96 protein-coding genes and 4 pseudogenes (2 of these 100 cut by a window edge) are annotated in these 115,343 nt (G+C 60.1%); 46 read left to right on the top strand and 54 right to left on the bottom strand.

The features are described 5' to 3' along the window. The 4 genes from BSK43_RS02695 to BSK43_RS02680 form a co-directional block, all read right to left on the bottom strand. Positions 1-347 carry the 5' portion of a transglycosylase SLT domain-containing protein gene (locus BSK43_RS02695; RefSeq protein ID WP_077470826.1) on the bottom strand. Its footprint begins 241 nt before the window's first position, so only the first 347 of its 588 coding nucleotides appear in the window; the start codon lies at positions 345-347; its stop codon lies beyond the left edge, outside the window. Between the two features lie 114 nt (positions 348-461). After that, the gene (locus BSK43_RS02690) at positions 462-1,487 is read right to left on the bottom strand and encodes a hydroxyacid dehydrogenase (RefSeq protein WP_077470825.1); all 1,026 of its coding nucleotides are present in this window, start codon (positions 1,485-1,487) and stop codon (positions 462-464) included. Next, the gene (locus tag BSK43_RS02685; protein WP_077470855.1) at positions 1,484-3,340 is read right to left on the bottom strand and encodes a DUF2264 domain-containing protein; all 1,857 of its coding nucleotides are present in this window, start codon (positions 3,338-3,340) and stop codon (positions 1,484-1,486) included. Before BSK43_RS02685 ends, BSK43_RS02690 begins: the two co-directional genes overlap by 4 nt. Before the next feature lie 38 nt (positions 3,341-3,378). Continuing rightward, positions 3,379-4,401: a LacI family DNA-binding transcriptional regulator gene (locus tag BSK43_RS02680; protein ID WP_077470824.1), complete on the bottom strand. Its 1,023-nt coding sequence runs from the start codon at positions 4,399-4,401 to the stop codon at positions 3,379-3,381. 151 nt (positions 4,402-4,552) lie between these two features. Here BSK43_RS02680 and BSK43_RS02675 point away from each other — a divergent pair, with 151 nt between their 5' ends. After that, positions 4,553-5,848 (top strand): ABC transporter substrate-binding protein, encoded by a 1,296-nt coding sequence (locus BSK43_RS02675; RefSeq protein WP_077470823.1) that lies wholly within the window; start codon positions 4,553-4,555, stop codon positions 5,846-5,848. A gap of 301 nt (positions 5,849-6,149) precedes the next feature. On the opposite strand, the gene BSK43_RS02670 is transcribed toward BSK43_RS02675, so the two are convergent. From BSK43_RS02670 to BSK43_RS02660, 3 genes are all read right to left on the bottom strand, one after another. Continuing rightward, positions 6,150-6,791 (bottom strand): ThuA domain-containing protein, encoded by a 642-nt coding sequence (locus tag BSK43_RS02670; RefSeq protein ID WP_077470822.1) that lies wholly within the window; start codon positions 6,789-6,791, stop codon positions 6,150-6,152. Between the two features lie 24 nt (positions 6,792-6,815). After that, positions 6,816-7,916 carry a Gfo/Idh/MocA family oxidoreductase gene (locus tag BSK43_RS02665; RefSeq protein ID WP_077470821.1) on the bottom strand — a complete coding sequence of 367 codons (1,101 nt, stop codon included), beginning with the start codon at positions 7,914-7,916 and terminating at the stop codon, positions 6,816-6,818. 140 nt (positions 7,917-8,056) lie between these two features. Next, positions 8,057-9,259: an ROK family transcriptional regulator gene (locus tag BSK43_RS02660; protein WP_077470820.1), complete on the bottom strand. Its 1,203-nt coding sequence runs from the start codon at positions 9,257-9,259 to the stop codon at positions 8,057-8,059. A gap of 222 nt (positions 9,260-9,481) precedes the next feature. Between BSK43_RS02660 and BSK43_RS02655 the strand changes: the two are divergent. The 4 genes and pseudogenes from BSK43_RS02655 to ugpC all read left to right on the top strand — a co-directional run bounded on the left by BSK43_RS02655 (position 9,482) and on the right by ugpC (position 13,791). Then, a pseudogene (locus tag BSK43_RS02655) lies at positions 9,482-10,782 on the top strand (extracellular solute-binding protein). Between the two features lie 98 nt (positions 10,783-10,880). Continuing rightward, complete coding sequence (locus BSK43_RS02650; RefSeq protein ID WP_136686688.1) at positions 10,881-11,792, top strand: sugar ABC transporter permease; 912 nt, start codon at positions 10,881-10,883, stop codon at positions 11,790-11,792. Beyond that, on the top strand, positions 11,785-12,633 hold the full coding sequence (locus BSK43_RS02645; protein WP_068390004.1) for a carbohydrate ABC transporter permease: 849 nt from the start codon (positions 11,785-11,787) through the stop codon (positions 12,631-12,633). The genes BSK43_RS02650 and BSK43_RS02645 overlap by 8 nt, the downstream gene beginning before the upstream one ends. Positions 12,634-12,720: 87 nt before the next feature. Beyond that, the gene (gene ugpC, locus BSK43_RS02640; protein WP_077470818.1) at positions 12,721-13,791 is read left to right on the top strand and encodes a sn-glycerol-3-phosphate ABC transporter ATP-binding protein UgpC; all 1,071 of its coding nucleotides are present in this window, start codon (positions 12,721-12,723) and stop codon (positions 13,789-13,791) included. On the opposite strand, the gene BSK43_RS02635 is transcribed toward ugpC, so the two are convergent. The 4 genes from BSK43_RS02635 to BSK43_RS02620 form a co-directional block, all read right to left on the bottom strand. Then, the gene (locus BSK43_RS02635) at positions 13,788-14,165 is read right to left on the bottom strand and encodes a DUF427 domain-containing protein (RefSeq protein ID WP_077470817.1); all 378 of its coding nucleotides are present in this window, start codon (positions 14,163-14,165) and stop codon (positions 13,788-13,790) included. The two genes, ugpC and BSK43_RS02635, sit on opposite strands and share 4 nt — an antisense overlap. Positions 14,166-14,353: 188 nt before the next feature. Further along, a complete protein-coding gene (locus BSK43_RS02630; protein ID WP_077470816.1) occupies positions 14,354-16,171 on the bottom strand; it encodes a M23 family metallopeptidase in 1,818 nt (605 codons plus the stop codon). A 132-nt stretch (positions 16,172-16,303) separates the two neighbouring features. Further along, the gene (locus BSK43_RS02625; protein ID WP_077470815.1) at positions 16,304-17,662 is read right to left on the bottom strand and encodes an Nramp family divalent metal transporter; all 1,359 of its coding nucleotides are present in this window, start codon (positions 17,660-17,662) and stop codon (positions 16,304-16,306) included. A gap of 392 nt (positions 17,663-18,054) precedes the next feature. Next, positions 18,055-18,804, bottom strand: a complete 750-nt coding sequence (locus BSK43_RS02620) for a tryptophan 2,3-dioxygenase family protein (RefSeq protein ID WP_077470854.1) — start codon at positions 18,802-18,804, stop codon at positions 18,055-18,057. Positions 18,805-18,955: 151 nt separating this feature from the next. Between BSK43_RS02620 and BSK43_RS02615 the strand changes: the two genes are divergently transcribed. Next, complete coding sequence (locus BSK43_RS02615) at positions 18,956-19,426, top strand: Lrp/AsnC family transcriptional regulator (RefSeq protein ID WP_077470814.1); 471 nt, start codon at positions 18,956-18,958, stop codon at positions 19,424-19,426. Here BSK43_RS02615 and BSK43_RS02610 read toward each other — a convergent pair. Then, a complete protein-coding gene (locus BSK43_RS02610) occupies positions 19,423-20,049 on the bottom strand; it encodes a TetR family transcriptional regulator (protein WP_077470813.1) in 627 nt (208 codons plus the stop codon). The two genes, BSK43_RS02615 and BSK43_RS02610, sit on opposite strands and share 4 nt — an antisense overlap. A gap of 201 nt (positions 20,050-20,250) precedes the next feature. Between BSK43_RS02610 and BSK43_RS02605 the strand changes: the two genes are divergently transcribed. Together BSK43_RS02605 and BSK43_RS02600 are read left to right on the top strand one after the other, a co-directional pair. Continuing rightward, positions 20,251-21,420 (top strand): efflux RND transporter periplasmic adaptor subunit, encoded by a 1,170-nt coding sequence (locus BSK43_RS02605; protein WP_077470853.1) that lies wholly within the window; start codon positions 20,251-20,253, stop codon positions 21,418-21,420. After that, a pseudogene (locus tag BSK43_RS02600) lies at positions 21,420-24,577 on the top strand (efflux RND transporter permease subunit). Before BSK43_RS02605 ends, BSK43_RS02600 begins: the two are co-directional and overlap by 1 nt. A 17-nt stretch (positions 24,578-24,594) precedes the next feature. Here the strand turns inward: BSK43_RS02600 and BSK43_RS02595 are convergent. The 3 genes from BSK43_RS02595 to BSK43_RS02585 all read right to left on the bottom strand — a co-directional run bounded on the left by BSK43_RS02595 (position 24,595) and on the right by BSK43_RS02585 (position 25,947). Then, the gene (locus BSK43_RS02595; protein WP_077470811.1) at positions 24,595-25,002 is read right to left on the bottom strand and encodes a type II toxin-antitoxin system VapC family toxin; all 408 of its coding nucleotides are present in this window, start codon (positions 25,000-25,002) and stop codon (positions 24,595-24,597) included. A gap of 1 nt (position 25,003) precedes the next feature. After that, the gene (locus BSK43_RS02590) at positions 25,004-25,237 is read right to left on the bottom strand and encodes an AbrB/MazE/SpoVT family DNA-binding domain-containing protein (RefSeq protein WP_077470810.1); all 234 of its coding nucleotides are present in this window, start codon (positions 25,235-25,237) and stop codon (positions 25,004-25,006) included. A gap of 95 nt (positions 25,238-25,332) precedes the next feature. Next, the gene (locus BSK43_RS02585) at positions 25,333-25,947 is read right to left on the bottom strand and encodes a hypothetical protein (RefSeq protein ID WP_077470809.1); all 615 of its coding nucleotides are present in this window, start codon (positions 25,945-25,947) and stop codon (positions 25,333-25,335) included. A gap of 316 nt (positions 25,948-26,263) precedes the next feature. Here BSK43_RS02585 and BSK43_RS34995 point away from each other — a divergent pair, with 316 nt between their 5' ends. Then, positions 26,264-26,419: a hypothetical protein gene (locus BSK43_RS34995; protein ID WP_169055358.1), complete on the top strand. Its 156-nt coding sequence runs from the start codon at positions 26,264-26,266 to the stop codon at positions 26,417-26,419. A 12-nt stretch (positions 26,420-26,431) separates the two neighbouring features. On the opposite strand, the gene hutC is transcribed toward BSK43_RS34995, so the two are convergent. Then, positions 26,432-27,151, bottom strand: a complete 720-nt coding sequence (gene hutC / locus BSK43_RS02580) for a histidine utilization repressor (RefSeq protein WP_077470808.1) — start codon at positions 27,149-27,151, stop codon at positions 26,432-26,434. 79 nt (positions 27,152-27,230) lie between these two features. Continuing rightward, positions 27,231-28,574, bottom strand: coding sequence for a formimidoylglutamate deiminase (locus tag BSK43_RS02575; RefSeq protein WP_077470807.1), 1,344 nt, complete (start codon positions 28,572-28,574; stop codon positions 27,231-27,233). Between the two features lie 101 nt (positions 28,575-28,675). Here BSK43_RS02575 and hutI point away from each other — a divergent pair, with 101 nt between their 5' ends. The 7 genes from hutI (at position 28,676) to BSK43_RS02540 (ending at position 37,178) form a co-directional block, all read left to right on the top strand. Next, the gene (gene hutI / locus BSK43_RS02570; RefSeq protein WP_077470806.1) at positions 28,676-29,932 is read left to right on the top strand and encodes an imidazolonepropionase; all 1,257 of its coding nucleotides are present in this window, start codon (positions 28,676-28,678) and stop codon (positions 29,930-29,932) included. Next, on the top strand, positions 29,929-31,464 hold the full coding sequence (gene hutH / locus BSK43_RS02565) for a histidine ammonia-lyase (protein ID WP_136686674.1): 1,536 nt from the start codon (positions 29,929-29,931) through the stop codon (positions 31,462-31,464). The genes hutI and hutH overlap by 4 nt, the downstream gene beginning before the upstream one ends. Position 31,465: 1 nt before the next feature. Continuing rightward, positions 31,466-33,151, top strand: coding sequence for a urocanate hydratase (gene hutU / locus BSK43_RS02560; protein ID WP_077470805.1), 1,686 nt, complete (start codon positions 31,466-31,468; stop codon positions 33,149-33,151). 2 nt (positions 33,152-33,153) lie between these two features. Further along, the gene (locus BSK43_RS02555; protein ID WP_077470804.1) at positions 33,154-33,723 is read left to right on the top strand and encodes a HutD family protein; all 570 of its coding nucleotides are present in this window, start codon (positions 33,154-33,156) and stop codon (positions 33,721-33,723) included. A 737-nt stretch (positions 33,724-34,460) separates the two neighbouring features. Beyond that, positions 34,461-35,123, top strand: a complete 663-nt coding sequence (locus tag BSK43_RS02550; RefSeq protein WP_077470803.1) for a sulfite oxidase-like oxidoreductase — start codon at positions 34,461-34,463, stop codon at positions 35,121-35,123. 206 nt (positions 35,124-35,329) lie between these two features. After that, positions 35,330-36,790 (top strand): MFS transporter, encoded by a 1,461-nt coding sequence (locus BSK43_RS02545; RefSeq protein WP_077470802.1) that lies wholly within the window; start codon positions 35,330-35,332, stop codon positions 36,788-36,790. 82 nt (positions 36,791-36,872) lie between these two features. After that, positions 36,873-37,178 carry a hypothetical protein gene (locus tag BSK43_RS02540; RefSeq protein ID WP_077470801.1) on the top strand — a complete coding sequence of 102 codons (306 nt, stop codon included), beginning with the start codon at positions 36,873-36,875 and terminating at the stop codon, positions 37,176-37,178. Positions 37,179-37,200: 22 nt separating this feature from the next. On the opposite strand, the gene BSK43_RS02535 is transcribed toward BSK43_RS02540, so the two are convergent. Both BSK43_RS02535 and BSK43_RS02530 read right to left on the bottom strand, forming a co-directional pair. After that, positions 37,201-37,596: a type II toxin-antitoxin system VapC family toxin gene (locus BSK43_RS02535; RefSeq protein ID WP_077470800.1), complete on the bottom strand. Its 396-nt coding sequence runs from the start codon at positions 37,594-37,596 to the stop codon at positions 37,201-37,203. Further along, positions 37,596-37,817: a type II toxin-antitoxin system VapB family antitoxin gene (locus BSK43_RS02530; protein ID WP_077470799.1), complete on the bottom strand. Its 222-nt coding sequence runs from the start codon at positions 37,815-37,817 to the stop codon at positions 37,596-37,598. The genes BSK43_RS02535 and BSK43_RS02530 overlap by 1 nt, the downstream gene beginning before the upstream one ends. Before the next feature lie 190 nt (positions 37,818-38,007). Between BSK43_RS02530 and BSK43_RS02525 the strand changes: the two genes are divergently transcribed. Next, positions 38,008-39,198, top strand: a complete 1,191-nt coding sequence (locus BSK43_RS02525; RefSeq protein ID WP_077470798.1) for an acetyl-CoA C-acyltransferase — start codon at positions 38,008-38,010, stop codon at positions 39,196-39,198. Positions 39,199-39,216: 18 nt separating this feature from the next. Here BSK43_RS02525 and BSK43_RS02520 read toward each other — a convergent pair whose 3' ends face one another. The 3 genes and pseudogenes from BSK43_RS02520 to BSK43_RS02510 all read right to left on the bottom strand — a co-directional run bounded on the left by BSK43_RS02520 (position 39,217) and on the right by BSK43_RS02510 (position 42,641). Continuing rightward, positions 39,217-39,507 carry a hypothetical protein gene (locus tag BSK43_RS02520; RefSeq protein WP_077470797.1) on the bottom strand — a complete coding sequence of 97 codons (291 nt, stop codon included), beginning with the start codon at positions 39,505-39,507 and terminating at the stop codon, positions 39,217-39,219. 232 nt (positions 39,508-39,739) lie between these two features. Continuing rightward, positions 39,740-40,126 carry a Cu(I)-responsive transcriptional regulator gene (cueR, locus tag BSK43_RS02515; RefSeq protein ID WP_077470796.1) on the bottom strand — a complete coding sequence of 129 codons (387 nt, stop codon included), beginning with the start codon at positions 40,124-40,126 and terminating at the stop codon, positions 39,740-39,742. Between the two features lie 11 nt (positions 40,127-40,137). Further along, positions 40,138-42,641 (bottom strand): annotated as a pseudogene (locus tag BSK43_RS02510) (heavy metal translocating P-type ATPase). 173 nt (positions 42,642-42,814) lie between these two features. Between BSK43_RS02510 and BSK43_RS02505 the strand changes: the two are divergent. From BSK43_RS02505 to BSK43_RS02490, 4 genes and pseudogenes are all read left to right on the top strand, one after another. Then, positions 42,815-43,918: an RHE_PE00001 family protein gene (locus BSK43_RS02505; RefSeq protein WP_077470795.1), complete on the top strand. Its 1,104-nt coding sequence runs from the start codon at positions 42,815-42,817 to the stop codon at positions 43,916-43,918. A 215-nt stretch (positions 43,919-44,133) separates the two neighbouring features. Continuing rightward, entirely contained in the window at positions 44,134-45,594 is a 1,461-nt protein-coding gene (locus tag BSK43_RS02500) for an efflux RND transporter periplasmic adaptor subunit (protein ID WP_077470794.1), read from the top strand. Continuing rightward, positions 45,591-48,709 (top strand): annotated as a pseudogene (locus BSK43_RS02495) (efflux RND transporter permease subunit). The gene BSK43_RS02500 and the pseudogene BSK43_RS02495 overlap by 4 nt, the downstream one beginning before the upstream one ends. Beyond that, positions 48,706-51,813: an efflux RND transporter permease subunit gene (locus BSK43_RS02490; protein ID WP_077470793.1), complete on the top strand. Its 3,108-nt coding sequence runs from the start codon at positions 48,706-48,708 to the stop codon at positions 51,811-51,813. Before BSK43_RS02495 ends, BSK43_RS02490 begins: the two are co-directional and overlap by 4 nt. 264 nt (positions 51,814-52,077) lie before the next feature. Here the strand turns inward: BSK43_RS02490 and BSK43_RS02485 are convergent, their stop codons facing one another. Both BSK43_RS02485 and BSK43_RS02480 read right to left on the bottom strand, forming a co-directional pair. Next, a complete protein-coding gene (locus tag BSK43_RS02485; protein ID WP_077470792.1) occupies positions 52,078-55,233 on the bottom strand; it encodes an efflux RND transporter permease subunit in 3,156 nt (1,051 codons plus the stop codon). Between the two features lie 10 nt (positions 55,234-55,243). Then, the gene (locus BSK43_RS02480; protein ID WP_281406601.1) at positions 55,244-56,443 is read right to left on the bottom strand and encodes an efflux RND transporter periplasmic adaptor subunit; all 1,200 of its coding nucleotides are present in this window, start codon (positions 56,441-56,443) and stop codon (positions 55,244-55,246) included. 201 nt (positions 56,444-56,644) lie between these two features. Between BSK43_RS02480 and BSK43_RS02475 the strand changes: the two genes are divergently transcribed. Continuing rightward, a complete protein-coding gene (locus BSK43_RS02475; protein WP_077470790.1) occupies positions 56,645-57,328 on the top strand; it encodes a TetR/AcrR family transcriptional regulator in 684 nt (227 codons plus the stop codon). Positions 57,329-57,423: 95 nt separating this feature from the next. On the opposite strand, the gene BSK43_RS02470 is transcribed toward BSK43_RS02475, so the two are convergent. The 4 genes from BSK43_RS02470 to BSK43_RS02455 all read right to left on the bottom strand — a co-directional run bounded on the left by BSK43_RS02470 (position 57,424) and on the right by BSK43_RS02455 (position 60,319). Continuing rightward, positions 57,424-57,666 (bottom strand): hypothetical protein, encoded by a 243-nt coding sequence (locus tag BSK43_RS02470; RefSeq protein ID WP_077470789.1) that lies wholly within the window; start codon positions 57,664-57,666, stop codon positions 57,424-57,426. Between the two features lie 226 nt (positions 57,667-57,892). Continuing rightward, positions 57,893-59,149, bottom strand: coding sequence for a YcaO-like family protein (locus tag BSK43_RS02465; RefSeq protein ID WP_205910581.1), 1,257 nt, complete (start codon positions 59,147-59,149; stop codon positions 57,893-57,895). 210 nt (positions 59,150-59,359) lie between these two features. Continuing rightward, a complete protein-coding gene (locus BSK43_RS02460; RefSeq protein WP_077470787.1) occupies positions 59,360-59,818 on the bottom strand; it encodes a helix-turn-helix transcriptional regulator in 459 nt (152 codons plus the stop codon). A gap of 192 nt (positions 59,819-60,010) precedes the next feature. Beyond that, a complete protein-coding gene (locus BSK43_RS02455) occupies positions 60,011-60,319 on the bottom strand; it encodes a hypothetical protein (RefSeq protein WP_077470786.1) in 309 nt (102 codons plus the stop codon). A gap of 252 nt (positions 60,320-60,571) precedes the next feature. Here BSK43_RS02455 and BSK43_RS02450 point away from each other — a divergent pair, with 252 nt between their 5' ends. From BSK43_RS02450 to BSK43_RS02440, 3 genes are all read left to right on the top strand, one after another. Further along, entirely contained in the window at positions 60,572-61,585 is a 1,014-nt protein-coding gene (locus BSK43_RS02450) for an ABC transporter substrate-binding protein (RefSeq protein WP_077470785.1), read from the top strand. A 92-nt stretch (positions 61,586-61,677) separates the two neighbouring features. Continuing rightward, a complete protein-coding gene (locus BSK43_RS02445) occupies positions 61,678-62,496 on the top strand; it encodes an ABC transporter ATP-binding protein (protein ID WP_068394552.1) in 819 nt (272 codons plus the stop codon). Between the two features lie 13 nt (positions 62,497-62,509). After that, positions 62,510-63,391 carry an ABC transporter permease gene (locus tag BSK43_RS02440; protein ID WP_077470784.1) on the top strand — a complete coding sequence of 294 codons (882 nt, stop codon included), beginning with the start codon at positions 62,510-62,512 and terminating at the stop codon, positions 63,389-63,391. A gap of 73 nt (positions 63,392-63,464) precedes the next feature. Here BSK43_RS02440 and BSK43_RS02435 read toward each other — a convergent pair whose 3' ends face one another. The 4 genes from BSK43_RS02435 to BSK43_RS02420 form a co-directional block, all read right to left on the bottom strand. Next, on the bottom strand, positions 63,465-64,880 hold the full coding sequence (locus BSK43_RS02435) for a sensor histidine kinase (RefSeq protein WP_077470783.1): 1,416 nt from the start codon (positions 64,878-64,880) through the stop codon (positions 63,465-63,467). After that, positions 64,870-65,538 (bottom strand): response regulator, encoded by a 669-nt coding sequence (locus tag BSK43_RS02430; RefSeq protein WP_136686672.1) that lies wholly within the window; start codon positions 65,536-65,538, stop codon positions 64,870-64,872. The genes BSK43_RS02435 and BSK43_RS02430 overlap by 11 nt, the downstream gene beginning before the upstream one ends. A gap of 63 nt (positions 65,539-65,601) precedes the next feature. Beyond that, a complete protein-coding gene (locus BSK43_RS02425; RefSeq protein ID WP_077470782.1) occupies positions 65,602-67,392 on the bottom strand; it encodes an alpha/beta fold hydrolase in 1,791 nt (596 codons plus the stop codon). A gap of 11 nt (positions 67,393-67,403) precedes the next feature. Further along, positions 67,404-68,918, bottom strand: coding sequence for a polysaccharide biosynthesis C-terminal domain-containing protein (locus BSK43_RS02420; protein WP_077470781.1), 1,515 nt, complete (start codon positions 68,916-68,918; stop codon positions 67,404-67,406). 187 nt (positions 68,919-69,105) lie between these two features. On the opposite strand from BSK43_RS02420, the gene BSK43_RS02415 reads away from it, so the two are divergent. Beyond that, a complete protein-coding gene (locus tag BSK43_RS02415) occupies positions 69,106-69,960 on the top strand; it encodes a glycosyltransferase family A protein (protein WP_077470780.1) in 855 nt (284 codons plus the stop codon). On the opposite strand, the gene BSK43_RS02410 is transcribed toward BSK43_RS02415, so the two are convergent. Beyond that, a complete protein-coding gene (locus BSK43_RS02410) occupies positions 69,927-71,129 on the bottom strand; it encodes a glycosyltransferase family 4 protein (protein WP_077470779.1) in 1,203 nt (400 codons plus the stop codon). The two genes, BSK43_RS02415 and BSK43_RS02410, sit on opposite strands and share 34 nt — an antisense overlap. A gap of 172 nt (positions 71,130-71,301) precedes the next feature. Next, positions 71,302-71,538, bottom strand: coding sequence for an Lrp/AsnC ligand binding domain-containing protein (locus BSK43_RS02405; RefSeq protein WP_034481504.1), 237 nt, complete (start codon positions 71,536-71,538; stop codon positions 71,302-71,304). A 319-nt stretch (positions 71,539-71,857) separates the two neighbouring features. Here BSK43_RS02405 and BSK43_RS02400 point away from each other — a divergent pair, with 319 nt between their 5' ends. The 3 genes from BSK43_RS02400 (at position 71,858) to BSK43_RS02390 (ending at position 75,848) form a co-directional block, all read left to right on the top strand. Next, the gene (locus BSK43_RS02400) at positions 71,858-73,141 is read left to right on the top strand and encodes an FAD-binding oxidoreductase (protein ID WP_077470778.1); all 1,284 of its coding nucleotides are present in this window, start codon (positions 71,858-71,860) and stop codon (positions 73,139-73,141) included. Positions 73,142-73,241: 100 nt separating this feature from the next. Further along, complete coding sequence (locus tag BSK43_RS02395) at positions 73,242-74,777, top strand: aldehyde dehydrogenase family protein (protein WP_077470777.1); 1,536 nt, start codon at positions 73,242-73,244, stop codon at positions 74,775-74,777. 81 nt (positions 74,778-74,858) lie between these two features. Continuing rightward, positions 74,859-75,848: an Ldh family oxidoreductase gene (locus tag BSK43_RS02390; protein WP_077470776.1), complete on the top strand. Its 990-nt coding sequence runs from the start codon at positions 74,859-74,861 to the stop codon at positions 75,846-75,848. 248 nt (positions 75,849-76,096) lie between these two features. Here the strand turns inward: BSK43_RS02390 and BSK43_RS02385 are convergent, their stop codons facing one another. From BSK43_RS02385 to BSK43_RS02370, 4 genes are all read right to left on the bottom strand, one after another. After that, positions 76,097-77,422: a glucoamylase family protein gene (locus BSK43_RS02385; RefSeq protein ID WP_077470775.1), complete on the bottom strand. Its 1,326-nt coding sequence runs from the start codon at positions 77,420-77,422 to the stop codon at positions 76,097-76,099. Between the two features lie 268 nt (positions 77,423-77,690). Continuing rightward, the gene (locus tag BSK43_RS02380) at positions 77,691-78,254 is read right to left on the bottom strand and encodes a TetR/AcrR family transcriptional regulator (protein WP_077470774.1); all 564 of its coding nucleotides are present in this window, start codon (positions 78,252-78,254) and stop codon (positions 77,691-77,693) included. Next, on the bottom strand, positions 78,255-78,719 hold the full coding sequence (locus BSK43_RS02375; RefSeq protein WP_077470773.1) for a nuclear transport factor 2 family protein: 465 nt from the start codon (positions 78,717-78,719) through the stop codon (positions 78,255-78,257). It lies immediately after the preceding gene. 85 nt (positions 78,720-78,804) lie between these two features. Further along, complete coding sequence (locus BSK43_RS02370) at positions 78,805-79,668, bottom strand: DMT family transporter (protein WP_077470772.1); 864 nt, start codon at positions 79,666-79,668, stop codon at positions 78,805-78,807. A 108-nt stretch (positions 79,669-79,776) separates the two neighbouring features. Here BSK43_RS02370 and BSK43_RS02365 point away from each other — a divergent pair, with 108 nt between their 5' ends. Beyond that, positions 79,777-81,219 carry a PLP-dependent aminotransferase family protein gene (locus BSK43_RS02365; protein WP_077470771.1) on the top strand — a complete coding sequence of 481 codons (1,443 nt, stop codon included), beginning with the start codon at positions 79,777-79,779 and terminating at the stop codon, positions 81,217-81,219. A gap of 78 nt (positions 81,220-81,297) precedes the next feature. Here the strand turns inward: BSK43_RS02365 and BSK43_RS02360 are convergent, their stop codons facing one another. Then, complete coding sequence (locus tag BSK43_RS02360) at positions 81,298-81,726, bottom strand: VOC family protein (protein ID WP_077470852.1); 429 nt, start codon at positions 81,724-81,726, stop codon at positions 81,298-81,300. Positions 81,727-81,831: 105 nt separating this feature from the next. Here BSK43_RS02360 and BSK43_RS02355 point away from each other — a divergent pair, with 105 nt between their 5' ends. The 12 genes from BSK43_RS02355 to BSK43_RS02300 all read left to right on the top strand — a co-directional run bounded on the left by BSK43_RS02355 (position 81,832) and on the right by BSK43_RS02300 (position 92,993). After that, a complete protein-coding gene (locus tag BSK43_RS02355) occupies positions 81,832-82,689 on the top strand; it encodes a LysR substrate-binding domain-containing protein (RefSeq protein WP_077470770.1) in 858 nt (285 codons plus the stop codon). A gap of 167 nt (positions 82,690-82,856) precedes the next feature. After that, on the top strand, positions 82,857-83,513 hold the full coding sequence (locus BSK43_RS02350; protein ID WP_068394590.1) for a response regulator transcription factor: 657 nt from the start codon (positions 82,857-82,859) through the stop codon (positions 83,511-83,513). Continuing rightward, positions 83,510-84,886 (top strand): HAMP domain-containing sensor histidine kinase, encoded by a 1,377-nt coding sequence (locus tag BSK43_RS02345; protein WP_077470769.1) that lies wholly within the window; start codon positions 83,510-83,512, stop codon positions 84,884-84,886. The genes BSK43_RS02350 and BSK43_RS02345 overlap by 4 nt, the downstream gene beginning before the upstream one ends. 105 nt (positions 84,887-84,991) lie before the next feature. Beyond that, positions 84,992-85,675, top strand: coding sequence for an MtnX-like HAD-IB family phosphatase (locus tag BSK43_RS02340; protein ID WP_077470768.1), 684 nt, complete (start codon positions 84,992-84,994; stop codon positions 85,673-85,675). Positions 85,676-85,695: 20 nt separating this feature from the next. Continuing rightward, on the top strand, positions 85,696-87,114 hold the full coding sequence (locus BSK43_RS02335) for an aminotransferase class III-fold pyridoxal phosphate-dependent enzyme (RefSeq protein WP_077470767.1): 1,419 nt from the start codon (positions 85,696-85,698) through the stop codon (positions 87,112-87,114). Between the two features lie 4 nt (positions 87,115-87,118). Beyond that, positions 87,119-88,072 (top strand): arginase family protein, encoded by a 954-nt coding sequence (locus tag BSK43_RS02330; protein ID WP_077470766.1) that lies wholly within the window; start codon positions 87,119-87,121, stop codon positions 88,070-88,072. After that, complete coding sequence (locus BSK43_RS02325; RefSeq protein ID WP_077470765.1) at positions 88,069-88,422, top strand: EamA family transporter; 354 nt, start codon at positions 88,069-88,071, stop codon at positions 88,420-88,422. Before BSK43_RS02330 ends, BSK43_RS02325 begins: the two co-directional genes overlap by 4 nt. Then, positions 88,419-89,291 (top strand): fatty acid desaturase, encoded by an 873-nt coding sequence (locus BSK43_RS02320; RefSeq protein ID WP_077470764.1) that lies wholly within the window; start codon positions 88,419-88,421, stop codon positions 89,289-89,291. The genes BSK43_RS02325 and BSK43_RS02320 overlap by 4 nt, the downstream gene beginning before the upstream one ends. Continuing rightward, complete coding sequence (locus tag BSK43_RS02315; protein ID WP_068394508.1) at positions 89,281-90,096, top strand: alpha/beta fold hydrolase; 816 nt, start codon at positions 89,281-89,283, stop codon at positions 90,094-90,096. The genes BSK43_RS02320 and BSK43_RS02315 overlap by 11 nt, the downstream gene beginning before the upstream one ends. Continuing rightward, the gene (locus BSK43_RS02310) at positions 90,077-91,225 is read left to right on the top strand and encodes a GNAT family N-acetyltransferase (protein ID WP_077470763.1); all 1,149 of its coding nucleotides are present in this window, start codon (positions 90,077-90,079) and stop codon (positions 91,223-91,225) included. The genes BSK43_RS02315 and BSK43_RS02310 overlap by 20 nt, the downstream gene beginning before the upstream one ends. Beyond that, positions 91,225-91,653, top strand: a complete 429-nt coding sequence (locus tag BSK43_RS02305) for an SMR family transporter (protein ID WP_077470762.1) — start codon at positions 91,225-91,227, stop codon at positions 91,651-91,653. Before BSK43_RS02310 ends, BSK43_RS02305 begins: the two co-directional genes overlap by 1 nt. After that, positions 91,653-92,993: a cyclopropane-fatty-acyl-phospholipid synthase family protein gene (locus BSK43_RS02300; RefSeq protein WP_077470761.1), complete on the top strand. Its 1,341-nt coding sequence runs from the start codon at positions 91,653-91,655 to the stop codon at positions 92,991-92,993. Before BSK43_RS02305 ends, BSK43_RS02300 begins: the two co-directional genes overlap by 1 nt. On the opposite strand, the gene BSK43_RS02295 is transcribed toward BSK43_RS02300, so the two are convergent. Further along, on the bottom strand, positions 92,934-93,683 hold the full coding sequence (locus tag BSK43_RS02295) for a MipA/OmpV family protein (RefSeq protein ID WP_246662476.1): 750 nt from the start codon (positions 93,681-93,683) through the stop codon (positions 92,934-92,936). The genes BSK43_RS02300 and BSK43_RS02295 overlap by 60 nt on opposite strands. Positions 93,684-94,257: 574 nt before the next feature. Between BSK43_RS02295 and BSK43_RS02290 the strand changes: the two genes are divergently transcribed. Beyond that, a complete protein-coding gene (locus BSK43_RS02290; RefSeq protein WP_077470851.1) occupies positions 94,258-95,004 on the top strand; it encodes a phosphatase PAP2 family protein in 747 nt (248 codons plus the stop codon). Between the two features lie 39 nt (positions 95,005-95,043). On the opposite strand, the gene BSK43_RS02285 is transcribed toward BSK43_RS02290, so the two are convergent. After that, positions 95,044-95,685, bottom strand: a complete 642-nt coding sequence (locus BSK43_RS02285; protein ID WP_077470759.1) for a DUF1007 family protein — start codon at positions 95,683-95,685, stop codon at positions 95,044-95,046. Positions 95,686-95,822: 137 nt separating this feature from the next. Between BSK43_RS02285 and BSK43_RS02280 the strand changes: the two genes are divergently transcribed. Continuing rightward, positions 95,823-97,565: a site-specific integrase gene (locus BSK43_RS02280; RefSeq protein ID WP_246662475.1), complete on the top strand. Its 1,743-nt coding sequence runs from the start codon at positions 95,823-95,825 to the stop codon at positions 97,563-97,565. Between the two features lie 857 nt (positions 97,566-98,422). Here BSK43_RS02280 and BSK43_RS02275 read toward each other — a convergent pair. Together BSK43_RS02275 and BSK43_RS02270 are read right to left on the bottom strand one after the other, a co-directional pair. Beyond that, on the bottom strand, positions 98,423-99,166 hold the full coding sequence (locus BSK43_RS02275) for a transglutaminase domain-containing protein (protein ID WP_077470756.1): 744 nt from the start codon (positions 99,164-99,166) through the stop codon (positions 98,423-98,425). A gap of 82 nt (positions 99,167-99,248) precedes the next feature. After that, a complete protein-coding gene (locus BSK43_RS02270) occupies positions 99,249-100,148 on the bottom strand; it encodes a hypothetical protein (RefSeq protein WP_077470755.1) in 900 nt (299 codons plus the stop codon). 1,352 nt (positions 100,149-101,500) lie between these two features. On the opposite strand from BSK43_RS02270, the gene BSK43_RS02265 reads away from it, so the two are divergent. After that, positions 101,501-102,133 (top strand): NrsF family protein, encoded by a 633-nt coding sequence (locus tag BSK43_RS02265; RefSeq protein WP_169055357.1) that lies wholly within the window; start codon positions 101,501-101,503, stop codon positions 102,131-102,133. Between the two features lie 560 nt (positions 102,134-102,693). Here the strand turns inward: BSK43_RS02265 and BSK43_RS02260 are convergent. Both BSK43_RS02260 and BSK43_RS02255 read right to left on the bottom strand, forming a co-directional pair. Further along, positions 102,694-104,610, bottom strand: a complete 1,917-nt coding sequence (locus BSK43_RS02260; RefSeq protein ID WP_136686668.1) for a multicopper oxidase domain-containing protein — start codon at positions 104,608-104,610, stop codon at positions 102,694-102,696. Between the two features lie 109 nt (positions 104,611-104,719). Beyond that, complete coding sequence (locus BSK43_RS02255; RefSeq protein ID WP_136686666.1) at positions 104,720-105,058, bottom strand: hypothetical protein; 339 nt, start codon at positions 105,056-105,058, stop codon at positions 104,720-104,722. A gap of 62 nt (positions 105,059-105,120) precedes the next feature. Here BSK43_RS02255 and BSK43_RS02250 point away from each other — a divergent pair, with 62 nt between their 5' ends. Next, positions 105,121-106,200 carry a murein L,D-transpeptidase family protein gene (locus tag BSK43_RS02250; protein ID WP_077470751.1) on the top strand — a complete coding sequence of 360 codons (1,080 nt, stop codon included), beginning with the start codon at positions 105,121-105,123 and terminating at the stop codon, positions 106,198-106,200. A gap of 1,256 nt (positions 106,201-107,456) precedes the next feature. Here BSK43_RS02250 and BSK43_RS36115 read toward each other — a convergent pair. The 9 genes from BSK43_RS36115 to BSK43_RS02205 form a co-directional block, all read right to left on the bottom strand. Then, positions 107,457-108,089, bottom strand: coding sequence for an adenylate/guanylate cyclase domain-containing protein (locus tag BSK43_RS36115; RefSeq protein WP_348641738.1), 633 nt, complete (start codon positions 108,087-108,089; stop codon positions 107,457-107,459). Next, the gene (locus BSK43_RS36110; protein ID WP_348641737.1) at positions 108,083-108,868 is read right to left on the bottom strand and encodes a hypothetical protein; all 786 of its coding nucleotides are present in this window, start codon (positions 108,866-108,868) and stop codon (positions 108,083-108,085) included. Before BSK43_RS36110 ends, BSK43_RS36115 begins: the two co-directional genes overlap by 7 nt. Before the next feature lie 75 nt (positions 108,869-108,943). After that, positions 108,944-109,228 (bottom strand): copper-binding protein, encoded by a 285-nt coding sequence (locus BSK43_RS02235; protein WP_077470749.1) that lies wholly within the window; start codon positions 109,226-109,228, stop codon positions 108,944-108,946. Between the two features lie 23 nt (positions 109,229-109,251). Next, entirely contained in the window at positions 109,252-109,731 is a 480-nt protein-coding gene (locus tag BSK43_RS02230) for a plastocyanin/azurin family copper-binding protein (protein WP_077470748.1), read from the bottom strand. Positions 109,732-109,766: 35 nt separating this feature from the next. Then, entirely contained in the window at positions 109,767-111,113 is a 1,347-nt protein-coding gene (locus BSK43_RS02225) for a copper oxidase (protein ID WP_077470747.1), read from the bottom strand. A gap of 13 nt (positions 111,114-111,126) precedes the next feature. Beyond that, on the bottom strand, positions 111,127-112,575 hold the full coding sequence (locus tag BSK43_RS02220) for a TolC family protein (RefSeq protein ID WP_077470746.1): 1,449 nt from the start codon (positions 112,573-112,575) through the stop codon (positions 111,127-111,129). After that, a complete protein-coding gene (locus tag BSK43_RS02215) occupies positions 112,572-112,799 on the bottom strand; it encodes a hypothetical protein (RefSeq protein ID WP_077470745.1) in 228 nt (75 codons plus the stop codon). The genes BSK43_RS02220 and BSK43_RS02215 overlap by 4 nt, the downstream gene beginning before the upstream one ends. Before the next feature lie 92 nt (positions 112,800-112,891). Beyond that, positions 112,892-113,287, bottom strand: a complete 396-nt coding sequence (locus BSK43_RS02210) for a hypothetical protein (protein WP_077470849.1) — start codon at positions 113,285-113,287, stop codon at positions 112,892-112,894. Between the two features lie 173 nt (positions 113,288-113,460). Beyond that, positions 113,461-115,343, bottom strand: partial view of a M23 family metallopeptidase gene (locus BSK43_RS02205; RefSeq protein WP_246662481.1) — the 3' portion only. Its footprint extends 43 nt past the window's final position; 1,883 of the gene's 1,926 nt are visible here — the last part of the coding sequence; its start codon lies off the right edge, out of view — the gene reads right to left on this strand; it ends in the stop codon at positions 113,461-113,463.

Below are 115,343 nucleotides of genomic sequence, written 5' to 3'. Positions count from 1 at the left end.
CAATTGCCGGTCTCGCGCTTGTATTTGTCCCAGGTGCCGTCGAGGGCCTGCGAATAACCGTAGGCGGTCGTCGGGCGCTTCCAGGGAATGAAGCCGAGCAGATAGCGTCTCGGGGGTCGGGCGCGCGGCCGGAAGCCGGATTCAGTGTAGATCGTCGCCATCAGGATCGGCACCGGCACGCCGTACTTACGCTCGGTACTCTGGGCGGCGCGCTGCCAATTGTTGAACCAACCGTCGCGCTGATCGAAGATCGCGCAGATGTTGCGGGTGCGCGAGGGTGCAGTGGCACAGCCTGCCAGCACGCCGAGCAGCACCACAGCCAGAATGGAAAGGACGCGACTACGCATAACTAGAACCTCTTCGCTGAGGAAATTGCTAGCGCGGAATGATTAAAAACCGGTTGTTTGCCTGTGCCGAAATGGGGCGATTTCAGGGTGTTTTCATGGATTTGCTGCGTCGCATCACGCCATGCGGGCCATGTCCTCGCGGCGGATCTCGTGGAGCAGCGGCCGGCCCTCGATGAAGCGAATGGTTTCGTCGACCGCCATCTCGCCGAGGCGCGTCCGCTCAAGCCCGACAGCGCCGGCAATATGCGGTGTCAAGAAGACATTCGGCAGGTCATAGAAGGCCGAGCCGGCCTCGGGGATCTCCGGGTCGGTGACATCGATGATCGCGTCGATGCGGCCGGTTTTCAGCGTGGCGATCAAGGCAGCCTCATCGACCAGCGCGCCGCGCGCCGTATTGATGAACGTCGCTCCGTCCTTCATTAACGAAAGACGTCGGGCGTCGATCATATGCCGTGTCGCCGGCAGGGAAGGCGCGTGCAGCGAGACGATGTCGGCCGATGCCATCAAGGCGTCCAGCTCGGCCTTTTCAACGCCGATGCGCGCGGCTTCGGCCGCATCGACCATCGGATCGTAGAGCAGGATGCGGTAATCGAAGGGCGCGAGCAATTCGATCACGCGCCTGCCGATGCGCGAGGCGCCGATGATGCCGACCGTGCGGCCGTAATTGCCGATGGCCTCCGCCTGGATTGGCTGCGTCCGTTTGCGGTTGCGGTCGGCGACATAAAGATCATGAAAGCGGAAGATCTTCTTGCCGGCGAAGATGATGGCGGCAAGCGTGAATTCGGCAACCGGCAGCGCATTGGCCTGCGCCGCGTGGCTGACCGCTATGCCACGGTCAAACAGGCTGTCTCCGAGCAGGCCCTTCACCGTACCGGCGGAATGAGCCACCAGTTTCAGATGCGGTGCCAGCGCCAGCGCTGCGGCATCAATCGTTGGCGAGCCCCAGCCAGTGATCAGGATTTCGGCTTCGGCGAGCAGTTTGCCGGCGCGGGCATCATCGAAGCGTTGCATCGGCACGGCGTCCAACACGCGGCCGACGGTATCGAGGCGCTGGATCAGCACCTCCGGCAGGACGTGTTGTGTGCGCGATGGCTGCATCGCAAAGGCAATAGCCGGACGAGCGGACGTAGATTGCGTCATGGCAGGCGACCGGGCGCCTCGATGGCGCTGACCGTGATGCCTTTTTCCGTCACCAGAGCACGTAGGGCATCGATATCAGGCCTGGCGGGCGGCTTTGTCCAGGCGCTGCCGACTGCGGATGGGTCCTTCTCAGCCAGAACGGCGGATACGAGGATAGTTTCGCCAGCTGGGATCGTGGCGCGCAGCTGCGGCACCAGGGTTTTCGAGGCGATGAGATTGGTGTTCGGCGGGGCCTTCTGCGCTATGCCCTGACGCTCGACGGTTGAGCCGAGATCGAGAATGCCGCTGAAATCCTCCTCGCCTACCGCGTAGGCGGCGCCCGTTGCTGATGACAGCGTGTCGGCTTCCAGATCACGCCTTGCGATGGCGAAACCGCCCTCGGCCGTCTGCAGCGGCCGAGGCGTGGTGATCTTGTGCAACCGGACATGCCAGGGCGCGGCGGGCACGAGCCATGTCTCCACAGTCACATCCGGATAGGGCGACCATTTGGCATAGAGCGTATCGCCGGCGAGCTTGGCTTCTTCATTCGTCTCGCGCACACGGTAGTGCAGACCGTCATCGCTGAAGGCGAGCATGCTGTCGAAGGCACCGCCGGCAAAAATGCGCTCGTCGCTTTCGACGCTGAAGCCGTAGCGGGCTGAATAGGCGAATTTCGAGTATTTCTCGGCACCGAAACGCATCTGCTGGTTTTCCTGGCCAGAGGAGAGCGCCACGACATCGGCCTTGCTGCGTATCAACACCATGCCGGGGTGTTTCTGCGGGACGATAGCCGGCTCATTTTCCAGCGGTTTTTCTTCCGCTGTCCAGAAGGGGTGCGTTTCCTTGAGCGCCAAGGGCAGGAAGGCCTTGAAGGCCCAGTAGGGCGAGCCGGCGGAATTGTAGTTTTCCGACATCAGCAGGTTGGGATAGGCAAAGCCGATCGGCAAGGTGCCGTCGCGGTTGGCGATCGGCTTGTCGGCCCACCAGCGCAGGTGCTTGAGGCACAATCCCTTGATCTCGCCCCATGGCAGCGCCTCGACATCGGCGAAGGCGAGCGCCGACCAGAAGCCTGCGCAGGCGAAGCGATAGGTCAGGCTTCGGCCGAAGGGGATGGTGGCGCCATCCGGCGCAAACCAATGGCGGAAATCCCTCGCGAACAGGGTGGCGCGCTCGCGGTAGCGCTCGGCGCGATCGTCATTGACGAGCTTCGAATAGATCAGCCCGTAAAAATGCATGGCGAAGGGAATGTAATGATCAATGCGGCGGACATCGCCGTCGCGATACCAGCCGTCGCCGATGTAGAAACCATCCAGCTCGTTGAGGTAGCTTTCCGTCAGGCTGCGATCGAAGGAAGCGCCGAGCCTGTCGAGCGCGATATCGACGAAGATGCGGAAGAATTTCCAGTTGTTGTCGGCATAGTCGAAGGTGCGGGCGTGCTTGAGATAGGTGATGAGATTGTCGCGCGCGCGTTGATCGAGTGGCTCCCAGATCTTGTCCGGCACCAAGGCGAGTGCAAAGCCGAGTGCAGCAAGCTCGACCATGCGCTGGTCGCGGCCGTTGACGGTGCCCCAATATTCCGGATGCTGCGGGTCGACACCATTGGCAAGGCCCTCGGCATAGCGATCCCAGTGGCCGAAGTCGCCGCTGCCGGCGCCGAGCGGCGCCAGGCCCCAGAGCGGACGGGCGAAACCTTCGAGATCAGCGGCGGCACGGTCGAAATGCGCGCCGGCGCCATCGATGCGGACGCGAGCATTACCCTCGGAGAAATAGGGCAGCAGCGGATTGAACAGGTCGGTCAGCGCCCGGCGCATGTCCGTGTGGGTCTTCAGTGGATTGCCGGCAAGCGGATTGGTGCTGGCGGGGTCGTAGATCATCGGCATGGCTCTCTCGATTGTTTCCGCTGCGGGGAGGGTCAGGTTTCAGGTGGAAGGGTGCCGCCGGCGACCGGTGGAGCACCGTGGCAAATCTGGCGGGCGGGAGCGTCGCGATCGCGGAAGCGGGCGACCATCAGGCCAATGGCCTCGCGACCCAGCGCGGCGCGGTCGACGCGCATGGTCGCCAGCCTCGGGTTGGTCATCAGGGCGCAGGGGAGATCATCGAAGCCGACGATGGCGAAATCCTCCGGCACGCGCAGGCCGGCTTCCGTAACCGCATCGAGCACGCCGACGGCGATGAAATCATTCATGCAGAAGGCGGCGGTATAGCCTTCATCCGCAGCGAGGATTGCGGCGGTGGTGTCATGGGCTTCCTGGCTGGAGCTGCCACGGAAGTTCATCGGCACGATGCGGCCATGGGCGCCCTCGACGGAGGCGATGGCGGCTTCGAAACCGCGGATGCGCTCGCGGATCGTCTGGCGATGCGAACCCGTCAGGTGCAGGATGCGGCGATGGCCGGCATCGAGCAGGCGGCGTGTCGCATTGTAGGCGCCGAAGAAATTCGAGGGCGAAACGCCGTCGAAGCGCAGCTTCGGGTCGGTGCCGTTGACGAGAACGGTGGGCGTGCCGCTAGCCCCCAGCCACCGGCACAGGTCCTCGGAGGGGTCGATGCCAACGAGAAACAGGCCTTCGGCACCGGCAGACTGCAGATATTCCTTCACCAGATCCGGTTCGGTGCGGGCCTCGCGGATGAGACGAATGTCGAAGCGCATGCCGCGCTCGGCCGCACCAGCACGCAGGCCTTCCAGAATGCCTTCGTAGAAAACGCTCAAGCCACCCGTAACGCTATCGCTGGCGATGAGTGCAAGGCTGCCGGCTTCCGTCTCTGCTACGGTCTTCAGCGGATAGCCGAGATCGGCTGCGACCTTGAAGATGTGCTGGCGGATCGCTTCGCTGATCCCAGGCTCATTGGTCAGGACGCGCGACACCGTCGAGACGGAGACGCCGGCTGCGGTGGCAATATCGGCTTGCCGGATACGTTTGGATCGAACATCGCTCATATCGCAATTACTATGCAAAATTATGCAAATTTGCAATACGGAGTTTTTTATTGCACAGTGCAATGAAGTTGCATATCTTCCCCTCGGAATTGTCCGCTGAAGGCGTCGGGGAGATCGTCGCGGACGACAACGCAAGAGAAGGAGGAATCTCATGCGCATGAATCGCCGTTCATTCATGATTGGAGCCGCCGGAGCAACTGCCGGTCTGGCGTTCGGAGGAGGGGCGATGCCCGCCTTTGCCGATGCCACGCAGCTCAGGGCAATGTGGTGGGGCTCGCCCGATCGCGGCAAGCGCACAGTCGCGGTTGCCGAATTGTTTCACAGCAAGAACCCTGATCTCTCGGTCATCGGCGAGAGCATCAGCGGCGACGGCTACTGGGCCAAGCTTGCGACCGGCATGGCCAGCCAGAACATTGCCGATGTCTTCCAGCTCGAGCCGAGCACGATTTCGGACTATTCCAAGCGCGGCGCCTGCATGCCGCTCGACCAGTTCGTGCCCTCGACGCTGAATGTCGACAGTTTCGGCAAGGACGTGCTGAAGCTGACCACGGTGGACAACAAGCTCTATGGCGTCGGCCTCGGGCTCAATTCCTTCGCGATGTTCTATGATGAGGACATGTTCAAGAAGACCGGCCTGACGCCACCTGGCCCCACCACCACATGGACCGAATATGCCGATCTCGCCGTGGAGATGACCAAGGCGGCCGGCAAGCGCGGCTATTGGGGCGGCCCCTACGGCGCGCGTTACAATTACGTCCTCGATGTCTGGTTGCGCCAGCGTGGCAAGAGCCTCTTTACGGAAGAGGGTGGGCTCGGCTTCGGCGTCGACGATGCCAAGGAATGGTACAGCTATTGGGAAGACCTGCGAAAACGCGGCGGCACGGTCTCCGCCGATGTTCAGACGCTTGACCAGAACGTCATCGAAAGCAACTGCCTGGCGCTCGGAAAATCGGCCATCGGCATGGCCTATTCCAACCAGTTGGTCGGCTATCAACTCGTGGTCAAGAGCAAGCTCGCCGTCACCATGCTGCCGCGCGAAAAGAAGGACGGCCCCTCCGGCCACTACTATCGCCCGGCGCTGATCTGGAGCGTGGGTGCCACCAGCAAGAATGGCGAAGCGGCGGCGAAATTCATCAATTTCTTCGTCAACGATGTCGACGCCGGCAAGATCCTCGGCGTCGAGCGCGGTGTGCCGATGTCACCCGCAGTGCGCGCCGCCATCCTGCCGACGCTTAATCCGGTGGAGCAGCAAACGGTGCACTATATCGAGCTGCTGAAGGATCAGGTCGGCACCTATCCGGTGCCGGCGCCGCTCGGCTCCGGAGAATTCGATCAGAACGTCGCCCGCCCCGTCGCCGACCAGCTCGCCTTCGGCAAGATCACGGTTGCGGAAGCGGCGAAGAGACTGGTCGAGGAAGGTGCGACGAAGCTGAAGCGGAAGAGCTGAGGTGAGCGGAGTTTATCCGGGGGCTTTGTGATATGCCGGGCGTCCGGTACCCCCCTCTGTCACTTTCGTGACATCTCCCCCACAAGGGGGGGAGATCGTTGGGAATATGCCGCTCATCACTCACAAGACAATGAACTGCAATTCCAGCGGATTCGATGTTCCCTTGAGATAAGGCTTTCCCGCGAGCTACCAATCTCCCCCCTTGTGGGGGAGATGTCCCGACAGGGACAGAGGGGGATATTGCACCCTCCTCCAATTCCTTCGTTGATGTTCATCTCCGTCCCGAAGGCATAGGGCTGCCTCAGCGCGCGGCCCAGTTGGCGCCGCGGCGGAAGATGGTCTTCATCTGCGGCACGTCGAATTCCTTGGCCTGGTGGCCGAGCGAGGAATAGAAGACGCGGCCCTTGCCGTATTTGCGCTTCCAGGCAACCGGCATAACGACGCCGTCGATCCAGTAAGCGTGATCGCCGGTGAAGGTTGTCGTCGCCAGCACCTCGTTCGATGGGTCGACATGCATGTAATATTGCTCCGACGTATAGGGGAAATCGGTGATCCCCTCCATGATCGGGTCGTCGGCCCGCGTGATGTTGACGGTATAGTCGATGATGTTGCCGGGATGAGCGACCCACTGGCCGCCGATGATGAACTGGTACTCGACGCTCTCGCGGAACGAGTCGCCGGCGCCGCCGTGATAGCCGGCAATGCCGACGCCGCTTTCGATCGCGTCAGCGAGGTTCTTCACCTCTTCCTTCTCGATCTTCGACATGGTGACGATCGGCACGATCAGGCTGAGATCGTGGATCGAAGGATCGGCGAAGGCTTCGGTGCTGTTTTCGAGGTAGACCTTGAAGCCGTCCTCTTCCAGTATGTCGCGGATGATGTGGGCGCATTCCTGCGGTTCGTGGCCGCTCCAGCCGCCCCAGACGATAAGTGCTTCACGCATGATATTCCTCCTGAAATTGTGCTGTTAGCGGCCGATTTTTCCGTCCACGAGGGATTCGGACAGAGGGGCCGGACGTTCGGTTTGCGTCGTGATGGTGACCGTGCGCCCGGTCTCGGAGGCGGTCTGGAAAGCTTCCATGACCTCGAGCACATGCAGCGCCAGGCTGCCATTGGCGCGGTGCCGCCGGTTGGAGCGTATGGCATGCGCGAGATCGGCGACGCCGAGCGAACGGTAATTGCCATCGGCATATGGAGTCGTAACCTCGCGGTCTTCGAATTGGCCACCCTTCTTGAGATACTCGACCGCGCCGCCGAAATGGTTCGGATCCGGCACGATCAGCGTGCCCTCGGTGCCGTAGACCTCGAGCGGCACATGCTTATGGCCGGCGACATCGAAGCTCATGCCGATCTGCACGACCGCGCCATTGGCAAAGGCCATGACGCCGGCGACGTGGGTCGGCACATGCACGGGGATATGCTCCCCGTTGCGCGGCTCGCTGGTAATGATGCGCTCCTTGCGCGGCGTGACGGCAAAGCCGGCAACCTGGGAGACGGGGCCGAGCAGGTTGACGAGATCGGTGATGTAATAGGGACCCATGTCGAGCATCGGGCCGCCGCCGACTTCGTAATAGAAAGCCGGATTCGGATGCCAGCGCTCGTGGCCTGGGCACATGAAGGTGGCGGTGCCGCCGACCGGGATGCCGATGGCACCTTCGTCGATGATGGCACGGGCCGTCTGATGGCCGCCGCCGAGGAAGGTATCGGGTGCCGCGCCGATGCGCAGGCCCTTGGCGGCAGCCGCGTCAGCCAGCTTCTTGCCCTCGGCGAAATTGATGCCGAGTGGCTTTTCGGAATAGGTATGCTTGCCGGCGTCCAGCGCCTGCAGGCCAACGGCGACATGCGCCTTCGGGATGGTCAGGTTGACGATGATCTCGATCGTGGGATCAGCGAACAGGGCTGCCATATCGACCGCCTTCAGGCCAAACTCGGCAGCTTTCGCTTCGGCAAGCTCGCGATTGAGGTCGGCGACGCCCTTGATGTCGAGAATGGGAAAGGATTTCATCGCTTTGAGATAGGCGCCGGAAATGTTTCCGCAGCCAATAATGCCGATGCCGACCTTGTTCATAGACTTCCTCCAAATGAATTATCTTTGCTGTGCTGGAGCGGCTCAGCGTTTCACGTAAGCGCTGAGCGCTCCATCTTATTGTTTCGACGCAATTCCGGACGGAAAACCGCTGCGCACTTTTCCTGGAATTGCTGTGGGAATTACAGAGCCGATGCCGGCCCCGTCGTTCCCCATGGCGATTCGTAGAGTTCGCGCAGCGCAACGACGGCGGCGCCCTGCGCCCAGGTCTCGTCGGTCGACTGATCGAAAACCAGCTCGGTCACGCCTTTGATCGACGGCGGGATGGCCAGTGAATAGGCCTCCCGAAGGCCGTCGAGAAAAGGTTGGCCGAGCGCCAGGCTTGATCCAACCAGAATGACGCGCGGCGGGGCGAACAGCGTGACGATATTGGCAAGCGCCGTACCGCAGGCCTCACCAGCACGGATTGCCGCGCCGATGAGCATATTGTCTTCGGCCGCAATCAGCGTCTTTGCATGCGCCATGCCCTGGCCGAGACGAATGGCTTCGGCGAAGCGGCCGCTCGGTTGGTCGCCGAGAATAGCGTTTTCGCCGGCAAGGCTTGCCAGCCTGACCACGCCTTGTGTCCCTATGCCGAGAACGAGATCGCCGAGATTGTGGCTGAGGCCGCCGGCGCCGCGAAAAAGCTGGCCGCCATGCAGAACGCCGAGCCCCAGCGTCTGTTCCAGCGACACCAGCACCATGTCGTCGAGATCTCTTGCCCTGCCGAACCAGTGATGGGCGAGCGTTATGGCGTGAGCGTCGCTTTCGACGATGGTCGTGACGCCGAGCCGTTCGGACATTTCCTTGGCAAAATCGACGCCGGTTTCGCGGAAGATCGGGCTGGTGCGCACATGGCCGGTGCGGTGCTCGATAACGCCAGGCAGGCCGAGGCAGACGGAATCGATCTCATCCAGCGCGAGATTGGCATCGACGACGCAGCGGCGCACGCCATCCTCGATCAGATCGGCGATGACGCCGATCGGCTGTCGGTCAACCCTCAGTGCCAGCGTGAGGGTGGAAAGGACCTCTCCGCGAAAATCCGACACGACGAAGACCATGCGATTGGCGGCGATCTTCGCGCCGACGACGCGGGCGGCATCCGGATTGAGCTCCAGCATGACGCGGGGCCGGCCACGGGCGGCGGCCTCGCGCAGGTCGCCCTCCGTGCGCGCCAGGATCAGGCCGTCATCCAGCAGCGATGCCGTGATTGCCGAGACCGTGGTGGTCGAAAGCTGGGTGCGATCGCTGATTTCGATACGTGCGATGGAGCCCGCTCGCCGGATCGTATCCAGCACATTGAAGCGGTTTATCGCCCGCATAAGTTCGGGATCTGCTGTTTTCATGTGAATGACGCCGAATGACGGACCCGCTCGGCTGCGGCCTGGTATTTTTAACGGAATGCGTATTAAATAACCTATGCCCATTGCCCAATGTCAAGCCGTTTTGCGGCCGATCTGCCGAAAATTTGGCAATGGTGGTTGACATTTCAGCAAAGCTCCGTTGAATTAATCCGTATAAGGGAAAAAATATCTGAGGCTCTGATGTTCCCTTGGGAGGAGAAAATCATGATCCATTTACGTGGGGCTCAAGCCCTTCGCGCGGCCGCTATTGCCGCCACCACCGCACTGACGATGCTGACAGGCGTGACGAGCGCCGCGGCCGATACCACCGTCAAATGGCTGCATCTGGAGGCCAATCCGGCCTATGTCGCCATCTGGCGTAAGATCGCCGATGAGTACCAGGCCAAGCATCCCGGCACGAAGATCGAGATGCAGTTCCTGGCCAACGAGGCCTTCAAGGCCAAGCTGCCGACCCTTTTGCAATCGAAGGACGCTCCGGATCTGTTCTATAGCTGGGGTGGCGGCGTGCTGAAGCAGCAGCAGCAGACCGGCACGCTGCTCGACCTGACCTCGGCAATGGATGCCAAGGACGGCGCCTGGAAGAAGAGCTACAATCAGGCTGCTATCAAGGGCCTGACCTTCGACGGCAAGATTAGCGCCGTCCCCTATCAGATGGGCACGGTTTCCTTCTTCTATAACAAGGCACTTTTCGCCAAGGCCGCGTCGACGCCGATGCCATCAAGACCTGGGACGACTATCTGGCGGCCGTGAAGAAGATCAAGGCGGCCGGCATCGTGCCGATCGCGGGCGGCGGCGGCGAGAAGTGGCCGATCCACTTCTACTGGAGCTACCTCGTCATGCGCGATGGCGGCCAGCAGGTGTTCAATGACGCCAAGAACGGCAAAGGCAACGGCTTCAACGACCCGGCGATCATCAAGGCAGGCGAGCAGCTTGCGGAACTTGGCAAGCTTGAGCCCTTCCAGCCCGGCTATCTCGGCGCGACGTGGCCGCAGACGCTTGGCGTCTTCGGTGATGGCAAGGCCGCGATGATCTTGAGCTTCGAGACGACGGTCGCCACCCAGCGCGTCAATTCGGGCGATGGCAAGGGTCTGGCGGACGACAATATCGGCCGCTTCGCCTTCCCGGCTGTGACCGGGGGTGCCGGCGCTCCGACGGATACGCTTGGCGGGTTGAACGGCTGGGCCGTCACCAAGAAGGCTCCGCCTGAGACCCTCGATTTCCTCGCCTATCTCACCAATGCCGAAAATGAGCGCACCATTGCCCAGTCCGGCCTGATCATTCCGGTCGCCATCGGCGCCGAGGATGGCATCAAGTCTCCGCTGATGCGCGGCGCTGCCGACCAGCTGGCGCATTCGACCTGGCACCAGAACTTCTTCGACCAGGATCTCGGTCCTTCCGTCGGCCGTGTCGTCAACGACATTTCCGTCGGCATCGTCTCCGGCCAGTTGTCGCCGAAGGATGGCGCGCAGCAGGTTCAGGACGCCTTCGAGCAGGATCAGCTCTAACAGCATTCGGCGCCGGTGTTCCCTTGGCACCGGCGCCAATTTTCTTCGAATTGCAATTGTCGAGACTGCTCATGACCGATGTCAGCGCCACGACCACCATGCCATCCATCGCGAGAGCGAAGCCCGCCGCGAAGCGGAAATCGCCGTCGGCGCGCGGGCGCATGCCGGTCATCCTGCTGTTTCTGCCGCCTGCACTGCTGCTCTTCACCATCTTCGTCATCCTGCCGATGGGCGAAGCGGCCTGGTACAGCTTCTATCGCTGGAACGGCTACGGTCCGCCGACGGAGTTCGTCGGCCTGCGCAATTTCGAGGTGCTGTTCAAGAACGGCGCTTTCCTGACATCGCTCAAGAACAATGCGCTGATCATCGTGGTGTCCATCGCCATTCAGGTGCCGCTTGCCATCTGGCTCGCGACGATGCTCGCAAACCGTATTCGCGGCGTCGTGCTCTTCCGGCTGATCTTCTTCCTGCCCTATGTGCTGGCGGAAGTTGCGGCCGGCCTGATCTGGCGCTTCGTCTATGACGGCGACTACGGCCTCTTCGCTGCGATCGCGCATTTCCTCGGTACGGCCACTCCCTATGTGCTCGCCGACAAGGATCTGGCGATGTACGCCGTGCTCGGCGTCATCGTGTGGAAATATTTCGGCTTCCACATGATGCTGTTCATCGCCGGCCTGCAGTCCCTCGACAAGAGCGTGCTGGAAGCGGCCGAGATCGATGGCGCCACCGGCTGGCAGAAGTTCCGCTATGTCACCCTGCCGCTACTCGGCTCGACGCTGCGTCTCTCTGTCTTCTTCGCCGTTGTCGGCTCGCTGCAGCTCTTCGACATGATCATGCCGCTCACCGGCGGCGGCCCGTTCAACTCGACGCAGACGATGGTGACCTTCCTCTACAATTTCGGCGTCACCCGTATGCAGGTCGGTCTCGGCAGCGCCGTCGGCGTCGTGCTGTTCGTGATCTGCGTCACCCTCGCCTTCGGCTACAAACGGATATTTATGCGCAATGACTGATATGGCCACATCCGTTCGACTGAGCACCGGCACCAAGATCTATCTCTACGTGTCGCTGACCATCATTGCCGCCATCGTGCTGATCCCGCTTTTGACAACCGCGCTTGGCGGCTTCAAGTCGCTCGGCGATCTCCGCACCAACCCCTTCGGTCTGCCGGCCGAGTGGCATTTCGAGAATTACACCGGCATCCTCTTCGGCGACCGCTACTGGCGGCAGATGATGAATTCCTTGATCATCGCCGTATTGACCGTGTTCCTGACGGTATCGGTCTCGGCCATGGCCGCCTTTGCCTTCGCGCATGTGAAATTCTTCGGCTCGAACTTCCTGCTGAATTATTTCCTGATCGGCCTGATGTTCCCGGCGGCAACCGCGATCCTGCCGCTGTTCATCCGCATCCGCGATCTCGGCCTGCTCAACACCTATTGGGGCGTGGTGCTGCCGCAGGTGGCCTTCGGCCTCGGTATGAGCATCCTGCTGTTCCGCAACTATTTTCGCAACCTCCCGGAAGAATTGTTCCAGGCGGCCTTTGTCGACGGCTGCGGCTATATCCGCTTCTTCTGGCATATCTCGCTGCCGCTCTCACGGCCGATCATCGCGACCGTCAGCATCATCTCCTTTGTCGGCAGCTGGAACAGCTACATCCTGCCGCTGATCATGCTGAATTCGGATTCGATCTATCCCTGGCCGCTCGGCATGATGGTTTATAGCGGCGAGTTCGGCACCGAATGGGAGCTGGTGCTCGCCTTCATCACGCTCACCATCCTGCCCACTATCATCGTCTTCTTCCTGGCGCAGAAGCATATCATCGCCGGCCTCACCGCCGGCGCGGTGAAATCCTGAACCACTCCATCTCCTTGTTTTCCAGCAATTCCGGACGGAAAACCGCGATACACTTTTCCTGGAATTGCTCTTATCGGAGCAAAAAGCATGGCATCCGTCGAACTGCACAACATCCACAAGGCCTATGGGGCGCTCACGGTCATCCACGATATCTCGCTTTCGATCGACGATGGCGAGTTCATCGCCCTCGTCGGCCCCTCGGGCTGCGGAAAATCGACGTTGCTACGCATGATCGCCGGCCTCGAGGAAATCACCGACGGCGACGTGTCGATCGGCGGGCAAGTGGTCAACGCCATGACGCCGCGCGAGCGCAACATCGCCATGGTCTTCCAGTCCTATGCGCTCTATCCGCACATGACCGTCGCCGAAAACATGGGCTTCAACCTGAAGCTCTCGGGCCAGACAAAGCAGGTCATCGAACAGCGGGTCAACGAAGCCGCGCGCATGCTTGATCTTACGAAGCTGCTGGACCGCAAGCCGGCGCAGCTCTCCGGTGGTCAGCGGCAACGCGTCGCCATGGGCCGCGCCGTGGTGCGCAACCCGGCCGTGTTTCTGTTCGACGAGCCGCTCTCCAACCTCGATGCGAAGCTGCGCGTGCAGATGCGTTCCGAAATCAAGGCTTTGCATCAAAAGGTGCAGACGACGTCGATCTATGTGACCCATGACCAGATCGAGGCGATGACGCTGGCCGATCGCATCGTCGTGCTGAACCAGGGCAGGATTGAGCAGCAGGGCACGCCGATCGAGCTCTATCGCAAGCCAGCCAATCTCTTCGTTGCCGGCTTCATCGGCTCACCGGCGATGAATTTTCTCGATGGCGTGGTGGATGGGGTCGACGGTGCGCCGGCCGTGCGGCTGAAAGACAGCACGCCGGTGCGTATCGCTGACGAGCGCAAGGTGAAGCCGGGCCAGAGTGTCAAGATCGGCCTCAGGCCCGAGCATCTGAGCCTTGCAAGCAACGGCTCGCCGCTCAGCGGTCAGACCCTGTTGGTCGAACCGACGGGCGCGCAGACGCATGTGCTGTTCGATCTCGCTGGCGAGCAGGTTACGGCAGTTGTTGATGGCGAGGCGCCGGTGCGCTATGGCCAGCAACTGAATGTCACCGTCAGCCCGGAACAGGTCTACGTTTTCGACGCGTCGAGCGGGCTTGCTCTTTAGGTCACGACGTCGATCACGTCGACGCGATCGGGATAGAAAGCCATATAGTCCTTGATCTTGCTGACCGAGGGATAGGGGTTCTCGTAGGTCCAGATGGCGTTTACCGAGCGTTCGCCACCGGCGGGAATGCTGTAATAGGAGCACTCGCCCTTGTAGGGACAGTAGGTTTCGTGACTGGTCTTTTCCAGCAACGACATGTCGACATCGCTGCGTGGGATATAGAGAACCGCCGGATAGGACGCTTCCTTGAGGGACAAAGCTTCGCGCGTGTCGGCGATCACCTTGCCGGCGACGGAAACGGTGACATGCGCATGCTTCCTGTCGATCGTGATCGGGTGATCAGAACCGGGGATCTTCACTGGTCTTTCCGACATGATGGCCTCCTGGAGTGAGGGGTCAGGCACAAAGCCGCCGTTACGGCGAGCATGCGCAACGATCTGCGTCCGGAAAGGATATAGGGAGCGTATCGCCGATTGTCAGGGCTTGCGCGCAGATGAACCTTTTAGGGATGCCAACGCAGCCTGACGATCATCAACATGAGAGGATGGCAGGGGCGGTTCGCTTACGGTGCACCGAAGTGGTTCGGGCCGATTGCAGGGGTTTGTCCGAAGGCGGAGAAGGGTGGCGGTGCGTTATCGCGCGTTGTCGGAACGTCGAGGTAGCTCATGATGTTTTCGACATGGCTGACCTGCGAACGCAGATTGTCCAGCGATTTGCCGGTCAGATTGGTGCCGGCGGGCAATTGCGCCGTCAATGGGTTCTCGTAGCGGCCGTTGACGCGCAGTTCGTAATAGAGATGCGGTCCGGTGGAGTAGCCGGTCGAGCCGACATAGGCGATGACCTGGCCCTGGGTCACACGCTCTCCTACGCGCAGATCCGCCGGCGTTGCCGAAATATGGGCATAGGTGGTTTCGTAACCGCCGTCGTGCCGGATGCGGACATATTTGCCGTAGCCGGTTTCCCAGGAGATCTTCTCGACGACGCCGTCGCCGGCGGCCTGGATCGGGCTGCCCATCGGCGCGCGGAAATCGACGCCGTTGTGGAATTTCTTCACGCCTAGAATCGGATGGATGCGCCAGGCAAAGCCGTCGCCAAGCGTGCCATTCGGCACGGGTCGGTGCACGAGCGATTTGGCGATCGAATGGCCGCCCTCATCGTAGAATTCCGAAGGACCTTCGCCGCCATCCTTATGCAGATAGAAGCGATGCGCGTCGCCGTCGGCATGGAATTCGATGAACATCAACTCGTTCTGCCCGTCGTCCGCCTTGCGGAAGAGGAGATCAACGCTGTCGGGGGCATCTTCGATATTGGTGAGCGAAATACCCTTGGCCTTGGCAAGTTTGACCAGCTGCTGGGCACATTCCTTGCTCAGGCCGGCTTTTTCCAGCTTGGAGCTGACGGCAGCCTCATCTCTGTCGTCAACATTCTTGAGATCGACCGCTGCTACTTCCGTGGAGGACGGCGCGTCCATCTGGCTTTCGCTGTACAATGTCGAAAACAGCCGGTCGTTGGCCATGGGCACGAAGCCGTCGGCGTCGTCGCGTGCGACGACGCGCTCCGGCGTCTTGTCACCGCTCAGGCGCGCCATGATCAACTTCGGGCGAGAGCCGCCCTTCTTTTCCAGGAGCAGCTCCAGGCTGTCGCCGGGGGAAACCGTATCGGTTTCGAGAGCCCGTTGCAGTTCGTCGCCGGCATCGCTGCTGAGGCCCGCGGATGCAAGAATATCCTGCAGGTCCTGCTTGTCCTTCGGCATGGACACCAGCCGGCGGAATTCGCGACCGGGTTCTCCGGTTGTGGCCCTCGATACGCTGACGTTCAGCGGCACGCCGCGAACGGGGAAGCGGGAGCGACGGACGGCATCGTAATGGGTGGTTTGCGGATAGATGCCATGGCGGATATCCGACAGCGACGGCGGCGAGAACACGGCCTCGTCAATTGCTTCGCGCCCATAGGAGGCGTTGATCGCGGCGGCATTGGCGCGCGCGCTTGCGGCCTCGGTGGGTTTGAACACCAGCGTCGTGCGGTGATAGGTGAAAATACGGGTCTCGCCGCTTGAGAGCTTTTCTGCCACCTGGGCGAAGCGGGCGCCGTCGAAGCGCTCTTTCGCGGCGGCCAGGCGCGTGCTCTTGGGCATTGCAGGCTGAGGGCGCAGCATCTGGCCCGTGTGCACCGGTACAGCCTGTTCGATCGTGTGGCGCGCCAGCAGCGGATAAAGCACGGTGGCGAGCAGGCCGAAGGATGCGGTTCCGGCCAGCCCGATGGCGATCAGATGACGGAGATGTGCGGATCGGGGCAGAAACGGAATATGAAAGTCATGATGCGGCCGAGCCTGGATCGCAGCCTCTGCAGGAAATTGGACGCGTAATGGACTTTCGGCCATGAAGTGAGGAACCCTGCAGACTGCGGTGGGCCCAAACTAGGGCAAATCATGGCAAAATCTAGGCAAATATTACGAGTCCGTTAATTGCCGTGATCGTCCACAGGTCCAGAATCGCGTGTTCGGGGTGATTCGTCAACTGAAGATGGTGTCGTAGAGCAGCTTGAAGTTCAGCACCAGGATGATGGCGGCGACGAGCCAAGAGAGGACGGCAACGCCCCTGGATACGACGAAACTGCCCATTTTCTCGCGATTTGTGACGAATTGGACCAGCGGAATGACCGCGAAGGGGAGCTGCATGGACAGCACGACCTGGCTGAGCACGAGCAGGTTGGCAGTACCTTTTTCACCATAAATGGCGGTCACGAACACAACTGGAATAATTGCAAGGCCGCGGGTCAAAAGTCGCCTTGCCCAGTGCGGAATCCGCAGGCGCAGGAAGCCTTCCATCACAATCTGGCCGGCAAGCGTCGCCGTAACAGTCGAATTGAGGCCCGAGGCAAGCAAGGCGATCGCAAACAGGGTGGAGGCGATGCCGAGGCCGAGCAGGGGCGACAATAGCTCATATGCATCGCCGATCTCGGCGACATCGGCATGGCCGGTGCCGTGGAAAGCAGCGGCCGCGACGATGAGGATCGCAGTATTGACGAAGAGTGCCAGCATCAGCGCGATGGTGCTGTCGAGCGTCGCCCATTTGATGGCGTCGCGGCGGCCTTCGTCGTTGCGCTTATAGGCGCGGGTCTGCACGATCGAGGAATGCAGGTAGAGATTATGCGGCATGACGGTCGCGCCGATGATGCCCATTGCGATGTAGAGCATCGCGGGATTGGTGACGATCTCTGGTGACGGAATGAAACCGTCGAGGATTGCGGCAACGGGCGGTGCCGCGGCGGCGATCTGCACGGCAAAGCAGGTGGCGATGACGATCAGCAGTGCGATGACAAAGGCTTCGAGATAGCGGAAGCCTTTGCTCATTAGAAGCAGCACCAGGAAGGCGTCGAGCGCCGTGATCAGCGCGCCGCCGATCAGCGGAATACCGAACAGCAGCTGCAGAGCGATCGCCGTGCCGATGACTTCGGCGAGATCGCAGGCGATGATGGCGAGTTCGCAGGCAAACCACAGAACGAGGCTGACGGGCCGCGGATAGTGATCGCGGCAGGCCTGGGCGAGATCACGGCCGGTAACGATGCCGAGCCGGGCGGACAGCGCCTGCAGCAGGATCGCCATCAGGTTCGACAGCATGATGACCGCAAGCAGCGTGTAGCCGAATTGCGCGCCACCTGCGAGGTCGGTCGCCCAGTTGCCGGGGTCCATGTAGCCGACGGAGATCATGTAGCCCGGTCCGGCGAAGGCGAGCAGGCGCCGGATCCAACTGCCGGCATGAGGCACTTTTACCGTGGAATTGACTTCAGGAAGGCTTGGGCGGTCGTCTTCATCTGCACTGGCGAATTTCCACGCGCGCTGTCGCGTGGCGGCTTCCTGAATCTGCGTCATACGGGCTCCGGGAGGGTCGAATCGTGAACTGCCTAAACAAATATGCTAGATATCAAAATTATGCAATATGCTATACTTCTTGGTTTTGGCATTTTTAACGGCTGAAACACCTGGATTCGTGAGGTTCTCATTCCTGATGATGGTGGCGCGGCTGTATCCTGGACGCGGTGATACCGGTCGATTCGCGCATTGCGGTGAGGGAGGCGACCTCATCGGAACGGTCAGCGATAAGCATATGCGGGTGATGCGTCGGCGATGATGTGCCCGAAAAAGGCAAGCCGCATCGCGCGGCTTGTCACTGCCTGTTTCGCAAGGGTGCGTCTGGCAGGTCTGTCATCAGATATTGGCATCCTCCGCCACACCTGGGACGGAGGATGGTTTTCGGTCGGCGCCTATTCGGCCGCGTCGTGCTTGGAAATGGAATCGCGGACGACACCATATTGGCTGCCCCAGCGATCGGTCATCTCGGCGCGGATATCCCAGAGATCGGGAAAGAAGCGGTGGCGGGTGCCGGCCTGCAGCAATTCGACCGGCCGTCCTTTCAGGGATTTCGAGCCGAGCCCGATGGAGCGCTGGATCAGGTAGATGTGGTTGGCGCGGAATTTCTGGAACAGTTCGTCATATTCCACCAGCGCTTCGGCGACCACATAGCTGTCGCCGTGATCATATTTGCCGTCATAGATATCTTCGATCGTCAGGCCTGGGGCATCGAGATAATGCGTCTTGAAGGCGTGCCAGAGATCGGGCGGCATGCGCAGCAGGAATTTGAAGCCGGGCGATTCCTGGCCGCTGCCATTGCCGAGTTGCAGGCGAACTTCCTGGTACTCTCTTGGCGACATTGTTTCCAAGAGGTCGAGCTGGGTGGTCATCATGCGCATGAGGCGATGCACGCGGCCCATGAGGGTGACGACGCGGTGCGTGTTGCGCTCCTCCATGAAGCCGATGACGTCGACCAAGGTATAGGCGATGAGCTTCATCCAGAGCTCTTCCACCTGATGAACGATCTGGAATTGCAATTCGTCGCCGTTGACCATGCCGTTCAACGGCTTCTGACAGGCGAGCAGCTTGTCGCATTGCAGATAAACGCCGTAGTCGCGCATGTCAGGCGCTTCGATGCGGGCGTAGTAGTCTTCCTTTTGCATCTTCGTTCCCTTTTCATCCGGCCCGCGGCCGCCAAGCATGTTTGCTCTTCATGAAGAGTACGAAGTTTCGGGTCGAACATTGTTCCTATTTGTCATTCAAAATGGCAAAATGAGAGTACGATAGGCCGCATATAGAGGCATGGAGAGAACGATGGAGCTGGACGCGCTCGACCGCAAGATCATCGCCGCATTGGAGGCCGATGCGCGTATCTCCTTTGCGGCGCTTGCCGATCTCGTCGGTCTCAGCAAGACGCCGTGCTGGAAGCGGGTGAAAGCACTGGAGGAAGCGGGCGTGATCCGGGGGTATAGGACAGCGCTCGATCCGGCCCGGCTCGGCTTCGGCCTCGAGGCTTTCGTGCAGGTGTCGATCGATGTCGAGCGTTTCGATGCCTTCGAAGCCGCCGTGCGCCGTCATCCGCTGATCTGGCGCTGTCATGCGACGACGGGTGAGGCCGACTATCTCCTGCATATTCTGGCCACCGACATGGCGGCGCTCGACCGGCTGCTGCGGCAGGAGCTCAACAGGCTGCCCGGCGTGCGGCATACCGTGACGTCGATGTCGACGCGGGAGATCAAGTCGGACATTTCATTGGCCGAGGCGGCGCGGCACGCGGATAGCTAGTTGCCGGCACCGCCATGCCGCATCGATCCGACAAGGCTGCGGATCAGCCTCTCGCCGACATCGACCAGCGGGAAGGATTTCCCCGTTCGCAGCCATTCGGCAAGCAGACCATTCATCGAACATTGAATGGCACGCGCGGCGGCATCCGGGGTCCATAACGGCGCCAGCGCGTTCTGTTGGTCGGACATCTCGAGCAGTCGTTCCAGCTTGCCGAACATCTGCTGGTTGGCAGTAACGATTCTCTGGGCGGCATCGGAAGGTTGCTTGGTGAATTCGCAGCCGAGGATCATAATGGCAAAGATCTGCTGCAGGTGTTCGTCCCTGGCAAGATTCTGCAGAACTTGGACTGTGCCCTGCTCGATCAGGCCAAGGGGATCGTCATGGCCGTGCTCGATCGCATAGTCGACGATGGTTTCCTGCGGCAGGCGAATTTCCTTATGCAGCGCCGTCAGGACCTCGGCCTTATCCTTGAAATGCCAGTAGATCGCTCCGCGCGTTACGCCGGCGCGCTGGGCGATCTTTTCGAGGCTCGAGCCGCTGACGCCGTTTTCATAGAAAACGTCGGCGGCAGCAGTCAGGACCTCTTCCCTGGTCTTGGCTGCATCTTCCTTGGTTCTGCGCATGCTCCTCCTAGACGCTTCTTCGAGGCGAAAGGGGTCTTTTCGCCGCACTCTATCTATTTGATTTCAAGCGATAATGTCTGTGCTGTATGCACGGTTCCCTGCATCACGCAAAAAATCACATCGATTTGATATTTACAATCATTCATGTATGTTTGTATATTGCAGCGCAACAAAAATGTCGAATCTCGCGGTGATTTTCCCATGACGACGCATAATTCTCTCCTCCTGCGCAGCGGTCTCGTCCTAGCAGGACTGCTTATTTTCAGCGCATTTCCCTCCCTCGCGCAGCAGGCGGGCCAAATGCCGCCGCCGCAGGTGACGGCAATCGACGTCAAGCCCCAAACCGTATCGCTCACCTATGAATATGCTGCGCGCATCTCCGCCTTTAGGCAAGTCGATGTGCGGGCCCGGGTCGGCGGTATCCTGTTGAAAAGGAACTTTGTCGAAGGTGCCGAGGTCAAGGCTGGCGATGTGCTGTTCCTGATCGATCCGGCAACCTACCAGGCGGCGCTGGCACAGGCTCAGGCGCAATTGCAGCAAAGCCAGGCTCAGCTAACCCAGGCGCAGCGCGAGGAAAAACGTAACGTCACGCTCTTCGATCAAAATGCCGCCACGCAAAAAGCGCGCGACGACGCCATTTCGACGCGCGAGCTGGCGGAAGCGGCGGTTGCCGCTGCCAAGGCGCAGCTTCAGACGGCGCAGCTCAATCTCGATTACACCCAGGTCACGGCACCGATCGGCGGTATTACCAGCCTGGAGCAGGTCTCCGAGGGCAGCCTGATCGGCACTACGGGCGATACCGGCCTGCTCACCAGCATCACCCAGCTCGACCCGGTCTATGTCAATTTCTCCTTCTCGGATTCGGAAGCTGCCGAAGTGCGCAAGCTCATCGACATGAAGAAGGCCAAGGGCGAGGCGCCCAATCTCGGCGTGAAGATCTCCTTCGGCGATGGCACGAGCTATGATCATGACGGCGTTGTCGACTTCACGTCCTCGACGATCGACGTGTCGACAGGCACGCTGCAGGCGCGCGCCGTCGTCGACAATCCCGATCGCCGGCTGCTGCCGGGCCAGTTCGTGCGTGCGCGGGTGACGGGCGTTTCGCTCGACAATGCTATCACCATCCCCGAAGTCGCGTTGATGCAGAGCCCACAGGGCCAGTTCGTCTACACGATCGACCAGGAAGGCAAGGCGCACGTCAATCCCGTGACGCTCGGCCAGAAGCTCGGCGATAGCTGGCTGGTGCTCTCTGGCCTGAAGGCCGGCGACAGGCTGATCACCGAAGGCATCATCAAGGTGCGCCCGGGCGCGCCGGTACAGGCGACGGCGGATGCAGCGCCTAAAGACGCGAAAAAGGTGGCGCAAAACTGATGTTGGGCAACAGATTCTTCATCGACCGCCCCGTTTTCGCGGCGGTTATCTCGATCGTCATCCTGCTTGCAGGCGCTGTCTGCATCCGCATCCTGCCGATCGCACAATATCCCGAGCTGACGCCGCCGCAGGTCGTGGTCACCGCGACCTATCCAGGCGCCAGCGCCGAAACGGTGGCGCAGACCGTTGCCGCTCCGCTGGAGCAGCAGATCAACGGCGTCGAAAACATGCTCTACATGCAGTCGACGAATTCCAACAGCGGCGCGATGCAGATCACCGTGACCTTCGCGCTCGGCACGGATCCGGACCAGGCTGCGATCAACGTCAACAACCGCGTGCAGCGGGCGGTCTCGACCCTGCCGCAGGACGTGACGCGCCTTGGCGTCGTCGTCACCAAGCGCTCGACCTCGATCCTCGGCTTCGTGGCGATGTACTCGACCGACAGCCGCTATGACCGCACCTATGTCGGCAATTATGCGCTTTTGAACGTCATCGACGATCTCAAGCGCATTCCCGGCATCGGCGATGTCAACCTGCTCGGCGATGTCGATTATTCGATGCGCATCTGGCTGCGGCCGGACAAGCTCGCGCAATATAATCTGACGCCGAGCGATGTCGCGACCGCCATCCAGGAGCAGAATTCGCAGTTTGCCGCCGGCCGCTTCGGCGATCAGCCCAGCAACAATCCGCAGGCATTCACCTACACGGTGACGACACAGGGCCGCCTGCCCGATGTCGATGGCTTCGGCGAGATCATCCTGCGCTCGACCAGCAATGCTGCGACGCTACGATTGAAGGATGTCGCGCGCATCGAGCTTGGCACCAAGAGCTATTCGATCCAGAGCAGCCTCAACGGCACGCCGGCCGTGCCGATCGCCGTCTACCTGCAGCCGGGCGCCAATGCCTTGAATACGATGGCGGCGCTGAAGTCGCGCCTCGACGAGCTGCAAAAGTCCTTCCCGCAAGGGGTCGCCTATCAGATCCCCTATGACACGACGAAGTTCATCCAGGTGTCGATCGAGGAGGTGGTCAAAACCTTCATCGAAGCGATCCTCCTCGTCATCATCGTGGTCTTCGTCTTCCTGCAGAACTGGCGTGCGACCCTGATCCCGGTCATTGCGGTGCCGATCTCGATCATCGGCACATTTGCCGGCATGTATCTGCTTGGCTTCTCGATCAATCTCTTGACCCTGTTCGGGTTGGTGCTGGCCATCGGTATCGTGGTCGACGACGCCATCGTCGTGCTCGAAAACGTCGAGCGACTGATGTCGACGGAGAAGCTGTCGCCGAGAAAGGCAGCCATCAAGGCGATGGGCGAAGTCACGGGGCCTGTCATCGCCATCGTGCTGGTGCTATGCGCCGTGTTCATTCCGGTCTCCTTCATGGGCGGGCTGGCGGGCCAGATGTACAAGCAATTCGCCGTCACCATCGCGATCTCGGTCACCTTGTCGGGCATCGTGGCGCTGACGCTGACGCCGGCGCTTTGCGCACTGATCCTGAAGCCCGGCCATCACGAGCCGATCCTGCCCTTCCGCATCTTCAACCGCGCTTTCGAGCGCTTGACCGAGGGCTATGCCGCCGGTGTCGCCTTCTTCCTGAAGCGCTTCATCGTCGGCTGCGTGCTCGTTGCCGGCCTGCTCGGCGTGACCGGTTATCTCTTCTATACGCTGCCGGGATCGCTGGTGCCGGATGAAGATCAGGGTTCGCTGTTCCAGATCGCCATCCTGCCGCCGGCCGCCTCGCTGACGCGCACCCAAGCCGTCATGGATGAGGCACTTGTGAACACCGAGAAGCTTCCCGGCGTAGAGAACGTCTTTGCCGTCTCTGGCTTCGACCTGCTGTCGGGCGGCCTGAAGAGCAGCGCCGGCGTCGCCTTCGTGACGCTTAAGGACTGGAGCGAGCGCAAGACGCCGGAACTCGACGCCCGCAATCTCGCGGGGCCGCTGATTGGCGCAAACATGGGCATCAAGGATGCCATGGTACTTGCCTTCAACCCGCCGCCGATCCAGGGCCTGTCGACCACGGGCGGTTTCGAGGTCTATGTGCAGGACCGCAGCGGCAAGGGCGTCGCGGGGCTTTCCGAGCAGGCACAGAAGCTTGTCGCGGCGGCCTCCAAGCGGCCGGAGCTGGCGGCCGTGCGCACCACGCTCGATACCAACGTCCCGCAGTTCCGCGCCGATCTCGACCGCGAGAAGGCCAAGGCCCTCGGCGTGCCGATCAACTCGGTCTTTGATGCGATGCAGGCGACCTTCGGCAGCCTCTATGTGAACGACTTCACGCTCTACGGCCGCAACTATCAGGTCAACCTGCAGTCGGAAGCGCCGTTCCGCGAATCGCCCGACGATCTGCGTCAGGTCTTCGTGCGCTCCGACAGCGGCAAGATGATCCCGCTCGATGCGCTCATCAAGGTGGAGCGTGTCATCGGCCCGGACCAGCTGGAACGCTACAATGCCTTCAATGCCGCCAAGATCACCGGCAATCCGGCGCCTGGCTATACGTCAGGCGATGCGATCAAGGCCATGCAGCAGGTAGCGACCGAGACCCTGCCGGAAGGATACCAGATCGCCTGGACTGGGTCTGCCTATCAGGAGTTGGAGACAAGCGGCGCCGGCACGCAGGCAATGATCTTCGGTGTCATCATGGTGTTCCTGATTCTTGCCGCACAGTATGAGAAGTGGAGTCTGCCGCTCGCCGTCATCACCGCGATCCCGTTCGCGCTGTTCGGCGCGCTGCTCGCCACCTATCTGCGCGGGCTCACCAACGACGTCTACTTCCAGATCGGCATGGTGACGCTGATTGGCCTGGCGGCAAAGAACGCCATCCTGATCGTCGAGTTCGCGGTGCTGAAACGCAAGGAAGGCATGGGTGCGGCCGAAGCGGCGCTCGAGGCGGCGCGCTGCGCTTCCGCCCGATCGTGATGACCTCGCTCGCCTTCATCCTCGGTGTTCTGCCGCTCGCCATCAGCACCGGCGCGGGTTCGGCCAGCCGCCACGCCATCGGCACCGGCGTCATCGGCGGCATGCTGGCGGCGACCTTCATCGCCACCTTCTTCATCCCGATGTTCTACCGCCTCATCGCCTGGAAACAGCCGAAGCCGGAAGAGGATGACGAGGACGATGCGATCGATCATCGCCCGCATGCGCAGGCTGCGGAGTAGGGTTTCCTGCTCCGCGCTCAGCCCGGCTGTGGACTGATGAGCGTGACGGACTTGAAGTAGGTCTGGAAGCGCTTCGTGTCGCGGGTCAGTAGGGGAAAGCCGTTGACGGCAGCATGAGCGCCAATGAAGAAATCGGGCAGGACGCCGCCGCGTGTCCCGCCCGATTTGCGATATTGGGTGAAAACCTTGGCGGCAAGGAAGAGTGCTGCCCGGGGGATCGGCATGATATCGATGCCGGTTTCGGCGAGCATGGCGTCGAGATCTTCTATCCGGTCGTAGCGAACCGAGATTTCGGCATAGACGACGTCGTTGATGCGGAGTGGCCCGAGGAGGCTTGCGGCATCGAGTTGCGCCAGCGACCAAGCGTACCACACCGGATCATTGGTGATGATATCCAGGAGGATATTGGAATCGACGAGGATCACGTCAGCCTTCGCCGCGTGTCAAAGCCATGATTTCATCCGTGCTCATGCCCTTACCGGCATGTCCGCGAAACTTGGCAAACCGGCTCACCTGATCGCCCGCATCCACAGGTACAAGGACGATATTGCCGTCAGCCGCCCGGCGAAAGTCGACATGGCTTCCAGGCCCGATTCCCAGCATGTCGCGAACTGCCTTGGGAATCGTGACCTGTCCCTTTGCTGTAACGGTCGTACTCATGGCTCGCCTCGGTAATGATCTCTGAAACAGAGGTATTACTTTTGGCGGTCGAGTTCAAGGTAACCGGTCTTTCCGCGCGTCGGTGCGCTGAACGATCACATCGGCGGCACGGTACCATTGAGGCCGACGGCGACGCGCTCGGCGGAGACCGTGGTTGCGTCGGTCTGCTCGCCGGTGATGAAGACGCCGGCGCCGGGTTTTACGTCGGCCTTCGTGGCTGCTGCCAACGTTACGACGGGCGTACCTTTGGGAATGCTGATCTTGCGCTGTCCGCCCTTGTAGGTGAGCGTCAATGTCGGGCCGTTCACCGATGTCACGGCGTCGGCGACGGTCGCGTTGGTCATGGAGCTGTTCGGTGCCGAATCCCAGGGGCGGTCACCCTCTCCGGTTCCTTTCATCGCGGCTGGGAAGATGACGACTTCTATGGCGCCGTTGATGCCGCTATCGGTCGGCTGCGAGGCGATGCCGACGAAATCGCCCGGCTTGATATCGCCAACCGCCGCCTGGACGACGCCGCTGACGTTCCAGCCGGATTTCAGCGCGACCGTCACGTCGCTGCCGTCGCGGGACTTGACCTTGAGCGTATCGCCATCGAGGCTCTCGACGGTGCCGCGCACCTTGACGCGCTCGGCTGCATCAACGCTTTGCAGCGCGGCGAACATTGCGACGGTGAGCGTCAGCGCACCCGTGATCAGGTGTTTGCTATGCATGGGCGGGGTCTCCCTTGAGTGTCGGCCGAGTGGCGTGCCGGTCGTGTTGGATGCGATGCCGAGCCGGTCAGCGGGATTTTCCTGCGCAGACAGAGGGACTTGGCTATCGACGCGATGATCCTATGCGCCGGCTGTGCCGTTCGCCATTCAAACAAGCGTGAGATGAGGGTGATATGGTGCCCGAGACGTGATCGAGAAAAACCGAAATAAATGCAAAAACATCAAACTTTGCTTAAGGTTTGACGTTACATTGTGACGGCTGTCTCGAAATCCCTATCGCGCCATTGCGCTGGGCTGGGGAGATTGGAGAACCGATATGACCGCGATTCGTCCACTTCTGATCGGCATCATTCTGATTCTGGCACTGGTGTTGATTGCGCTCAGTATTCTGCTGGTTGATCCCTCTCATCCGTTGCGTCAATCCGACAGCCTCATCCCCATGCATACGGAGCCCGCGCAACAGCGGCCGTAATAAGCGCGTGGATCAGCTCGATGGGGTGAAGCGCGCTACAAGGCTGTGACGATCACCCGGATAGGTGAGCCGGACATGGGTTATCGGGCCACTTGAACTCCATGTGCGCCGTTCGACCACAAGGCAGGCCGTGCCCTTGGCGACACCAAGGCTCGCGGCCTCGTCGCCTTCGGCGGAGATGGCGCGGATCTGGTGCTCGGCGGTGCTCCAGGGCACTTGATTGAGCAGCCAGGGGCCTGGCGGCAAGGCTGCGAAATCGGCCTTGGCCGCGTCCGGCACGGCATCGAGGTTGATCACGCGATTTTCCAGACAGAAGGGTCGCGGGCCGGCATAGTGGATGCAGTTGATCTCGATTACCGGGACCGAGCCGGCGAACTGCAGCCGGCGCGCGTCTTCAGCGCGACCGCGCCGCTCGGAGATTTTCACAAGCTTGTGCGAATAAGGCAGATTGAGCGACTGCACTTCCGATTTGATGTCGTGGATTTCCAGCACCGCCGATTGCGCCTGCGGATGGGTAACGAAACTGCCCGAGCGCTTTCGACGCTCGATGAGACCGGCGCGGGCAAGCTGCGTCAGCGCCTTGTTCACCGTCATGCGCGAGCAGTCATATTGCTCCGCCAAGGCGAGCTCAAAGGGAATGCGATGCCCCGGCGGCCACGCGCCGGAGACGATCTGGCTCTCGATATCGCTCAGGATACGCTGATGCAGGGTCGCCTCTTTAGTCGTGGCCATGCCGCCTATCATTTCCGTGTGAGACATCGAACTTGCGCACACTGTTTAAGGATCAATCGATGGAAGGAAAAGCGGTTTCTTAACCGATGAGTTCAGCCATCACTTGCCGGAATCGCGCAGAGATTGTCTCTCTCTTGATGTGGCGACCTGCCTCGACCTGCTTCTTGCCCAGGACCCAGACGCCGTCGACAGTGACGCCGCCGGCGAATGTCCAATGATCGAGGATCTGGTCGCCGGAGAGATAAGGCACTGCGCTGGCATCCAGCGAAACAATGTCCGCATGGTTGCCGACGGCAAGTCCGGCCGGGGCTTTCAATGCCGTGCCGCCGCCTGCCAGCGCGCCATCGAACAGTTTCCGCGCCGTCGAGCCGCCTGACGAGGCGATGACGTTGCGGGCGCGCAGTGCGAGGCGCTGCGAATATTCCAGCTGCCGCAATTCTTCCGGAACGGAGATCAGGATGTTGGAATCCGAGCCGATGCCATAGCGGCCACCTTCCTCCAGGAAGAGGGGGGCGGCAAAGGCGCCGTCGCCGAGATTGGCTTCGGTAATGGGGCAGAGGCCGGCGATCGCGCCGCTCTTCGCCATGCGCCGGGTTTCGTCTTCGGTCATGTGCGTTGCGTGGATCAGGCACCAGCGGTCATTGACCGGGGCATTGTCGAGCAGCCACTGCACGGGGCGGGCGCCCGACCATGCGATGCAATCCTCGACTTCCTTCACCTGCTCGGCGACATGGATATGGATCGGCCCGTCGCCGGCGATCGGCACCAGTTTTGCCAGCTCCTCGGGTGTGACGGCGCGCAGGCTATGCGGCGCGATGCCGAGTTCGGCTCCGGGCAGGCGGCTCGTCACCGTGCGGCAGCCTGATATCAGCGCTTCGAAGCTTTCGATGGAATTGATGAAGCGGCGCTGGCCTTCGATGGGGGCTGTGCCTCCGAAGCCGGAATGGGCGTAGAAGACGGGGAGCAGCGTCAGCGCGATGCCGGTTTCGGCGCTGGCGGCGCCGATGCGCTCTGCCAGTTCGGCGATATTGGCGTAGGGGCTGCCATCCTTGTCGTGGTGCAGGTAATGGAATTCGCCGACACGGGAGAAGCCTGCCTCCAGCATTTCCATATAGAGTTGGGCTGCCACAGCCTCGACATGCTCGGGGGTCATCGACAGCGCGAACTTGTACATGACGGTGCGCCAGCTCCAGAAGCTGTCATTGGCCGGGCCGCGAACTTCGGCAAGGCCGGCCATGGCGCGCTGGAAAGCGTGGCTGTGCAGGTTCGGCACCGCCGGCACCAGAATATCCTGCCTGTCGTCGCCAGCTTCGGGCGTGACATCAACGGCAATGCCGGCAATCCGGCCGCCTTCGAGGGTCAGCCGTACATTCTCGTGCCATCCGTCGCCAAGCAGTGCCGAGCGTGCATGAAGTGTCGTCATGGTGTCACCCTTTCCTTTTGAACTTGGAGTCCAAAATCCCTCTTGTCAGCCTTTTTAATATGTATATACATTATGGGCCAGTGAGGAAAGGCGTAAAGCTGATGGGTGGGAACAATTTTTCCGAAGATGGTACGGCAAGCGACGGCGCAACCCGTGTCTGGCGCAATGCTCGTCTGGCGACCCTGAAAGAGGGCGAGGCCCGGCTCGGCACGATCGAGAACGGCGCGATCCTGACCAGGGACGACCGGATCGTCTTTGCCGGTAGCGAAGTCGATCTGCCCGATACATCAGGCGCTGAAGTCATCGATCTCGAAGGACGTTGGGTGACCCCCGGCCTCGTCGATTGCCACACACATATCGTCTATGGCGGTAATCGCGCCCGCGAATTCGAGATGCGGCTGGAGGGCGCGAGCTACGAAGAGATTGCTCGTGCCGGCGGCGGCATCGTCTCCTCCGTCAAGGCGACGCGGGCGCTGTCGGTCGACGAGCTTGTTGCTGTTGCCTTACCGCGTCTCGACACGCTGTTGTCCGAAGGTGTCACCACCATCGAGGTGAAGTCGGGCTACGGCCTCAACATCGAATCCGAATTGAAGATGCTGCGGGCCGCGCGCAAGCTGGAGACAGTCCGCCCCGTCCGCGTCGTTACCTCCTATCTCGGCGCGCATGCGACGCCGTCCGAGTATAAAGGCCGCAACGGCGACTATATTGACGATGTCGTGTTGCCCGGATTGAAACAGGCTCATGCCGAAGGTCTTGTCGATGCCGTCGACGGCTTCTGCGAAGGGATAGCCTTCTCGACGGCGGAAATCGCCCGTGTCTTCGATCTCGCCAAGTCGCACGGCATTCCGGTGAAGCTGCATGCCGAACAGCTTTCCAATCTCGGCGGCGCCAAGCTGGCCGCCTCCTACGGCGCGCTTTCGGCCGATCATGTCGAATATCTCGATGAGGATGGCGTCAAGGCGATGGCTGCCGCAGGTACGGTTGCCGTGCTCCTGCCCGGCGCTTTCTATGCCATCAACGAAAAGCAGAAGCCGCCGGTTCAGGCCTTGCGGGATGCGGGCGTCTCGATCGCCATCGCCACGGACTCAAATCCCGGCACTTCGCCGCTGACCTCGCTGCTCTTGACCATGAACATGGCTGCCACCCTTTTCCGTCTCACGGTCGAGGAATGCATCGCCGGCGCCACCCGCGAAGGCGCGCGTGCCCTTGGTCTTCTTGGCGAAACCGGTACGCTCGAAGCCGGCAAGTCGGCCGATTTTGCCATCTGGGATGTCGAAAGCCTGGCGGAGCTGGTCTACCGCATCGGCTTCAATCCACTCCATGCACATGTTTTCAAGGGAAAGAGGTTCAACCGATGACTGTCGTTCTCCATCCGGGCTCCGTCTCGCTGCAACAGCTGGCGACGATCTATTGGAGCGGTGAGCCGGCTAAGCTTGATGCCTCCTTCGATGCCGGCATCGCCAAGGCCGCCGCCCGTATCGCTGAGATCGCCGCCGGCAATGCGCCGGTTTACGGCATCAACACCGGCTTCGGCAAACTGGCATCGATCAAGATCGACAGCGCCGATGTCGCGACGTTGCAGCGCAATCTCATCCTGTCGCATTGCTGCGGTGTCGGCCAGCCGCTGCCCGAGAACGTCGTTCGCTTGATCATGTCGCTGAAACTCATTTCGCTCGGCCGTGGCGCCTCCGGCGTGCGGCTGGAGCTGGTGCGGCTGATCGAAGGCATGCTCGACAAGGGCGTCGTTCCGGTCATTCCGGAAAAGGGTTCTGTCGGCGCATCGGGCGACCTTGCTCCGCTGGCACATATGACTGCGGTCATGATGGGCCACGGCGAAGCCTTCTACGCGGGCGAGCAGCTCTCCGGTGCTGCGGCACTCGAGAAGGCTGGCCTGAAGCCGGTCGTGCTCGCTGCGAAAGAAGGGCTGGCGCTGATCAACGGCACCCAGGTGTCGACTGCGCTTGCACTTGCCGGCCTCTTCCGCGCCCATCGCGCCGCTCAGGCAGCTCTCATCACCGGCGCCATGTCCACGGATGCGGCCATGGGTTCCTCGGCGCCATTCCATCCCGACATTCATACGCTGCGTGGCCACAAGGGCCAGATCGATACCGCCGCCGCCCTTCGCGGGTTGCTGGCCGGCTCGGTGATCCGCGAGAGCCACATCGAAGGCGACGAGCGCGTGCAGGATCCCTATTGCATCCGCTGCCAGCCGCAGGTGGATGGCGCTTGCCTCGATCTGTTGCGGTCCGTCGGCCGTACGCTCGAAATCGAAGCCAATGCCGTTACCGACAATCCGCTCGTGCTGTCGGACAATTCCGTTGTTTCCGGCGGCAACTTCCATGCCGAGCCGGTTGCCTTCGCCGCTGACCAGATTGCCATTGCCGTCTGCGAAATCGGCGCGATCGCACAACGCCGCATCGCGCTGCTGGTCGACCCGGCGCTCAGCTACGGCCTGCCGGCCTTCCTGGCGAAGAAGCCGGGCCTGAATTCCGGCCTGATGATTGCCGAAGTGACCTCGGCGGCGCTGATGTCGGAAAACAAGCAGATGTCGCATCCGGCCTCGGTCGATTCAACGCCGACCTCCGCCAACCAGGAAGACCATGTGTCCATGGCCTGCCACGGCGCGCGCCGCCTGCTGCAAATGACCGACAATCTCTTCGCCATCATCGGCATCGAAGCGCTGACCGCCGCCCAGGGCGTCGAGCTGCGTGCGCCGCTGACGACCAGCCCGGAGCTGACCCTTGCCATCTCGGCGATCCGCAGCGTCGTGCCGTCGCTCGAAGAAGACCGCTACATGGCAAACGACCTCAAGGCCGCCAGCGACCTCGTCGCTTCCGGCGCGCTCAATGCCTCGATTTCAACCGACATCCTGCCCTCCTTGGAGATGTGACATGACCAACCCACGCCATAATATCCGCGAAATTCGCGCACCACGCGGCACGGAGCTCAACGCTAAGAGCTGGTTGACGGAAGCGCCGCTGCGCATGCTGATGAACAACCTCGATCCCGACGTTGCGGAAAACCCGAACGAGCTGGTCGTCTATGGCGGCATCGGCCGCGCCGCCCGTACCTGGGACGATTTCGACCGTATCGTCGCGACGTTGAAGACGCTCAACGAAGACGAGACGCTGCTGGTGCAATCCGGCAAGCCGGTCGGCGTGTTCCGCACCCACAAGGATGCGCCGCGCGTGCTGATCGCCAACTCCAACCTCGTGCCGCATTGGGCAACCTGGGATCACTTCAACGAGCTGGATAAGAAGGGCCTTGCGATGTACGGCCAGATGACGGCCGGCTCGTGGATCTACATCGGCACGCAGGGCATCGTGCAGGGCACCTACGAGACCTTCGTGGAAGCCGGCCGCCAGCATTATAATGGCAACCTCAAGGGCAAGTGGATCCTGACCGGCGGTCTCGGCGGCATGGGCGGCGCACAGCCGCTCGCAGCCGTCATGGCCGGCGCCTGCTGCATCGCCGTCGAGTCCGACGAAACCCGCATCGATTTCCGCCTGCGCACCCGTTACGTCGACGAAAAGGCAAAGACGCTCGATGAAGCGTTGGCCCTGATCGACAAGTGGACGAAGGCTGGCGAAGCCAAGTCCGTCGGCCTGCTCGGCAATGCCGCTGAAATCTTCCCCGAACTGGTGAAGCGCATGAAGGCTGGCGGTCCACGTCCGGATATCGTCACCGACCAGACTTCCGCTCACGACCCGCTGAACGGCTATCTGCCGGCCGGTTGGACGGTGGCCGAGCACAAGGCCAAGCGCGAAAGCGATCCGAAGGCCGTCGAAGCTGCCGCCCGCGCTTCGATGCGCGTTCATGTCGAAGCCATGGTCGATTTCTGGAATGCCGGCGTACCGACGCTCGACTACGGCAACAACATCCGCCAGGTCGCCAAGGATGAAGGTTTTGAAAACGCCTTCGCCTTCCCGGGCTTCGTGCCGGCCTATATCCGTCCGCTGTTCTGCCGCGGCATCGGTCCCTTCCGTTGGGCTGCTCTCTCGGGCGATCCGGAAGATATCTACAAGACCGACGCCAAGGTGAAGGAACTCACCCCGGGCAACACCCATCTGCACAACTGGCTTGATATGGCGCGCGAGCGCATTGCCTTCCAGGGCCTGCCGGCGCGCATTTGCTGGGTCGGTCTCGGCGATCGCCATCGCCTCGGCCTCGCCTTCAACGAAATGGTCAGGAATGGCGAGCTGAAGGCGCCTGTCGTCATCGGCCGCGACCATCTCGACTCCGGTTCGGTCGCCTCGCCGAACCGCGAGACGGAAGCCATGAAGGACGGCTCGGATGCCGTTTCCGACTGGCCGCTGCTCAACGCCCTGCTTAACACCGCGTCGGGCGCCACCTGGGTGTCGCTGCATCACGGCGGCGGCGTCGGCATGGGCTTCAGCCAGCATTCCGGCATGGTCATCTGCGCCGACGGCACGGATGATGCAGCCCGCCGCCTCGGAAACGTTCTCTGGAACGACCCGGCGACCGGCGTCATGCGCCATGCCGATGCCGGCTACGACATCGCCATCGATTGCGCCAAGGAGCAGGGCCTGCGCCTGCCGGCCATCCTGGGGAACTGAAGATGAAACTGCTGCGCGCCAGTGACCACAAGCGCATGCCCTGGAAAAACGGCGGCGGTGAAACGGTGGAGATCGCCGTTTCGCCCGACGGCGTGGGGCTTGCCGACTTCGACTGGCGCGTCAGCATGGCGACCGTTGCCACGGATGGGCCGTTCTCGGTCTTTCCAGGCATCGATCGTACGCTATCCATTCTCGAGGGAGAGGGCATGACCCTCTTCATCGAGGGTCGCGAACCGGAGCGCCTGACGCAGGCAAGCGACCCGCTGCCCTTTGCGGCGGATGCGCCGACTTCCGCGACCTTGATCGACGGCACCATCATCGATCTAAACATCATGACGCGGCGTGGACGCTTTACGCATTCGGTGCGGCGTGTTTCGGTTGACGGGACCATCAAGCTCGCCCCTCGTGGCGGGGTCAGCCTTATCCTTTGCCATCGTGGCCACGCCGACGTCTCCAGGCTTTCGCTTTCGGCATTGGATTGCCTGCTTCTGGAAGCGGGTGGGCCGGAAGTAGACGTTTCCGGAAAAGCGGAGCTGTTTCAGATTGATATCCAGGCCAATCGTCGTCGCTAGGCGAAGATAGCCAGCCGAAGTGATGGGCTCGATAGAACGCCATCCCTATGTTGTGGATGTCTGAATAGCGCCGGTCGAACAGGTCGCCTTTGATCTGAACTTCAGTCTCCTGGATACCCGAAGCATTTTTCGTGAATTTTACCGCTGGCCCGGCGAGCGACATATCATTCGCTATCAAGTGAAGTGTAAGGCACCCTGATATTTTGCCGCCCGATATTCGGTCGGCGTTTGCGATATTAGCCCAAGGAATGACAGCGGTAGTGATGCGTCTGTCTTGAATGCCGTCTGGGCCAATAACGATGACCGGATCAGCGTAATTTCGGCGAATATAGATCGGAACGCGCTCTATCGCTGCCGCGCAAAATATAACGAGAAGCACGACTTCGTTCGCACGAAACCGCCAAATTAGTGCATCCGAATTTTCATTACGGGTTGCAACTAACAGCCCCACAAGGAGGGCTATTATTGTGAAAACCGCTATAGTTGCGCGTATCGCCGCAAACTTGGAATAGCGGATCTCATGGACACGATGAACGGCTACATCGTCATAGAGAAATTCATCGCTAAGCAAGGCAAACTGACCGCCAAGATTGAAACGCGGCACCACCAATACCACTATGCAACGTTAGAGTCTAAGGACTTCAGGAAAGCACATTCCTGTCCTTGAGTTGGGTTGATCTTCTTGACACCCGAACCTCTCCGGCGCTCCAATGGCGAGCTTTTCCAAGGATGCCTCTATGAGCGACGATCAGATCCCTACCGATAACAAGCTCACCACCTCTAAGCGCCGCTGGGCTGCTGAAGGCAAGTTTCTGACCGGGCGCATCAGCCGGCCCGAGACCGAGCGGCTGCCGCCGGGGCAGCATCTCGTGAAAAACTGGCCGGTGCTTGATCTCGGGGAGCAGCCGCATGTCTCACTGTCGAGCTGGCGGCTCGATGTATTTGGCTTCGTGGAAAAGCGGCTCAGCCTCGATTGGGCTGCTTTTCAGGCAATCGAGCAAAGCACCCGTGTCAGCGACATCCATTGCGTGACGACCTGGTCGCGCTACGACAATCGCTGGGAAGGGGTTTCGACGCGTGATCTCCTTGATCTCGCCATGCCGACGGCCGAGGCACATCATGTGCTGCTGACCAGCTATGACGGCTATACCACCAATCTGCCGCTATCAGATTTTGCCGCCGAAGACGCTATCCTTGCCACAGCCTGGGAAGGCCAGCCGCTGACGCGCGAGCATGGCGGGCCGATGCGTCTCGTCGTGCCGCACCTCTATTTCTGGAAGAGCGCCAAGTGGCTGAGCCGTATTGAGCTGATCGGCGCCGACAGGGCCGGCTTCTGGGAAAAGAACGGCTACCACATGTATGGCGATCCCTGGCGCGAGCAGCGTTATTCCGACGATTGACGTCCAGACGATCGTGAGGCGTCAGTGATTCCAGCGAAGAAAGCCGGCGAGGATCGCGTTTTCTTATGTAACGGTGTCAATTTTTGATGGATCCGGCGCGGGTTTGCGGCTTTGCAAGTCGCAGTGATGGGCGTATTCATTGATCCCATGATTGCTGTCGGGCGAGCCCGGCCACCCCATAACACCATCCTCTGAAATACCATGCCATGACCGTTGTCCGGACTACAGAGCAGCCTTCCGAGACCAGTTTCGGCCGGCAGTCTCGTATCATTGCCTTTGTCGTTGCCGTCGCCTTCTTCATGCAGATCCTCGACGGCACCATCGTCACGACGTCACTGCCGCAGATGGCGAGCACATTCGGCGTCGAGCCGGTGTCGATGAGCATCGGCATCACGGTCTATCTGCTGACGATGGCGGCTTTCGTGCCGCTCGCCGGCTGGGCGGGTGATCGCTACGGCGCCCGGCGGGTGTTTCTGGCGTCGATCACCATCTTCACGGTGGCGTCGCTGTTTTGCGGCCTTTCCGGCAATCTGACGGAGTTCGTCATTGCCCGAGCCGTGCAGGGTATCGGCAGCGCACTGATGACGCCCGTGGGGCGCATCATCGTCTTGAAGAATGCCCGCAAGTCGGATCTCGTGCATGCCATGTCGATGATTACCTGGCCGGCGCTGACGGCGCCCGTCATCGGCCCCGTGCTCGGCAGTTTCATCACCACCTATCTCAGCTGGCACTGGAATTTCCTGATCAACCTGCCGATCGGCATCATCGGGCTCGGCCTCGTCCTGCGCTACGTGCCGGACCAGCGCGAGGAGAAGGTGGCGCCGCTCGATTTCGTCGGCTTCCTCCAGTCGGCGGCAGGATTGACCTTTCTGCTCGCCGGTCTCGAATTCGTCGTCCAGGGTACGACCGCTCTCGTTGCCAGCGTCGGCTTGATTGCCGTCGGCGTGGTCTTCTCCGTCATCGCCACCCGGCATTTCATGCGGGTGGATGCGCCCCTGCTCGATCTCTCCGCCTTCAAGATTCAGACTTTCGCCATGTCGACGCTATCGGCCGGAACGGCGAGCCGGGTGGCGATCAACGCCACGCCCTTTCTGCTGCCGCTGCTCTTCCAGGTGGGCTTCGGCCAGAGCGCGATCGACGCCGGTACCTATCTTCTGTTCTATTTTGCCGGCAATCTCGGCATGAAGGCGATCACGACGCAGATGCTGAGGGCTTTCGGCTTTCGCAACGTACTGGTCGTGAATGGCCTGATCTCGTCCGCCTGCATCGGCGGTTTCGCATTCGTGTCGCCATCGACATCGAACTGGCTGATCTATTGCGTGCTGCTGGCCGCCGGTCTTTCGCGGTCGATGAATTTCACCGCGCTGAATACGCTCGGCTTTGCCGATATTCACGCGTCCCAGCGCAGTTCTGCCTCGACCCTTTCCAGCATGCTGCAGCAGGTATCGCTGCTGCTCGGTGTCGCGGTCGCGGCTGCCGTTCTCAACCTTTCGCGCACCCTCCATGGCGGAGAGGTGCTTTCCCTCATCGATTTCCGCTGGGCTTTCATCGTCGTCGCCCTGATCGGTGCGGTGTCTTCGCTGCGTTTCATCAGCCTTCCGCACGATGCCGGGGCGGAGGTGTCGCGGCACAAAATCAACACATCATCAAAACCTTCAAACTCTTAACGATATTGGGATACAAGTCGCTGTAAATCGGCTAACCAGTTCCCATATGAATAGAGCTTCAACCCCTACAGGAGGCAGTCTGATGCTGCTCAAAACTCTCGCCATTTCGGCTGTCGTCATCGGCATGTCCAGCGCTGCCATGGCAGAACAGGTGCACAAGCATCATCCCAAGCGCGTCAAGGTCGAGGCGGTTCAGACCGATGTCGGCAATGTCGACCACTCGAAGGACGCGATCCTTCCGGACGGCACGATCAACACCGATCCGTCGGTAACCGGCCCTATTCGCGCCGGCGACACGATGTCTCGGCTGCAATGCGCTGCCGCACCGAATTCCGTCGGCGCGCGCGCGAGCGCATTTTCGTCAGGTTCGGCCTCGCTTTGCCCTTGATGGCAACAGGTCAGCGAATGGCTTAGGCCAATTCGATATCGGTTTGAGTGAACCGGCCGCTTTTCGACAATAGCGGCTGGCGATAATAGCGAGCGCAGGCATAGGTCATGCAATCGTCGAGGCTGAGGCGCGCCGTATGGCCGCCTTGGCCGTAGCGCTCATAGGCTTCTGCCGCCAGAAAGGCGGCGCGCGGCGGCACCGCGAGATGCTGGATATTCATCAACTGCAGAAAAGTGCGCACCGCTTCGCCGGCTTCGGTTGGCGGCAGGCCGAGCATTTCTGATATCTCGATTGCCGCATGCACCGCCTCGAGCGGTGACGTCATTCGCGCCGTTGCTGATTGCATGCGGTTGGCGAAGGCACGGGCCTCCTCCTCGTCGGTCATCATTGCCGACAGGACAGTGTGATCGATGAACATCAGACTTCCCCTGCCGTATTATCGGCTTTGGTGGAAGCCTTCTGCTTGAGATTGCGGCAGAAGGTGACGGCGATATCGGCAAGGGCCGGCTTGGTCAGTTCCTCATCCAGCGCCTTCTGAAGCGCCAGCCTCACGGCTTCGGTCTTGGTCGGTGCCTTGGTCAGCGCCTGATAACGGCGCGCCAGCCGGTCGATGGCATCATCTTTGATATAAAGTGGCATCGGATATCCATTTTTATATAAAGGGATATCCTTACGGTATGTCCCTCGTAGAGGCAATCGCGTCTTTTGCTGTCAGCGGGTGAAGGGCGATTTAAGCAGCCGATCTCCTGCGATATTTAGATGACGATCGTCATCTATCGTGCTAGCAATAGAGCACAAGGTTACCGTCTGTACATTGTGAGGAGATGTCATGTCCGCTATCGATCCCGTTGTCATCGTTTCCGCCACGCGCACGCCGCTCGGCCGTTTTCAGGGAGAACTCTCATCCTTGCAGGCGCCTGAGCTTGGTGCGCATGTCATCCGCGCTGCGCTGGAGCGCGCCGGGTTGTCGGCTGATCGGGTGGATGAAGTATTGTTCGGCTGCGTCCTGCCCGCAGGGCAAGGGCAGGCGCCGGCCCGGCAGGCCGCACGCGGGGCTGGCCTGCCGGATGCCGTCGGCGCGACGACGATCAACAAGGTCTGCGGTTCGGGCATGAAGGCGACCATGCTGGCGCATGATCTGCTGCTCGCCGGCTCGGCCTCGATCGTGGTGGCAGGCGGCATGGAATCGATGTCGAACGCGCCCTATCTGCTCGCCAAAGCGCGAGGCGGTTATCGCATGGGCCATGACCGTATCTTCGACCACATGATGCTCGACGGGCTGGAAGATGCCTACGAGAAGGGCCGCTCCATGGGCGACTTCGGCGAAATGGCGGTAGAGGCCTACCAGTTCACCCGCGACGATCAGGATGCTTATGCCGTGGAGACCTTGTCGCGCGCCCGCGCCGCGGGTGAGAACGGCGCCTTCGGGGCCGAGATCACCCCGATCTCGGTGGCTGCCAAGGGCGGTCCCGTGACGATTGCCAAGGACGAGCATCCGCAAAAGGTTTCGCCGGAAAAGATCCCGACCCTGAAGCCCGCTTTCCGCAAGGATGGCACCATCACGGCTGCCAGCGCCTCGGCCAACGCCGATGGCGCCGCCGCGCTCATCCTGACACGCCGTTCGGTCGCCGAGCGCGAGGGCTTGCCGATCCTTGCCGAAATCAAGGCGCATGCCACCCATTCGCAAGAGCCGGCCTGGTACACCACGGCGCCGATCCCCGCGATCCGCAAGGTGCTTGATAAGACAGGCTGGAAGGTCGGCGATGTCGATCTCTTCGAGATCAACGAGGCCTTTGCCGTCGTCGCCATGGCCGCCGCCAAGGATCTCGGCATTGCGCGCGATCGCCTCAACGTCAATGGCGGCGCCTGCGCGCTCGGCCACCCTATCGGCGCGACGGGTGCGCGGCTGATCGTGACGCTGCTGCATGCGCTTGAGCGCCAGGGCTCGAGACGCGGCATCGCAGCGCTCTGCATCGGTGGCGGCGAGGCGACGGCCATTGCGGTGGAGCGGGTTGGGTGAGTACCCAGCTCGCTGTTGTTAGAGATAGACCAGTTCGTAGACGTAAGATTTAGAGCCTTTTTTGCTCACCCATTCGCCTTGTGGTGGATTGTCGGCATCTTGGTCCGCAAACGGTATATTCCAGGGCCTGCCGAGCAAGGTTCGGTCGTCGCTGTCCCAAGCACCCCAACCAAAGGCGGGACGAAATCTGATCCATAGATCAATGTCTTCACGCTGGTAGCCAATCGTTCCATCGGGCAGCCGCTTGCGATGAAATGTATAGATCAAATCGTCGTTCTGCCGCTTTAGTTGAAAACGATCTCTACTCATTCCTTATCCGTTTGACTTGTTGGACATTCGGATATTGGCATTGGACATTTGAGGTGTCGATACATAGGAGATATCGACCCGCCTCGTCCTTCGAGGCTCAACCGTTTCCGCTATCGCTTCATCGGCTGATCTCCTCAGGATGAGGCGGAATAACCATGCCGTTCCCGAGAAGGTTAGCCCTCATGGTGAGGAGGCCCAGAGGGCCGTCTCGAACCACGAGGGCGTGGTATCCTCACCCCTCCGACAGCTCCTCCAGAATCGGGCAATCCGGCCGCTCATTGCCGTGGCAGGCGTGCACGAGGTGTTCCAGCGTGCGGCGCAGTTCCGTGAGTTCGCGGATCTTGCGGTCGATTTCGACAAGCTTGGTGCTGGCGATATCCTTGACGTCGGCGCTGGCGCGGCTCTTGTCTTCGTAAAGCGCCAGCAGCTGCCGGCACTCCTCGACCGAGAAGCCGAGGCCGCGCGAGCGATGCAGGAAGCGCAGCTTATGCACGTCGTCGGCGCGATAGTCGCGATAGCCGTTGTCGCTGCGGTCGGGACGGATGAGGCCGATATCCTCATAGTAGCGGATGGTCTTGGCCGGAAGGCCGGAGCGGCCGGATGCTTCGCCGATGTTCATGTGCTTTCTCCTTATTTTGCCAGCCGCAATCTCAGCGCATTGGCTATGACCGAGACCGAGGACAGGCTCATGGCGGCGGCTGCAATCATCGGCGACAGAAGCAGGCCGAAGATCGGATAGAGCACGCCTGCGGCCAGCGGCACGCCGAGCGCATTGTAGCCGAAGGCAAAGGCCAGGTTCTGCTTGATGTTGCGGATCGTTGCTGCCGAGAGGCGGCGTGCCCGGACGATGCCGTTGAGATCGCCCTTCACCAGCGTAATGCCGGCGCTTTCCATGGCGACATCAGCGCCCGTGCCCATGGCGATGCCGACATCGGCTGATGCAAGTGCCGGTGCGTCATTGACGCCGTCGCCGGCCATGGCAACGATATGGCCCCTGGCGCGCAGCTCGTCGATCAAGGCCTTCTTGCCTTCGGGCAGCATATCGGCACGCACTTCGTCGATGCCGAGCTGAGTGGCGACAGCGGCGGCGGTCTTGCCGTTGTCACCAGTTGCCATGACGATCTTCAGGCCGCTGTCGTGCAGCGCCTTGATCGCGGCTGCGGTCGTTGGCTTGGTGCGGTCGGCAACGGCGACGAGGCCGGCCAGCTTGCCGTCGATGGCAACGAACATCACGGTCTTGCCTTCGCCGCGCAGGCGTTCGGTCTCGGACTTCAATACATCGGTCGAGACAGAGAGGCCGGCCATCATCGCGGCGTTGCCGAGTGCGACGCTGGTCTCGCCGGCGCGGCCTTCGACGCCCTTGCCTGTTGTTGCCGCAAAACCGGAGATCTCGACGAAATGGGCTCCGCGCTCCTCGGCGCCGGCAACGATGGCTTCGGCGAGCGGATGTTCGGAGCCACGCTCGAGGCTGGCGGCGAGCGACAGCAGGCGAGCTTCCTCGATGCCGCCAGCCGTGACGATGTCGGTCAGGTTCGGCTTGCCTTCGGTGAGCGTGCCGGTCTTGTCGACGATCAAAGTGTCGACCTTCGCGAAGCGTTCCAGCGCCTCGGCGTCACGCACCAGCACGCCTTCCTGCGCGCCACGGCCAGTGGCGATCATGATCGACATCGGCGTGCCAGTCCGAGCGCGCAGGGGCAGGCGATGATCAGCACCGCGACTGCGGCGAGCAGCGCATGCGCCAGTCTCGGTTCCGGCCCGACAAAGGTCCAGACGGCAAAGGCGATGACGGCAGCTGCGACGACGGCAGGCACGAAGACGGCGGAGACACGATCGACCATCGTCTGGATCGGCGCGCGCGACCGCTGCGCCTTGGCGACGAGTTCGACGATGCGCGACAGCGTCGTATCGGCGCGACCTTTTCGGCGAGCAGGATCAGCGAGCGTTCTTGTTGATGGTGCCGCCGGTCAATGCGTCGCCCTTGGTCTTTTCGACCGGGAGAGGTTCGCCCGTGATCATCGATTCATCGATGGTCGACTGCCCTTCGGCGACCGTGCCGTCGACGGGCACGCGCTCGCCAGGACGGACGCGCAAACGGTCGCGACCGCGATCTCGTCGACCGGTACGTCCACTTCATTGCCGTCGGCGCCGATGCGGCGGGCGGTCTTCGGCGCGAGATCGAGCAGGGCGCGGATGGCCGAGCCGGTGCGTTCGCGCGCCTTCAGTTCCAGCACCTGGCCGACGAAGACCAGCGCGACGATGACCGATGCTGCCTCGAAGTAAACGGGTATGGCTTCGCCATGGCCGCGAAAACTCATGGGGAACAGGTCGGGTGCGAGGGTGGCGACGAGGCTGTAGAGATAGGCGGTGCCGACGCCGAGGCCGATCAGCGTCCACATATTCGGGCTGCGATTGACAAGGGAATTCCAGGCGCGACGGAAGAAGGGCAGGGCTGCCCAGAGCACGACCGGCGTCGCCAGGACGAGTTCGATCCATGTGGCGATGGGTTCGCCGATCCAGTCGCGGATGGGTAGACCGACCATCGGGCCCATGCTGATGGCGAGCAGCGGCACCGAGAGGGCGGCGCTGATCCAGAGACGGTGGGTGAAATCGATCAGTTCCGGGTTCGGGCCCTCGTCGGCGGCCGGCACGCCCATGGGCTCAAGTGCCATGCCGCATTTCGGGCAATCGCCGGCATGGTCGCTGATGACCTCGGGATGCATCGGGCAGGTATAGAGCGTGCCCTTCGGCACCGGCTTTGGCGCGGGCCTGTTGCCATTGAGATAGGCTGATGGATCCGTCTCGAACTTGGCCTTGCAGCCGGCCGAGCAGAAATAGAATTTCTCGCCCTCATGCTTCAGGAAATGGCGTGCCGTGGCGCGATCGACCGTCATGCCGCAGGTCGGGTCCTTGGCAGTGAGATAGGTTTCCGGTGCCGCCTCGAACTTGGTCTTGCAGCCGTTGCAGCAGAAATGGAACGTGCGGCCCTGATAATCGAGCGACGGCTTGCCGGCATTCGGATCAACCGTCATGCCGCAAACGGGGTCGCGCGTCACCGTCTCCTGCGGCTGGCCGTCATGATGGTGATGATGATCGTGCCCATGATGGCTGTGATCGTGTTCGTCGTGCAATGCCATGTCAGACTCCATTGCTCCGAAGGGAGCGTTGGATAGGGTTATGAACCTTCCTGTCACTGGAAGGTCAAGACAAAAAATAGGAATTGCCGTCCACAGTTTACAGAGGTCGCTTTCTATCTCGCAGCTTGTAGCGGTGATAGGTTCCGTAAGACCGATTCAATGATGCGATTCCAATGCGATATGATTTGACCACTCTTCCGTTGACGACGCTTCTGCCCGCCATCGTTAAGGCAGAGGACATGCTGGCGCGGCTGGATGAGCGTGTTCTCCGGCATATGGTGGCAGACGGCTTTCGCGAGCGCGGGCATTTTTTCGATGCCGCCGGTGCGCTCTGGGTCGGCGGCGAGCTGGTGCATGTCGAGGACCTCGTGCTGCACGATGCGCGCATGGATGCCCGTGCTCCGACGCATGAGCTGACGATTGCCCACGCCGTGCTGCGGAGCCGGCGACGCCTCTGGAATGCGGAGCCTTCCTGGGGGTTGGAGCCGGCCGGGCTTGCGGCCTTGCGTGGCGATACCGGCGAGGCCGAAGACGCTGTCCCGCGGCGTCCGGCGTCCATCGAGGTTGCGGAGTCCGAGGCACAAGAGGAAGAGGAGGATGACTTCGGCGTCGATTTTGCCGAGATCGATGCCATCCTCGCCCGATCCGACAAGATCCTGAATGGCGGTGCTCCGGATACCAAGCCGGAAACGATCCACGATCCGCTCGCCCTGGTGCTCGACGTGGATTGGGACGAAAACGAGCGCCTGGAGAGCTGGCGCGCCGTGATCCGCGAGGCCGACATGCTGCCGCCGGTGCTCGGTGCGGCGGTACTTTTCGATGCGTGGGAGCGGATCGAGCCGCTGAGGCGGCAGCATTGGCTCGGCGGTCTGCTGGTCAGTGCCTATCTGCGCAGCCGTGGCAAGATCACCTCGCATCTGTTCTGCCTGAATATCGGCCTCAAAGCCGTCCGGCATGACCGTCGGCGTTCATCGGATCGCATCACACGCCTGTTAGCATTTCTGGAGGCCATGGTACTCTCGGCCGATTCGGGCCTCAAGGAGCTGGATCGCCTGTCGCTCGCCAAGCTGCAGATGGAGTTGCGACTGAAAGACCGGCGTTCGAACAGCAGCCTGCCCGAAGTCATCGATATCGTGCTGTCGAGACCGATCGTCTCGGCGAAGATGATAGCCCGCCATGTCGGCGTCACCCCGAGGGGCGCGCTCAATCTGGTGAGCGAACTCGGCTTGCGCGAGATGACCGGCCGCGGGCGCTATCGCGGCTGGGGTGTGCTCTGATCCGGCAGACAGCGGCAACTTGCGTCCGCACCAACCTTTTGCCAGTACAACCCTAGTTTTATAAAATGTAACAAATTATTTCGCTAAGTCGCCGCAAAAATGGACAAAATTTAATGGCTATACCAAATTCCTAAGCGACACGATGCAAGCTAAAGTCGCGCCATAAAACAGCGGCGGATCTTCGATCGCCGGAGGCTTTGAAGGAAGGTGGATTGATGGCTCGTGCATTTCGGGTCGTAATGTCGTTGGCGGTGATCGGTGCGGTGGGCTATGGCGCCTACGCGACTCGCGATCTGTGGCTTGCCAGCGCCGAACGGCTACTTGGCTATCAGAATACCTCGGCCCCCGCGCAGCAAGCTCAAGGTCAGCGTCGCAACGGGCAAGGACAGGGCGGTGGCGGCGGACGGCGCGGAGCTTCGCAGTTCAGCGGTCCGGTTCCGGTGCTGGCGGCTGACGCAAAGACGGCCGACGTGCCCGTCTACATCAATGGCGTCGGCTCGGTGAAGGCCTTGAATACCGTGACGGTGCGCGCGCAGGTCAGCGGCAGAATCGTCGAAATCGATTTCGTCGAGGGCCAGGACATCAAGAAGGGCGATGTCATCGCCCGCATCGACGATTCCGTCTACAAGGCGCAGCTCGATCAGGCGATTGCCAAGAAGGCGCAGGACGAAGCCCTGCTGGCCGGCGCCCAGCGTGACCTTGCCCGCTATCAGCTTATGGTGAAGACCGCCTCGGGCACGCAGCAGCAGGTGGACACGCAAACGTCGCTGGTGGCGCAATATACGGCCCAGATCAAGGCCGATGTGGCAGCCATAGAAAGCGCGCAGGCGACGCTCGACTATACGACGATCAAAGCAGCCTTCGATGGGCGCACCGGTATCCGCAACGTCGATATCGGCAACCTCGTAAGCTCCGGCGACACGACCGGCATCGTGACGCTGTCGCAGATCAAGCCGATTTCCGTGCTGTTTTCCATTCCGCAGCAGCAGCTTGCGCGCGTCAATGCCGCCAACGCGGCCGGAACGCTTGCGGTCCAGGCCATGGGCAACGACGGCGAAACAGTCGTCGACAATGGTAACCTCCAGGTGGTCGACAACCAGGTCGATCCGACGACCGGAACTGTCAAGCTGAAGGCGAATTTTCCCAATGACAAGCTGGCGCTTTGGCCCGGCGCCTTCATCAATGCCCGTCTGCTTGTCGAGACGCTGAAGGACGTCATCGTCATCCCGAGCGCTGCTGTCCAGCGTGGGCCGAACGGTACCTTCGTCTACATCATCAAGCCGGATGAGAGCGTTGCGATGAAGACGGTGAAGGTGCGCCAGCAGGATGACACGCTGGCTGTCATCACCGATGGCGTGGCCACCGGCGACAAGGTGGTGACGACGGGCTTTGCCCGGCTTCAGGATGGATCGAAAGTACAGATTTCGGCCAATCCCGTTCAGGCTGCGCCGGATGCGCCGGCAGCGGACGATCAGGGCCAGCCGGTCGCGGAAAACGATCCGCAAGGCGGTCAAAACAACGCTGCCGGAGGCCAGCAACAGCATCATCGGCACAATGGTCAGGGCGGCAATGGCGGTCATCGCGGCCAGAATGCCGCCGGCGCCGAACAGGGCAAGGATTCCAGCGCCGGCACGCCTCCGGCCTCAGCCCCCGCAACGCCGACACAGCAACAATGAATGTTTCGTCGCTCTTCATTGGCCGGCCTATCGCAACCTCGCTTCTCGGGGTCGCGATTCTCCTGGGCGGCATTCTCGGCTTTCTCTTCCTGCCGGTGGCGCCGCTGCCGCAGGTGGATTTCCCGACGATACAGGTGACGACGCAGCTGCCGGGCGCCGATCCCGATACCATGGCGGCGCTGGTGACGGCGCCGCTGGAGCGGCCGCTCGGCCAGATCCCGTCACTGGCGTCGATGACCTCGTCGAGCGCCTTCGGCATCAGCCAGATCACCCTGCAATTCGATCTCGGCCGCGATATCGATGGGGCGGCGCAGGACGTGCAGGCGGCGATCAATGCCGCCGGGTCGACGCTGCCGCGCACGCTTCCCTACCCACCGACCTATTCGAAGGTGAACCCGGCCGATACGCCGATCGTGACATTGGCCTTGCGCTCCAACAGCTATTCGATCCGCGAACTCAGCGACTTCGCCGATACGATGATGGCGCAGCGGCTGAGTGAGGTTTCCGGCGTCGGCGACGTCAATATTCAGGGCGGCGTCAAGCCCGCCATCCGCATTCAGGTCGATCTTCCGCGCCTTGCCTCCTATGGCTTGGCTCTGGAAGACATTCGCTCGGCAATCACCAATGCCAGCGTCGCCGGGGCAAAGGGCTCGCTGGATGGCACCCAGCAGAGCTTCACGCTCGCCGCCAACGACCAGATCGTCGACCCCAATATCTATAAGTCTGTCATCGTCGCCTATCGCAACAGCGCGCCGGTGCAGTTGAAGGACGTGGCGACCGTCGTCGAAGGATTGGAGAATAATCGCGTCGGCGCCTGGTATCAGGGGCAGCCGGCCGTCATTCTCGATATCATGCGCCAGCCGGGCGCCAACGTCATTCAAACCGTCGAGAATGTGCTGAAGCAGCTTCCGAAGCTGAAGCAGGCCATGCCGGCCGGCGTTTCCCTTGATATCGTCAACGACCGCACGGAGACGATCCGCGCTTCGATCCATGACGTGCAGTGGACCTTGGTCATCAGCATTGGGCTGGTCATCCTCGTCGTATTGCTCTTTCTGCGCACGGTGACGGCGACCTTCATCGCCGGCGTTGCCCTGCCGCTGTCACTGATTGCGACCTTTGGTGTCATGTGGTTTGCCGGTTTCAGCCTCGACAATCTATCGCTGATGGCGCTCACCATCGGCACCGGCTTTGTCGTCGACGACGCCATCGTCATGATCGAGAACATCGCCCGCCATATCGAGGAGGGCGAGAACCCGATGCAGGCGGCGCTGAAGGGCGCCGGCGAAATCGGCTTTACCATCATATCGCTGACCGTCTCGCTGGTGGCGGTGTTCATTCCGCTGCTGTTCATGACGGGGATCGTCGGGCGCATGTTCCGCGAATTCGCGTTGACGCTCACCATTGCCGTGGTCGTCTCGGCCGTCGTTTCGCTGACGCTGACGCCGATGATGTGCGCCCGGATTCTGCGCAAGCCTAAAGAGCGCAAGGGCGGCATCCTGGCGGGCACCGACCATTTCATGGAGCGGCTGATCGAGGGTTACCGCCGCAGTCTCGTCTGGGCCGTCGACCGCAGCACTCTCATGCTTTTGGTGACGGCGGTAACGCTGGCTGCGACCGTCGCGCTCTATATCATCATTCCGAAGGGCTTTCTGCCGGCCCAGGATACCGGCCTGATCACCGCCGTCGTCGAGGCCGAGCCGACGACGTCCTTCGAGACTATGAAGCAGATACAGGCAACCGTTGCCGACCGCCTGCGCAAGGATCCGGATGTGACCGGCGTTGTTGCCGTCATCGGTTCCAGCGCCAGCAATCTGACGCTGAACACCGGCAATCTCAGCCTGGTACTAAAGCCGAGGAACCAGCGTGATGCCTCCGCCGATCAGATCATCGATCGGATGCGGGATGAGGTCACCGGTCTGCCCGGCATCCACGTCACCTTCCAGAGCGTGCGCGACATTTCGATCAGCACCCGCGCAAGCCGGGCACCCTATCAATATACGTTGACCGGTACGGATACGGCCACGGTCGTCGATTGGTCCGCCAAGCTGGCGCAGCGGCTGCAGGAAAGCCCGAAGCTGATCGATGTCTCCTCCGAGGTGGAAATGGGTGGCGGTCGCATCTTCGTCGATGTCGACCGCGAGACTGCCTCGCGGCTTGGCGTTTCCATGCAGGCCGTCAGCGATACCCTGAATGATGCCTTCGGCCAGCGCCAGATCGCCACGATCTACGGGCAGGCAAACCAGTATCGCGTCATCCTCGAGGCGGCGCCGCAATATCAATCGGATCCGAAATCGCTCGACAAGCTCTATGTTGCCGGCGCCAGCGATACGCAGGTTCCCCTTAATGCCTTCACGACGCCACCTTTACGACGGCGCCGCTGGTCATCAGCCATGACGAACAGTTTCCGGCCGTGACCATCAGTTTCGATATCGCCAAGGGTGCTTCGTTGAGCGACGCGGTGGCCGAGGTCAAGGCGGCCGAGCGGGATATAGGCATGCCCGACAACATCCAGCGCAAATATTCCGGTGACGCCGAGGAGTTTGCCTCATCGCTTGCCGGCGAACCCTGGTTGATCCTTGCCGCCGTCGTCACGATCTATATCGTGCTCGGCCTTCTCTACGAGAGCGCCGTGCATCCGATCACCATCCTTTCGACGTTGCCTTCGGCGGGCGTTGGCGCGCTGCTGGCGCTGATGCTGTTCGGCCAGGATCTGTCGATCATCGCCTTGATCGGCATCGTGCTCTTGATGGGTATCGTCAAGAAGAACGCAATCATGATGATCGACTTCGCGCTGGAGGCGGAGCGCAAGGAGGGGCTTGCACCGCGCGAGGCCATTCTCAAGGCGTCGATCCTGCGTTTCCGGCCGATCATGATGACGACACTGGCAGCGCTCTTCGGCGCGCTTCCATTGGCGCTGGCGCAGGGCACGGGCGCCGAACTGCGCATTCCGCTCGGCATTACCATCATCGGCGGCCTCGTGCTTTCGCAGCTTCTGACGCTCTATACGACGCCGGTCATCTATCTGGCCTTCGAGAGCCTGCGGGCCCGCGTCGTGGGGCGGACGAGCGGCATGCCCAGCCCCGAGATCAATGAAATGGCGGGTGACGAGACATGAACATCTCCGAGCCATTCGTCAAACGCCCTGTTGGCACGACGCTTCTGGCGATCGGATTGATGATTCTCGGCTTCGTCGCCTATCGTTTTCTGCCGGTCGCAAGCCTGCCGACCGTCGATCTGCCCACCATCGTCGTCTCCTCCAGCCGTCCCGGCGCCGATCCTGCCAGCATGGCGGCGAGCGTTGCTGCTCCTTTGGAGCGGCATCTCGGCACCATAGCCGGCGTCACGCAGCTGACGTCTGTCAGCTCGCTCGGTTCGAGCACCATCATCGTGCAGTTCGATCTCTCACGCAGCGTCGATGGCGCGGCGCAGGATGTGCAGGCGGCATTGAATGCTGCCGCGACCGACCTGCCAGGCGATCTGCCGACCCTGCCGTCCTTCCGCAAGATCAATCCGGCTGCAGCTCCTGTCCTCATCCTGGCGCTGACCTCGGACAATGTGGCACCCAGCGCCATATATGATGCGGCGGATACGGTGGTCGTGCAGCGTATCTCGCAAGTGGACGGCGTTGGCGGCGTGACGGTCAGCGGCGCGGATCAGCCGGCGGTGCGCGTGAGGCTCGACCCCGACCGTCTCTCGGCCATGGGCCTGTCGCTCGACGCCGTCCGCACGGCGATCGTCAACGCCAATGTGCTCGGCCCCTTCGGCTCCATCGACGGCGCCAGCGGCGCCTTCTCCATTGCCGTGAACAGCCAGTTGCGGACGCCGGAAGCCTATGGACGTATCATCATTCAGAGCGGCGACGGTACGGCCGTGCGTCTTTCCGATATTGCCACCGTCGAGCCGGGCGTGCGCAACAGCCGCTCCGACGCCTGGTATGACGGCAAGCCGGCGGTGCTGCTCAACATCACGAAACAGGCCGATGCCAACGTCATTTCCACCGTCGACGGCGTCAAGGAACTGATCCCGGAGCTGCAGCGGCTCATTCCCGCCGGCGTCAAGATCGACATCCTTTCCGACCGCACCACGACGATCCACGCCAGCGTCAACGACATGCAATGGACGCTGCTTGCCACCATCTGCCTGGTCATGGGCGTGGTTTTCGTCTTCCTCAGGCGCGCGACGCCGACCTTTGCAGCTGGCGTGACGGTGCCGCTGTCGCTGGCCGGAACCTTTGCGGCGATGTGGCTGTTCGGATTGTCGATCGACAATCTCTCACTGATGGCGCTTGCCGTATCCGTCGGCTTCGTCGTCGACGATGCCATCGTCATGATCGAGAATATCTACGCCAATCTGGAAACCGGCATGAAGCCGATGAAGGCGGCGCTCGAGGGGGCGAAGCAGATCGGCTTTACTGTTGTTTCGATCAGCCTGTCGCTGCTCGCTGCCTTCATCCCGCTGTTCTTCATGGGCGGCATTGTCGGGCGCTTCTTCCAGACCTTCTCGCTGACACTCGGCTTCACCATCGTCGTCTCGACGCTGGTGTCGCTGACGTTGACGCCGATGATCTGCGGTCATCGCCTTCGTCAGCACGACATCGATGCTCGACCGGGCCCGTTTGGCCGCCTCGTCGAAGGAACGCTCGGGGCTGTCACGTCTTTCTACGGCCGGACGCTGAAGGCGGTGCTGCATCATCGCGTGCTATCCGTGCTCGTTATCATCGCTTGCGTCGTCATGACGGCCTATCTCTACGTCAAGGTGCCGAAGGGTTTCATTCCGCAGGATGACACCGGGTTTATTCAGGGCGGGACGCAGGCTGCGACCGACATCTCCTATCCGGCCATGGTCAAATTGCAGCAGCAGGCGGCGGATATCGTCGCTAAGGACCCCGCGGTCTCGGGCCTTGGTTCCTCCGTCGGAGGCGGCGGCTTCTCCAGCTCCATCAATCGCGGGCAGCTTCTGATTTCGCTCAAGCCGGAATCGGAACGGGTGTCGACGGCCGAGGTCATCAACAGGTTGCGCAAGCAGCTGATGGCCGTTCCGGGGCTGAGTACATTCCTGTTTTCGCCCGGCGATATCCGGGCCGGTGCGCGCCAGTCGCAGTCGCAATATCAGTTCACGCTCTGGGGTGCGAATTACGACGAGCTGGTGGATTGGGCGCCGAAGGTGCTGGAGCGCATGCAAGCCCTTCCGGGACTGACTGATGTCGCGACCGACAGGCAGCCGAACGGTCTGCAGGCGACCGTGAATATCGACCGGAGTCTTGCTTCGCAGCTTGGCGTCAACATCCAGTCCATCGATGCCGCGCTGAACAATGCCTTCGCGCAGCGGCAGATTTCGACGATCTATACGCAGCGCAATCAGTATCGTGTCGTACTGGAGGCGAATCCGAACTACGCTCTGGATCCGCATGATATCTCCAAGCTCTATGTGCCGGCCTCGGGCGGCACGCAGGTCCCTCTCAGCGCTGTCGCATCGATCAGCCGGACGCTTGCCCCGCTGGTGGTCAACCACCAGGGGCAATATCCCTCGGTGACCATTTCCTACAATCTGGCGCTCGATACGCCGTTGCAGGTGGCGAACGATGCCATCCAGAAGGCGGTGCTTGAGATGCACTTGCCCGATACGCTGCATGCGGATTTCGCCGGCGATGCGGCGAGCGTCTCGCAGTCGTCGGGCAGTCAGCCGCTGCTGCTTCTGGCGGCTTTGCTGACGGTCTATATTGTTCTCGGCATCCTCTATGAAAGCCTGGCGCATCCGCTGACGATCATCTCGACGCTGCCCTCCGCCGGCCTCGGCGCACTGCTGGCGCTCGTCATCAGCGGTACGGAACTGACGATTATCGCCTTCATCGGCATCATCCTCCTGATCGGTATCGTCAAGAAGAACGGCATCATGATGGTCGACTTTGCCCTGCAGGGCGAACGTGTGCTCGGCCTGCCGCCCGACGAGGCGATCTATGAAGCGTGCCTCAAGCGTTTCCGTCCGATCCTGATGACGACGCTGGCGGCGCTGATGGGCGCCATTCCGCTGATCATCGCGACCGGCCCGGGTTCGGAGCTTCGTCGCCCGCTCGGCATCACTATCGTCGGCGGTCTCGTGGTGTCGCAAGTGCTGACGCTCTACACGACGCCCATCATCTATCTGATGCTCGCCAAGCTGCATGCAAAATGGTCGCCGAAAGCACAGCCGGCGGCACCGGTTGTTTCATCACCCACCTAAGTGATTGGCAGATATCAATCGCAGCTGCTGATCGCGTCGCGGGGAGGGTGGCGCATGTTTCCGCGCCGAAGCCGCCATCTTGGCTGATGTCGGAACGGTCGCTTCCGCGGCGGCTATGCAGACAGGGTGCTCCCCGCGATCCCTTTCCCAAGTCAGATGTAACATCAAATCAAAAGGGCTCCTGCGACATTGCGGGAGCCCTTTTGATTTGAACCATATTGTGTGGATGCGCCCGCTCCCCTTTCGAGGAGAGCGGGCATGTCTTTAGTGTGCGGCACCTGTAGTCGGCGCGTCATCGGGTGGTGTCACCGATGCCGTCGACTTGACCGTGCCCTTGAAGATGCGGCGCACTGAGACGAAGAGCAGCGGGATGAAGAAGACGCCGAGGACGGTGGCCGAGATCATGCCGCCCATGACGCCGATACCGATCGAGTTCTGGCTGCCCGATCCCGCCCCATTGGCAATCGCCAGCGGCAGAACGCCGAGGATGAAGGCAAGCGACGTCATCAGGATCGGCCGCAGGCGCTGTCTTGCCGCCTCCAGCGTCGCATCGATCAGGCCCTTGCCCTGGTTCTGCTGTTCGATGGCGAATTCGACGATCAGGATGGCGTTCTTGGCCGCCAGACCGATGGTCGTCAGCAGACCCACCTTGAAGTAGACGTCGTTCGACTGTCCGAAGATGGTTGCGGCCAGGAGTGCGCCGAAGATGCCGATCGGCACCGACAGCATGACGGCGAGCGGGATCGACCAGCTTTCGTAGAGGGCGGCGAGCGCCAGGAACACCACGAGGATGGAGATGGCATAGAGCTGGGTCGCCTGGTTGCCGGAGAGCTTTTCCTGAGCGGACAGGCTGGTCCATTCATGGCTGAAGCCGGGCGGCAGGGTCGCCATGATCTTGTCGATCTCGTTCATGGCGTCGCCTGACGAGACACCCGGTGCTGCTGCACCCTGGATTTCGACAGCCGAGGAGCCGTTATAGCGCTCCAGACGTGGCGAACCGTAGGTCCAGTCGCCGCTGGAGAAGGCGGAGAAAGGCACCATATCGCCGCCGGAATTGCGCACATACCAGCGACCGAAGTCCTCTGGCTGCATGCGGAAATCCTTGTCGGCCTGCACGTAGACAGGCTTGACGCGGCCGCGATCGATGAAGTCGTTGACATAGGTGCCGCCCCAGGCGGTCGACAGCGTCGAGTCGATATCGGACAGGGTGATATTGAGGGCGCTTGCCTTCTCCTGGTCGATATTGACGGAATATTGTGGCGTGTCTTCCTGGCCGTTCGGGCGCGTGCCGAAGAGCTTCGGACTCTTGCCGGCTGCGCCGAGCAACTGGTTGCGCGCGGCGATAAGCGCGGCATGGCCGGCGCCGTTGACGTCCTTGATGAAGAAGTCGAAGCCGCTGGAGCTGCCGAAACCGGGGATTGCCGGCGGCGCCAACGCGAATACGCTGCCATCCTTGATCTTCGAGAAGGCACCCATGGCGCGACCGGCAATCGCCTGCGCCTTGGATTGCGGCGTCGAGCGCTTGTCGAAGTCCTTCAATCTCACGAAGACGATACCGACGTTCTGGCCCTGACCGCTGAAGCCGAAGCCTGCGACCGCGAATGCGCCGTCGACATAGTCCTTCTCGGTGTTGAGATAGTAGTCCTTCACCTGATTGAGCACAGACCAGGTGCGCGAATCCGTGGCACCCGGCGGCAACTGAATGGCCGTCAGCAGGATGCCCTGGTCTTCGTCCGGCAGGAACGAGCTGGGTAGGCGGTTGAACAGGCCGGCGACGCCGACGCCGATCAACACGAAGATCACCAGGAAGACAGCGGTATAGCGGATCATGCCGTTGACGCTGCGCTGGTAGCGATGTGTTGCGCGTTCGAAATTACGGTTAAACCAGCCGAACGCGCCGCGTTCCTTGGCTCCGTGTGCCGGCTTCTTCAGAAGCGTGGCGCAAAGGGCAGGCGTCAGGATCAGGGCGACGATGACCGAGAGCACCATTGCCGAGACGATCGTCACCGAGAACTGGCGGTAGATGATGCCGACAGAACCGGAGAAGAACGCCATCGGGATGAACACGGCCGAGAGAACCGTCGCGATGCCGATCAAGGCACCGGTGATTTCCTGCATCGATTTGATCGTCGCCTCTCGCGGCGACAATCCTTCTTCCTCCATCACACGCTCGACGTTTTCGACCACGACGATGGCGTCGTCGACCAACAGACCGATGGCGAGCACCATGCCGAACATGGTCAATGTATTGATCGAGTATCCGAACAGCGACAGCACCCCGAAGGTGCCGAGCAGGACGACCGGGACGGCGAGCGTCGGGATCAGCGTTGCGCGGAGGTTCTGCAGGAAGACGAACATGACGATGAAAACGAGCACGATGGCTTCAAGCAGCGTCTTGACCACATCCTCGATCGACAGTTTGACGAACGGCGTCGTGTCATAGGGATAGACGATCTCGACATTCGGCGGCAGGGTCTGGCTGAGATTGTTAATGGTCGCCCTGACCGCTTCCGCCGTGCTGATGGCGTTGGCGCCGGATGCGAGCATCACGGCGAGACCGGACGAGGGATGGCCGTTATAGGTGCTTGCCGTCGTATAGGACGACGCGCCGAGCTCGACGGTGGCGACATCGTTGATGCGCACCAGCGAGCCATCGGGCTGGCTCTTCAGGATGATGTTTTCGAACTGCTCAGGCGTCTGCAGGCGGCTCTTGGCCGTAACGGTCGCGTTGAGCTGCTGGCCCTTGCGCTGCGGCAGCGCGCCAAGCTGGCCGGCCGAAACCTGCGAGTTCTGCGCCTGGATCGCGGCGGTGACGTCGCTGACCATCAGCTGGTATTTGGCGAGCTTGTCCGGATTGACCCAGATGCGCATGGCGTAGCCGGCACCGAAGATCTGGGTGTTGCCGACGCCGTCGATGCGCTTCAGCGTATCGTTGAGCGTGCTGGAAACATAGTCCGCAAGGTCGTTGGAGCTCAGCTTGTTATCGGTCGACACGAAGCCGACGACCATGAGGAAGTTCGATGTCGACTTGGAAACGACGATGCCTGTGGACTGCACGGTCTGCGGCAACTGCGCGGTGACCAGCTGCAGCTTGTTCTGCACCTGCATCTGCGCAACGTCCGGATCGGCCTTGTTGGTGAAGGTCACCGAGATCGAGGCCTGACCCGTCGCCGTTGACGTCGAGGTCATGTAATCGAGATTGTCGATGCCGGTCATGCCCTGCTCGATGACCTTGGTCACCGAGTTTTCGACGGTGGCGGCATCAGCGCCGGGATAGGTGGCGCTGATGCTGACCGTGGTGGGTGCGATCTGCGGATATTGCGAGATCGACAGCGTCAGGATGGACAGGGCACCTGCCAGCATGATGACGATGGCGATAACCCAGGCAAAGATCGGCCGGTCGATGAAAAAACGAGACATCGTCTAATTCTCACTTCTGAGCGCCGGAGGCGGCCTTGATATCGGTCTTTTCCAATTCGGCCTGCTGCTCTGGAGGTTTGGCGTCGGCGGCTGCCTGCTTCACCTCGCCCGTCGCATCGTCGATAGTCACCGGAGAGACGTTTACTTCCTGGCCGTCGCGGACACGCTGGCTGCCTTCGACGATCACGCGGTCGCCGTCCTTCATGCCTTCATTGACGAGCCAGCTGTTGCCGATGCTGCGCTGTACCTTCAAGACGCGCTGCTGCACCTTGTTGTCGGCAGCCACGAACATGGCGGTCGGCTCGCCCTTGGTGTTGCGGAAGACGGCGCGTTGCGGCACCAGGAAGCTGTTTTCGGCAATGCCTTCCTGAATGGTGGCGCGCACATACATGCCGGGCAGCAAGATGCGATCGGGGTTCGGGAAAACGGCGCGCACGGTGATGGTGCCGACGGTCTCGGCAACCGCCGCTTCGGCGAATTCGAGCTTGCCGACTTCCTTGTACTGGCTGCCGTCTTCCAGCGTCAGGTGGACGGAGACATTGTCGCCGCTGGTCTTCAACCGGCCCTCGGCGATGGCACGACGGAATTCAAGCAGGTTGGTGCTCGACTGCGTGACGTCGACATTGATCGGATCGAGCTGGCGGATGGTGGTCAGTGCGGTCGTCTGGTCGGCGGTAACGAGGGCGCCGACGGTGACCGCGGACGCATCGACACGGCCACCGATCGGCGCGCGCATCTTGGTGTAGTCGAGATTGATGCGCGCCGTTTCCAGGGCTGCTTTCGCCGATGCTACGTCGGCATTCGCCTGGGCAAGGGTGGAAACCGCATCGTCCAGATTCTGTTTGCTGACCGCGTCCTGCTGCGTGAGGCTCTTGTATCGGTCCACCTTCGACTGGGCGCTCGGCACCGCGCCCTGCGCCTTCTGCAGAGCAGCGGCGGCGCTGTCATAGGAGGCCTGATAGGAGGCGGGATCGATCTCATAGAGCACGTCGCCGGCCTTGACCTCGCTGCCTTCCTTGAAATTACGGTTGCGGATGATGCCGCCGACCTGGGGGCGCACTTCGGCCACGAGATAGGCGCTGGTACGGCCGGGCAGTTCTGCGGTGATCGCGACCGATTGCGGATGCAGCGCCATGGCGCTGACTTCGGTCCGCACCACAGGCGCGTTGTTCTGCGCAGCTTTCTGGTCGTTGCAGCCGGCAAGCAGCATCGTGGCGGCGACACCGGCGACGAGCATCGCAGCTCGGGTCGTCAGACGGCGAGTGGATATTGCGGGATAGATGGATGCGGAGGTGAAAGAGGCAAGCTTTCGCACGTTGCTATTTCCTGTTGCCTTATTTACAGTACGAGGTCGTACGGAAAATATTTGGATTGCTCCAAATGTCAATCGCATTCGGTTGTTGAGGTCCAGATGGAAGCACCGACGAAAGAACGGGAGGGTATGGCCGATCAGGCTGCAATACGCCGACCGCGCGGTCGTCCAAAAACCGTCAGCGACGATGAGCGGCGGGCCGAGATCGTCACCGAGGCACGGGCGACATTCTACGAACTCGGTTACGGTGGTACGACAATGGATCTGATCGCCGCCCGTTGCCGGATTTCCAAGCAGACCCTTTACCGATTGTTTCCGAGCAAGACTGATCTCTTCATGGCGATCATCGCCGATCATCGCGCTTCGATGCTGGCTTTGCCGCGTGACATCAACGAAAATCTGCCGCTCGACGAAGCGCTCGAGCAAATCTTCATGATCGACATAGACGAAGCCAAGGAGCGTGAGCGCGAGGCTTTCATTCATCTTGCCATCAGTGAATCGCAGCAATTTCCTGAGGTCGCGGCGTTGATGCACACCTACGGCGCAAAGCAGTCACAACAGATGCTGGCGGATTGGCTCAGCCTGCAGCAGCAGCGCGGTCTGATCGAGATTGCCGATGTTGCAAGCGGTGCGCGCATGCTGATGGGCATGATCTTCAGCGCCATGATTTCAAAGCCGGGTCACCCCAATGATTGGCCCGATCGCGAAACGCGGCTGCGGCATTTGCGCCAATGTATCGCAATCTTCGTGGCGGGCGTGCAGCGGCGTACGAACGGTCGCTAGCAATCTCATTCCTACGTTTCAAAAATAAATGCCGATGCGGTCGCCCAACCGCATCGGCATTTTACAAGCTTCCGCCGAAGCCCGGAGTGGCATGATCAATGTGCGACGGCCATGTTTGCCGCGTCTGCACCTTCTTCGTACCAGGGCGCCTGCAGGCCGTTTGCGTACATTTCCTGCAAGACTGCCCCAAGCGCCAGATCCAGGCACCAGACTGGAAACTCCGCCTCGAGATTTTTGGCGCTTTGCCGCGCATAGGTGATGAGCCGGGCGATCGATGCCAGTTCCTTGAGCGAATCCGGATCCTGGTTCGTTGCCTCCATCGAAAATGCTGCCGTCATTTTATACCCTCTGTTGCCCATTCCGGCTTCGGACGAGTTGAGTCCTGCCAGGAACATGAGCAAACGTTAACGAATGTTTCGCAGCTTTGCGCGTGACACACGGCGTGACACGATGTTTGATTGTGATCAGAATTTGTGATTGCAATTTGCGGCTAGTGCAGCCGGCCGGTTCGAAACCACAGCGCGAGAGAGCGAATCCTGATATTCGCCGAACGAGCTAGTGTGGCTACAGAAGATGCAGGGACTTGGAGATTGCCCTGTGACCGAGCCGGCGCTTGCGATTTCCGGCCGGATTCTCAAGTTGCGGCACCACGATCTTTGCGACGGCGAAGGGCAGGGAGCAAGCTGTCAGCGGTACCGCGATCGCGGAACCGATAGCTGCGTCGCGCAATCGATCTATCGTCAGTTGCAGCAAGGCATCGGCGCCTTTCGGCAGCGCGACGTTGGCTCCCGTCGCCTGCTTCGGATCGGCATCGAAGCAGTTCCGGATGTTCTCGGGCAGCGCGCGCGTGAAACTTTCCGGATGGATATCGTCACGCCCGCCGCTGATGAAGGTAAGCCTGGACTGTGCCGCTTCGGTCACGGCGCGGATTGCCGCGCGCAGCCGAGATGGATGCGCGCCACTGCCGAGCGTGACATCGAAATAGCGGTAGGTGCGCCCCGGCGTGCCAATGTCGGCAGGGCCGATCAAGGCGACGACGACGGGGATGGCGATATCGCTGGTGATGTCGAAAAGGCGCAATGTCAGCCCGGCTGACTCAATCTTCTCCGTCAACTGGTTCAGCACCGGATCGTTCAGGGATGCCGGATCCAGACAAGCGTCGATACGCTGCCTCGGCGAGGAGACCTCCCATAGCACCAAGGCGTCCCGCTCGATGCGTTCCAGCAAGCCGTGCAGGATAGCCTCGGTGAGATTGTTGCCGGATGCCAGCCCGTCGGATGATTGCCAGAAGCGTGGATCGCGAATGGTGCGATCGAGCGTGACAGCCTGGAAAGGAAGCCAGACCGCCTGCCCGCCGATGAGATCATGGCCTTGGGTCCAGGCAAGCTCTTCGTCATCGGCGATATCGGACTGCCCGCCGGCGATGAGCGTGGGGAGCGCATCGCTGCGATGCCCCTGGGCTTCAAGGCGAGCGCGGCTGGTGACCAGGCTTGCGAGTGCCGGTTCGCCAGCAGTGGCGCGTTCAAGCGCTTCCATTGCGGCCGAAACCTTGGCTTCGACATCGGTGATGCCCTTGCCATTGTGGATGACGATCGATCGCGCATTCGGGCTGACGGCTTGCCAGACCGGGATGCCGACCTTGTCGAGACCTGTGAGGCGGGAGAGACGGGTGATGCCGTGCGTCGTGAGATGCGGTTCGATCCGCCCAAGAGTTTCTTCGGCTGAACAGACGCGATCGGAATAGGAGGAGGCGGATGGGAAAGAAGCGGTATGATCTGAATGCCCGGCAAGGAACTCGGCAAGGGAATGATCCGCAATCATCACTACCATCCGGGCCAAATCATTGATCGACTAAGATAATTCGGGTGGCAGCCCTGCAAAGCCGGCTGCCATCCCCAGGCATTATTGTTCTGGACCTACCGATTGTCTATCAACGGCAATAGCTATAGGTGGCGAACACACGAACATCGAAGCAATCGTCAGCCGGCGCCGGTGATTGCCTCTATCCTGCTCGATAAAGCAGGCGAAACGTCAGTTGCGAAGGCCTATCGAGGCATCCGGCGCACGCGGCACGTGGCCTGTGAGCGGCTCGGAGCCATTCGCCAGTGACTTGATCAGGGTCAGTACGGACTGACGCACGCTCGGGTCGGTGATCTTCATGAAGGCCTTGTTGAGGCTCAAGCCTTCCTTGGACGTCAGGAATTCCGACAGGTCCTCAAGGCCGTTGATCGCGCCCAAACCGTCTGTGTTCAGCGGCTGCGAATTGTCTTGCTGGAAGAAAAAGGCAACCGGTACAGCCAGAACATTGGCTATGGCCTGCAATCGGCTGGCGCCAATGCGATTGGTGCCCTTCTCGTATTTCTGCACCTGTTGAAACGTAACGCCGATCTGTTCGGCAAGTCGTTCCTGGCTCATGCCAAGCATAAGCCGCCGCGTGCGCACGCGTGAACCGACATAGGCATCAATCGGATTCGGTACTTTTGCACTCACTGCGCAATCTCCTTGTCAATAGGGGGCCCCCAGTGGATGCCACCCCACTTGTGCCACTCCAGGGTAAGTGACACGTGCTCAGTCTGCCCGCACAATGTGTGTGAAATATGAGTAAAATTCAACTAAAAGTCTTTTTTCTGTAATGTTTTGTAACCCCACCATCAGCATAAACGGCAGAAAAGCCGATTCGCGTCAATGAGGATTGAACACCGATGACGGTTTGCAATTATAAACCGGGCATAGCGGGTTATCCCGCGTCGGGACATAGGCGCGTGCGGCATAGCCGGATATGCCGCATTGCGGGGTGTCGGAGACATAACGATCATAAAGAACGAGGCGGCCATTTTGCGCGGGATAGCGCAGGATCACGGCACGTTCGCCAGCGATCAGCTGTTGTACCGCAGCGCAACTCTTGCTCAGGGACTCATAGCGGGAGATCGCCGATGCCGGCCCGGCGATCATGATCGCTGTTAGAATCAAGGCTACGGCTGCAATCCTCATGGATCGTCCCCCTGGCGAAAATCATGATCTCCAGTTTAGCCGCAATACGGGAAATGCCAAGACCAAGCCGCCTATCGTTGCAAAGTGGTCCGGCCTGGCGCCAAAGAAATAAAATCACAATGTCGCCTTATTCGATCGGGCACTGAAAGCTTACTGAAAGCTTACCCGCGTTAGGTTTGCCCCGCTTCGTGGAGGAAGCGCAATTTTCTGCGGCGCTTTACGGCGCAAGCATTCAAACAGGAGGAGACATTGATGCGTTCATCGCGCGCGCTTTTTCACACCGTAGCCCTTTCCCTCGTCATTTCAGCTGCTTCCTTTGCAGCCACGGCAGCCAATGCCGCCGACAAGATCTCCATCATGGTGGGCGGCTACGAAAAGCAGATCTATCTGCCGGCCAAGCTTGCCGAATCCCTCGGTTACTTCAAGGATGAAGGCCTCGAGGTCGAGCTTTTGAACGAATCCGCCGGCGTCGATGCCGAAAATCAGCTGCTGGCCGGTGCCGTTCAGGGCGTCGTCGGTTTTTATGATCACTGTGTCGACCTGCAGGCCAAGGGCAAGTTCATCAAGTCCGTCGTGCAGTTCAGCCAGGCGCCTGGCGAAGTCGAGTTGGTTTCGACCAAGCACCCGGAAATCAAGTCCTTCGCGGATATGAAGGGCAAGAGCGTCGGCGTGACCGGCCTCGGTTCGTCCACGAACTTCCTGACGCTCTACATGGCATCGAAGGCCGGGCTTTCGCCGGCTGACGTGACCCCGGTTCCGGTTGGCGCCGGCCAGACCTTCATCGCCGCCATGCAGCAGGATGCCATCCAGGCCGGTATGACCACCGAGCCGACGATCTCGCGCCTCCTGAAGACGGGCGAAGCCAAGGTCCTCGTCGATCTGCGTACGCTCAAGGGCACGGAAGACGCTCTTGGCGGCACCTATCCGGCCGCATCTCTCTACATGGATGCCGCATGGGTCGACGCCCATAAGGAAGAGGTGCAGAAGCTGGCGAACGCCTTCGTCAAAACGATGCGCTTCATCCACACGCACTCCGCTGCCGAGATTGCCGACAAGATGCCGAAGGATTTCTACGTTGGCGACAAGGACGGCTACATCAAGGCTCTCGACGCCGGCAAGGAAATGTTCACGGCCGATGGCGTGATGCCTGAAGATGGTCCGAAGACGGTTCTCGCCGTGCTTTCCGCCTTCTCCAAGAACGTCAAGGGCAAGACGATCGACCTGTCGAAGACCTACACGACGGAATTCGTCAAGAACGTCAAATAAGCAGTCACAGCGCCGCTTCCGACCTCTGTTGGAAGCGGCAGTTCAGCGGGCTTTGCGTGCATGCCCTAAGGCACGTGTGAGGGATCAGCACCATGCAACAGGATGGACGCCGGACACCGGCGATCGAGCTCATCAATGTCAGCCGCCGTTTCGTATCCCCGACCGGCAAGTCACTGACGGCGCTGCGCGATTTCAACATGACCGTCGAACGCGGCGAGTTCGTCGCCGTTGTCGGACCGACGGGCTGTGGCAAGTCGACGACACTCAACCTCGTCACCGGCCTTGCCAAGCCGAGCGCCGGCGAAGTCCGCCTGATGGGTGGCCCGGTCAACGGCATCGACCCGCGTGTCGGTTTCGCCTTCCAGACGGATGCGCTCTTCCCCTGGAAGAACGTCATCGAAAACGTCATGGCCGGCCCGCTGTTTCGCGGCAAGTCGAAGGCCGAGGCCGAAAAGAGCGCCAAGGACTGGCTCGCCCGCGTCGGCCTGACGAAATTCCTGCATCACTATCCGCATCAGCTCTCGGGCGGCATGCGCAAGCGCGTGTCGCTGGCGCAGACCTTCATCAACGAGCCGGAAATCCTCTTGATGGACGAGCCCTTCTCGGCGCTCGACGTGCAGACCCGTACGGTCATGCATGAGGAGCTCCTGAAGCTCTGGGCCGAACGGCAGGCGTCCGTCGTATTCGTCACCCACGATCTCGAAGAGGCCGTTGCACTGGCCGACAAGGTCTATGTTCTCACAGCCGGCCCTGCCACGGTGAAATCGGTCTACACGATCGATCTCCCGCGCCCGCGCGTCGTCTCCGAGATTCGCTACGAGCAGAACTTCATCGATTATTGCAAGACGATCTGGGACGACCTTCGCGAAGAAGTCGAAACCAGCTATCGCCGTGCCGCAGAAGCGGCATAAGGGAGGATTGATCATGGCAAACACAGCCCTTGAAGCAGGCAATGCGCCGATCTTTCGTGCCGGCACCTCGGATGCGGAAATCGAAGCGGCCGCGATGAAGGCAATGACACGCCGCAAATACGTCGTGCTGTTCTGGCAGATCGCCATTCTCGCCGCCATCCTCGGCCTCTGGCAGATCGCCTCGGATCTACACTGGATCGACCCGTTCTTCTATTCCAGCCCGTATGGTATCGCGCTGCGCCTGTGGGAATGGATCACCGAAGGCACCGAGAGCGGCTCGCTCTGGTACCATCTCGGCGTCACCATGGAAGAAGCGCTGATCGGCTTCATCATCGGCTCGGTGGCCGGCGTTCTGGTCGGTGTCGCGCTTGGCCGCAACCGGCTCGCTTCCGATATTCTGTCGATCTACATCAAGGCGATCAATTCGATCCCGCGCGTCGTTCTCGCGCCGATCTTCGTGATGATCATGGGCCTTGGCCTGCCCTCTAAGGTGGCGCTCGCCTTCATTATGGTGTTCTTCGTCGTGTTCGCCAACGCCTTCCAGGGCGTACGCGAGGCCGACCGCAACATGATCGCCAATGCCCGCATTCTCGGCGCCTCGAACTGGCAGGTCACCCGCAACGTCATCCTGCCATCGGCGATGAGCTGGATCTTCGCCAGCCTGCACGTCTCGTTCTCGTTCGCCATCATCGGCGCGATCGTCGGCGAGTTCGTCGGTTCGCTGGCCGGTATCGGCTACCTGATCTCGATCGCCAAGGGCACGTACGACGCCGCCGGTCTTTATGCTGCGATCATCCTGGTGATGGTTGTGACGCTCGGCGCCGAATACGTGATGACGCTCATCGAAAACCACATCACCCGGTGGCGTCCCCAGCAGAGCCTCGACATGCACTAGGCCACCACATTTCCAGCGCCTCCCAAGGCCGGGCCGGGCATCTTGCCCGGCCTTTTTTGTTGTATGTGATGGCTCACACAGCCGGCAGCCGCACGCTCACCAGCAGCCCACCGCCCGCTGCGTCACCGAGCGTGACGGCGCCGCCGGCGCCGTCGACGACTTCTCGGACGATGGCAAGCCCGAGGCCGCTGCCTTCGGGCTCGGTGCCGATGATGCGATAGAAGCGCTCGAAGACCTGGGGACGCTCGGCCTCGGGGATGCCCGGTCCATTGTCCTCAACCCATAGCAGGGCGGTATCGCCTTCCTGCCCCACGCCGACCGTCACGCGGCCGCCCGGTTGCGTGTAGCGCAAGGCATTGTCAACGAGGTTTACCAGCATTTCGCGCAGCATGGTGCCATCGCCCTCGACGTGCACGGACGTATCGTCGGCTTCCAGCCCGAGGTCGATGTTGCGCCGCAGGGCCTCTTCGGCGAGATTTTCCAAAACCTGTCTGGCGGTATCAGCAAGATCGATCGTGTCGTTTCGCGGCCGGCGGCTGCCGGGTTCGGCGCGCGAAAGCGTGAGGAGCTGGCTTGCGAGCCGGGTGACCTGCCAGGTGCTTGAGCGCAAAGCGGACAGAGCCTCGTCACGCCGGCCATTATCGGTCTCGCGCGCCGCGACGCTTGCCTGTGTCGAGATGAGGGCAAGCGGGGTGCGCAGCTGATGGGCGGCGTTCGAGACGAAGCGGCGTTGTGCGGCCATCTGGTTCTGCACGCGCTCCATGTGATCGTTGAGGGCATGGACGAGCGGCCTAAGCTCGTTCTGCACCATGTTTGGATCCAACGGATCCAGGCGCTGGCGGCCGCGCTCGCGGACGGCGTCGCGTAGCCTTAGCACCGGGGCAAGGCCGCGTTGCAAGCCGATGATGGTGACCAGGCCGGCGAGCAGGACGAGAACGAGTTGTTTGGAGAAATCCGACAGCCACAGCTTGCGGCGCATGGCATGCTGACTGTTGTGGCTGACGGCAACAACCACGGACACGGTGCCGTCTTGGCCAAGGCCGACCACCGGATGGTTGAGCATCAGGACGCGCATTCCGTCGGTGCGAAAAATGGTGTCCTCGCCGACCTGTTCCCGCTTCGGATGCGGCAGATCGGGGTAACCGGCGACGAGGCTCCCCCATGCGGTGATCACCTGATAGAAGACGCGGTCGCCATAGCCCGTATCGAACATCTCCAGCGCCGCGGGAGGGATATCGATCTGCACGGTGCCGCTGCCGTCGACATGGGTAGCTTCAGCGATGACGCGAGCCGAGGCGAGCAGGGTACGATCGGTGACGAGATCGGCGGTGGCGTCGGCGGATCGGAAGCTGAGATAGAGATTGATGCAGATCGCTCCGATCAGCGTCAGCACGACCCAGGCAAGCAATTGCGCCCGAAGGCTGTTGGTCAGCGCGCCGATAGCGCGGCTGAACAGCCCTTTCGGTGCGGGAGCGGCATCATTGTGCATGGCGGAGGAGATAGCCGAGGCCCCGCAGCGTCGCGATCTGCACGGTGCTGCCTTCAAGTTTCTTGCGGACGCGATGGACGTAGATTTCGATGGCACTGGTATCGGCGAGATCATCGAAGCCGAAGACGCTTTCCGACAGCGTCGTCTTGGTTACGGTCGTGCCTGCCTTCATGATGAGGTGTTCGAGCACGGAATGTTCGCGCGGCGTCAAGGCCAGGGCTTCGCCGGCCAGATAGAATTGCCGGGTTCCGCCATCAAACAAGAGGTCGCCGATGGCGATCTCCGGCGCGGCATGATCATGGCGCTGGCGCATGGCGGCGCGGATGCGCGCTTCGAGTTCGGCGATCTCGAAAGGTTTGGCGAGATAGTCGTCGGCACCGCTGTCGAGGCCGGCGATGCGGCCATCGAGGCTGGCATTGGCGGTGAGGATGATCACCGGCACCTTGTTGCCGCTCTGCCGCAGGCGCTTCAACACGGTCAATCCGTCCATTTTCGGCAGCGACAGATCCAGGATGACCAGGGCATAGGCCGCGACCTTCAGCATATGTTCGGCGTCCTCGCCGTCATAGGCGATGTCGACGACATATTGCGCCTGGCGCAGCGCCTTGCCGAGCCAGGAGGCCAGTTCGCGATTGTCTTCGACGATCAGGATCCTCATGGCGCAACTATACAGCAAGTGCCGGATATGGCGAGTATTTCCCATGTTTGCCGGGGTTGGGATTCATGCCTTGCCGAGCCTCAATCCCATTTCCCGCACCTCGCGCAAATAGACCTTGCGGGCATATGGCGGGGTCAGATTGTGGTCGGCCTCGGGAATGATGGTGAGGCGGATGTCCGGAAAATGTTTCAGGCCGCTGCCATCCTCGCCGAACTGCTCGTGGAGATGATCGAGGCCGATATCGCGAGCACTGTAGATCAAGGACATGTCGACCCCGCGCTTGGCGAGCGCGCGAAAGCCGCTGATGACAGGCCCTTGTACGCCGGCGAGGAAGGGAAAGACGCCGAGCAATTGGCGGGTCGAACGTATCGCGCGGCGGCCCAATACGGTGGCGAGGTTGCGCAAGGCGCTCTTCGCGTCGATCTGCCCGCCAAAGAGCCGTTTTAACGTTTCCAGCTGCAGGAGTTTCCGCCCGTAGGTTTCAAGCGATCGCGGTGCATAACGCAAGGCTTCGTCAACCGACCGGCTTTCGTCCCAGGAAAAGCTGTAGGGGTTGACGGTGATGAGCCCCTGGCATCTGATATCGCGCTGGGCCGCCTGGAAGGCAAGATAGCCGCCGCTGCAGCGGCCGACGATGAAGGCCGGCAAAAGTTTGCGCGCCTCCAGCAGGTCGAGGGCTTCTGCGACATCGAGGTGCTGTTCGCGGGAATAGAGCACCTGTTCCGGCGCGCCGGGAAGCGGCGGGCTATCGCCGACATTGGCGTTGTCAAAACGCAGCGAGGCAATGCCGTCGCGGGCAAGAGCGCGCGCCATGCTGACCGACATTCGCCCCCAACCCGCATGCCGATCATAGGCCGTCGTTAATAGCAGCGCGGTTGCTCCGTTGGGTTCGCCTTCTGGTTCGCAGAGAATGCCGAAGATGCGCTCGCCTTTGCCGAAGCGTACCGGCGTCTCGCGAAACCCGTCGCCGACGAGAGGTTCCGCAATCGGCGTTTCGGAGTTGATTGATGCGGCTTTGTTCGACTGGGCGGCAATCGACCCAGCCCATTCCACGATCCTGTTGCCCGTGACTGTCGGCATGATGGCGACCGTCGGGTTGGACACCAGTTCGTCATAGCCCTCATATGTCCCGCACTCGACATGCGGGGCCAATGTCTCGAGATGGCGGGCGAAGTCCGTATCTGCGGGGCGGCCGGGCCGTGTGAGTACGAGGCAATTCGGTGTGTTAAGCCGCGTAAGGGCAGTCAGATTGAGCTTTTTGACCGCGTCGGCAACGGTATCCGGCATGCGCAGGCTGGCAACGGTAACACCTTCCGTCTGACGTTGCGCTTCCTCCAGGCCCATGCCTTCGTCGATCATCTTCGCCCACATCGTCAACTCGCGAAGATAGGCGCGGCCCGAGATGACGGGTGCTAGAAAGGCAATGCCGTCGACATCTGGAAGCCGTTCGGCCAATGTTGTGGCAATGGTGCCGCCGAGGCCCTGGGTGATGAGGATCAATCGTTCGCAGCCGGAGAGCGATTTCAGCCTGGCAGCGGCGGCGAGCGCCGTCTCTTGCCAGAGCGTCAGTCCCTCGTCCTCGTCGGCGACGTCAAGTGCATCGCCGGTGCCGGCATAGTCGAAACGCAGGCTGGCTATGCCGATAGCCGCCAGATCTTCCGCCAGGATTCGCCAGAATTTGCGGACGCACATTTCCTCGAAGCCCCAGGGGCTGAGGAATAGGGCGGCGGTGCCTGTCGATGGCGTGGCGGCGGCCATGAATAGCCCGACCGTACCCGAAAAGGTCACCGGCATTGCTGCTGATTTTAGGTCTCTTGTTTCATTCGCATCTGCGGCGGCTCCCCAACCAGCCATGGCGTTTCTCCTCACATGCGACGCGGCGCCAGTAACGCCAAGGCCTGAATAGCAATCGGATTGATACGGGCGGGCAATCGCCCCGCGATTTTCTGCAGAACGTCGATGTCCTCGACAGGCACGGCTTTCAGCAGTCTGAGAGCGATGCCATAGGCGAGGCCGCCGGCAATGACGGCGCCCACGAGGCCGGCGACGCCGGGCAGTGCCTGAACGAAGCCATAGGCGGCTGCCGCGCAAAGAATGGCTGCGATCGTCACCTTGGTCAGATTGATCATCATGCCACGCGTCGAGCCTTCGAATTCCATGCGGCGCACCATCAGAAGGCACATGACGGTGACGGTCAGAAGGCGCACCAGCGCGGCGCCTTCACCACCATAAAAGGGCACGGCGACCAGGCAGCCAACGACCATGACGACACTGGCGATGACGCCGATGATGGTGCGTTCGCGCACGCGGTCCAGCGAATAGAGATATTGCGTGCATATCTGCATGAACACATAGGGTGCTGCGGTCAGCGACAGCAGCGCCACCATGCCGCCGCTCGGCGCGAAGGGTTGGCCGAAGATCATCACGACAAGTTCGGGCGCGATCGCCGCAAGACCGAAGCTCATCGGCAAGGTGATGTAGGCGAGGCTGCGCGCCACGCCGGCAAAGACCTCGACCGGCAGCTTGTCCGATGCGCGTGCATGCATCTGTTCGGAATAATAGGGCAAAAGGCTGCCGCTCAATTGCACTGGCAGCTGCAGCGCCAGATTGGCAAGCGACAGGCCAACGGCATAAAAGCCGACAGCCTCGATACCCCAGTAACGCTGCAGGAACAGAAGCTCGATGCGATTGAGAAAGATGGAGCTGTTGATGAGCTCGATCGAGAGAATGAGCGATGAGCTGACGAGGGCGGAAAGGCCGACGCCGCAGCTGTTCCTTCGGGCAATCGCGATCCTGAGCGTCGCGATGAACATCGGCAGCTGGCCGATGGCATAGCCGGCAAGGGCACCGCTGACGCCGAAGAAGATCGCTCCGACGAGCACGGTAACGAGCTGCAATGCGGAGCTTATAACCGTGAGGCGCAGGAATGCGCCGACCTGCTGCTCGCCGATCAGGTAATTCTTGCTGTAGGCGCCGAGCGACTGCAAAACGAAAAATATGCCGGTGATGGCGATGACGGCGGAGGCGTCGCCGGCCCAATGCAATCGCTCCGTATCCCAATAATAGGCGGTATAGCCGACGAGCAGGATTACGGTTGCCAGAATAGTCGGCTGCAGGAGATAGGCGGCAAAGCCCAGTCGCTCTTCTGTCGAATAACCACGTCCTTTTAATTGGGGCAGGATGCGCAGCAGGGTCACGCCGGCACCAAGTTCGGCGATGAGCGCGCCCGTCGTCGTCAGCCAGAGCGAGAAGGCGATGATGCCGTTGGCTTCCGGGCCAAGCAGGCGGGCGGCAATGATCGAACAGGCAAAGCCGGTCGCGAGCAGGGTCAATCCCGCCGCCGCGTTCAATACCGAATTTGCCATAATGCTCTTCGTCATGAAGATAGACCGTTCCTCAATTCGCCGAGACTCAATGCACATGTCGGCTCTTCATGGGGATAGCGTCAGCTCTATTTCATATGCCTTAATATTTAGGGCTTAATGCTGCTGTAAGTTCACTTTTTACTTCGGCTAATATTCATTCCTTCTGATGTTGGCCGCCCCGGAGCTTGTCGGGAGGGTTTCATTGTTCAGCCTCATCGTCTGCACGGTCGATCGCTTCGATCAGCTCGAGCGTCTGTTCCGGTCGCTCGTCGCACAGCGTTACCGCGATTTCGAGGTGATCGTCGTCGACCAGAATGCGGATGATCGGCTGAGCGGGCTCATCGACGGTTTTTCTCCTCATTTCGCCATCCGGCATATCCGGTCGCCCAAGGGCCTTTCGCGGGCGCGCAACAACGGCATGGCGGTGGCCACAGGCGATTATGTCTGCTTTCCCGACGATGATTGTTGGTACGAGGCCGATACGCTTGCCGATGCCGCGGCGCTGTTTGCCGCGCATTCCGAGCTTGCGATCGTTACCGGCCGCACACTCGATGCCGATGGGCTCGCCTCCGTCAGCCCGACCGGCGAGACGCGGCTTGCGCTGACGCGCTGGAACTATCTGAAATGCGGCAATTCCAACGGTATCTTCGTACGCCGCGCCGCGCTCGCCGACATCGGCGGTTTCGATGAAGACCTCGGCGTCGGCTCGCAAACACCCTTCCAGAGCGGCGAGGAAGCAGATTTTCTGCTGCGCGCGCTTGCCGCCGGCAAGCAGGCAATGTTCTTTCCGGAGCTGATCGTCCATCACGATCAGGTCACCAGCGAATATGGTCCGCGGCAGGTGGAGCGGGCGCGCAAATATGGCCGCGGCTTCGGCGCCTTGATGCGCAAGCAGGCCTTCCCGTCTTATTATGTCGGCTATCGGCTGTTTCGGCCGGTTGCCGGGTGGCTTGCGGCTCTGGCGCGTTTCAATTTCGATGCGGCGCGCTACAAGCGCGCCTGGCTTCTGGGCATTCTGGAAGGTTATGCGGCCTGGCCGCGCTGGCGCAAAAGCTGAGGCGATTTGCCCTTCGGCGTCAAGGTTTCGGCATAGACATCCATGTAGCGCTGGGCGACCTCATCCCATGCATAGGCACGGGCATCGTGCAGCAATTCCTGCCTCAGGGTCAGATCATCGGCCTGAAGGCGCTCGAAAGCCGCGGTCAGCGTATCGGCAGCGGCTTCCGGATCGGAGAAGTCGGAAAGCATGAGGGCGGGATGGGTTTCGGCCATCGCCTTGTAGGCTTCGTTCCTATGCAGCACCGGCAACAGCCCTGCGCTCATCGCCTCGATCGCCACCAGGCCGAAGCCCTCATATTCCGAGGCGGAAGCGAAGAGCGAGGCGCGGGCGATGATGTTGCGGATCGAGCCGTCATCGATCGACACGTGTAGGGAGACGTTGCGTTCGAGGTTGCGAGCGGCGATTTCGCTCTCCAGCGTTGGCTTATCGAGATCCGATACGGCACCGATAATATCGAGATGCCATTCGGCATCGCGGGCTGCCAGCACCTTCATGACATCGAGCATGCGGTCCAGCCGCTTGTTGACCGAGAAACGGCCGATGGTGACGATGCGGCGGCGCGCTTCCAATGCGGCGCAATTGGCGAACTTGCCGACATCCGCTCCATTCTCGATGAGGCGGACACGGCTTTCGGCGATATTGGAAAAGAGCCGTGCGTCCGACTGGCTGCAGCAGATGAGATAGTTGTAGCCGAGTGCTGAAAGCCGCGTTGCGGTATTGAACCAGATCTTCTTGATGGCGGCATATTTGGGCGTGTGGAAAAAGCCGCCATGCGTGGTGGCGACCATGGGGCGCCCATGCATCAGCTTGCCCCAGGCCAGCGCGTCGAAGAAGAAATCGATGGCATGGACATGCACCAGATCGGCGTCGGCTACGTGGCGGAACGCCTGGGGTGCGACCGGATAGCGGCTGGAGCCGGACCAGGGGATACGCACGATCTCGATGCCGTCGATGGTTTCGTTTGCCGCCAGTTCGCGGCCCGGATCGGAAAACAGCGTGTTGCAGGTGACGACGCGCACGCGATAGCCGCGGGTGACCAGCTGCCGGCAGAGATTGGCGACGACATCTTCCAGGCCGCCCTTGTTCGGCAGGAACTGGCGCACGACGTGCACGATCAGCGGTCCCGCCTGCTTGCTTGCCTGAATATCCGCAACAGCCGATGTCATCGATCCACCCTCGACCCCTATGCCGCGCCAGGCGCCGGCAATCCGGCGCTGCAGCGCGCCGCCCGTTGATCAGTCGGCAAAGCAGATCATCCGGGCGGTTAAAAAGGGCTTAATCGCCGGCGGCGCGGCGTTGTGTTTCGGCTGGAAAGGTTAATTCGGGCGTCTGGAGCGCCTAGAATGCCTGGAACGTCAGCGTCGTCAGCGAGCGGACGATGCCGGGGATCTTGGCGATGTTGTCGTTGATGAAGATGCCGATATCCTGCTCTTCCTTGATATAGACCTTCAGCAGCAGGTCGTATTCGCCGCTGGTGGAATAGAGTTCCGAAACCAGCTCCGTCTGGTAGATCGCGTCGGCGACTTCGTAGGTCCTGCCGGGAGCGCATTGGAGCTGAACGAAAATGGGCTTCATGAGATTGTCCTGCTTCTGACCGCAGCCGCGATGGCGACGTGCTTTTATCTGCGGCCACGATGGCGGCCGGCATTTTCTCTATAATGGCCGAAAGCGCCATGACCATGCAAGTTTTTCTCCAGAGCGGATGATTTCAGGTCTGTTCCACTTGAAATCTGAAGCCGCTCCGGAACCAAGGAAGTGGAGCATGATGTCGTCCGAAAACCGGTTACACTTTTGGGCATCATGCTCTGTCCACCGGATGTCGTTCTTGCCGCTTCCGCAAAGGCAGGCGTGGCGCTAGATTAGCGCGATTGCCTTCGTCGAATGGACCGATTTCATGCTGAATGACCCACGCTCCCATGGTCTTTGGGAAAAGACCGCCCCGCTGCCGCCGGCGACATTGCCGCTTTCCGGCGATGTCCATGCCGATGTGGTGATCGTGGGCGGCGGCTATACCGGCCTGTCGGCGGCGCTGCATCTTGCCGAAGCAGGTAGCAACGTCGTGCTGCTGGAGGCCAATGAGATCGGTTTCGGAGGAGCCGGGCGCAATGTCGGCCTGATCAATGCCGGCATGTGGGTGATGCCCGACGATCTTCCGGGAGAGCTTGGTGCCGTTCACGGCGAGCGACTTCTTGACCTTCTCGGCAATGGGCCGAAGCTTGTCATGGAGCTGATCGACAAGCATGGCATCGTCTGCGAGCTGGAGCGCAATGGCACGCTGCATTGCGCCGTTGGGCCGGAGGGCCTGAAAGAGATCGAGGAGCGGGCTCGCCAGTGGAGCAAGCGCGGCGCACCGGTTACGGTGCTGGACGCGCGGGAAACTGAGCGCCGGGTCGGCAGCTCCGCCTATGCCGGAGCTCTGCTCGACATGCGCGCCGGCACATTGCAGCCGCTTGCCTATGCGCGCGGCCTGGCGCATGCGGTAGTGAAAGCCGGCGTTGCCGTTCACACCGGCAGCCGCGTGACTTCTACGGAAAGAAACGGCGCGAAATGGGTGGTTTCGACCGATGGCGGCAAGGTCACCGCCGACTGGATCGTCGTTGCGACGGATGCCTATAGCACCGGTCCGTGGGAACAGGTGCGGAATGAGCAGGTGCATCTTCCCTATTTCAATTTTGCCACCGTGCCGCTTGGCGATAACTTGCGTAAATCCGTCCTGCCTGGCCGCGAGGGGGCTTGGGACACCAAGGAAGTCTTGTCATCCTTCCGCATGGATCAGGCCGGCCGGCTCGTCTTCGGCAGCGTCGGGGCCCTGCGCAATACGGGCCTTGCGATCCATAAGAGCTGGGCACGGCGTTCCCTCAAAAAGCTCTTTCCGCAGCTTGGGGATATTCCCTTTGAATGCGAATGGTACGGCAAGATCGGCATGACCGACAATGCGCTGCCGCGCTTCCACAAACTGGCGCAGAATGTCGTCGGCTTTTCCGGCTATAATGGCCGCGGCATTGCGCCGGGCACCGTGTTCGGCAAGGTGCTTGCCGGGCACATCCTCGGGCAGATTTCCGAGGCCGGTCTGCCGCTGCCGGTGACCGACGTCGTCGAGCCGAGCTTCAGGGCGGCGAAGGAAATCTGGTACGAGGCCGGCGCCCAGGCTGCGCATTTCGTCGGCGCTAGGGTCTAGAGCAATTCCAGGAAAGGTGCGTAGCGGTTTTCCGTCCGGAATTGCGTAAAGCAAAGAGATAGAACCACAAGAACCTACCATCACAGGAAGAGGAAACGAGATGACCGCGACATCAGATCTTGCTGCCGAGACTAAGGCGATCTTGACGGAACTCGGCGTTTCAACCGATCGCTATACGGGCGGTACGCTCGCCGTTACCTCTCCGGTGACCGGGGCAGAGATCGGCCGGCTCAGGGAGCATTCGGCTGGTGAGGCGAAGGCTGCTATCGACAGGGCGCACGATGCGTTCCTCGCGTGGCGTGATGTGCCGGCGCCGAAGCGCGGCGAGCTGATCCGTCTGCTCGGCGAGGAGCTGCGTGCCGGCAAGGCGGCGCTTGGCCGCCTGGTTTCCGTCGAAGTGGGCAAGATCACCTCCGAAGGTCTCGGTGAAGTACAGGAGATGATCGACATCTGCGATTTCGCCGTCGGTCTCTCGCGACAGCTTTACGGCCTGACCATCGCCACGGAGCGCTCCGAACACCGGATGATGGAAAGCTGGCATCCGCTGGGTGCGATCGGCATCATCTCTGCCTTCAACTTCCCCGTTGCCGTCTGGTCGTGGAATGCGGCACTTGCCATCGTCTGCGGCAATTCCACCATCTGGAAGCCTTCGGAAAAGACGCCGCTGACGGCGCTTGCCGTGCAGGCCCTGTTCGAAAAGGCATTGAAGCGCTACGTCGCCGAGGGCGGCGAGGCGCCGGCCAATCTTTCGACTCTTCTGATCGGCGGACGCGATCTCGGTGAGCTGCTGGTCGATCACCGCCAAGTGCCGTTGGTGTCGGCGACTGGCTCCACAGCCATGGGCCGCGCCGTCGGTCCGCGTCTCGCCGGCCGTTTCGCCCGCGCCATCCTCGAACTCGGCGGCAACAATGCCGCGATCGTTTGCCCGTCGGCCGATCTCGACTTGACCTTGCGCGGCGTCGCCTTCTCGGCCATGGGCACTGCCGGCCAGCGCTGCACGACGCTGCGGCGGCTCTTCGTTCACGACAGCGTCTATGACCAGCTGGTGCCGCGCCTACGGAAGGCCTATGGCTCGGTGACGATCGGCAATCCGCTTGAGGCGGGAACGCTTGTTGGCCCACTGATCGACAAGCAGGCCTTCGATCGCATGCAGGCGGCCCTTACCGCTGCAAAGGCGGCCGACGGCAAGATCACGGGCGGCGATCGTGTCGAACATGGCTCCGCCGATGCCTTCTATGTTCGTCCGGCACTGGTCGAAATGTCCGAGCAGGCTGGCCCGGTGGAGCAGGAGACCTTCGCGCCGATCCTCTATGTGATGAAATATAGCGACTTCAATCAGGCGCTGGCGCTGCATAATGCCGTGCCGCAAGGCCTGTCGTCCTCGATCTTCACCAATGACATGCGCGAGGCTGAGACTTTCGTTTCGTCGCGTGGCTCCGATTGCGGCATCGCCAATGTCAATCTTGGCCCCTCCGGCGCCGAAATCGGCGGCGCTTTCGGCGGTGAGAAGGAAACGGGCGGCGGGCGCGAATCCGGGTCGGACGCCTGGAAGGCCTACATGCGCCGGGCGACCAATACCATCAATTACGGCCGCACCCTGCCGCTGGCGCAGGGCGTCAAGTTCGACGTTGAATAGCTGATATTTTGCTGCATTGCGGTGAAGGGAACGAAGGCGTAGAACGTCTTCGTTCCCTTTGCATTTTCAAGGTCTCGCTCCATGCATCTGTCGCTCGCCGAAGCCGAAACGCTGGTCGTGGAGGCGCTGCAGCGCAGCAGGGTGGGTGCTGACAATGCGCGCTCGGTGGCCGTCGCACTCGTGGCGGCGGAAGCTGCCGGGCAGGGTGGCCATGGTCTGCGTCGTGTTCTGGCCTATGCCGGGCAGGCCAAGGCCGGCAAGACCGATGGTTTCGCCGTGCCGCAGTTGGGCCGACCCTTTCCCGCCGTGCTGCGCATCGATGCCGGCAATGGCTATGCCTATCCGGCGCTCGATCTAGCCGTTTCAGCACTTCCCGATATCGCTCGCGAACAGGGGATCGCGCTTGCCGCCATCAGCCGCTCGCATCATGCCGGTGTCATGGGCCTTACGGTGGAGCGTTTCGCCGATCAGGGACTGGTGGCGCTGATGGTTGCCAATGCGCCGGCATCGATGGCGCCCTGGGGCGGCAAGACGCCGGTCTTCGGCACCAACCCCGTTGCGTTTGCAGCACCGCTGCCGGACGATGATCCGATCGTGATCGATCTTGCGCTATCGAAAGTGGCACGCGGCAAGGTGATGGCGGCGCGGCAGAAGGGTGCTCCCATCCCCGCCGACTGGGCTTTCGACCGCGAGGGAAAGCCGACCACCAATGCCGAGGAAGCGCTGGCCGGCACGATGATCCCGGCCGGCGATTCGAAAGGGGCGGCGCTGGCGCTGATGGTGGAAATTCTGGCTGCCGGCCTCACCGGTGCCAACTATTCCTTCGAATCTTCTTCGCTCTTCGACGACAGGGGCGCCCCGCCGGCACTCGGCCACACGATCATCGCCATCAACCCGGCTGCAATGAGTGCTGCTAATTCGGCAGAGCGGTTAGCATTGCTGGCAAGCGAGATTAGCCGCGATCCGAATGTGCGCCTGCCCGGCCGGCGCGGCCAGACTTCGCGACGCGTCGCCCTGACGGAAGGAATTTCCGTCGAGGACGAGGTGATCGAGGCGATTAAGGGGCTTTGAGGTGTCGAAGATGATAGTCGGGTGAGTTAGGTTTTGCCGGGCTTTCACGCACGGCCCCTCACCCCAGCCCTCTCCCCGCAATGCGGGGCGAGGGAGTTACCACGTCAGACAGTGGTTGATGTGCGAGGAGGATCGTTGCTTGGCTCTATCGTCCCCTCGCCCCGCCTGCGGGGAGAGGGCTAGGGTGAGGGGCCAGGCACATCGCTGCTGCATAGACGAGGATGCCTGACACCTACCGGCGATCAAGTTCACGCGATGGCGGGCGTTGCCTGTTTCTCATCGAGCCAGCCGCCGGTGAAGCCTGCGCGTTCCAGACCGTGGCGAAGGATCGGCGATTGGCGCATCAGGTCCCAGATCATTCCGGTGCGGGCATTTTCGATCATCATGACGAGCAGGCCCTGATCGATGGCGACCGAGCGGTCGTCGACCCAGCCTTCCGGACCAGGACCCTTGACGCTCGGATTGAAGCCGCCGGGAAAACGACCGTCGAGCAGCAGGTTGGGATAGGTTTCGAGCAGCGCCTTCGTGCCGTCGAGCGCGGCCTGGCGGTCGAAGGGCAGGCAGGAGAGTGGCCCCCAGGGCGCGATCGTGCCGTCGTCAGGTCCAAGCGGTGCGCCGCGGGCGGCATAGCCGAAAACTTTCGGGCTATATCGCTGGCTATGCTTCGTGCCGGTCGGGTTGGGACCGTCGCAGGCCGAGAGGCCCCAGATATCCTTCCCATAGCCAACGAAATGGCCGGGATTGCGCTCCGTGTAGTCGCGCTGCACTGAGATTGCTGTCTGGGTGTTGCGGAAATAATCGATGCCCTTGTCCGCGACATGCTTGTCGCTGATACCGCGGAAATCGATCCAGGCATGCGAGAACAGATGGATGAACAGCGGCCCTGCATAGAGGAACGGCGTATCCTTGAACATCATCCAGGTATAGGTCGATGCGAAGGCGTCGTAGCTCGAAGGCGGGATGGCATGCGTGGGCGAGGCCAGCGCCATGACATAGAGGAAGATCGCCTCGTCATAGCCCTGATAGCGCCAGCGCAGAAAACCGCTTCCCGGCTTCCAGCCCATGCTGATCGTCGGTCCCTTGTTCAGGGCCCAATGCCAATCGCAGCGCTCGTAGAGAAATTTCGCTTGCTTGCGGAGATCCTGCTCAGCCTGGCTATTGCCGTCGAAATAGGCCGCAGCCGTCAAGACGCCGAGCAGAAGCAGGCCGGTGTCGATCGTCGACAGCTCACTGTTCCAGGCGCGCTTGCCGGTCTCCATGTAGAGGAAGTGGTAATAGAAGCCGCGATGGCCGGTGGCGCCGCGTTCGGTGCCCTGCTGGCTGTCGGCGAAGAAGTCGAGCGTGGTCAGCACGCGCTGGGCGGCATCGGCTCGGCTGATCCACCCGCGCTCGACGGCGACCGGATAGCTCGACAGCGCAAAGCCAACGGCGGCAATGCTGCAGTGGCTTGTCTTGATCGAGGTATCGGCGACCAGCCCGTTTTCGGGGTTGGTGTGAAGCATGAAATAATCGAATGCTGAACGTTGCAGTCGATCGATCAAGGCGTCGTCAGTTTCGTTTACCTGCTGCAGCATCTTCTATCCATCTCCTCGATGCTCCCATCGCCTGCTGAACATGGGAGCTTGGATAGTTGCAAATCAAACATGATTAACAATGCCATACTTTTATGGAGGATTCTTTAATATCAGCGGGTTGTGGGAGCGGTCATCCCCAACCCAGAGGGCCAAAAATGCCGTTTGCAGGTGAATTTCTATCATATAGGGCATGAAGCACGCATTGCTCGGCCCCATTCGTTAACGAGAAAGGCATGTGTTGCGCGGGTGATTCGGGGGCTGAAACGGCCTAGCCGAGTGCGGTTTCCAGCCTTTGCTTCAGCCGCTCCAATATTCTGCAGAAGACCGCTTCATCCCCAAGTGCTCTCGCGAGCATCAGCGCGCCCTGAATGCCGACGACCGCTTCTTCAGCGAGCGCCTGCGCTTCGGTGCTGACCAGGCCGGCTCTCATGAGCGCGCCGGCAAGCGCCTCGATCCAGCGCTGAAAATAGCTGCGGATGGCGTTCGAGAAGCGATCGCGCGTCTCGTCCAGTGCAAAAGCGCCGATCAGGCAGATGCGGCGACCGGAGCGGAAATACCTGTCTGCTGTCTCCCACATTGTGCGGATCGCAGCACGGGGCTCCCCTTCTTCGAGCGGCTTGAACATCTCAGTCACGAACCAGTCGTCGATATGGGCCATGATCTCGGCTGCCATCTGTTCCTTGCCGCCCGGAAAGAAGTGATAGAGGCTGCCTTTCGACAGTTTGGTGCGTGCCGTGATGTTGCTCATCGACGCGCCCTCATAACCGAGTTCGCGAAAGACCTCGGCCACAAGGGCGATGGCATCGGGCTTTTCGAAGATCGTCCGCGGCATTCAGAGGCCGAGATCGGACAGGCTGGGATGATCGTCCGGGCGCCGGCCGAGCGGCCAATGGAACTTCCGGTCTTCTTCCCTGATCGGCATGTCGTTGATCGAGGCAAAGCGGCGCTGCATCAGGCCGTCGGCATCGAATTCCCAATTCTCGTTGCCGTAGGAGCGGAACCAGTGGCCGCTGTCATCGCGCCATTCATAGGCGAAGCGGACGGCGATGCGATTGCCCTCGAAGGCCCAGAGTTCCTTGATCAGCCGGTAATCAAGCTCCCTTGCCCATTTGCGCGTCAGGAACTCGACGATCTCCTTGCGGCCGCGCGGGAATTCGGCGCGGTTTCGCCATTGGCTGTCTTCCGTATAGACCTTGGAGACACGATCGGGATCGCGGCTGTTCCAGCCATCCTCGGCCATGCGGACCTTGGCGATGGCGGTTTCGAGCGTGAAAGGCGGGATAAGCGGCGTTGGCATGATGTGCTCCTTCTAAACCGATTGGTATTTAATAGACCAATCGGTTTAGAAGATCAAGCGGTCGGCTGTTGCATTGATACTGGCGTCAGCGTGCAAACTTCCTGGCACCCGCGACGCAGCCGACGACGGCGATGGTAACGACGAGCATGGACCAGCTGACGCTCTCCTTGAGCAGGAGTGCGGCAAGCGCGAAGCCGAAGAAGGGCTGCAGGAACTGCAATTGCCCGACGGCTGCGATGCCGCCCTGCGCCAGGCCGCGATACCAGAAGACGAAACCGATCAGCATGCTGAACAGCGAAACATAGGTAAGGCCAAGCCATGCCGGTTCGCCGATGCCGGCCATGGTGGGCGGCATGGTGGCGATGCAGAGTGCGATGGTGACAGGGAGGGACAGAACCAGCGCCCAGCAAATGACCTGCCAGCCGCCGAGCCGGCGCGACAGAACCGCACCTTCGGCATAGCCGAGCCCGCAGACAAGAACGGCTGCGAGCATCAGGAGATCGCCGACTGGCGAAGCCGAGACACCCTGCGCAAACGCGTAGCCGCTGACGAGCCCGCTGCCGATGGCCGAGAATATCCAGAAGGCCGGGCGTGGCCGTTCGCCGCCGCGCAGCACCCCGAAGATGGCGGTCGCAAGCGGCAGCAACCCGATGAAGACGATCGAATGGGCCGACGTGACATGCTTGAGCGCCAGCGCCGTCAACAGGGGAAAGCCGATGACACAACCAAGCGCGACGATTGCGAGTGATACGATGTCGCTGCGGGCAGGGCGCTTTTCGCGAAAGGCGAGCAACAGGCACAGGCCCAGCAGGCCGGCGATGACGGCCCGGGCGACGGTCAAAAATAGCGGGTCGAAATCCATCACGGCTACCCGCGTCGCCGGCAGCGATCCGCTGAAGATTACCACCCCGGTCATCCCGTAGATCCAGCCCGTTGTTGTCTTGTCCATTGCATATGCTCCTTCTTATCTTCGCTGGTATCGACGAGTTTGACGAGGCAAGCCATAGACAGTACAGTACAATTTGCATGAACTGTTATGGTTGTGGGTGCAGTACGGATGGATGATCTGTCAGTAAAAAACATCGTCGGCGGCACGCGGATCGAAGGGGTCATGGCGGCGATCTCGGATCGGATCGCGGGCCGCAACCTGATGCCGGGAGCGCGGCTGCCATCGGTGCGCAGCTTCGCCAAGACCATGCAAGTCTCGGTCTCCACCGTCGTCGAGGCGTATGAGCGGCTTGCCGCCGAGGGCGTCATCCGCTCTCGGCCGGGTTCGGGATTCTATGTCTGCGGCCCGTTGCCGCCGCTCTTGCTGTCCGAAACTGGGGCAAGATCGGATCTCAATGTGGATCCGCTCTGGATCTCGCGGCAATCGCTCGAAGTTGGCGATGACATGCTGAAGCCCGGCTGCGGCTGGTTGCCGCCGTCATGGCTGCCACAGGCGGCCTTGCGTCGGGCGATGCGGACGCTGGCGCGCGGGGATGTGGGGGCGCTCGCCAATTATGGAACGCCGCTTGGCCTGCCGCCGTTGCGGCAGCTGCTCGCCAGACGTTTGGGCGAACACGGCATCGCCGCGCGTCCGGATCAGATCATGTTGACGGAGTCCGGCACGCAGGCCATCGATCTTCTCTGCCGCTTTCTGCTTGAGCCCGGCGATACCGTGCTGGTGGACGATCCCTGCTACTTCAATTTCCATGCACTGCTGCGCGCCCATCGCGTCAACGTCGTCTCCGTGCCTTTCACGCCGACGGGGCCGGATGTCGAGCTGTTCGGCCAGGCTTTGGAGCGGCACAGGCCGCGCCTCTATGTCACCAATTCCGCCATTCACAATCCGACGGGTGCGGCGCTTTCGCCCGCGACCGCACATCGGCTGCTGAAACTGGCCGAGGCTTCCGACCTGATCATCATCGAGGACGATATTTTTGCCGATTTCGAGGATGTCCCGGCGCCACGGCTAGCCGCCTATGACGGGCTCGACCGGGTGATCCATATCGGCAGCTTTTCGAAAACGCTCTCAGCCTCGATACGCTGCGGCTTCATTGCCGCCAGGCCGGACTGGATCGACGGGCTCGTCGATCTCAAGGTCGCCAGCAGCTTCAGCTGCGGGCAATTGTCGGCCGAACTCGTCTATCTCGCATTGAAGGATGGCAGCTATCGCAAGCACATCGAGGCGTTGCGGATGCGGCTTGCCAAGACCATGAATGAGGTGGCGGCGCGGCTGGAGGCCATCGGCATCGTTCCCTGGCTCAAACCACAGGCCGGCATGTTCCTTTGGTGCCGGCTGCCCGAGGGGCTGGATGCCGCAGATGTCGCGCGCGTCTGCCTTCCCGAAGGTATCATCGTTGCGCCCGGCAATGCCTTCAGCTTATCGGATACGGCAGGCCGTTTCATCCGCTTCAATGTCGCGCAATCCACAGATCCACGGATCTTCGACGTATTGGAAACAGCCATGCGCAGGCTGACGGCGGATCGTTTGGTGGACGGTGGCGCTGCAAACTAGAGACGGCACCGCTGGATATGAGCATCGACGCCGGCGGCGTGCCTGCCGGCAGATGCTCATATCGCAAGCCTTGGGTTTCTACTTGGCGAACAGGTTGTTGATGTCGGCGAAGGCCTTCATCTCAACGGCATTGCCGCTCGGATCCTTGAAGAACATGGTTGCCTGCTCTCCTGGTTCGCCTCGGAAGCGGATATAAGGCTTGATGACGAACTCTATGCCGGCTTTCGTCAGTTTCTCGGCCGCCGCTTCCCACTCTTCCATCGACAGAACGACGCCGAAATGGCGCACGGGGACGCCGTGACCGTCGACAGCATTGGCCGCCACCTCGCCGGTTTCGCCCGGTGCCAGATGGGCGACGACCTGATGGCCGTAAAAGTTGAAATCGATCCAGTCGGGCGAGCTGCGGCCTTCGGGGCAGCCCAGCAGACCGCCATAGAAAGCGCGGGCCGCAGCCAGATCGTGGACTGGGAAGGCGAGATGGAAGGGGTGAAGAGGTGCTGCGCTCATGATCGTCTCCTGGTGCATGAATTCGATGCAGCAATGATTAAGGTACATTTTTTCCGATGAAAAACTGTATATTATGAATCTGAGGTCAATGAAAAATTATGAATCATGATTCCCGAACTTAAAACACTGGTCGCTGTTGCCCGCTTCGGAACGTTTGCAGCGGCGGGAGAGCGGATCGGTCTGACGCAAGCGGCCGTCAGCGGTCAAATGAAGCGGCTTGAAGAGAGGCTCGGCGTCATATTGTTCGAGCGGACAGGCCGTTCCGCCACGCTGAATGCAGCGGGGCTGCGCACGCTGGAGCGCGCCAAGAGCATCATATCGATGTTCGAGCATATAGCGGACCCGGCCGACGAGAGCTCGGGCGGCCAGCTACGCATCGGCGCCATAGCTTCGGTTCAATCTGCGGTTCTTGCCCGCGCGCTCGTGCCGTTTCGGCAGCGGTTCGCGCGATATCATCTTCGTATCGTTCCCGGTGTCTCCCTGCATTTGCTCGATCTGCTCGATGCCGGCGAACTCGATCTGGCGGTGCTGATCGAACCTCCCTATGGCCTGCCGAAAAATCTCGTCTGGCGGCCGCTCTTGCGCGAGCCCTATATGCTGGCGGTTCCCGAACAACTGAGGGGTGACGATTGGCGGGCGTTGCTGCGCGAGCAGCCGTTCATCCGCTATGATCGCAGCTCGTTTGGAGGGCGGCAGGTGGACCGGTTCCTGCGCTCGCATTCGATCGATCCCAATGAGGCGATCGAGATTGACGACATAGCCGGCATCGCCACTCTGGTCGGACGCGGGCTCGGGGTGGCGCTTCTTCCGATTGTCGATGGTGGTCTGCCTGACATCCCGTCGGTGCGGATGGTACCGCTTGGCGAGGCAATGTTTCACCGTGAGATCGGGATATTGCAGCCACTGGAAACCAGTCCGGCCGCCGCCTATCTCGCCGAGTGCCTGACCGCCGCGCAGGGATGAGATTGCAGCTGGAAGGTCCTTCCGGATCGGCTCCGGGCCGGTTGGCGGAATGGCGCGCATTTTCTCGGCTCTTGCCGGTGGAAATGATCCGTCATAGCTTTGCCACAAGGCCGCTCCAATTGCAGCCCACATCGACGACAGAATTTCTCGGCTAAATGGGGTCGATCGTGCGTGTTTTGCTGGTTGAAGACGACAATATCCTCGGCTCATCGCTCAAGAAGGCGCTGGAGAAGCATGCCTATGGCGTAGACTGGATGCGCGATGGCGAATCCGGCCTCGAGGCGGCCCAGCATTCTCACTTCGCGGCGATCGTGCTGGATATCAATCTGCCGCAGCTTGGCGGCATGGAAGTTTTGCGGCGCATCCGCCAGCGCGGCAACTCCGTGCCAGTGCTGTTGCTGACGGCGCTCGATTCGGTACGCCAAAAGGTCGAGGGCCTGGACGAAGGCGCGGATGACTACCTGGTCAAACCCTTCGATCTCGACGAATTGCTGGCGCGCCTGCGCGCGCTCATAAGACGGCGTGACGGCAGGACCGAAAGTGTCATTCGCTGCGGCGATGTCGAGGTCGATCCGTCGGCCATGGTCGCGCGCAAGGCCAATGCGCAGGTGCATACGACAGCGAAGGAGTTCCATCTTCTGAAGCTCCTGATGGAGCGAAGCGGCCGCTATGTCACGAAGAACGATATCGAATATGCGCTTTACGACGCCGAGAATACCGTCGAGAGCAACACGATCGAAGTGACCATCTATAATCTGCGCAAGAAGCTCGGCACCGATTTCATCAAATCGATCCGCGGTGTCGGCTACATGATCGAGCGATGAACAATTCCACTCTTACCCGTAATCTGTTTCTCCGGATCGCGCCGGTCGTCGTCGTGACCATCGTCGTGATTGCCGCCTTTGCCTTCAACAGCGCGACGCGGGAAATCAACAATATCTACGATGCCCAGCTCATCGATGATGCGAACGTCATCTGGAGCCTGCTGAGGCGGCCGCTGGAAAAGACGCCAGACCGTGCGGCAAAGCAGATCGACGACATCGACTTCAACATGGACAATCAGCTGGCCTTTAACGAGGATGCTGATGATTATGCCGATGCGCATATGTTTCGCGCCTGGGTCGACGGCAATATCCGCTTCTACAGCAGCACGGCCTTTCTCTCCGACGTACCGCAGCAGAAGGTTGGGTTCACCACGCTGGTCTACGGTGGTGAGGACTGGCGCGTCTATTCGTTGCCGATCCCGAATACGACTATCGTGATCGAGCTTGGCGAAAAGATCGCGCTTCGCGAAACGCTCGTCTCCAACATCCTGCTCAATCTCTTCTTTCCGCTGCTGATGCTCGTGCCGGTCATCGGCTTCCTCATCTGGCTCGGGATCAACAGCGGTCTGCGCACGATCCACGGAGTGGTACGGCAGATCCGCACCCGATCGCCCGACGACCTCTCGGCCATCCCGGTCGAAGGCCTGCCGCGCGACCTGCTGCCGCTCGGCCGCTCGATCAATCAATTGCTGGAAAAGCTTGCCCAGTCGCTGACGCTCGAACGGCGCTTTTCCGATCTGGCCGCGCATCAATTACGCACGCCGCAGGCCAGCGTGAAGCTGCTGCTGCAGATGCTTGGAAACAGCGACAACGAGCACGAGCGGCAGGCGATCGTCGCCGACCTGGTCGCCAGCAACAACCATGCCACGCACCTGATTGAGCAATTGTTGCGGCTGGCGAGGGTGAGCCATCACCCACTCAATCCGACGTCGGTGATGGTCTATCATCTGGTCGCATCGGTGCTTGCCGAATTCGGCAACATCATCACGAGCCGTGAGCTCGACGTGGTGCTGGAAGGCGACGAAACGGTCGAGGTCAAGACCGACGAATCGCTGATACGCTTGCTGATCACCAACCTTCTGGACAACGCCATCAAATACACGCCTGTAGGCGGCAAGATCAGGGTTTCGATTTCGTCGGAAGACGGTTTCGAGCAGATTTCGATCAGCGACAGCGGGCCGGGCATTCCGCCGCATGAGCGGGAGGCGGTGTTCCAGCGGTTCTATCGGCTCAACACGCTTCATACCGAAGGAGCCGGGCTTGGCCTTGCTATTGTTGCCGATACGGCGGACCGGCTTTCGGCGACGGTGGAACTTTCTACGCCGCGTTGGAGCAAGGGTCTTCAGGTAGACCTGAGATTGCTGGCAAGCTAAAAAATCAACTTCTCATCGTTTTTCATTTTCGCTTCATTTTCCGCTCATGCCCGGCTCATCCGATGTTGTTAGACGCAACTCAGGATAAGGCGAAAGGGCATTTTCATGCAGGTGTTTTGCGATTTTGATGGAACCATATCCATCGAAGACGCGACGGATATGGTGTTAAACCGTTTCGCCGGTTCCGAGTGGGAAGACATCGAACGGCTCTGGAAACAGGGGCAGATCGGCTCCGGCGAGTGCATGCGCCGGCAGATCGCTCTCATCCAGGCGAGCAGGACGGAACTCGATCAGTTTCTCGACACGGTGTCGATCGATCCGGGTTTTGAAAAATTCCTGTCCTATTGCCGTAGCGGCGAATTGCCCGTGACCGTCGTCAGCGATGGCGTCGATTATTTCATTCGCCGGATTCTGGCGCGTCACGGCATCGACGGCCTGCCGATCGTTGCCAATGTGCTGACCTGCAGCGTCAGTCAGGGCCGCGAGGCCTATTCGCTGTTCCCGCCGTTTCAGGCGACGGGCTGCGTGTCCGGCGCCGGCGTCTGCAAATGTCGCGTTGTCGATAGCAACGACCTCCAGGTCTACATCGGCGACGGTCGAAGCGATTTCTGCGTTTCCGACAAGGTCGACCTCGTATTCGCGAAGGCCAAGCTCGTCGACTACTGCGAAGAAAACGACATTCCTTACGTCGGTTTCGAAGACTTTTCCGATCTGCTTCCAAAGATGGAAGCCGTTCTCCCGAGCGTCGAGCGACGCTCCCGTGCGCTGCCGCATTTCAAGACAGCGTGAATTTGACCGAGAGGCATTGAATGAAAACGAATGTAGCCGAAGCCTTCAGCGGCGCGACCGAGTCCGTCCGCTCCGAAGAAGAATTGCGCGCGCTTGAGGAAGTCTATTGCTCCCATGGCGATACCGTTCACTATACCGACAAGCCGAAATTCTTCGAAGGATGCGAAGGCTCCTTCGTGTATGATCGCACGGGAACGCCATTTCTCGATCTGCAGATGTGGTATTCCGCCGTCAATTTCGGTTACCGCAACGAGCGTCTGAACGCTGCTGCTCATCGCCAGCTCGACGTGTTGCCGCAGGTCGCCTCGCAGTACCTGCACCGCGAAAAGGTCGAGCTTGCAGCGATGATCGCGCAGGATGCCGAGCGCAAGTTCGGGCACAAGGGCCGCGTTCATTTTAACGTCGGCGGCTCGCAGGCAGTCGAAGATTCGCTGAAGCTGGTGCGTAACTACACCGGCGGCAAGAGCCTGATGTTCGCCTTCGAAGGCGGTTATCACGGCCGTACGCTCGGCGCGTCTGCCATCACTTCGAGCTATCGCTATCGCCGCCGCTACGGCCATTTCGGCGATCGCGCCCAGTTCGTCGAATTCCCCTATTACTTCCGCGGCCCTAAGGGCATGTCGAAGGAAGAATACGGTCACTACTGCGTTCAGAAATTCGCCCGCCTGTTCGAGAGCGAATATAACGGCGTCTGGGATCCGAAGGCCGGCAAGTCCGAATATGCCGCCTTCTACATCGAGCCGATCCAGGGCACGGGCGGCTACGTCATTCCGCCGATGAACTTCTTCGTCGAACTGAAGAAGGTGCTGGACGATCACGGCATCCTGCTCGTCGTCGACGAAATCCAGATGGGCGTCTATCGCACAGGCAAGCTCTGGTCGATCGAGCACTTCGGCGTTTCGCCCGATGCGCTGGTCTTCGGCAAGGCGATCACCAACGGCCTCAACCCGCTTTCCGGCGTCTGGGCCCGTGAAGAGCTGATCAACCCGACCGTCTTCCCGCCCGGCTCCACGCATTCGACCTTCGCCAGCAACCCGATGGGAACTGCAGTCGCGCTCGAAACCATGAAGATGCTGGAAGAAGAAGATTTCGGCGCCGCCATCATGGAGAAGGGCGCTCATTTCCTCGACGGTCTGCAGCAGCTGCAGAAGCGCCACGCCATTGTCGGCGAAGTCGATGGTCTCGGCCTCGCACTGCGGATGGAAATCTGCGAGGAAGACAGCTACACGCCCAGCAAGGCGACCATGGACTGGATGTGCGACGAAGGCATGAAGGGCGATCTTCAGGTCGGCAGCAAGACTTACGGCCTCGTGCTCGATGTCGGCGGCTACCACAAGAACGTCATCACCTTCGCGCCGAACCTGCTCATCACCCGCGAAGAGATCGATCTGGCACTTAACCTGCTCGATCAGCTTCTGACGCGCGCTGCCCGGAGATAAGACGGTGCAACTCCTGCTTCTTCATCTCGATGACGCACTGGAGTTGCAGCCGGACTTTGTGCGCGCCTGCAAGTTTGCCGGCGCGCACCAGTATTTCGACAAGGATGCGGGGCGGGAGGTCCGGCTTTGGGGCAAGCAGAATGCCCTGGCAAATCTCAGCCGCGAAATCGTCAAGAATACGCCTGCGACGGGCAAGGCCCCGCAGCTCTGCTTCATGGGGTCCGGCGACTTCCATCACATCACGGCGATGCTCCTCGATGGCGCACTGGAACGTCAGTCCGGCCCCGCGACGCTGATCCATTTCGACAACCATCCGGATTGGGTGACGTTCGATGGCGGCCTGCATTGCGGTTCCTGGGTCAACAGTGCGCTTGCCAATGCCAATATCCAGAAGGTCATCACGATCGGCGTGTGCAGCAGCGATCTTCGCAGCCCCGAGCGCAAGGGAGCCAACCTGCATTGGCTCGGCGAGGGCAAGCTGGAGCTTTACCCTTACGAGCATCCGCCGAGCCGCGTTCTCGCTGATTACGGCACCGGCGCCAGCTATCGCCAGGAAAAGGGCGCTCTGCACTGGAAATCGATTGCGGAAATCGGCGAAGAGAATTTCATCGATCGCATGCTCAGCCGCATTCGTACCGAAGCGGTTTATGTGACGATCGACAAGGATGTTCTGGCGGCGGACGACGCCGTGACGAACTGGGATCAGGGCCGCATGCGGCTGCCCTATCTTCTGGCCCTGATCAGCGAAATCGGCAGTCGCCACCGCATCATCGGCGCTGACGTCATAGGCGATTATTCGGTTCCGAGTTATGCTGGCAGCCTGCGCACCAAGTTGATGAAGCGGGCTGAGATCCTGATCGACCAGCCGCGGGTCCGGCAGGGCGCCGAAACGACCAGAAACATCAACAGCGCTGCCAATCATGCGCTGCTGGAAGTGCTGGCGGAGTATATGGAATGACCGGTAGCCTGACGCTGCCCATGCTTGGGCTCATATTCTTCTGCGTGCTGGCGGAGACCGCGCGCGAGGTCTGCTTCAAGCAGTCGGCCAGCGAGAATGCGCTGCTTTCGGCCCTGGCCAGGCCCGTGACCTGGCTCGGCATCATGTTCTGGGCCGTCGAGCTTTTTGCCTGGACCGCCGTCCTCGAGCACGTACCGCTCACAATTGCCTTTCCCCTTATGGCGTTGAGCTATGTCGTCATCGTGTTCGCCGGCGCTCTAATCTTCAAGGAAAACATCAACCTACGCCACGCGATCGGCGTGTTCTTCGTGACCGCCGGCGTGGCCTGTGTGGGAGTTACCGGACTATGAAAATCTTTGCGCACTCCAGATGGGACGCGGCGCCGGTTCTGGCTGCCGTCGCACATCTCGCTTTCGATGTCTATCTGATCGTCGGCTTCGAAAGCCGCCCGCTATGGGTTTCAGTGATTCTCGGCTGCCTCTACGCCGTATCGATCTCCTGGAACATCAACAGCATATCGCACAATTTCATTCATACGCCCTATTTCAAGGCGCGGTGGATGAACTATGCCTTCAGCCTATTGGAATCCGTCGCGATCGGCTTTTCTCAGACCTATTATCACTGGGTGCATATGCGGCATCATTCCGGCAACAGCGACCGGCCGGATGATAAAGGCGATACCGTCGATCTGCTGTCGATCTATCGCCACGGCCGCGACGGTCAGCCCGAGAATGTCTGGTCCTACACATTGTTGAGCTTCTTCCGCGACAGTCTCGGCGACATCCACAAGGCCATCGCCCGCCGCCGCCCCTTCGATGCGAATTGGGGTCGGTTCGAGCTGTTCTTCTTCCTGGGTCTCGCAGCGATTGCGCTCATCTATGACTGGAAGGCCGTCCTGTTCTTCGTGCCGTTCTATTATATCGGCAACTGCCTGTCGTCGCTGAACGGCTATTACGAGCATCTGCACGGCGATCCGGACGAGCCGATTGCCTGGGGCGTTTCCAGCCACAAGCCGTTCTACAACTGGCTTTGGTTCGGCAACGGCTATCATGCCGAGCACCACTACCGGCCTCGCACTCACTGGACCAAGCTGCCGACGTTGCACGAGCAGATCAAGGACGAACAGGAAAAGGCAGGCACGCATGTGATTAGCACCTGCCATGCGCTTGGCTTCATGGCCAAGGAAAACCGGCAGTCGGAGCTGTCTCATGAAAGCTGACGAGTTGAGCTTCTTCATGGAAGGCTCAAACGGCAAAGGCGTTCTCCTCGTGCATGGATTGACGGGGGCGCCGGCCGAAATGAAGCTGGTTGCCCGTCACCTCAATCGCAGGGGCTACAGCGTCTATGCGCCGCTGCTTGCCGGTCACGGCGTTGACGTGAAGACACTGCGCGGCTCCCGCTGGCAGGATTGGCTTGAAAGTGTCGTCGAAGCGTCGGCGCTACTGGCATCAAGGACCCAAGAAGTTTTTGCAGCCGGTATCTGCGTTGGCGGCAAGCTTGCGATGCTGGCCGCCGAGCAGCAGCCCGGAAAAATCGGCGCGGTGGCCATCTACTCGCCCTGCTTCAGCTATGACGGCTGGGATGTTCCTTTCTACTACCCGCTTCTGGCATCGCAGATCGGCTGGCTGTCGCGCGTTCCCTTCCTCGATCGCCTGAGCTTCAGCGAGACGGCCTCGCTCGGGATCAAGGACGAGCGGATGCGGCGGCTGATCGAGGGCATGGCGAGCGAGGGCGTTCTGGAGCGATTCCCCGGCAAGGGCCTGGTCGAAATGCACCGGCTGGGTAAGACGCTCAGAGGCAAGCTGCCTGACATGCAGACGCCGACGCTGATCCTGCATGCCGAGGACGACGATCTCGCCAGCCCGAAGCATGCCCGCTACATTTCCGATCATATCGGCAGTCCGCACGAGCTGAAATGGATCAAGGACAGCTATCATATGATCCATGTGGATCGACAGCATCGTCAGGTGGCCGATTTTACAGCAGATTTCTTTGAGGCGCGTCATGTCGCAGCCGCTGCTTAAGCTCGTGCCCAATCCGCCAGCCAGTCCCGTGACGGAAGTTCATTTCAGCATCCGCGCGATCGGCCGCGATGCGTGGAATGCCTGCTTTCATGGGCAGGTTGAGGATTATGACTGCCTGCTTGCCATCGAGGAAGCCGGCATCGAGGGTTTTGAATGGCGGTACATCACCGTCGTCGAGGATGGGCGCGTCAGCGCCGCCATGCCGGCCTTTCTCTGCCTCTATGCTCTCGATACGACGCTGGAAGAAGGATTCCTGCGCCGGTCCGTGCGCCGCCTGCAGCGCCACTTCCCGAATTTTCTGAAGCTGCGGCTCGCCTGCCTGGGTTCGCCCTGCACCGAGACGGGGGCGATCGGCTTCCATCCGGATGTTGCTGAGGAACGCCGCAGCGTGCTGTTTGCCGAGATGCTATCTTTCTTCGAACAGTTTGCTGCCACCGAGCGCTGCGGGCTCGTCGGGCTCAAGGACATTCCCGAACAGCTTTCGACCGAGTTTGCCGCTCCATTGTCCGCGCATGGCTATGCCTCGATCGGTGGTTTGCCGACGGCCTGGCTCGACATCGATTTCAAGACGATCGACGAATATCTCGCCAAGCTTTCTGCCGGCACCCGCAAGGATATGCGCCGCAAGCTGAAGTCCTTCGAACAGGTGCGGGTGGAGATCAGGACGGATTTCGGTGCGTTCCTGCCGCAGGTGGTGGCGCTGTACCACGACACCCGCAATCGCAGTGATTGGCAGTTCGAAGAGCTGACCGCCGAATATTTCGAGGGAATTCTCAGCCGCATGAGCGGCCGTTCCTATTGCGCCTTCTATTTTGTCGAAGACCAGCTGCTTGCCGTCAATCTGATCATGCATGACGATCGCGTCGCCATCGACAAGTTCTTCTGCATGGATGGAGACAGGGGGCGACCTTATAACCTCTACTTCCTCAGCTGGTTTACCAACCTGCGATACTGCCTGGATCATGGCATAAGCCGTTACCAGAGCGGCCAGGCCTATTACGAGAACAAGATACGTCTCGGCAGCAAGCTGACCGCCAATGCGATGTTCTTCCGCCATCGCAACCCATTCCTTCAGAGGTTGCTGCGGCTTGTGTCGCCGCTGTTCTCGACAGACGAGGCGGATGCTTAATGCCCCTACGTTTTTACTGGCTTGCCGTGCCAGTGCTGAGCACTCTCTATCAATTATTCATCAAACTCGGTGCGGCGCAGTTGAAGGATGAAGGGACGCTGACGTGGTTTTGGCATGCTCTCTCGTCTCATTGGATATTGGCGGCTATAGTCGTAGAGATTGTCGCCTTCTTCATCTGGATGAATGTGCTTGCCGAGCTCGAACTCAGCCGCGCTTTTCCGCTTACGGGCATAAGTTATGTGCTGGTCGTCGCGGCTGGCTGGTTCTTCTTCGGTGAGCGGGTCGTCGCACTGCAGATGATCGGCAGCGGCTTGATCCTGACGGGCGTCTGGCTGATTGCGGGTGCCAGTTTCGAGACGAATGAGCATCATGATGAATTGGATCCGAGGCAGGATGAGCTGCGAACGGGCACCGGCAAGGATAAATGATGTCCAATCTGCAAGCTGAAAATCACCGCAAGGGCAACGGTGCTGGCGTTTTCTCCGGTCTGGTGGACTGGTGTGTTAGACGTGGGGTGTCATCCATCGTCACGCGCGGTGCGCTGACCGTGACCACGGCAAGCGGCAGTGTCCTCACATTTGGCGACGGTACCGGCGAGCCCGTTCACGTGCGCTTCACTGATGATCGTGCCGAATGGGCGTTCCTGATCGATGCCGACAGGCTGCTCGGCGAACTCTATATGGATGGCCGTTTCATCGTCGAGCAGGGTACGCTCTACGACTTTGTGGCGATGATGCTGCGCGAGGCGCAGAACAGCACGCATCCGCTGATTGCCCGCATTATCGACGATATCAGAACCAAGCTGCGGATCTTTCGCCACCGCAATCTGCCGGGGCGTTCGAAGACCAATGTCGCCCATCACTACGATCTCGACGGCCGACTCTATGAATTGTTCCTCGACCCGGACCGGCAATATTCCTGCGCCTATTTCGAGCATGCCGATCAGTCTCTGGAGGAGGCGCAGCTTGCCAAGAAAAGGCATCTTGCCGCCAAGCTCCTGATCGAGCCCAACAACAGCATTCTCGACATCGGCTGTGGCTGGGGCGGTCTGGGGCTGCATCTGGCCGAGCACGCGCCTGGCGGCTATGTCCTCGGCGTCACGCTTTCCGAAGAACAGCACGAGTATGCCTCAAGGCGCGTGACCGAAAAGGTCGGCGGAACGCCGGCGGAAGTGCAGTTCGCACTTCGCGACTATCGCAGCCTGACCGGCCGTTTCGACAGGATCGTTTCGGTCGGCATGTTCGAGCATGTCGGGCTGGCATCCTACCGCACCTTCTTCCGCAAATGCGCCGAGCTGCTGGAAGATGATGGCATCATGGTGTTGCACACCATCGGCTGCTCCGCGACCCCTGGCTTCACGACGCCGTGGCTCGACAAATACATTTTCCCCGGCGGTTATATTCCCGCCCTTTCGGAAATCGTCCCGGAAATCGAGGCGGCGGGCCTCGCCATCACCGATGTCGAGGTGCTGCGGCTGCACTATGCGATGACGCTGGAAAGCTGGCGGGAGCGCTTCATGGCGCGCTGGGGCGAGGTCGCACAGCTTTATGACGAGCGTTTCTGCCGCATGTGGGAATATTATCTTTCGACGGCGGAAGCTGCCTTCCGCTACGAGGATCTCGTCGTCTTCCAGATCCAGATCGCCAAACGCAACGACATCATTCCGCTGACGCGGAACTACATTGCCGATCATGAAGCGCGCAGCGCCTCAAAAATTGACGTTGAAGGTTCTGTTGAGGGTAAAGCCGATAATATTCTGGTTGGGTGAGCCGAACTGCGAGGTGATCGGACTATCGGCGGCGTCGCCGACCAGGCGGTTATATTTCTCGTAGACCTGCACGCTCCATGCGGGCGAGATCGTATAGGTCGCCGCCACGGTGAAGCCAACCGATTTCACCCCGGCTTCGGCATCGAAGGCGCCAACGTGTTCTCTTCTTGCGGCCTGGCTTTCCGAAATGCCGAAATTACTGCGCATATAGATGGAGTTTGCCATCGACAGACGCGGGCCTGCGGACAAGAGCCATTTATCGCCGAGAGGCTGAAACCAGTCGAGCGCGAAATCACCGACCAGGCCATCGCCGCCCCAGAGCGACTGGCGCACTTCCGTTCGAAGCCGTAGCCGATTTTCCATCAGCCAATATTGTGCGAAGCCGCCGGCATCGAAATTCCAACGGACCCTGCGCTGGCTCTGCAGCTGCAAATTGTTGAGGTCGAAGCGGTCATCTCTCAAGCCGACCACAGGCCCGATTTCAAGACCGTGGAAATCGAAGAGCTCATAATCGAAATTATCGTCGGGAGCACTGTATTCCGTGGCCTCACCGAGGCGATGAATATCGAAAGAGGGCAGGGCGCCGAAGGTATAATGCTTCGAGCCTTCGTAGCTGGGGCCATACTCGACGGTAGCGCCGAGCGTCACCACCCAGGTATCGGATGCGGACTTTGCAGCATCTTCCGCCATGGAAGATGCCGGAAATGCAACGATGGCGGCTCCCGCCCAAAGGCCCAAGCCGGCGAGCGCCATCAGCCGGCCGGAAAAAGATGTCCCAACACTTAACACTCTGACAACACCCGATCCCTGATCGCCCTTGCGGCACTACTATCACAGCTCAAGGCTCCGAAAATAGCAAAAATTTTAACGGCAAACATTACGCCTGGCTGACGGCTGGAACCTTTTGCACCATTTGCGGGTGATCGGCTGCGCCTGCTGTCGGATTCCCCGGATCGCCGGCTGGAGGTGGCGACGCTGTGTTTTTCAGTTGTTGGCAATCGAAAGGTTCCCCGGCGTAGACATACAGGCCCCTGCCGCTGTCGAAGGCTGCCGGGGGTGGGGCCGACAATAGAGGCACGACATTTCATGAACCTGAAAACAACAGGCAACAATCGCTGCCCGATTGTTAGCCCATCGCTGTTGGCTGCCGTCGATTTCATCATTAGATAGCCAGTGTCCTTTTTGGACAGAACCTAGAATAATGTCGGATCCTCCGGCGACGGAAAGCGACCCCCATGAAGGCACGACAGGCAGGTTTCAGAGCATGAACGGTCAAGAGCCGCAAAGATCAGGCATAATGGCATGGGTGAGCCGCTACGAGCCGCTGTTGCTCGTGATGTTCGCCGCTCTTTCCGGCGGCATCCTTCTGTTCGTCTATCTGACGGGCGAAGTTATCGAAGGAAGCACGAAGGGGTTTGACGAGGCGATCCTGCTGGCACTGCGCCAGCCGGCCGATCTCTCCACACCGATAGGGCCGGGCTGGCTGACCCATGCCGTCAAGGACATCACAAGTCTCGGTGGGACTACGGTGCTGACCTTGATGACGGTGCTTGTGACGATCTATCTGTTGCTGGACCGGCGGCGCGCCATCGCCATCTTCGTGCTGGCCTCCGTGCTCGGCGGATGGGCGCTGAGCACGATGCTGAAGCTCAGCGTTGCCAGGCCACGGCCGGACATCGTGCCGCATCTGGTCGAGGTGAACGATCTGAGCTTTCCGAGCGGCCATGCGATGGTGTCTGCGGTGACCTATCTGACGCTGGCAGCTCTCATATCGGGTACGCGTCGCTATCGGTCGACCCGTATCTTCATTGTTGCCGTCGGCATTCTATTGACGCTGATGATCGGCATGAGCCGCGTCTATCTCGGCGTGCATTACCCGACGGATGTTCTCGGCGGCTGGTGCGCAGGGGCAACCTGGGCGCTCGGCTGCTGGCTTATCGCCCGGCGCTTCATATCGCCGTCGCGCGGGCCCGGTGGTGCGGCGCAGGCTGATCGGCCGCCACTGGAATGAGAGAGGCGTCAAATCGCCGGTGTCACGCAGGGCGCGATATCAGCACTGGACTTCGAGCCGTGTCGCCACGAGCAGCGAATAGTCCGTACCCTTCGGATCGCTGAAGAACATGCTGGTGAGTGCCGCCTGGTTTTCCGCCATGACTTCCTTCGGATTGGGCCTCACGACCTTGCGCTTGCAGCGGCCCGAGGTTGCTCCTGAAACGGTCATATCGTTGTCGGTGGCGAAATCCACGGCCGTGTAGAGCGTCTTGTCATAGATCCCGAAGATCGTGGTTCCCTTGAGGAAGGTCTTCTGCTCGGGCTTCAATGAGAAGGTGAGAATCAGCGAGCCGTCCTTGTAGTCGGCCTGAATGGCGTCGGGCTTGGCCATGGGCACTGCTTTGCCGTTGCTGGTGACGTTGGTGTAATAGCCGTATTGCGCCAGCGAATCCCGGACCGTCTTGCCCACGGCCTTGAGTTCGCTTGGCGTGAGCGTCTGGTCGCCGGCCTTGTCATAATCCATGAGGACCGAGGAGGAGAACACCTCGTCGAAGTTCCAGACATTGCGCAACTCGCTGATGGAGCCGTCAGGTGCCGCCACGACCTCGAATTTTGCGTCGATGAAGATGTGCGGGTGGGCAAGCGCAGGCACGGGCAGAAGCGACAGTGCCGCAATCAGCAGGAGCGTCTTTCTCATCATGCCAGCAATACCGCGTTCCACCAGTCCATTTTATGTGGAGACCTGAACGTCAATTGAGACTGATTTGAGACCCAGGGAACATACATAGCCATCGACCTCTCCGATTCGGAGGATACTGGCAACGGGATCGCGCCCGTGTGTGCATAACCGTACTTGCCGGCGATGAGCAACGCCAAGCCATTGCTGGCTTATTTGCTCTGAAATCTGTTTCGGAGGAAATTGGAGCGGGCGAAGGGATTCGAACCCTCGACCCCAACCTTGGCAAGGTTGCACAATATATACTATATTGTATCCTAATATACGATAATGTGCTATTATATCAATATGTTATGTTGACATCACCGCCGATTGGGCGCCATGATAAACCGACGATTTCCGATCGCGGTGGTATCTTGGTGGTATCTCAAAACGGAGGCAAAATGAGCAGGCGAAACGGGGTTATCCTGACGAAGCGCGTCGTTGACGCCTTTAAACCGAAGGACAAGCGTTATCATGTCTGGGACTGCGATCTGTCTGGATTTGCTCTTCGTGTTGAGCCGTCGGGCGTTAAGACCTTCGTCATCAAATACCGCGCGAACGGTGGTGGTCGCTCCGCTACGCAACGCTGGCTTATAATTGGACGCCATGGCCCGCTGACCGCCGAGCAAGCCAGGAAGCTGGCGAAAGTCAAGCTTGGCAACGTCGTCACGGGTGCGGATCCCGCGGCCGAACTTCAGGCAAAACGCCGTGAGCTGACAATGAGTGCACTCGTCGATCTCTATGAGAAAGAAGGATGCGTCATTCAGCGCGGCAAGCGGCAGGGTGAAGCAATGAAGCCGCGCACCAAAGCCTATACTCTGGGACGCCTTCGTCATCATCTTGTCCCCCTGCTCGGCAATCGAAAGGCGCCAGATATCAATGCAGGCGACGTTGAGAGGTTCGTTGCTGACGTGACAGCGGGGAAAACTGCACGCGATGAGAAGGTTGGGCCGCGGAAGCGGATCATTGTTCGCGGTGGGGCGGGGGCTGCACGCAAGGTGGTGCGGGATCTGTCGGCAGTGTTCAGCTTCGCGCTTCGCAACGAAATCGTCGAACGCAATCCATGTGAGAATGCCGCCATCCGCAAGACCGACAACCAGAGGACACGATATCTCACCTTGGATGAGATTGTGCGCCTGGGTGCTGCTCTGGACGAGCTTGAGACGGAGGGTGTGAACTCCAAGGCGGTCAACATAGCCCGTCTCTGGGTTTTGACGGGTTGTCGCCGCGACGAGATTGCTGGGCTTAGATGGTCTGAAGTCAATTTGTCGGATGGACTGCTCGAACTGGACGAAACCAAAACCGGAAAGTCTATCCGTCCTTTGGGCGCCGCGGCCGTGGCTTTGCTTGGCTCTCTGCCGCGAGAGCAGGATAAAAATTTCGTATTCCCGGCCGTGCGTGGCGAAGGTTACTTCCAGGGCACTAAATCCGTCTGGTCTAAGGCGGTCAAGAGGGCACGGCTTTCAGGTGTCACGCCGCATACGCTTAGGCATACGGTCGGGTCGACCGCAATTTCGACCGGCGAGGCGCTTGCTTTGACCGGTGCGATCCTCGGTCACTCCAATCCGCGTTCCACTGCAATCTACGCTCATGTGCAGAACGATCCCTCGCGTCGTGCCGCAAATCGCGTGACCAAGAAAATTGCCGATGCGTTGGCTGGGAAAGCCGCAAACGAGCAATCCCGACCAAAAAAGCAGACCGATCCGGCGTCTTCAATCGAACTCAATCTCTTGCTCCGAATGCTAATGCAGCGCCTTATCGCAGAGGGTATTGATGCTGCGCGCGCTCAGGCAATCGTGTCTGAATCAATTGCTGGTTCGCAAATGAGTAAAGGCGGCGCGCTAGAGAAAGGAGTCATCTAGATTACATCCGGATGTTCATTTTCGATATGTCAAAGCCGTTCAGCCCAACTTCGCAAACGGCCTACGCTGCACAACATTCGTTGCCCCTGACTTTTTCCTGTTCCCGAACCGGCGCATTCTTTAGTTTTAACTGCCGAGAGACAACTGTGCAGATTGGGTTCGGGTCTCAACCCGGTTGTGCCCTCAAGCCACCGGTATGCTCACAGAGAAGATTCCCGAAAATGATTCCAGCGAAGAAGCACAGCCCATGTGGTCACAAGCACACCGCCCGCAGCCAAATACGGGCGCGCGGGTTCAAGATAAGTCAGAATTGCAGTTGTGCCAAAAGTAAGCGTCAAGATTTTGTTGCAGATAGAGCAGGCGACGCCGAGGAAGTTTGCGACTCCGCCCGCACCGGCCAGTTTCACCGCGCAGCCGCGAACCGCGATCGCGACATAAATCCCTAAGAGCACTGCCTGGAGGGCAAGCGCTGTAGTTTCAAATCCGCTCGTGGACGTCATTCGAACAAAAAAACGGATTGTTCCAGAGAGCGGAGACTGTTCCAAGAACAACGAAAGTCAAAAGCGCGACCGTCATTCCCTTTGCCAATGCTATGATTGGCATACCATTGAATCTGAGAACATTCATTGTCGTTTTCTAGTTCACTTCAGCCCAAGGCCTGCCGATGGAACATGGCTGATCGGAGTCGGCCAAGTGCCGACTTTGTGGAGAGCTTGCATTCGAAATTCGGTCAATCTTTGGCTCGGTTGCAGCGCGATGAAACGGTATCAGGAATTCATGGCCGGGTTTGGGCCGCCCTGCTGCGTTGACGTTAAAGGCCCTAGTGATCGCTGTGCCGGTTAGAATTGTCGTGGCGCTCATCCCTTGGCGGAATCTTTGCGGGCGCGGACTTCGTCGGTCCAAGCGTTGAACGCCCGATTGAAGGCCTGGGTGCGTTTGCGCTCGGGCCACCTGATGCCAAATTTCACATAGAGATCGGTTCCTTTAGGAAAGTCCCCGTCACGAATGGTCACTGTTGTCTTCGGGGTAATTGGGAGGGTAGCATTGACGCCATTCCAGTTGGTGAGAACAGGAAAGCCAGCCTTGGCAAGATCCGGGTCCCAAGTAGAATCAACCAGAAGGTTCGAACCATCCTGCTGAATTTCAACCGTGTCGTGAAAGCTGCGGGTTTCCACCAAATTGCTCAAGATCGTCGCCGGAATGGGAAGATCGGCCCAGTCGAATACCATGAGAATATGTTGTGTCTTGATTGATAAAGCCTTCATGAGTGCGCGCAAGGCGGCCGTTTTGTGGCGGCAGTCGCCTTGGCCGAGATTGAAGAGGCTGTCCGGATCGCCATTCCAGGCGGTCAGCTTATAGGGGACGTTCTGTACTAATCGGTAGGCGGCCACTCGCCTTTCGGGTTCTTTAAGCTCTGATCTTATCAGCTCGGCAATCAAGTTGACCGATATCGGCCGTTTGTCGGCACCTTTGGCCGCAATTTCTTGCTCGATTTGGGCAACGCTGGCTTCTATCGCGCCTGCGCCAGATGCCTGGGCGAATAAGCGCCTTGGTGTTGCGGCCACCGTTCCGATGCCGACAATGAAAGCTCGCCTGTTCATTAATCTTCTCCACAAGTTTTCGTCCATCAGCGAATCGCAGACGCCGGCGTGTGCTGGCCGCATTTACCGGCGCCTGCAGCCTTCAACTCGCCTGCTGACGATATTCTTCACGCCAATTGCGAGATAATTCGATCACTGCCGCGTAGCCTTCCGCCTCAATCGCCCGGTGGGCCTGCAAGGACTTTTCAAAGGCGATAACGACACCGTTCATCCCGCCAGCATTGACCGATTTTCGTAGGATCAGCCCGCTTGCGCCCGCGCAACCCAAAACAGTTCCGCTATCTTCCGGCCGGAAGTTGAATATCAGAATTCCACCGTCTCGCAGCAAACTTGATGCAGCGGCCACAAACGACCCGAGATCGGGCTCGAAATATGCGGCAGCCTGAGAATATATGATGTCAAACGTTCCGCGTGGGATGCCTTGCGTCTCCAATGCAGAGAGTCCAGCGGCGGTGATAAATGGGTGTTCGATAACTCCTTCCGGCAATTCGGTATGCCAGGGCGTGAGGTTCGTGATGTGCAAAAAGGCCTGGCGTCCGAGGTGCTGCCCCAAATGTTTTGCAAGTCCCGCGACATTCACTGACCTTGCCGGAGGTTTTGTCCTAAAACCGGCCCAGCCGCCGCCGATCTCAAGGTAGCGGAACGTCTCTCCGGATTTGAGCCGCTCGTCAGCTTCGTGTAGGAAATCGAAAGCGAGGACGTCAGCCAGCTTGAACGAGCCGCCGCTGGACGTCCATGTGCCGCTATGCAGCAGTGACGATAGGGTCTGCCGAAGGGAACCTGTCTCCCTGAACATCACGTCCAGGTATTTGATTAGATTTCGGCGTGGGGGCACGGCAACATTCGGGCGTAGTCGTTGTGCTTGCAGGTCCCTTTTGACAGCCATAGAAATGGACCGCCATGCTGGTCCGGCTGGTTCGTATCCAATGGCTTGGAAGTTGCTTAGGATTGATTTGCGCGCTCGCGCAGCAGCGATGAACATCTTGGAATTTCCGCGTAGGTTGACAAGTCGATCGTCTGCCGACCGACGGTTCAACACTGAGCGGATTGCAATTGACGCCCACTCGCGTCAGTAGAATGCGCTCAGTGCATTAGCGCCAAGCGGAACGCGGGGGACGCTCAAAGGAAACGCCTAGGTCGCGCTTTTTTCGTTCGAGGGTAAAAATCGTTTGGGTAACAACTGCAGCCAAAAGGCTGCTGGCCTCTTCCGTAGTCATTTGATCATGATGGTCGTGGTGCAGACCATGGTGTGTGGAAAGCTTCATTTCCATAGGGTGTCGCTCATGTACATGAGCTACGACCGATACTGGCAATTCGCCTGCTTCGAGGGCTGGCGGGTGGGCAGCAGAGGCCAAAAACAGCATCACAATTGCGATGCCTACATTGACGATCCACCGAACTGTCCAAGTAGAGCCGCTTATCACCATTGTGCCAACTTGTATCAACCGTTTTGACTAGAGTCACGGGATTAAGTTAACCGATACTTAACTGAATGAGAAAATATCGGCATCTTATCCTACCAAGGGAAGCGTCGTATTCCCTCCGCAATGTCCAAGCCGTTCGGTGCCATGGAGGCAGTCCCTGTTCAATAGGTTTGTTAGAGATTTCCGGTCGAAGGGGGATGACGTCGTCGGCTCCCATGGCTGCGCAGCCGAGCTGTTACTGCGCCCTAAGAACGATGACCATGCAAATCATCGCCGACTTTTCCCGTGACAAATCTAACTGAGATCAGAGGTGTGCGAATTCAACGTTGAAAACATGAGCTACCGACACTGCGTCAAGGCAGTGACCAAGGTAATTAAAGCCAGTTTGATTGAGATATGAAATCTTCGGGCCATCGAAGCCTATGCCGCCATCCCTACCAAAAAAACAATCCTTGCAACGAAAGCTTGTTCGGACTCTACCTTGCAAAACCAAGCGCATTCGGTAGGAGTGATGAAAGTCGCCATAGTCCCCCTTCTCATCATGGGAAGGACCATCAACATGTCTGACGAATGAATGCGCGACCTGTATATCGCGTGTCGAGTGGGTTCGGAAGCCTATGCCAGGGTTCGTGGACGCGGCCGTCAACTTGGCAACAGAGACACAACTGTTCGTTTCGACGATGGCGCTGTCTCCATGACGGCGGCGCTGGCAGCTGCCATACGCGAGGTGTGGGCTACGACGCGAAATCTGCCCGGGGGGACAAATAACTGATCAGGATGAGTGCCGCAGTTCGGAAATCCGCTCCCTTGGTATTCTGCTTGGCGTGTCGGCGGTGCCCGTCACCTTGTAAAGCCCTTGACCTTGCCACGTTGGCAACCCTCATCCTAGCTTCTTAGGGAGGAGAACATCGTGAAGACTGACGAATTTATCGTTCTTTTAGTGGCTGATACCGCGTCGAAATCGTTCGGGAATGCCTTTCGTAACAACCTCGCCGCAGGGATTGCTCTCGCCGTGCTCGTCTTCCTCTTTAGCGTTGGCGTCCGGCCGGACATCGACCAGGCAATGACAACGGTGCGTTTTGATTTCAAAGTCATGCTGGCACTTTCCCTTGCCGTCACCGCCACAGGTTCTCTCATGAGCATTTGTCGTCCGGGCAGTCGGTCCACGGGCTGGCTGCTCGGACTGGGTGCTGTTCCCGTTATGCTGCTTGTCGCCGTTGGAATGGAATTGTCCGCGCTTCCGCAAGGCGAGTGGATACCGCGCTTTGTTGGACGGAATGTCATTGTCTGCCTCACTGTCATTCCAGCACTCGCGATTATGCCATTGTCCTTCCTAATAGTCGCGCTACGCCGAGGGGCACCCCGGAATCCGGGATTAGCCGGAGGCCTCGCGGGTATCGTTGCTGGTGGTGTCGCCGCGACTCTCTACGCCACCAGCTGTGTCAACGACAGTCCATTGTTCGTCGCGGTTTGGTATACCGTGTCGATCATCTCGGTTGCTGTCTTGGGTTATTTCCTCGGAGGTAAGTTTCTTCGCTGGTGAGCGCCATCAAGCAAAAGCCGAACCATCTCCGATTGCAATTTGTCGATCATCAGCCTTCGAGCACTTTGAGATGTTACCCATTTGATCTGATCCGGATTGTAATCGTTGACGATTATACAACACTTAGGCGTGCGCACCGGATGGTTTCATGTCCCAAATTCAAATTCTGCTCTTCGCTTCAGCCCACCGAAAGTCATTCATTGTTCCAAAACGAGTTGCTGGAATACTAGGTGAAGCCCAGCTGTTTTAGACATGGGTCTCGAAACATATCACCGTCACGATGATCCGAATGGCCAACAGAAGCCATACTTTTGTGAACGATGGGTTCGTCACTCGCTGCACGGCAAGTAAAATGCCCTGACCTCCAGGGCGCGATCCATTCTCACAAGTCTCAAATTGTTGCGATATATTTTTCTTTCCGCACGTGAGAGCCTCTCCAGGCAAAACGAAACAACTGTCGTCGAACCTTCATCGGAATGGTGTTCATATCAAGTGTGGCCTCTGTATCCAGGAATTATCCTCGCCAACTTGCCTAAGACCTCGTAACATTGCCGCATGGATCATCCGGTCACGTCGATAACGACCATGAGTCCGCCACCGCCCTGCGTCTCGACATTGTTGTTCGTCGTATGATGCGAGATGTGGCAGTGGATCAGCCACTTTCCCGGCCGTCGCGCGTTCCAGAGCACGTCATATCGTTGGCCCGGCGCGACGCTCACCGTATCGGCCAAGTAGCGCGCCGACGGCTGCAAGGTCTCTCCATCGACAGTTACGACCTCGAAGGGCCCGCCATGAATATGCATCGGATGGATCGCCGTCGTGTTGGAGCCGATGAAGCGGACTTTCAAAGTTTGGCCTACTTTCATGGCAATCGTTTCCGTAGCCGGATACGATTTGCCGTTGATTGTAAAGTAGTTCGGCAGCGCGCCCTCCATGGGCATGGCCGGGAAGGTCAGCCAGTCACGCTTTGTCCATTCCTGGAGCTGCACCAAATATTCCAAATCAGCCGGAATGGCATCGGCCGGATTCTTTGGGTCTATGATCAGCGCTCCATAAAGCCCCAGAGCCTGCTGACGATCTATATGATCATGCGTATGGTAAAAGTAGGTGCCCCGCTGACCGACCGTATATTCGTAGGAGTAGCTTTGACCAGGCTCGATCGGCTTCTGCGTTATCTCCGCAGGCCCATCCATTTCATTAGGCAGGATCAACCCATGCCAGTGGACCGTCGTGCTTTCCGGCAGCTCATTCTTGACGTTTATACGCACCCTGTCGCCTTCGGTCACGCGCAGGGTAGGGCCGGGAACCTGCTGATTGTACGCATACGCCTCGACTGTTACACCCGGCATGATTGTCCACCGAATGACCGATGCGGTCAAATCGAAAACCTTTACCCCATTCTCGGTGCGTGGTTGCAACTCCGACGCGCCGTGTGCGTTCTCTTGCGCGGTGAAGCTGACCCTGCGGGGATCCACGGCGGCCATGTCTTTCATTGCGTCACCGGGGGTATCGATCGTCATGAGCATACCCGGCGCCATGATCGATCCTCCGACATCATGTGCGCTCAGTCTCATGTTGATCTGGGTGAACGGATAAGCGTAGCCACCAGCCAGCAGGATGAGGGTAAAACAGGCCACGACGACGACTTGGATTTTCGTGGGAGCAAAGGCGGGCGAGAGTTCGCGTCCATGCTGCTGAGCGCCACGGTGTGAGGAATGCCCAGCATGTTGATCGCTCGAAGCATTTTGCTCCTGGGCGGCAGCGTCCCCGTGATGAAAAGGAACTGGTTGGCTGATATCCTCCTTCTGTTTCTTTCGAGTGGTCATTAAACCGTGTTTCAATTGCTTGAATACCAGCCAGACGTTGAATGGATAGGCCGTCGCAAAGCCGACTGCGATACCGAAAGCCATCACACCCCAGAAAAGCATTTCTCCTGGCCACATCGCTCTCATGTCTCGACCCATCATTAGGATGGCCATAACTGGCGCCATGCCCGCCATCATCGCATTCATGCTGATGAACTCGGGCATGAAGGAATTGTGGACGTTCTGCCAGTAGGTGCCCCCCATCATATTTTTCATGAAAAGCGCCTGGAAGATGAAAAGACCGATGGTGAAACCGGCAGCGTACTCAACGATGATGTCAACCCACATCGGCAATCCGAGAACTGCCGTAATCGCCGCCGCAATGATGATGCCGGTCGCATCCCCGGCAACGCAATGGATCGTGCTGCCAATGCCTTGCTTCCACAGCGGCTTGACGAATTCCTCATGTGTATTTGGTCGCGGTTCCTTGTCTGCAAGCACGTACAGAAGCACGCCAACCGGCCCTAGATACAGGGTGACGAGGATGAAGCCCCATTTCATCACTGCAGGCTCAGGATTGCTCCTGAACTGATCCCAGGAGACGTAGGCCACGCTGATCGCCACCAAGATGAACCAGGCTAACAAAACATAGTCGACCGGCTGTATGAACACAGCAATACTCCCTCTGAAAGAACGGCCAAACTGCGGCTTGTCATCGTTGTAAGGTCAAGACCGGCCTGCTTTCAGCGTTCGTTGACCCAGAAGACGAAATTCATCATGATCAAATCATCGAATCGCGGATATGTTCCGCTGACAAATTGGGCCAATGCGAATCCTGATCAAAATTCTCGTTGCGATTATGTTGCTTGGGGCATTCGACGGCCCTTGTGCTGCGGTCGTCTTCGAGCACGAGCACATCGATCAGGTTGCTGCAGCCGGGCCAATTAACTCGTCGGAAACCCATCATCGCCTCGACAGCCGGTACACTGCCGGATCGCATTGCCAACAATGCGGCATCATTGTTCAATCCTCTCAGTTCACAGCCCTGGCTTCCGGTGGTACTAGGTTCCGCCAGCCGGCGTCCGACACCCTCGCGGATAATATTAGATCTGTCGAGCAACGCCCACCCATTTCCCGGATCTGACTTTCTTACTGCTTGAAATTCAGATTAAGGGGAACTGCATGGCCTTGCATGGGTCTAATTTCGCAGCCGTGACTATTGGCTCGCGCGTTTTGTCGAGCGTCTTCAATTGGCAAAATAACACATGGCGTAGCGTCTGCCGGCTCGCGCTGCTTTATATCGTCACTTTCTTGAGCGGCTGCGTGCAAATGTCGCTCGACGACCTCGGGGAAGCATCTCGTGAAATACCACCGAAGCTACTGGCTGCGATGCAAGCGAAAGGTATGACGCCGGATAGCCCGGTCCTTGTTCGTATTTTCAAGATGGAAAGTGAACTAGAGGTCTGGAAAATCGACGGCAGCGGGAAATACGCATTGCTCAAGATTTTCCCGATGTGTCGCTGGTCGGGAAAGCTCGGGCCAAAGACGAAGACCGGTGACCGGCAAGCGCCGGAAGGCTTTTACAGGGTATCGCTCGCCGGCCTCAATCCCAAATCGGAATTCTACCTCTCTTTCAATCTCGGCTACCCTAATCGGCTGGAGGCTGCTCTCGGCTATACAGGGGAAGCTTTGATGGTGCATGGAGCATGTTCCTCGTCCGGATGTTTTGCGGTCACGGATCAGGGCGTCGGCGAAATTTATGCCGTAGTGGAGAAAGCGCTGAAAGCAGGCCAACCTGCGTTTCAGGTACAGGCTTACCCCTTCCGCATGACTCCCGAAAATCTCGCCGCGCATCGCGATGATCCGAATCTTCCTTTCTGGAAAAACCTGAAGGAAGGCTATGACGTTTTCGAGGTTCGACGTCGCGAGCCTAAAGTCGGAGCCTGCAGCCGAAAATACGTTTTCGATGCTCAGTTCAAAGACACCGACCCCGGTAGTCCCCTCGACACGTGCCCGGAGCGGGTCGACCTAGCCGATCCGGCGGTTGTCGCGAAAATGCAGGCCGACGATCAGAAATACCAGCAGTTGGCGGAGAAGACCCTCAAGCCGCTGGCCTATCAGGATGGTGGGATGCACCCCAGTTTCCGTGCTCTTCTGAAGCAGAATGGCAACATCAAGCTCGCGGAAAAAGTCTCAAGCATCAAATATCCGGTCAGTCGCCCAACCGCCGCTTTGGCCGATCCCTTTGATGGCAAGCAATAGCGAATTTTTCGGTACGCACGCTACGATCTTTTGACCGTTCACACTTGACGCGATAACATCATGGGCGGTCTGATACTTGCTGCAACTGCAACAGCTCTTGGTGCGAACGCGCGCACCGCCGCTTCGGTTTCACTTGTGATCCTTACTTCTGTATCGGAAACGGCAGCAACGGTGACTGCCAAAGAATACCGTCCAAGACAGGCCCGTCCTAGTCCGGGAGGGCATGAAGTAACGCTGTTGCTTGGCGACCATCGTTTGGCAACGCGGAAGCCCAAATTCCAGATCGCCAAGGCAAGACGACGGAGTCGTCGGACAGTGCCAATCATCTCTGTCTTTTTCCCAATGAAGGCACATTGCTTTGCTTTTTCGCTTCGCCATTGGGCTTCCAAGATCGTGGCCAGCCTCCCAAGCTTAGCTTCCATCTCTTGGCCACAATCATACCGCTTTTGATGCGCAGTCGGTGACTTTCTAACTAGGGGGACGGATGAAGCGGTTCTTATTTGTCTGGGGAATGTCGCTCTCTTTGACGACCCCAGCGGCGGCCGACCGATATGACGGCATCTATCGTGGATTGGTGGCGGCCGCTTACAGCCACATGGAAACCGCTTATCGGTGCCGAACATTGATCGGCTTGTCGGATTATCGAGACGCCCGCGTGACGGCCGAAAACAGTTTACGGCTGAGCGGCATGCCGACGGACATAGCCTTTCACGCCGTCGAACGAATGGTGGCGAAGATGCAGGCGACTCAACCCCGGCAATTGCGAGCATTGTCATTGGCGGATTGCTTCATCCATCTAAGAACCACGCAAACTGATCTTCTTGCCCAAGAAGGTAAGATGCGGTCCTATTGGCAACGGCAATAATTTGGCAGGACGGCCCGATAGAATGTCTGGCCGCGAAGCGGCGTGATTACGCGGAGCAAGGAAATATGGTAAAGTAAACACCTCACTTGTCTTGGGAGGGGTAAATGCGGGGTCGAGCTATTTCTTTGGCGATAACCGCTATCTCTCTGTGTTTCTCTTCAGTCCTCGCTGCCGAGAGATTGCCTTTTCACACTTCTCGTTTTCCTGGTGACGTCACGGTAAACCTGACCGTGACGTCACTGCATGCGTCATCGGGCGGTGATTACGATTACGATGTGACCATCGGATTGATGGAAACCGACGCGGCCGGCGCTATTAAGTTCATCGATGCAACTAACCATGGCGCGCGGGTAAAGTGCCTTCCCAGCAGGATTTTGATCGGTGGCGTCGCTTATATCCCTGCAAGGGGGGCTCGCGGTTCCGACTGGAAGGAAGACCTATGGGAGTCGGTCTGTGCTCCTCCGGTTTCCTGATCGAGCGGCGTCAGTTCATCGGCAGCGGCCACTTTCAGAACCGGATATTCGCCATCCAGATGGCGATTTGACACCAGTGGGGTCATTGTCGGTCCGCTCAGATAGGCGATGTCGATGAGTTCCTTGCGCCCTTCGAGCTTTACATTGTCTTTTTGAAGCCACCGCTTGCCATACTGAGCGCCTGGAACTTGATCCATCATTGCTGTTGAAATCACCAGTGGCGACCGGAGCTTCTTCGCGACCGATTCCAGTCTTTGGGCAACATTCACAGCGTCGCCGATAACGGTGAATTCATCATGGAAGCCGCTTTCAAGGACGCCGCCGATAACCGTGCCATAGTGAAGACCGATGCCTGTCTCCAGAGGTGGGCCGCCTTGCTCAATATTTGCAAGGCGCCATCGATCGAGTGCAGCGGCCAACTCCACGGCGCATGCCAGCGCGCGGTGAGCGTCGTCAGGCTGTGGCTTTGGTTGACCGAATACGGCCATCACCCCGTCGCCGATGAATTTGTCCACCGTGCCGCGGTGGGCGAACACAGTGCCCGCTACAATCCGGCGATATTCGGCAAGGACATGGGCAAATTCCCGCGCGTCGCAGTCTCCGAATAGCTGGTGAAGTCTCTGATGTCGACGAACATGATCGCTGCATTTCGGCGCTCAAGGTCGAGTACAGCACTTGCATCCTGAAGATCGGAGACGATGGTCGGCGAGAAGAAACGCGATAGGTTCATCCGCCGCTCTTCGATCTTCAGCGCATGCTTGCGCGTGCGATCATGGTCGAGTGCCAACAGATAGACCGCCAGCGCCGTAAAGCCGAAGCTGATCGTGAGTATCAGGTCCTGACTGAAGAAATTGCTCAGCAGAGAGCCGTTCGCACTAGTATGGTGCCGATATGCCATGATCGCCAGCATCATCAACCAGGACGTAACCACGATAGTAGAGAACAGAATGATAAGACGGCGATCGAGCTTGAGCGCGATGTGATTGAGGAGGATGAAGGCAACGACGAGGCTCGACGTCGTAAGGTTGTGGTTGTCGGTGATCGGGCTGGCTAGGATGTGCTCGTAAAGAACCACCACCACCAGGACGGCGTCGAGGGCGACAAATGCTGCTTTCACGCTTTCCCGGTTCGGAAAATGTGCGGCAACGATGACCGAAGCGACGCTGATGCCCAGATAGGCAAGGCTCACCGTCATGTGGATCGCGAAACTGGATTGGCTGTCGCCGAAGACCAGGCTGGCGAATAAGATTGAAAGGGCAACGAACCGCAGCGAGGCGGATCGAAGCTCGCGGACGGAATCGCTATCTCCAAGCGGTGATTTCTGATTCATTGTCTTGGTTCTGAGATATGAGATTCAACTGAAACTAGGCGTGGCCGGGCACCGTGAGAGCCCGGCCTGGAGGCGTTATTTCACCTGCGTGATCGTGAGCTTGCCGTTCACACGATCGGCGACGAACTCGATGTTTGAGCCCTGCTTCAGCTTTTCGAGAAGGGCAGCATCCTCGACCCGGAACACCATTGTCATGGCGGGCATGTCGAGGTTCTTCAGCTCTTCATGCTTGACGGTGACCTTCTGGGCCTTGGTGTCGACCTTGTTGACCACGCCCTTGGTGAACTCCTGGGCGAACGCGTCAAATGCCGAGATGAGAGACAGCGTAGCGGCAAGGGTGATCTTGATTGCGCTATTCATTTTGTGGCTCCTGGGATTGGGAATTACTTAGCTGCGACCGTGACGTCGCCGTGCATGCCGGCGTCGTAGTGACCGGGAACGAGGCAGGCGAATTTGAACTGGCCGTCTTTCGTGAACTTCCAGACGATCTCACCGGATTGACCCGCCGCCAATCTGATTGCGTTCGGGTCGGCGTGCTCCATTTCCGGGAACTTCTCCATCACTGCCTTGTGCTCGAGGATCTTGTCCTCCTGGTCGAGCACGAATTCGTGGTCGACGGTGCCAGCGTTCTTGATGGAGATTTTGACCGTCTGCCCCTTGCGAACGTTGAAGACCGCTGGAGTGAACAGCATTTTGCCGTCTTCGGTTTCCTTCATGGTCACACGGATTGTCTGCGTCGCCTTGGTCTTGTCACCAGGTTCACCGACGGCGAGCTTTTCGTCATGGCCCCCGGCATGGCTTCCCGATGCGAAAGCGGGGCCGGCGAGCGCTGCCAGCAGGAGTGCGATTGCGAGTTTCTTCATTTTGAAATCCTTTGCAGTTGATAGATGTCTGGTTGTCATTGTTTGGTTGGCTTCGGGGTAATCTGGGTCTTGGCGTCTTTCGCTCTGGTCTGGTCCGGTAGTTCACCGGTCCATTCCCAAGCCTGCGTTCCGGGCGGGTTTTCGTACCAACCCGGATCGGAGTAGTCGCCCGCGGAGATACCTTCGCGGACCTTCACGACCGAGAACATGCCTCCCATCTCGATGGGGCCATGCGGACCCCAGCCGGTCATCATGGGGACGGTGTTCTCGGGTATGGGCATTTCCATTGCGCCCATATCAGCCATGCCCTTGGTGCCCATGGGCATGTATTCCGGTTGAAGCTTTCGGATTTTCGCGGCGAGCTTTGATTTGTCGGCACCGATGAACGTCGGAATGTCGTGTCCCATGGCGTTCATCGTATGGTGCGACTTGTGGCAGTGGATTGCCCAGTCTCCCGCATATTTCGCATCGAATTCGTAGGCCCGCATGGCGCCTACGGGTATGTCGATGCTGACCTCCGGCCAGCGTGCTTCCGGCCGAACCCAGCCACCATCCGTGCAGGTCACCTCGAAGTCGTAGCCATGCATGTGGATCGGATGGTTGGTCATCGTCAGGTTGCCGACGCGTACGCGCACGCGGTCGTTCTTCGAGACGACGAGCGGGGTGATGTCCGGGAAAACGCGGCTGTTCCAGCACCAGATGTTGAAGTCGGTCATTTCCATGACGCGTGGCACGTAGGAGCCGGGATCGATGTCATAGGCGTTGAGGAGGAAGACGAAGTCGCGATCGACCCGCATGAACTTCGGATCCTTCGGGTGGATGACGAAGAAGCCCATCATGCCCATGGCCATCTGTACCATCTCGTCCGAATGCGGGTGGTACATGAAGGTGCCTGACTTCACGAGATCGAACTCGTAGACGAAGGTCTTGCCGACCGGGATATGCGGCTGCGTCAGGCCGCCGACACCGTCCATGCCGGACGGCAGTATCATGCCGTGCCAGTGGACGGTGGTATGCTCCGGCAGCTTATTGGTGACGAAGATACGCACCCGATCGCCTTCGACCGCCTCGATCGTCGGACCGGGCGACTGGCCGTTATAGCCCCAGAGATAGGCCGTCATGCCATCGGCCATTTCGCGCTCGACGGGCTCGGCGACAAGATGGAATTCCTTGACGCCGTTGTTCATGCGGTGCGGCAGCGTCCAGCCGTTCAATGTCACGACGGGCTGATAGTCCGGTCCCGAAGCCGGATGGACGGGCGGCTGCATATCAGCCGAAGCCATGGAGGGCGCGTCGGGCAACCCCATGGCGGAGGTCTTGGTCCAGGCGCCGGCCGCCAGCAATGCCGCTCCAGCTCCGAATAACTGTCTTCTGTTGAACATGGAAATTTCCTTTCTACTCGTCGGAGCCGGAGGCCGAGGCGATTTCTGCAGGTGCCGGGGACGAGCCGCCGCCATAGATGGCAGGTGCAAGGTTGGCCTCGGCGAGCCAGAAGTCGCGTTTGGCGTTGACGGACAGCAGGATGGAGTTGATCTTCTCGCGGGTGTCCGTGAGCAGCTCGAAGGTATTGGTGATCATCCCGTTGTAAGTGAGCAGGGATTGCTCCTCGACCCTGGCGCGTAGCGGCACGACATTGTTGCGATAGTGACGTGCGATATCGAGGCTCGAACGGTAGGCCTGATAGGATGATCTGGCTTCCGAGCGGACATTCACGGCTTTTTCCGCGAGTTTGTTCGCCGCTCGCATGTAAGCCAGCTCGGCCTTCCTCATCCGGGCCTTGCCGCTATCGAAGATGGGAATGGCAAAGCCAATCTCCGCCGAACCGGTAAACTCGGTCTTCTTGCGGCCGTCCTCGCTGCTGCGCTCGGCTTCAACACCGGTCAGGAGTTCCAGATCGGTGACGTAGCGGGTCGCTTCCGTCAGGCCGTAGGAGCGGGCGGATGCCTCAAGCTCGAGCTTCGCGACCCTGAGATCGATGCGGTTGCGAAGGGCATCCGCCTCGATCGTGTCGCGCTGGGCTATCGTTTTCGGAAGCGGCGGCAGGCTGTTCGGTATCTGGTAGTCCATATCCGAACCCCAGAGCCCCATGAGCCGGGTCAACTCCTCCTTGGCGAGCCGTGCCGCCAGCCGTGCCTTGGCTGCTTCCGCGGTAAGCTCGGCCGCGAATGCATGTTCGCGGGCCTGCGGCCCTTTCGCCATTGCCCCGGTTTCACCCAGTTTTTCCGCCAGTTCCGACGCCGCGTCGGCAGCAGTCTGCGCGCGCTGCAATTGACCAACATTCTCATAGGCGGCAACGGTATTGATCCAGGCATGGCGGGTTTCGGTGGCCAGCCTAAGGGTCTGGATCGCGGCATTGAGTTGCGCCTGCCGGAAACGTGTGTCCGCAAGCTCGACATCCCGCTTCTTGGTGATGAGCGCGAGGATATTCGTCGTGATCGCTCCCTCGATCGTCCTGAATGCTTCAAGCTCCGGCGTGCCGATGCCTTTCAGGCCGACGGACACGGTCGGATTGAGCAGCATGGTCGTCTGCCATGCGTCGGCCGCGCCGTCGCCGAGATTCGCATAGGCAGCCTGAAGGCCCTTATTGTTAAAGAGTGCGATCTGGACTGCGGTTTCGACATCCAGCGTCTTCTTGCGAGACAGGAGAGCCTTGACCTGTGCGGATAACGCCTTCGCCTGCTGCTGATTTTGAATCCAGACAGCGTCCTTGGCAGTCACGGATTTGGCCGTGGCGGAAACGGTAGCAAAGCCGGCTTCCTTCTTGGCATATTCGGCACTGCTGACACAGCCGCCGAGGATCGCTGGAAATACGGCAATTGCCGCAAGCTTTCTGATCGCGATCATGATGCGTCTCCATTGGCCGGAAACTGCCGATCATTCTGCTGGCGCCACGGTTTGGGATCGACCGGCTTGCGCGGGAAATAGCCTGAAACGGGCGAGGTATATCGGACGGGAGCGGCAGATTGCGCTTGTTCGACATCCGATGATGCGACGACGTCGGGTGGAAGCGTGGATGTGCAGCCGCCCACGAACAAGGGCAGCCCCACCACGAATATGGAAGGTCTCATCTATGAAAATCCGAATAAGTGACAGCTATGACACGCGCGCCCTAAAGCGGGCACGCGGCCGACTAAACCCGAGTAACCGGGCGCTTTGTCACTTAGATATTCGGAGGACGGTCGAGGGTCGGCAGTTCGCCGAAGGTTCGTTGATCGTCAACGAACTGTCTGACTGAGGTCACGACAGGCCCGCCGACATTATGGCCGTCGCACATAATGCCAAAGCCGCCGCAGAAATCCTTGCAGCATTCCTGCTTGACGATCTTGGCGTCGTCATCGTCGCTATCGGCAGCGCCGCTATGCGCGTGACCGCGATCAGAGGCTTGGGCGACGTCGTGCTCGCCATGCTGCATTGGCGACGACACGCTCTTCTCCAGATCGGGAACGATCGTGCCGTGCATCGCAGCGCTGGCGTAGGACATATTGTATCCCGCCAGTGATACGACGATCACCAGCCGCACAAGAAAGAGCATTTTGCTCAGTGCGATTCGATACATATTGCCCATGTCCCTCCAGCTACAATCAAAAGCGGCCGGTTTCAATGACAATATAACTCCACGTGATTCGCGTCGAATATGTGACGGCAGTCGGCAAATCATCGTTTGGCAAAATCGCAGCGAATTCGGGGCTCGATTCCATCGGACGTCGTCACGTCGCGTGCGCCAATCGGTCAATTCGCCGACCTTTCATTGGCGGCCACCTGCATCGCCTTCTTGCCGGCCAGCAGATCGTCCAGCCTTTGACGTTCGGTCTCGAATTTTGCAAGAGCGTCGCCCGATAGCGCCTTGCCGCCCGGCAGGCGGACCTTGAGCGGGTCCACTTTCGTGCCGTTGACGATAAGCTCATAGTGTAGATGCGGACCGGTCGATTCTCCACTTGTTCCCACCCAACCGATGACTTGGCCCTGCGCGACCTTCGCGCCCGTTACCACACCCTTCGCGATGGCGCTTTGGTGATTGTAGGAAGTGACATATCCGTTCGGATGTCTGATTAGCGTCTGATTGCCATACCCACCGGAATCCCAGCCTGCCTTGACGACGACGCCGTCACCCGCCGAAAGGATAGGCGTGCCGCTGGGTGCTGCCCAGTCAGCGCCGGTGTGCATTCTTGCGAAGCCCAGGATCGGATGTCTTCGCATTCCGAAACCGGACGTGAACACCCCGTTCGGCACGGGATTTCGGATCAGAAAGGGACGGGTGCTCTGCCCGTGTTCGTCATAATAATCGATCGAACGATCGGTCGGGTCCTCGAAGCGATAGCGCCTTATGGTCCTGTCTCCAAACCGCGCTCCGATGTAAAGCAAGGTCGAGGCGTCGCTCGCCGACCCGTCGGCATCTTTCACAGAAAAGAAGGTTTCCAGCGTGTCCGAGGGTTTCAGTTGCGCCTGAAAATCGATGGAGCTTGCCAGGAGTTTTACGACAGAACCCGTCATTTCCTTCGTCATGCCATAATAAAGCGATGCGCGGTAAATTCCGTCGTAGACGCTGGTCAATTCCTCGCCGTCAGCCGGTGGCTGCCCCGTTTCGTCCAAGCTGCCCGACATCGCCAGGCTCGTGTCAGGCTCATTGCCTCGAACGAACAGCCCAGCGTCGTTGCGGGCGACGGTCAGGAGATGTTGGTGTCCGCGATAGAGGCTGGCGCGGACAATCATTTTTTGCGCTCCTGTCTGCAGCACGCCAACACGCAGGATATCTCCTGTACTATGGGTAAAGCCGTCGAAGGCTGCAGACACCTGGTCGGATTCATCCTCTCCATATCCTGCGGTTCTCAGCGTCTCCGCCACGTCATTCCTGTGTGTCATCGCAACCACGTTCTCCGCGAACTGCGACGATGTCGCACTTAGCCGCTGCGGTAAGGAAGTGGTCATGTTCTCCTCCAAGATCCGCGCCGTCGGCCGATCGGAAAAGTCGAAATCTTCCGCGTCCGCAAAACGACGCGGATCAATGTAGGCAAGGTTTGTGACGCTGTCGGCGCTGCCGGCTAGCAACGATCCGTTTGTGCGGACATTTTCCTCCGCTTCCTCCTCGGACAGCGAGGCAGCCATGACGAGGGAGGCAGGGTTGGAAAACGATGTAGTCTTAAACGTCACCTGGGTTTCGACATCGGAACCATAAAGTATGTCCCCATCGATGTGTCGTTCGGTCGAAGAGTTGCTCGAGGCAAAAATCGAAAGAGGGTCGAATTTGGGGTAATCGGTGGAGATCGGGTGGTTCGTGGCCAGCTCCATGCGGAGATGCGCAAATGGTTGTCGCTTCACAATCTGCCGGTCCTGATCATGGGATACCGTCGGTACGTCGATGATCGTGCGATCTGCGACCTTCGTTATAAGTGTGGTCTCTAAGACTCTTCCTGCTTTGATTGCGGTTTGCATTTGTGATCCACTGCGCGCGGGACCCCGTAGCGACAAAGCTTCGACCGGAAGCGTCGGGCTGGAGTAATTGTGAATGGCCGCAAAGAGGGCCAATCCCATCAGGATGCTGCTTGTAAAGCCGGTCAACACCGTGCCCACAAGCCAGCGGATCGAGACTTCTCGCCTTTCGACAGGTCGACGAC

The organism is Rhizobium sp. P44RR-XXIV, from assembly GCF_001999485.2.
GTDB lineage: Bacteria > Pseudomonadota > Alphaproteobacteria > Rhizobiales > Rhizobiaceae > Rhizobium.
Note: the sequence above shows the minus strand (reverse complement) of the source record. Positions and strands in the feature narration are given on the sequence as shown.

Bases quoted from the DNA above. Each gene is read 5' to 3' on its own strand.
- BSK43_RS02305 (WP_077470762.1), top strand. From the start codon at position 91,225: ATGCCCCTACGTTTTTACTGGCTTGCCGTGCCAGTGCTGAGCACTCTC.
- BSK43_RS02525 (WP_077470798.1), top strand. From the start codon at position 38,008: ATGTCCGCTATCGATCCCGTTGTCATCGTTTCCGCCACGCGCACGCCG.
- BSK43_RS02535 (WP_077470800.1), bottom strand. From the start codon at position 37,596: ATGTTCATCGATCACACTGTCCTGTCGGCAATGATGACCGACGAGGAG.
- BSK43_RS02480 (WP_281406601.1), bottom strand. From the start codon at position 56,443: ATGCTGCTTGCCGGCTGCAACGACCAGAAAGCTGCGCAGAACAACGCG.
- BSK43_RS02295 (WP_246662476.1), bottom strand. From the start codon at position 93,683: ATGGCGGAAGATGCTGCAAAGTCCGCATCCGATACCTGGGTGGTGACG.
- BSK43_RS02685 (WP_077470855.1), bottom strand. From the start codon at position 3,340: ATGATCTACGACCCCGCCAGCACCAATCCGCTTGCCGGCAATCCACTG.
- BSK43_RS02475 (WP_077470790.1), top strand. From the start codon at position 56,645: ATGGAAGCACCGACGAAAGAACGGGAGGGTATGGCCGATCAGGCTGCA.
- BSK43_RS02410 (WP_077470779.1), bottom strand. From the start codon at position 71,129: ATGACATCGGCTGTTGCGGATATTCAGGCAAGCAAGCAGGCGGGACCG.
- BSK43_RS02270 (WP_077470755.1), bottom strand. From the start codon at position 100,148: ATGTTCATCGCTGCTGCGCGAGCGCGCAAATCAATCCTAAGCAACTTC.
- BSK43_RS02590 (WP_077470810.1), bottom strand. From the start codon at position 25,237: ATGAGTACGACCGTTACAGCAAAGGGACAGGTCACGATTCCCAAGGCA.
- BSK43_RS02365 (WP_077470771.1), top strand. From the start codon at position 79,777: ATGGATGATCTGTCAGTAAAAAACATCGTCGGCGGCACGCGGATCGAA.
- BSK43_RS02325 (WP_077470765.1), top strand. From the start codon at position 88,069: ATGACCGGTAGCCTGACGCTGCCCATGCTTGGGCTCATATTCTTCTGC.
- BSK43_RS02425 (WP_077470782.1), bottom strand. From the start codon at position 67,392: ATGGCTGGTTGGGGAGCCGCCGCAGATGCGAATGAAACAAGAGACCTA.
- BSK43_RS02375 (WP_077470773.1), bottom strand. From the start codon at position 78,719: ATGCCAACGCCGCTTATCCCGCCTTTCACGCTCGAAACCGCCATCGCC.
- BSK43_RS02395 (WP_077470777.1), top strand. From the start codon at position 73,242: ATGACCGCGACATCAGATCTTGCTGCCGAGACTAAGGCGATCTTGACG.
- BSK43_RS02450 (WP_077470785.1), top strand. From the start codon at position 60,572: ATGCGTTCATCGCGCGCGCTTTTTCACACCGTAGCCCTTTCCCTCGTC.
- BSK43_RS02610 (WP_077470813.1), bottom strand. From the start codon at position 20,049: ATGCGCAGAACCAAGGAAGATGCAGCCAAGACCAGGGAAGAGGTCCTG.
- BSK43_RS02380 (WP_077470774.1), bottom strand. From the start codon at position 78,254: ATGCCGCGGACGATCTTCGAAAAGCCCGATGCCATCGCCCTTGTGGCC.
- BSK43_RS02440 (WP_077470784.1), top strand. From the start codon at position 62,510: ATGGCAAACACAGCCCTTGAAGCAGGCAATGCGCCGATCTTTCGTGCC.
- hutU (WP_077470805.1), top strand. From the start codon at position 31,466: ATGACCAACCCACGCCATAATATCCGCGAAATTCGCGCACCACGCGGC.
- BSK43_RS02250 (WP_077470751.1), top strand. From the start codon at position 105,121: ATGGCCTTGCATGGGTCTAATTTCGCAGCCGTGACTATTGGCTCGCGC.
- BSK43_RS02690 (WP_077470825.1), bottom strand. From the start codon at position 1,487: ATGACGCAATCTACGTCCGCTCGTCCGGCTATTGCCTTTGCGATGCAG.
- BSK43_RS02445 (WP_068394552.1), top strand. From the start codon at position 61,678: ATGCAACAGGATGGACGCCGGACACCGGCGATCGAGCTCATCAATGTC.
- BSK43_RS02285 (WP_077470759.1), bottom strand. From the start codon at position 95,685: ATGATGAGAAAGACGCTCCTGCTGATTGCGGCACTGTCGCTTCTGCCC.
- BSK43_RS02620 (WP_077470854.1), bottom strand. From the start codon at position 18,804: ATGCAAAAGGAAGACTACTACGCCCGCATCGAAGCGCCTGACATGCGC.
- BSK43_RS02500 (WP_077470794.1), top strand. From the start codon at position 44,134: ATGGCTCGTGCATTTCGGGTCGTAATGTCGTTGGCGGTGATCGGTGCG.
- BSK43_RS02505 (WP_077470795.1), top strand. From the start codon at position 42,815: ATGCGATATGATTTGACCACTCTTCCGTTGACGACGCTTCTGCCCGCC.
- BSK43_RS02215 (WP_077470745.1), bottom strand. From the start codon at position 112,799: ATGAGACCTTCCATATTCGTGGTGGGGCTGCCCTTGTTCGTGGGCGGC.
- BSK43_RS02665 (WP_077470821.1), bottom strand. From the start codon at position 7,916: ATGAACAAGGTCGGCATCGGCATTATTGGCTGCGGAAACATTTCCGGC.
- cueR (WP_077470796.1), bottom strand. From the start codon at position 40,126: ATGAACATCGGCGAAGCATCCGGCCGCTCCGGCCTTCCGGCCAAGACC.
- BSK43_RS02575 (WP_077470807.1), bottom strand. From the start codon at position 28,574: ATGACGACACTTCATGCACGCTCGGCACTGCTTGGCGACGGATGGCAC.
- BSK43_RS02335 (WP_077470767.1), top strand. From the start codon at position 85,696: ATGAAAACGAATGTAGCCGAAGCCTTCAGCGGCGCGACCGAGTCCGTC.
- BSK43_RS02550 (WP_077470803.1), top strand. From the start codon at position 34,461: ATGAGCGACGATCAGATCCCTACCGATAACAAGCTCACCACCTCTAAG.
- BSK43_RS02605 (WP_077470853.1), top strand. From the start codon at position 20,251: ATGACGACGCATAATTCTCTCCTCCTGCGCAGCGGTCTCGTCCTAGCA.
- BSK43_RS02210 (WP_077470849.1), bottom strand. From the start codon at position 113,287: ATGTATCGAATCGCACTGAGCAAAATGCTCTTTCTTGTGCGGCTGGTG.
- BSK43_RS02220 (WP_077470746.1), bottom strand. From the start codon at position 112,575: ATGATCGCGATCAGAAAGCTTGCGGCAATTGCCGTATTTCCAGCGATC.
- BSK43_RS02680 (WP_077470824.1), bottom strand. From the start codon at position 4,401: ATGAGCGATGTTCGATCCAAACGTATCCGGCAAGCCGATATTGCCACC.
- BSK43_RS02400 (WP_077470778.1), top strand. From the start codon at position 71,858: ATGCTGAATGACCCACGCTCCCATGGTCTTTGGGAAAAGACCGCCCCG.
- BSK43_RS02225 (WP_077470747.1), bottom strand. From the start codon at position 111,113: ATGTTCAACAGAAGACAGTTATTCGGAGCTGGAGCGGCATTGCTGGCG.
- BSK43_RS02300 (WP_077470761.1), top strand. From the start codon at position 91,653: ATGTCCAATCTGCAAGCTGAAAATCACCGCAAGGGCAACGGTGCTGGC.
- BSK43_RS02585 (WP_077470809.1), bottom strand. From the start codon at position 25,947: ATGCATAGCAAACACCTGATCACGGGTGCGCTGACGCTCACCGTCGCA.
- BSK43_RS02430 (WP_136686672.1), bottom strand. From the start codon at position 65,538: ATGAGGATCCTGATCGTCGAAGACAATCGCGAACTGGCCTCCTGGCTC.
- BSK43_RS02675 (WP_077470823.1), top strand. From the start codon at position 4,553: ATGCGCATGAATCGCCGTTCATTCATGATTGGAGCCGCCGGAGCAACT.
- BSK43_RS02230 (WP_077470748.1), bottom strand. From the start codon at position 109,731: ATGAAGAAACTCGCAATCGCACTCCTGCTGGCAGCGCTCGCCGGCCCC.
- BSK43_RS02455 (WP_077470786.1), bottom strand. From the start codon at position 60,319: ATGAGGATTGCAGCCGTAGCCTTGATTCTAACAGCGATCATGATCGCC.
- hutH (WP_136686674.1), top strand. From the start codon at position 29,929: ATGACTGTCGTTCTCCATCCGGGCTCCGTCTCGCTGCAACAGCTGGCG.
- BSK43_RS02340 (WP_077470768.1), top strand. From the start codon at position 84,992: ATGCAGGTGTTTTGCGATTTTGATGGAACCATATCCATCGAAGACGCG.
- hutC (WP_077470808.1), bottom strand. From the start codon at position 27,151: ATGGCCACGACTAAAGAGGCGACCCTGCATCAGCGTATCCTGAGCGAT.
- BSK43_RS02390 (WP_077470776.1), top strand. From the start codon at position 74,859: ATGCATCTGTCGCTCGCCGAAGCCGAAACGCTGGTCGTGGAGGCGCTG.
- BSK43_RS02310 (WP_077470763.1), top strand. From the start codon at position 90,077: ATGTCGCAGCCGCTGCTTAAGCTCGTGCCCAATCCGCCAGCCAGTCCC.
- BSK43_RS02405 (WP_034481504.1), bottom strand. From the start codon at position 71,538: ATGAAGCCCATTTTCGTTCAGCTCCAATGCGCTCCCGGCAGGACCTAC.
- BSK43_RS02320 (WP_077470764.1), top strand. From the start codon at position 88,419: ATGAAAATCTTTGCGCACTCCAGATGGGACGCGGCGCCGGTTCTGGCT.
- BSK43_RS02635 (WP_077470817.1), bottom strand. From the start codon at position 14,165: ATGTCGGAAAGACCAGTGAAGATCCCCGGTTCTGATCACCCGATCACG.
- BSK43_RS02660 (WP_077470820.1), bottom strand. From the start codon at position 9,259: ATGAAAACAGCAGATCCCGAACTTATGCGGGCGATAAACCGCTTCAAT.
- hutI (WP_077470806.1), top strand. From the start codon at position 28,676: ATGGGTGGGAACAATTTTTCCGAAGATGGTACGGCAAGCGACGGCGCA.
- BSK43_RS02435 (WP_077470783.1), bottom strand. From the start codon at position 64,880: ATGCACAATGATGCCGCTCCCGCACCGAAAGGGCTGTTCAGCCGCGCT.
- BSK43_RS02470 (WP_077470789.1), bottom strand. From the start codon at position 57,666: ATGACGGCAGCATTTTCGATGGAGGCAACGAACCAGGATCCGGATTCG.
- BSK43_RS02540 (WP_077470801.1), top strand. From the start codon at position 36,873: ATGCTGCTCAAAACTCTCGCCATTTCGGCTGTCGTCATCGGCATGTCC.
- BSK43_RS02235 (WP_077470749.1), bottom strand. From the start codon at position 109,228: ATGAATAGCGCAATCAAGATCACCCTTGCCGCTACGCTGTCTCTCATC.
- BSK43_RS02645 (WP_068390004.1), top strand. From the start codon at position 11,785: ATGACTGATATGGCCACATCCGTTCGACTGAGCACCGGCACCAAGATC.
- BSK43_RS02275 (WP_077470756.1), bottom strand. From the start codon at position 99,166: ATGAACAGGCGAGCTTTCATTGTCGGCATCGGAACGGTGGCCGCAACA.
- BSK43_RS02370 (WP_077470772.1), bottom strand. From the start codon at position 79,668: ATGGACAAGACAACAACGGGCTGGATCTACGGGATGACCGGGGTGGTA.
- BSK43_RS02670 (WP_077470822.1), bottom strand. From the start codon at position 6,791: ATGCGTGAAGCACTTATCGTCTGGGGCGGCTGGAGCGGCCACGAACCG.
- BSK43_RS02545 (WP_077470802.1), top strand. From the start codon at position 35,330: ATGACCGTTGTCCGGACTACAGAGCAGCCTTCCGAGACCAGTTTCGGC.
- BSK43_RS02385 (WP_077470775.1), bottom strand. From the start codon at position 77,422: ATGCTGCAGCAGGTAAACGAAACTGACGACGCCTTGATCGATCGACTG.
- BSK43_RS02625 (WP_077470815.1), bottom strand. From the start codon at position 17,662: ATGACGCAGATTCAGGAAGCCGCCACGCGACAGCGCGCGTGGAAATTC.
- BSK43_RS02355 (WP_077470770.1), top strand. From the start codon at position 81,832: ATGATTCCCGAACTTAAAACACTGGTCGCTGTTGCCCGCTTCGGAACG.
- BSK43_RS02520 (WP_077470797.1), bottom strand. From the start codon at position 39,507: ATGAGTAGAGATCGTTTTCAACTAAAGCGGCAGAACGACGATTTGATC.
- BSK43_RS02465 (WP_205910581.1), bottom strand. From the start codon at position 59,149: ATGATTGCGGATCATTCCCTTGCCGAGTTCCTTGCCGGGCATTCAGAT.
- BSK43_RS02630 (WP_077470816.1), bottom strand. From the start codon at position 16,171: ATGGCCGAAAGTCCATTACGCGTCCAATTTCCTGCAGAGGCTGCGATC.
- BSK43_RS02290 (WP_077470851.1), top strand. From the start codon at position 94,258: ATGAACGGTCAAGAGCCGCAAAGATCAGGCATAATGGCATGGGTGAGC.
- BSK43_RS02315 (WP_068394508.1), top strand. From the start codon at position 89,281: ATGAAAGCTGACGAGTTGAGCTTCTTCATGGAAGGCTCAAACGGCAAA.
- BSK43_RS02420 (WP_077470781.1), bottom strand. From the start codon at position 68,918: ATGACGAAGAGCATTATGGCAAATTCGGTATTGAACGCGGCGGCGGGA.
- BSK43_RS02490 (WP_077470793.1), top strand. From the start codon at position 48,706: ATGAACATCTCCGAGCCATTCGTCAAACGCCCTGTTGGCACGACGCTT.
- BSK43_RS02485 (WP_077470792.1), bottom strand. From the start codon at position 55,233: ATGTCTCGTTTTTTCATCGACCGGCCGATCTTTGCCTGGGTTATCGCC.
- ugpC (WP_077470818.1), top strand. From the start codon at position 12,721: ATGGCATCCGTCGAACTGCACAACATCCACAAGGCCTATGGGGCGCTC.
- BSK43_RS02650 (WP_136686688.1), top strand. From the start codon at position 10,881: ATGCCATCCATCGCGAGAGCGAAGCCCGCCGCGAAGCGGAAATCGCCG.
- BSK43_RS34995 (WP_169055358.1), top strand. From the start codon at position 26,264: ATGACCGCGATTCGTCCACTTCTGATCGGCATCATTCTGATTCTGGCA.
- BSK43_RS02530 (WP_077470799.1), bottom strand. From the start codon at position 37,817: ATGCCACTTTATATCAAAGATGATGCCATCGACCGGCTGGCGCGCCGT.
- BSK43_RS02555 (WP_077470804.1), top strand. From the start codon at position 33,154: ATGAAACTGCTGCGCGCCAGTGACCACAAGCGCATGCCCTGGAAAAAC.
- BSK43_RS02345 (WP_077470769.1), top strand. From the start codon at position 83,510: ATGAACAATTCCACTCTTACCCGTAATCTGTTTCTCCGGATCGCGCCG.
- BSK43_RS02360 (WP_077470852.1), bottom strand. From the start codon at position 81,726: ATGAGCGCAGCACCTCTTCACCCCTTCCATCTCGCCTTCCCAGTCCAC.
- BSK43_RS36110 (WP_348641737.1), bottom strand. From the start codon at position 108,868: ATGAATCAGAAATCACCGCTTGGAGATAGCGATTCCGTCCGCGAGCTT.
- BSK43_RS02615 (WP_077470814.1), top strand. From the start codon at position 18,956: ATGGAGCTGGACGCGCTCGACCGCAAGATCATCGCCGCATTGGAGGCC.